This window comes from Algoriphagus sp. oki45 (assembly GCF_036245605.1).
In the GTDB taxonomy this organism is placed as follows: Bacteria; Bacteroidota; Bacteroidia; order Cytophagales; family Cyclobacteriaceae; genus Algoriphagus.
Map to the genome: position 1 here is coordinate 1,268,041 of NZ_BTPC01000001.1, position 115,343 is coordinate 1,383,383.

A 115,343-nucleotide genomic window follows, 5' to 3' on the forward strand; every position below is an offset into this window, starting at 1 on the left:
CATTGGTCAAGTACTCGTCCATCACCTCGGGATGCTCATCTCTGAGAATAAACTTGACTTGGATTCTTGGATTATATTCAGCCAATTTGACCAAATAGGGAATATTTTGGGCAGCATCTCCACACCAAGCTTCAGTGATGACCAGCCAAAGTTGATCTTCTTGAATTGCCTCCACGGTTTCTTTGAGCAAGGGAGAAACCTTAGCTGTTTTGTCCCAGCGATTCATTCGCTGCACATTCATCCGGGTGTAGTCCAGGTAGGCTTCAGAATGATTGTGCCCTGTGGTTTTATTTTCTGCCAAAAGTTGGTCAATAAGAATTCGGTATTCCTGATAGCTCATTGCATGATGAATCAGGTCCCGGGTGATTGAACCCAAATGCTGCTCCATAAAATCTGTATTTGGTTTATTTCCTAAGCCAAACAGGGGAAATTACAATTGGGTTCTTTCCCAATCCAAAAAACTATCCACTTCATCCTTGATTTTCGCAAAAACGGCCATGACGACTGATAAATCATCCGCAAATCCAAAAAATCCAAGGAAATCAGGAATCAAATCAATCGGAGATAAAAAATAAACCAAGGCTAAAATGATCAATCCAAGAGTGGAAAAAGCGACTCGATGCTCACCCTTGAAATGAGCCTTAACCATACGGACCAAAATCGAAATCGGCTCAATCAGTTTCCTTACTTTGGGATTATCCCCTAGCTTGGCCAGCTTCTCTTTGACACCATGGAGAAGTTCCACTACCTTCTGTTCCTGCCGGGCAATGGCCTCCACCTGCTTGCCAAAAAGACTTTTGGCACGGTCAAGAATACTTGAGGATTGGTCAGAAAATTTAGCCATGGGATTAGAAATATAATTGAATTTCTGATTTGACCTGTTTCAAAGCATAGCCTATAGCATCATTTTTCTTATCCAAAGATTGGGTGAAAATAGCTTTCGCCAGTTCCATTCCCGAGGCCTCAGGTCCCAATTCCTGACGGCTCATATTCAGTAAAGTGATCACATCCTCCACAGCTCTTCTTACGGCTTCCCAGGTCTCCTCAGTGAAGTACACCTGCTGACTCAGATTATGATTGAACTCTTCCCGGACTTCGGAAAGCAACATCGGATGCAGCTCTGCAGCGGTAAATTGGGAAGGATTAGACCTTCTTACCAGATTGTTGGGAGAAATCCGCTCCAAAAGCAAACATAGACGCTCTGCAGCCTGTAATCGAATAGGCAAAACCACTTGTGTATTTTGGGTTTTGAGGTCCACCAGCATTTTTTCTCTTTCTTTGGAAAGAAAGGACATCACCACCAGATACATACCGTATAGTACGGCTCCAGCAGGAAGGATGATTTTTAACAGTTCTAAAAGAAAATCCATGGGTTAAGTTTTGATGCTCGAATATGCGCAATTCTGATTGCTCAAAAAACCGGCCCAAAGGGTATTTTTGCTAAAATTTCTGAACCAAAAATCCTAAAAACAGATTTCTCAAGCATGCTTATCCCTATTCAGATCACTTCCAAAGCAGAGGCCGAAATCAAACATATCATGCAGCACAAAAACATACCCGCGGAGTATTTTCTTCGAGTGGGAGTAAAAGGTGGTGGATGTGGTGGGATGTCCTATGCTTTGGGATTTGACAAACCCAAGCCTGAAGATCAGCAGTTTGAGATCAGCGGGATTCCCGTCCTTATAGAGAAAAAGCACTACATGTTTTTGATGGGAATGCAAATTGATTTTTTTGAAGGCGAGGAAGCGCGGGGCTTTACATTTGTAAATCCGGACATTCCCAAGCGTCACGATCAATGATTTTTTGTACCTTTTGTTCAAAACCAGCAAATGAACATGAGGGCACTATCCATTCTTTTCCTATTTCTGACAATCAGTCCCTTCACCACTGCTCAAGTCAGGAGTCTTGAACCAAATCAAACTCCCGGGAAAGGTACTGTTGAAGACTTCAGCTGGATGGTTGGCTATTGGAGCGGTCCCGGGCTGGGTGGTGAATGTGAAGAGGTTTGGATGCCAGCAGTGGACGGTCATATGATTGGCACATTTCGGTTTTGGGAAAATGGAAAGTTGATTTTTTCGGAGTTTATGAACCTTATCCAAGAGGGGGAAAGCGTAAGCATGAAGCTCAAACATTTTGGTGCTGACCTTACAGGTTGGGAGGAAAAAGAGGAGTGGACGACTTTTGAACTGATCGAGCTGGGTGATCAGAAAGCTTGGCTTAATGGCATGACCATAGAGAGAAAAGGAGATCAGCTGATTTTCCAAGTTAATATTTCAGACGAGGGAGCACCTCAAATTGAAACTTTTACTTATTCCAAAAAAGCACTTTAAAAATCCTCAAATCCCGGTTTTACATTGTCCCAAAACTCATCCAGCGCGATGATTCTGGGCTTCAAAAAAGAAATAATCTTTGGCCAATCTTCCCGATTGGTCACCTGAACTCCGGTCAGGACTTTTTCGATTTTGGAAACTGGCTGACCATATTCGTTGAGCTCATGGAGCTTCCAATCCCATTCTTCACCAAGACTTCCATTTAAGAGGTTTTTCAGCTCTTTGAACTGATCAAAAAACAACTCCTGCAGTTCAGGATCCGAATGACCTAATTCAATCCCGATCGAGGCAAATCCCTGCTCAGCTCGCATTCGAAAATAGACATCCTTGATCCCGGTTTTATAGTTTGGCCAGTTGATTTTCCTACCCTGCGCATTGGGAACGGGCTTCATGTACTGCCCAAATGCAATCCAGAACTCAGTTCGGATTTTGGATAGCTCAGCTCTTGAAAACATGGAATTCAGGCAAAATCTTCAGGAAAGCAAACGGTCACGGCAGAATACTGAACTATTCCGCCCAGTGCTGGATGATGCTTTTTCAGGGTTAATTTGACGCTTTTTACTTTGGGATAAGTCTCCAAAATATCGGAAACAATCCGATGACCTAAGTGCTCGAGCAGTTTTACCTTCACATCCATTCTGGCTTTGATCAACTGGTACAGCTTGGCATAGTCCACGGTGTCCTTCAGGCTGTCATGGAGCATCGCATCTTTAAAGTCAGTCTCCAACTCCAAATCCAAAGTGAATCGATTTCCCAAAATAGATTCCTCCGGATAGGCTCCGTGATAGGCATGAAACTCAATCCCTTCCAGTGCTACTTTCCCCATCAGTCAAACTGGTCAAAAAATGAGCCTGAAGATTTCTTTGGATCTTCTTTAGTCAAAGAGGGTTCCTCTGCTTCTTTTTTAGGCACTTCCAAGAGAACTTCCTCCTCAGGGACCTCTTCTTCCAGAGATTTGGCTTCTACCTCTATTTCCAATTCTTCGGCAATTTCTTCCTCGACCACATTCTCCTCGATGGGCTCCTCCTCTACCGGAAGCTCACCCTGCTCTTCCAAGTCATGCTGCAATGCTTCGACAGATTTTTGGGTATCCTCATCCAAGCGGGCTTCAGACATATCTTCCTCAAATTGATCCTCAGGCTCATCTTCTTTGTGTGGTACAGCCACAGCAGGTGCAAGGTTAGCGATGTTTGCCATGGTGAAATGACTGGATCTGCTGAGTTCTTCCACGGCTCTTTGGTAGGCCTTGGCATCGATTCGGAAAAAGTTTGCATCAGAAAGCTCAATCTGGTTCAGTGCATCCTGCGAGAGCCTTTTTAGGCTTTTCACCAATGCCTCTCGCTGCTCCAAAAGTCCGTCATAGCTTCTCACCAAGCTTTGCATACTTTCCCGGATTTCTTTGATGGTCTCTTTGGCTTTGACTTCGGCAGCAGAAGTGATGACACGTGAATGCTCATCAGCCTGAGCTTTTACATTTTGTGCATATTGCTGAGCCTCTCTTGCAGTTTGTTCGGCAATCTGATTGGCTTCTCCTATGATCTGATCCGCCGCCTCGGTCGCCTCAGTGATGATACTCGCCCCGGTATCCTCGGCAGTTTTTAGCGTTCGAAAAAGTGAATCCTCCACATCCTTCAGCCTTTTGGCTTCCGCTTCTACCTGTTGCAACTTGCTTCTCAGCTCGAGATTTTCATGATTAATCTGCTCCATGGCCACACTCATTTCCTCAAGGAAATCGGTTACCTGTTTTTTCTCAAAACCTCTAAAAGCTGTTTCAAAAGCTTTTTGGCGGATGGCAGTTGGGGATATTTTCATGGGATTCTAGTTATTATTTTGGGGAAGAGGAAAAGATTCCAAATTATATCCAGATGGAAACCTGTTTTTCTCTCCTGATCCTTCATTGGCTTTTACAATATTTCTTCTTCGATTTTCCAAATGGAGATGGTTCTGTCGTCCGACACCGATACGACCTGATCACTGTAGGAATTCCAAAGAATTTTGTTGATCGAGGTACCATGTCCTGCATTTCTGGCTTTATCGATGACTTTCAGTAGCTTATAATTTACCGGATCCCATACTTTGATGGATTTGTCCATAGAGCAGGTGACCAGCCACTTTCCGTCTTCTCTGAAAGATAAATAATTAATGGCAAAAAGGTGGGCTACCACATTTTCGGCCAGACTGTAATCTTGAGAATTCCAAAACTTCAAGTGGGCATCTCGGGCGCCGCTGACGAGTGTGCTTTCATCCGGCGAATAGCCTAAGGCAAAAACAGAGTTGGTATGACCTACCAGATTAGCAATGGGCTCAAAGGAGGCATTCAAATCCAGGATTTTAATGGTATGATCACTGAGTCCAAGTGCCAAATGCTTTTTACCTTGGGCAATAGCCATCACCCGGATGCTTTTGGAGCTAAGCTTGATGTGCTGCTTTACGGCTCTATTCTCTAAGTCAATGATAATCAAGACACCATCCCCAGTACCTACCATGACCAGATTGCCATATACTTTAATGTCAAAGATGGCCTGATCTGTCAGCTTCATACTCCATAATTCCTTGTTTTCGTTCAGATCGATCACATGAATCCCTTCAAAATTGTGTCCGATAAAAAGAAGATTTCGCTCACGATCTACTTCTAATGCGTAGACGGAATTGGGCAGCTTGGCTATCAACTTCCCGTCTTTTGGGCGGTCCATATCCCATTCTACCACCATCCCATCTCCAGCACCGGTATAAAAAAATCGGGGATCACTCCCCTCGGTCAGGGCATAAATACAGTCATTGTGCCCGGTAAGTGTATGTAATTTATTTACTTGGATTTTTGCCATATATTGAACGGAATCACCGTGGAGCCCTGCCGGCGTATGCAAACAAAAATAGAAAAAATTGATTCTCACTCAGCTTTAGCCCTAAAGATTATCGATTCCTATGAAAATCAGCCTTTGGATTTCCTCAGTTTCAGGGAAAAGCTTTCACTGGCCAATATTTCTCATGCGGCCAAGCGCTTGGAGTGGACGACCGCAAGAATGGCTATTTACGAGGCCTTACAGGTCTTGGAAGAGCCTTATCCCGGCTTTTTCAAAGATGAGCATGGCAAATCCCAATCCATGTCCGGTCAAGGATATGTATCCCTCAGCCACACACCGGGCTTGGCTGGAGCTATTTTCCACAAGTCCCAATCCGTAGGAATAGATATGGATCTGATCAGGGAAAAAATACTCAGAATCGGCTTTCGGTTTTTGGACTCCTCCGAATTAGATTTTCTGGAAAAAGACCCAATTCATTATACCATGGCATGGTCGGCAAAGGAATCCATCTTTAAATGTCAAGGAAAAAGAGGAGTATCTTTTAGGGAAAACATCCTATTGGAGCCCTTTTCGGTGTCGGACTCTATCATCCAAGGGAGAATAAGGGGTACGAAGTTTGCAGATCATCATTATTCCGTGCAGGTAAGAAAAATGGACAATATCATCTTGACCTATACGATATGGTAAAATAATGGGTCAAAAGAAAGCAGGACAAAACCTGAGACGCTGATTTGTCTTTCTAAGAATAGACCCAAAACCCATAAAAACTATGAAAAAGCTAATCTCACTTCTTTTCTTTCTCTCAGTTTCTTTTGGAGTAAAATCCCAATCCTACACTCAGCTTACTGCCACAGATGCAGTGACTGGGAAAACGATGGAATTGAGCTCAATGGTTAAGAGCAAAGGCTTAGTCTTGATCTTTCATACCATGGAATGTCCCTTTGCAAAAATGTATGAAGACCGGATCAAAACCCTCAGAGCAAATTTTCAGAATCAAGGGTTTACTTTTGCATTGGTCAATCCGGAAGCAGGAAATACCGAATCCGATTTTCTTCCTCTCAGAAATCATATCAATCAAAGTGGATTAAATATGTCCTACCTAGCCGATTCAGCTAAGGAATGGGCTAAAGCCTTTGGGATTACCAAAATCCCGGAAGTGGTTGTATTGATCCCCAACGCAGAAGGTCCAAAGATTGCATATCGAGGAGCCATAGATAACAATCCCCAAGCTGAATCTGCTGTCACAGAAAGGCATTTGGAACGAGCCCTGAATCAGATTGCAAAAGGGGAATCTCCAGCTGCCAGCCAAGTGAGACCTGTTGGATGTAACTTAAGAACTTATTGATCGCTGAGAATAGCGATCAATTCTTTGATTTCAGCCACTTTGCTTGCTTCTCCCAACTTTTCGAAGGAATGGGCGAGATTTCTTAGAGAGCGAAGTATGATCTCCAAATAAGAACAAGGCTCAAAGAACTCCTCCCTGGGCTCAATTTTCAGATGCTCCAGGTAATTGTAAATATCCTGACGGCTGAAAATCAAGCCTTTGTTGAAGGCGTTGATATAAAAGGTGATGTCTGAGGATTTGTATGTGAGGACAAAGAGATTGGGTAAATTGACTCCATAAACAGGTAAACCTAACTTTTTAGCTACCAGAAGGTAAATCGCACAGAGACTGATCGGATTCCCTTTTTTTGTATCCAAAACGGTGGACAACATGCTGTTTCCCGGAGAATGAAAATTCTTCGTATTGGCCGAAAACCTCAGTGTATTGAACAACACATTGTTGATGATCCGAATCTGATCGTATGGCTGCAGGTCATTTTTGAAAGAAGTCCAGACTTCGAAATAAATCTGATGCATCTCTGCATTGAGTTTTTCAAACTCCAAATCAGGATATTGGTAGGTATTGATGATCCAAAGCCCTGTCAATAAGTCCCGATCTTCCGAATCTTTCCAATCCTGAAGCCTATCCTTGAGGAGAGCAAACTGAAGATCGTGCACCAAATCTTCAATCTCTTTTTGGAGCTCTGGATTGAAGCTTGACTCCCATCGCTGCTCCAAAAAGGGAATTACTCCATAGCCCAATGAAATGATTTTGTCTCTTACGTGATTCTTTACCTCCTGATCCGGATCGTCCAGAAGAGAGACCAAAGCAATCATTTCTGAAGGAGTCAATTCATTCATGCTTTTGTATTTGTACTTAGAAGATAAGAAAAGATCAGGTTTGAATCACTCCTACGTTGAATCTTTCTGTAATCGGAACATGATTTGCAGCCTCTATCCCCATACTGATCGTCTTTCGGGTTTCCCGAGGATCAATTACCCCATCCACCCAAAGTCTAGCCGCAGCGTAGTAAGGGCTCAGCTCTTGGTTGTATTTATTGGTAATTTCTTCCAACAATTGGCTTTCCTCCTCCTCAGAGATGGTTTTTCCTGCTTTTTTCAAGGAAGAAACCTTGATTTGGAGCAAAGTTTTCGCGGCAGAAGCTCCTGACATCACTGCCATTTGGGCGGTAGGCCAGGAGACGATAAGTCGGGGATCATAAGCCTTACCGCACATGGCATAATTTCCCGCTCCATAGGAATTCCCAACCACCAGGGTGAACTTCGGCACCACAGAATTAGCCATGGCATTGACCATTTTAGCTCCATCTTTGATGATTCCGCCATGCTCGGCTTTGGATCCCACCATAAATCCGCTGACATCCTGAATAAAAACCAGAGGGATCTTCCTTTGGTTGCAGTTCATGATAAAACGGGCAGCTTTGTCTGCTGAGTCGGAGTAAATCACCCCTCCCATCTGCATTTCCCCTTTGGCGGTTTTTACTATTTTACGCTGATTGGCAATGATTCCCACAGCCCATCCGTCTATGCGGGCCGTAGCGCAAATCAGGGTCTTTCCATAGTCTTTTTTGTATTCATCCAGCTCTCCTCCATCGACCAAGCCAGCCAAGATTTCCAGCATGTCGTATGGTTTTACCCGGTCTTGAGGGAAAATCTCCAATAATTTCTCAGGCGAGACCGAGGGTTCTTTGGACTCAATTCGATCAAACCCCGCCTTAGGATTGTCACCCAGAGTAGAAAAAATCTGCTTGATGGCATCCAGACACTCCTGATCATTGGCGTATTTATTATCCGTAACTCCAGAGATTTCGCAGTGGGTCGTTGCCCCTCCCAGCGTTTCATTGTCTACATTTTCACCGATAGCAGCCTTCACCAGATAAGATCCTGCCAAGAAAATGGAGCCGGTTTGATCTACGATCAACGCTTCATCCGACATAATGGGCAAATACGCCCCGCCTGCCACGCAGCTGCCCATGATGGCGGCTACCTGCACGATACCCATGGACGACATCTTTGCATTGTTGCGAAACTGTCGCCCAAAGTGTTCCTTGTCCGGGAAAATCTCATTTTGCATGGGAAGAAATACTCCGGCACTATCCACAAGGTAAATGATCGGGAGCCTGTTTTCCATGGCGATTTCCTGTGCTCTAAGGTTCTTTTTGGCAGTCATGGGAAACCAAGCTCCGGCTTTGACGGTGGCATCATTGGCTACGATCACGCACATTCTCCCGCTCACATAGCCTACCCCCGTAACCACTCCTGCAGAGGGACAACCTCCCTCCTCCTCATACATACCATCTGCTGCAAATGCTCCGACTTCCAAAAAATCAGTCTGAGGATCAATCAGGTAATCAATCCGCTCTCTTGCGGTGAGTTTTCCCTTGCTATGTTCAGCTTGAATTCGTTTGGTTCCACCTCCCAGCTTGACTTCATTTAATTTGGACTGTAGCTGATCTAGGAGTTGGTGCATTGTTGGTCTTTTTTCCGTTTGGGACTGCATGGTTTATTTGGGTTTATCTAGTTTGCAAACTCAATAAAATGGAAGAAGTTCACGAGCGAAAGTATTAAAAAAGCCCTTTTCTGAGGGAGAAAAGGGCAATTTTCTTTTTAAACTGATTGAGAATCAATTGACCTCAATCGAATTTTTGTAATCCCGAATAGCACGGAAAATTGCTGAAGCCATGTATTCCTGACCTTGCTTTGACATCAAAAATTGCTCCTCGGAAGAATTGGAAAGGAAACCCAACTCGATCAGCACGCTCGGCATGGACGGGGTCCAAAGCACATAAAATGGTCCCTGCTTCACTCCCCGGCTTTTTCTCCCAACCCGGTCTCTAAACTGGGTCTCCACCTGCTCGGCAAGACTCAGGCTATTTCCTATAAATCCTTTTTGGGTAAGGTTAAAGAGCATATAGGACTCGGGAGAAGTCGGGTCAAAGCCTTCGTACTCTTCTTTATAGTTTTCCTCCAAGAGGATTACTGAGTTTTCTCTTTTTACGATGTCAAAATTAGCCTCAAAGTGCTTGGTACCCATGACAAAAGTCTCGGTACCAAAGGCGGATCTATTAGGAGCAGAATTGGAATGAATGGATACAAAAAGATCCGCCTTGTTGGTATTGGCTATTTCAGGCCGTTTTTTCAAAGTCGGGAAGCTATCGTCTTTTCTTGTGTAAATCACCTCCACATCTGGCATGTTTTCATTGATATACTTCCCCACAAGAAGGGTTACGGCCAGATTAATGTCTTTTTCCCTGGCTTTGGACCCTATATTTCCCGGATCACTTCCACCATGACCTGCATCCAATACGATTTTTTTCATCCGAAATGCGGGCATCATCGTTTCATTAGGAATAAAACCTCCAAATAAAAAGGGAATAGTTATAAGAAAACTTAAGAGAATTTTTTTGTTATTGAACCGTTCCATGAGGGCAATCGAATTAACTTTACGCGAAATTTCAACCAAATTAATCAAAGCGCAAGCCACAGTGTCGGATTTGAGAATCCTTTTTTTAAGCCTTTTCCTCTTTTGGATTTCCACTTTTTCAGCGGAAGCACAACGGCCTACCAATCCTCCTAGGGAAAAGACCCTGATTTTGCCGGACACTCTGACTCCTCCCGCAAGCAATCCTATCATTCCGGATTCTATGCTCATTCAGGCGGATACCTTGACTCGGTTGGATTCGGCAAAAATTATGCCCAGGAGCGATATACAGACCGATATTCTTTATTTCGCTGAGGACAGCATCATCACTGATTTCCGGGAAAATAGAATTTACCTCTATAAAAACGCCTGGTTTGAATACGGAGAAATGCGACTCGACGCCGATCAGATCGTGATCGACTGGGAAACTTCCGAGATCTATGCCTCAGGTGTCACAGACAGCCTGGGCAATGTGACAGGAAATCCTTTTTTCAAGGACAAAGGCACCGTTTACGAGATCCGAAAGGAAATGCGGTACAACTTTAAGACCCAAAAAGCCATCATCAAAGATGTGGTGACCGAACAGCAGGATGGGATTCTTCGGGGAGAAACGATCAAAAAAACAGAAGACGGCAGCATTTACCTAGATCACGGCTATTACACCACCTGTAAGCTCACAGAGCCTCATTGGCACATTTCCTCATCCAAAATCAAGTCCATTTCAGGAAAACAGGTAGTCTCCGGGCCATTCAACTTGTATTTCAATGGGATCCCCACCCCTTTGGGCTTGCCTTTTGGAATCATTCCTGATACCCCTGAGGAGAAGGCCTCCGGAGTGATCTTCCCAAGCTATGGAAAAGAGCAGGTCAGGGGTTTATTTCTAAGGGATTTTGGCTACTACTTTGCCATTAATGATTACATACATGCCCAGATCACCGGAGACATCTACTCCAAGGGCGGTTGGGGCGTGAAATCCCAAGCCAACTATACCAAGCGATACAGATTTTCTGGAGGGTTCAATGTGGATTTTCAGAAATTTGTCAGTCCTGAAACCGAATTGAATCCGGTGGACTACAATACCTTCCGAATCCAATGGAATCACTCGCCTGTCTCAAGAGGAAGTGGGCGATTCTCGGCCTCTGTCAATGCAGGTTCGACCAGCTACTTCAACAACATCGTCAGTCAAAACAACTTCAACAATAACATTACGGCTGACCTGAATTCCAATATTTCCTATTCCAAGCAGTTTGTGGGAACGCCCTTCTCCATGTCTGCTAATTTCAGACATTCACAAAGTGTGCAGACCGGAGAGGTTCGATTGGACTTGCCGACCATTTCAATGAACATGAACCGGCAAAGTCCTTTTAAAAACATCAAATTTGAGCCCCTAAAGACACTCAACGTTGCCTGGAATTTCAACCTGCAAAACACGGTATCCAACCGGATTCAGCAACAGTTTGGTGTAAATAATCCCATCATCGGCGATGGACCTCAGACGATTCCTTTTACAGTTGACAACCTGGGACTGCTTCTGCAAAATGCCAATAATGGAGCAAGGAATACCATTCCCGTTAGTTCCAACTTTACCCTGTTCAATTATTTTACAGGGACAGCTTCCTTCAACTACACAGAACTGTGGTATTTGCAGCGATTGAACTTCTACTATAATCCCTCCACTCAGCGTGTGGATCGAATAGTACAGGACGGATTTAACCGGGTTGGCTTTTTCAATAGCTCATTCGCAATGAACACCAACTTCTACGGGTTTTATAATTTCCGGGGAAAAGGGAAGCTTCAAACTATCCGCCATCATATGGCACCCACGATTTCCTTCAACTATACCCCTGATTTTTCTGACCCTTCATTCGGGTACTATCAAAGGGTGCAGACTGATGCTTCTGGTAGGACTGATCTTTTTTCCAGACATCAAGGATTTATCTTCAGCGGAGCTCCCCGTGGAGAATCCCGTGCCATGAGCTTTGCAGTCCGGAATGTCTTTGAAGGAAAAATAAAAACAGAAACTGACAGCACCGAGGCCAGCACCAAAAAAATCCCACTTTTAGAGTCCCTGAACTTCAATACCGCTTACAACTTTGCGGCAGATTCCTTTCAGCTTGCCCCTTTTCAGGTTTCGGCAAGAACAAGCCTTTTCGAAAGAAAATTATCCGTCAACGTCAACACCACCATAGACCCCTATGCTGTGGGAGAATTTCCCGATTCAAATCAAGAAACTACCTCCTTCAGAAGAATCAATCAATACGCTTGGAAAAATGGGCAGGGAATCGGAACGATCCGAAATGCCTCCCTTAACCTAAACGCCTCCCTTAACCCCAGAGGCGGTCCAGATCCAGGTCAAGTGAGGGATGAAATCACCCAAGACTTCCTCCAGCGAGGAGGAGTAATGGATGAATTTGCCCAACAGGAAATAAACCGGATCGTAGCCGACCCCAGCCAATATATCGACTGGAATATCCCTTGGAACCTGACCATCGGTTATAATCTGGCCTACTCCAAACAGGTGGATAATCGCACTAACATCACTCAAGGGGTCAATGTAAGTGGCGATTTGTCTATCAGTGAGAAGTGGAAAATCAATTTTAACACCAGCTACGACATCCAGGCTAGCGAATTCCGGCAGACCATGATCGGAATCGCAAGGGACCTTCATTGCTGGCAGATGGATGTAAACTGGATTCCTTTTGGCAGGTTTACCTCATACAATATTAATATCCGGGTGAAATCCAGCCTGCTCCAAGACCTGAAAGTATCCAGAAGAAGATCTTTCTTTGATCGCTAAAAAATTTGGGACATAAAAGCTGGGATATCAGATTTCATTTTCCTGTCCTGCGTTAGCTTGGATAATCAATCCGATATCAAAAATCCGATATCCGAAATCCTTAAACTCTCGCTCTGCTGATTGGCATAGTCATGCACCTCGGTCCGCCGAGCCCACGGGACAACTCCGAACTAGGAATTTCTAAGACCTCCACTCCCATGTTTCTGAGGGCTCGATTAGTGTGAATATTCCGATTGTAGCTGATTACTCTTCTTGGGCCGATGGCAAATACATTGGCTCCGTCAAACCACTGCTCCCGCATCGAATAATCCGGATTGCCATCAGCAGTAGCCAGGATCTCCAGATGGGGGATTTCCCGCTCCAGAACCGTCAATAAAGATTCTTTCAAAATTTCGCGCCGAATATTCACTTTATCTCCCTGCATATCTTTGAGGGTATAGAGTGAAGTCTGCAAGACCGAATTCATCGCATCGGGATAAGTCAGGACTAAGTTTTCATCGAGCACAGTAAAGACCGTATCCAAATGCATGAAATTCCGCTTTTTGGGCAGGTGAACTTCATAGACCCGCTTCACTGACCCTTCTGCCAAAAGTGCCTTGGCTGCATGGTAAATGGCTTTTTCGTCCGTTCGCTCCGAATTACCAATAGCCACTGCCTCATGAGAAAGGATAATCACATCTCCCCCCTCTATGCTGGGCGGATTATCATGCCCATTGATTGGATAGAGACAGTTGACATGGTCTTTGAAATCGGGATGATTTTCAAAAATGGTGCGAAGCAAATCCGCTTCCCGCTGTCTTCCCTCCATTTTCATCGAAGAGAAAATAATCCCTCCGGGAGTCAAAGCCATTGGATCCCGCTGAAAATACAGGTTGGGGCAGGGCGGAATTGCGAAAGCATAATCCATCAGTTCACCGGGGTTGAGATTGGGGATTTTCTTTTTCAGTTCATGGATTTTCAATCCTGCTGTCAAAATCCCAGCACATTCGGCCGTACTGTACCGCTCCAAAATATCCTCTGCCAGGTAAGACAAACCCGATCTTTTAAGAGAATCTCTCATCAGTCGGAGTAAAATCTCCCGATCGTACAATACTCGTATCAGCAATTCCCTCAGCTGGTAGACTTGCGCTCCTGTGGACTCTTTGATCAGATTGGAAAAGGCGTCATGTTCTTTTTGAAGGGCTTCTAAATAAGGCACATCTTCAAAGAGTAAAAATTCTTTATTGTAAGGAGTAAGCCGATCGATTTCTTTCCCCGGCCTATGCATCAAGACCGCTCTCAAAGTACCGTATTCAGAATTGATTCTAAGGTTCATTTTTTTATTTTTTAAAAAATTCAATGGATTAATTTCCAAATTAAAAACAAAATGGCAAGTATTTTAAATTATATTCATGATTCAAGGGTATTTTCTTTTTTGGCTTTTCTCCATACATCCCAATTGAAGCCAGTTGGCATTGGATCTTAAGAAAACAGGAACTCATCCAGCATTATTTCGGTATAAAGAAACATAACGATATCAATCACCCATGAACTTCTTCAGCTTAAAATCATTCCTTTCCTCCTTTCTGTTGGTAGCATTTTTACTTACCTCCTGTACTTCCACTGCTCAGATTGGAAAACTCTTGGATAAAGCCGAGCAACTGGCCGGAAATCCAACTACATCTGAGATCAGTTCGGGATTGAAGGAAGCCTTGGAAAAAGGAACAGGAATAAGTGTGGATCGGCTGTCACTGGAAAATGGGTATCTGGGCAATTTGGATGTGAAAATCCTTTTTCCTGAAGAAGCCAAGCAGGCGGAGAGAACGCTAAGAAATCTAGGCTTTGGTTCACTTTGTGATGAGGTGATTACGAGTGTCAACAGGGCCGCAGAGGATGCTGCCCAAGAAGCCAAGCCCATTTTCACTGCAGCTATCAAGCAGATGAGTTTTCAGGATGTACAAAAAATCCTTTTGGGAAGTCAAAATGCAGCAACGCAATACTTCCAAAAGACCACTTCGGATTCACTTTCGACTAAGTTTAGACCTGTTATAGAAAAGAGTCTGGAGAAAGTAAATGCGACGAAGTATTGGGACGACTTGGTGACCCAATACAATAAAGTTCCTCTTGTGAAAAAGATGAATCCGGATCTCACAGCCTACGTCACTCAAAAAGCAATCGATGGCCTTTTTGTAGAGATAGCTAAAGAGGAGCTGAAAATCCGACAAAATGTAGGAGCAAGGACAAGCCCTCTACTGCAAAAGGTGTTTGGGTATGCCGATCGACAGAAGTAAAATAGCTGATTTAGGGCATCCAAAGGCCGTTTTTAAATAAAAATTGATTTTTTTTCGAGACTTCATTACCACTTTCCAGAGCATTTGTCGCCTATAGAGTCACAACCAAAAACTCTATTTGCCATGAATGCTATTTTCAAAAATCAGCGAAAAGTACTTTTTGCCTTTTTGCTTACTTCAGCTCTAGTGGGCTGTGACACGCTTGGAGGAGGGGATGATCCGATAGTCACCTCTCCTGATGCAGAAAGCATCACAGACTATCTCAGAGGGTTGAACTCAGACCCAAATTCACTCCTGAATGTACAAAGTATCCCCGGAGGCTCTCAGCGCACAGAAATCAGCAACCGGGTAAATTCCTCCCCTATTCCGGGCGGAAATCTGGAATGCAGAACAATCAAATATGACCTCAAAAACAACTTTGAGGATATCGCAATCCTCAGACCTACGAATGGGATTATCTATCCGGGAGCCTTGGTGATTGCAGATAAGGCTACTTTGGGAGGCCTTCCCACTCCTGCTGGAGTGGATCGGGCACCGATGACGCTGAGGATAGATCTACCCGGAATGGGACAAAACGGAAGCTTGAAAGTGGATAAACCCTCCAACTCCAATGTGCAAACCAAAATCGATGAGGCCTTGGAGTGGTGGAATGCCAATGCCTATCAGGAAGGCTATGTAAATGCTGCCAATTCAAGTTACATTGCCCGTACTTCCTACAGCAGCCGGCAAGTAAGTATGGACATCGGCTTAAATGTGGAATGGGCCCGGGGAGATGTGGAAACCCAGTTCAACTTTCAGTCCTCCAACACCGAAAGGGTGGCTATGATGTCCTTCAAGCAGGTCTTTTATTCGGTGACCATGGATCCTCCGACCAGTCCGGGACAAGTATTTGGTCCGGATGCCAGTATCACCGAGATTGAGCAAAAGTTCGGACCGGATACTCCACCAGCTTATGTGCAAGCAGTCAATTACGGCCGCATCATCATGTTTCGGATGATCACTACCACCAGTGCTACCTCCGCAGAATTGGAAGGAGCTTTGAATTATGCCACAGGATTGACCCAAGTCTCAGGAACCCTAGAGGCAAAGTATAAGGCCATCCTAAACACCTCCAACATCACCGTAGTCACGATCGGAGGCAATGCTTCAGTGGCATCAGAGGCAGTCAGCGCCAAAAATTTTGCAGACTTGGAGTACATCATCAAAGGAGAAAATGCGGTCTATTCCAGAAACAATCCGGGTGTACCCATCTCATACAAGCTTCATTATCTGAAAGACAATACCACCGCCAAACTAGGTTACACTACGGAATATGACGTCCAAACCTGCGAGGAAAAGAAACATCCAGCCAGAGAAATCTCCCTGAATAATCGAAGTGGGATTTGCGGAATAGATGTCCGATTTACAATTACCTATAAAGTCATGGTAAATGGAGTCCCTTCCAATAAGGCTATCAGTAGTGGAGAAATTGTGCAGAACAGAAAAGTAGTGAAAGAGGTACCTGCAGGTGCATATGATATCCGATTGACGGTTGAAGTTCAGGATGGTTTCGCCTGGAAATTCCTTGCAGACCGGATTTACAGCAAACCGACTCAAGTATGTTTGGAGACTACTGCCAGAAACCTTTGCACCCAAATCGTACTCAATCAGGTTAATTGCTAGCTCATTGGCCGGGAATTGGACCGCCTAATTCCCGGCTGCTACAAGAGAGGAATAGAAGGAAGCTTTCTCCTGATTTCCTGAGTTTCCAAAAGCGTCAGCCAAAGATGTGTTCAGCTGATTGATCAACTTTTGATTTTCCTCAGGATTTTGACTGGCAGTTTCCAAAGCTTTTTCAAGATATTCTATGGCGGTAGAAAAATCTCCCATCGCTAGCAGGCTTTCTCCGAGAGCTTGTTGGCTTTGGGCGATTTGAATATTACCCTTAGGAAGCAAGTTTTGTCTGATTTCCAAACTTTCTTCAAAGAGCAATCGAGCTTCATTAAAACGTCCCTCATCCATAGCAATTTTCCCCAGATTTTGCCTCGGACTGGCCTTTCGGGGGTCTTTTACAGAAAGCAATTCATCAAAAATTTCGAGATTTATTTCATAAACCTCCCGTGCATTTTTCAAATCTCCCGCCGAGTAATAGGCATTTCCCAAGCTTCCGTTTAGCGCTCCGTAGTAGTAATGGGATTTTCCAAAAATTGAATCAATCACGGCAATGGCTGATTGGTACAATGGAACTGCTTCTTCGGGTTTCCCAAGACCAATATAAGTCCGTCCCAAATTCCCCATACTGGCCACTGTTTCGACATGGAATTTCCCTAGAATAGCTTCCCGCTGTTCCAAAGACTTTTTCACATAGCCCAAAGCCTGCTCGTAATCATTCATGTCCTGATAAAAGCTGCCGAAATAGTTGTAGGCATAGGCTATTTCCAGATGAGGTTCATCAAAAAGCTTCCTTTTCATCTCCAATGATTCGGTCAGATACATTTTTGCAGAATCCATTCGGTCCAACTTTCGGGCTGTAGCTCCTTTCATATGAAGAAGGGTGGCCAATTCCACATTAGGATTAGGGTCAGCCAATTTAGAAAGGCGTAACCCTACCGTCAGTGCTGAATCCGCTCTCGAATAGGTAGCCATTTCGTAATAAGCGGTCCCGAGTTCCAATGAAGCACTTGCCAATAACTCACCCGCATTGATCCCAGCATCTCTGAGTCGATTGATTGCTTTTTCTGAATAAAAAACTGAAGAGTCCGGTTCTCCATACATAAAATGAGAACTAGACATCAATAGCTCATTCCTAGCCAAAGTCTCCTCGGATAAATCATCCAAACTGAGATTGATTCCATAAGCTTCCTCAATAGTCTTTTTTGCTTTTTCGTATTGCCCAAGACTTAAATATGCAGGACCCAGGCGGAGAAGCATATCCGCATAAAGGGAAGGATCGTCCCCCAGGTTTTTTTCAAGATTTTTCAAACCCTCATCCAATAGCTGAACAGCTGTAATGGTATCCGCGCCCCCAATATTCGGGTCTGCCGCCGAAAAAACGTCAGTGATGAGATTAGTAATCTGATTGGCTCGCTTAGCCTCTGCTATTGCAATATTCCTCTGCTCTCTCAGCTGAATTGTGTAGAATAAGCCCATGGAAAGGAGCAGAATTGCGGCGGAACAGGCCACAGCAAGAACTGTCCTGTTTCTCCGAATATATTTCTTGGCTCGGTAAGTCCATGGATTAGGTTGGGCTGCTACAGGATAGCATCGGTCGAAATCATCCAAATCCCGAACCAGCTCATCCACCGATGCATACCGGTCATCCGGATACTTCTGCATGGCTTTACCGCAGATCAAATTCAGGTCTTCGCCGAATGCAACTTGGCCAAAATCCACTGAAAGGACAAAAGACTGATGTTCACTGGCCAAAACTTTGTTTTTCAGTTGATCTGGCTCCTTGAAAAAAGGCTGAAAGGGGTGCTGCTCAGAAAGTAATTCAAACAATACCACTCCCAGCGAATAGATATCCGAAACAGTATTGGGATGATTTCTCTCGATTTGCTCTGGAGAAGCATAAGCCAAGGTAAAACTTCCCTCCTGCTCCTGACTTTCATCCAGCATTTGGGAGACTCCAAAATCCAAAAGCTTGACTTGTCCCTCTTCGTTGACAATGATATTCTGCGGCTTGAGGTCCAAATGTGCGATCAGCGATTGGTGGGCATAGCGTACAGCCTGACAGACCTGCCCAAATAGCCTGAGCCGCTCCTTCAATCCCAAGCTATGCAATTTACAATACTCCAAAAGATTGATCCCCGAGACCCATTCCATGGTAAAGAAAGGCCTTTCATCCGTGGTGAAACCTCCGTCATACAGCCGGGCAATATTAGGGTGATTCAGCTTCGCAAGGATTTGGCGCTCACGTTCAAAAAAACTTCGATAAGCGGGATTGATCAGCAAAGGCTTCATCAGCTTGATAGCCACTACCTGATCAAATTGGCCATCTGCCCTGATTCCTTTGAAAACAGTTCCCATCGCACCCTGCCCAACTACCTCTTGCAACTGAAAAGCGCCGATTCTATCGCCTAAAAGTTCATGGTCGTTTTCCAAAATGGAAAAAACACTTTTTGGACCAGCCTGAAACAGGGGATGCGATTCCATATCTGCCTGAAGGAGGGAGGTCAATTGATCAAAAAGTTCAAGATCTATTTCAGCAACCGCTTTTAGTCGGATTGTACGCTCCTCGGGCGAAAGGACAGTCAATTCATGAAAAAGTACTTCGACCTGATCCCACTTTCCATCTCCTCTTTTCATCCCTTTAGGTTCTTAATTCCTTACTCAGCCATGCTTTGGCAAGACGCCAATCTCTCCTAACCGTATCAATGGACACGCCCATCATTTCGGCGATCTCTTCATGCTTATATCCTCCGAAAAAATGAAATTCCACTACCCGGCTGTGTCGATTATTGAGTGCTTTAAGTCGGTTGAGGGCATCATTTAGCTGAAGTACTTCTTCCGGGGATGTCATCACGGCCTGATTGGCTGCGCCATAGGTCAATTGGATTTGGTCACCTCCACGCTTTTGACGCTTTTTTTGTCGGGCATAATCCACCAAAAACCTTCGCATAACTATAGCGGCTATGGCTAAGAAGTGATTTTTGTCCACATAGCCTTTTTCATGATTATCCATTTTCAGGTAGGCCTCATGTACCAAAGCGGCAGTATCCAACGTGCTTGAATGGTACTCCATCCTTAGCTTTTGCCTTGCCATTCTGGAGAGTTCGTCGTAGCACCTCAAAAATTGGGCTTTCATTGCCGAAAAGTGGGGGTTCATACTCCCCGTCATCGTAACGTCGCGCATCCTTAGAAAATCGGTGAGGTTGAAAATAAAACCAAAACCCATAAAAGCCTAGCTATAAGCCGATTATTTCAAAAATTCAAATTCTTGATTTGAGTTGATCCCCTTTTCATTTGTAGCAAATGAATAGTCATGGCGCCAGAATAGGATTTTTTTCGAAGAAAAAGTAAATCCTTTTCAATGGAGTGTAACAAAAAAAGGCTTTGGTTATCTAAGAAGAAAAAAACAGGATTCTTATTCAAAATACTTTAAACCAACTCGATTATGAAAAACTACCTTTTCCTCGTCCTCTTGACCATTCAGACTGGACTTTTCGCCCAATCTTCCGTTTCTGTGGCCACCTCCGGAACGGGCCAGCCCATTCTTTTTCTTCCGGGATTTGCTACTCCGGGAGAGGTTTGGAATTCCACCGTCCAGAGTCTTCCGGGACACCAGACTCATGTGGTGACCTATGCGGGCTTTGGTGGGGTCGCTCCTGTGGAAATGCCCTGGTACGGCAAGCTGAAATCCGATCTAATCCAGTATATCGAAAGCCAAGAATTGGATAAACTTACCCTAGTCGGGCACAGCATGGGCGGTAATCTGGCTTTGAATTTGGCAGCGCACTTCCCGGATCGAATCCAAAAAGTAGTTATCGTGGATGCCCTTGCCTGCATGAGGGAAGTGATGATGCCCGGAGTACCGGCAGAAGCCTTGGGCTATGAAAGCCCCTACAATAATCAATTGCTTGCAATGGATGAAGCTGCACAAAGCGCCTATTTGGATCAAATGACCCAAAACATGATGACCAAGCCAGAAGACCAAGCACAGGTAAAATCATGGATGACATCAGCTGATCGGAAGACTTTTGTCTATGGATATGTAGATCTGCTTAAATTGGACAGCCGACCGCTTTTGCCTACCATTAAAGTTCCCGTACTTATCCTCGTGGCAGGACAGCCCTTTGGCCCGGGCGCCTTGGAAACGATGAAAAATCAATATTCAACCCTTCCCAATAAAACATTTGCTTTGGCAGCAGACAGCAAGCACTACCTGATGCTCGATCAGCCGGAATGGTTTCATGAACAGCTTAAGACGTTTCTTGCCCAGTGAATCCAAGCCAAAAAACAAACTTTGACTTCCTCTATAAATCCCACTACCCTATGGTGATGCAGCTATGCATGGGGTTTATGAAAGGAGATCAAGATCAGGCCAAAGATCTCACCCAGGAGGTATTCATTCAGGTTTGGAACAATCTGGGTAAGTTTCGTCAGGATGCTACGCCCAAAACCTGGATCTACAGAATCACGGTGAATACTTGCCTGAATTTTCTGAAAAAGCAGAAAAACAAAGATCAAAAACTAGGAGAAATCCTGAGAGACCAAGAAACGACCGAAGAAATCGAATTCACCGAAACTGACCCAAGTAAGATGCTCTTTGAAGCTATGGGTAAACTCTCCGAAATCGACCGACTGGTAACCGGACTTCTTCTCGATGATGTTCCCCAAGAAGAAATTGCAACCATCCTCGGGATAACCGAGGGAAACCTCCGAGTCAAAATCCACCGCATCAAACTCAGACTTAAAAAGTTGATCGATCATGAATGAATTAGGAAATATGCTCAAATCCGGTTGGCAAAAATCCGCAGTCGACCTCCCCACTCCTCCTCCTACCCAAAACCTCATCGATGAGGCAAAACGGCTTAACGGAGAAAGCTTCAAATTCCAGCGAAGCACACTCCTGATTTTAGGCTCAACCTTCTTAATGATGTGCTACTTCCTGCTGTTTTACTTTGGCTTTCGGGAAACACTCAGCCACTTGGGCGTAGGCCTGATGTTGGGATTTTTTATGATTCGAATTTTGCTGGAAGCCTACAGTTTGAATCAGGGAAGAAAGAAAGAAATCACCCAATCGGCGGTAGTGAATCTGGAATCCGAGAGAAAATATCTCCAGCTCCGACTCCGAATTCATGGACCGGGCACCTATCTGACTTTGGGTGCCTATACCTTGGGCTTTATGTTGCTCTTACCCGAGTTTTCAAACTACATTTCTTCTTTTTGGATGGCTGCCATGGTGTGCTCGTACTTCATTCCGGGAATTATCCTGACTTTGGTGATTCGGAAAAATGTGCAAAAGGAAATCCGGGAGCTGAGGAGAGTGGTAGAGCTGAGGGAGATGATTTTGAAATAGAAAGTAGGGGTCAGTTGAAGAGGAGAATTTGGAAAGTCAGAAAAATAAAGTGGGTAGTTAAAATAAATAGAAATACAATTACCTTTGAGTTGTTGGCAATGTTTCCACTTCAATCTCAAATATGAATAAAATCAAGAGTCAACTGCTCGCTTTAGTAGAGGCAACGTTTCTACTTTTTCTGACCTCCTGTGCCACAAACCACGTCCTTTCAAACTTTCAACAGGAGTATTCTACACCTCTTAATTTAGATTATCTCGTACTTGAAACTCAGGTAATTGATCTCAGAAATAATATCTCTAATGGGGAAATGAAAATCCCAATCTTGTCTAGCCCAAATCAATTAATAAGGCATACACCAATCTTAACTAACAATCATCATCAGTTAATAGCCAACACGATAATGGAGAATACAACTGGAAATGGCGTACAATTAAAGGTCAAAGTGAATATTTTGGAGAGCTATAAGGAATTCTCTTCTACATGGAGCACCGAAAAAGAAAAAGGCTTTGCCCGAATTCAAATTGATTTTTTGGATCCTATTTCCGGTAGATTTATTGGCTCTTCGAATGCAACCGGGGAAATTTTCTTTGAGTCGATTGACTCAACACCCCAAAGAATGGAGGAGGTCTATCAATTAAGCCTTAAAGCTGCGACCAGAATGGGCTTAGAATCTATCCAAAAAATGGTAAACAATCCAGGCACTACAAATTAATTATTCCTTTCTCTTTCGTTATCGAAGCAAAAAAGCCCGACTGGAAAAGTCTGGCTTTTTAATATCCAATTGGATCACTCCGTTAAATCCACCGTCAGACTCTCTCCTTCCTTGGTTACTTTGACCAAGCCTTTTTGGGAAAGTCCTTTCATGGACACATCCCATTTTTTACCACTCAGTCCGGATTGGGCTTTGAGGTCTGGTAGTGAAGCAGGGTGATTTTTTCCCAGCAAATCCATGATGACTTTTTCCTCTTCGGTGAGTTCGACGGCTTTTTTCTCCGGTCTCATCTGAGGGAAGAACAAGACTTCCTGAATCGTGGAATTATCCGTCATCAGCATGGTCAATCGGTCAATTCCGATACCCAAACCAGAAGTAGGTGGCATTCCATACTCGAGTGCGCGGAGGAAATCCTCGTCCATGGCCATCGCTTCGTCATCCCCACGAGCGGCTAGTTTCAATTGCTCTTCAAAACGCTCCCGCTGATCAATCGGGTCATTCAACTCGGAATAGGCATTAGCGATTTCTTTTCCGTTGACAAAAAGCTCGAATCGCTCCACCAAGCCTGGCTTGCTTCTGTGCTTTTTCGCCAAAGGCGTCATCTCGATTGGATAATCGGTGATGTAGGTCGGCTGTACAAGGTTAGCCTCTACTTTGGCCCCAAAGATCTCATCGATCAGTTTGCCTTTGCCCATAGAAGCATCCACTTCGATACCTAGGTCAGCACAAACTTTCCGCAAACCTTCCTCATCCATTTCGCTCACATCGACTCCCGCATATTCCTTGATGGAGTCAAACATAGTCAGCCTTCGGTAGGGTCCGGCAAAGTCAATTTCCTTACCCCCGACTTTCACGACGGTCTTTCCGTGGATGGATTCGGTCACTTTTTCCAGTAACTCCTCCACCATCTCCATCATCCAGATGTAATCCTTGTAAGCCACGTAGATCTCCATGGAAGTGAATTCCGGATTGTGAGTTCGGTCCATTCCCTCGTTTCGAAACATTTTCCCAAACTCATACACCCCGTCAAATCCACCTACAATCAGCCTCTTGAGGTAAAGCTCATTGGCAATTCGTAGGAAAAGCGGCATATCCAAGGTATTGTGATGCGTCATGAAAGGTCTGGCAGCTGCGCCACCGTGAACCGCCTGAAGAATCGGCGTCTCCACTTCCAACCATCCGTGATCGTCAAAATAGCGACGCATATTGGAAATGATTTTGGAGCGGGTAACAAAGGTCTTCTTAAACTCAGGATTGACCGTCAAATCCACGTACCGCTGACGATAACGCTGCTCAGGATCGGTAAAGCCATCGTAGACATTTCCTTCCTCGTCTCTTTTTACAACAGGAAGCGGCTTTACTGCCTTGGAAAGAACTTTTAGCTCAGTCACGTGGAGCGAAATCTCTCCCGTCTGTGTGGTAAAAATGTATCCTTTCAGTCCTACAAAATCTCCAATACCCAGCAATTTTTTGAAAACGCTATTGTACAGGGTCTTATCCTCTTCAGGGCAAATATCATCCCGACGAACATAGATCTGAAGGCGGCCTGTGGAATCCTGAATCTCACCAAAGGAGGCAGAACCCATGATTCTGCGACTCATCAATCGTCCCGCGATGGAAATATCCTTATAGTCCGTCTTTCTGTTTTCGTAGTTTCTATGGATGTCTTCCGCAGTTACATTGATGGGAAAAGACTCCGCCGGATAGGGATTGATTCCCAAGGCGTAGAGGTTTTCCCGGTCCTTTCTGCGTTCGAGTTCCTGTTCGCTAAGAAGTTGCATTCTATTTTTTTAATTATTGTCCGATGATTGATGCCCGATGTCAGATGTTTTTTAACCCTACTTGGACGATCAAATCTTATTTACTACTTACTATTTACTACTCACTGATAAATTCCTAACCCCTATTCTTCCTCCTCTTCATTTCCCGCTTCACCAGCTCAAACTCCCGGCTGCTTTGACCTGCGATCGAGGTATTTTCTGCTGCCCGACGGGTGAGGTAAGGCATTACTTTTTCAACCGGACCATAGGGCACATATTTGACCACCCGATATCCCGCTTTAGCCAGATTGAAGGAAATATTGTCACTCATTCCATAGAGTTGGGAGAAAAACACCCGATCCGAAGTCGGATCAACAGCATGCAGATTCATTAATTCAGTCAACTGCAAGGAGCTTTTCTCATTGTGCGTGGCACAAACCAAATGAATTCCATTTTCCACGCTGTATTGAATAGCCGCGTCGTAATCTCTGTCTGTAGCTTCTTTGTTGGGCTGAATCGGATCCTGATAGCCCATTTCTTCCGCTCTTTCCCTTTCCTTTTCCATGTAGGCACCACGGACAGGCTTGGCACCGAATAAATACCCTTTGTCCAAAGCCACTTGATGGGCTTTTTTCAATCGTTCAAGCGAATCATGGCGATACATTTGATAAGTATTGTATACCACACAGCGCTCCCGGTTGTATTTTTCCATGGCCTCGAAAGCCAAGTCATCAATCACATTTTGGAACCAGGACTCCTCAGCATCCACAAGTATTTTCAAACCCAAATCGTGAGCTGCCTTGCAGAGTTTGTCCACTCTTCCTTTCATTTTTGCAAAAGCCTTCTCTTCGCTTGGAGTGAGCTTTTCTCCTGCCTGGATTTTCTCCATGATATGATAATCACCCAAACCAGTCACTTTGAACACCCCAAAAGGCATGTAATCCGTCTTTGCAGACTCGATCAGCGTCTGATGGATCTCTTCACAGGTTCGGTCAAATGACTCCTCATCCCCTTTCCCTTCTACTGACAAATCCAGAATCGCGTGGACGCCATATTTAGCCAACTTACTGGCGGCCTGAATGCTTTCTGCGATCGTTTCCCCTCCGCAGAAGTGCCCAAACATGGTCTTTTTCATGATTCCTTTGACAGGAAGCTTGAGTTTAAAAGCCAAGTTGGCTAGGCCAATCCCCAAGTCGGAGATTAGGTTATTATTCAGCGTCGCAAAAATCAGATACATTTTCCTGAGTTCTGCGTCGGATTTGGAAGCAAAGGCCACTTCCAGATTCTCAAAAGAAATTTTGGGTTTGACGGGCATATCGCTCATTTAAGGCTGCAAAGATATCAAAAAAACCAAAGGCGCTTCCCGTTTGTTCGGGATTTGCCCCAGTGAATCAAGCGAAAAAACAGAATTTTTATTCCAAAGAAACTTTGGCATAAGTACGGTAGTTTTGCAAGCATGAACCCAAGTATGACAAACCTCTTCCCTTTTTCGGAATTAAATTCTGAAAAGCAACCTTTCGTTATCGCTGGCCCCTGCAGTGTGGAAACTCCCGAGCAACTTCACGCCACTGTAGCCCAACTGGTGCAGGAAGGAATCCAGGTCATCCGTGGCGGTGTCTGGAAACCGAGAACTCGGCCGAATGGATTTGAAGGAGTAGGTGCCTTGGCCCTGCCTTGGATCAGCGAGGTGAAAAGGGAGTTTCAGGTCAGATTTGCAGTAGAAGTAGCTTCTGCCGGTCACGTGGAAGAAGCGCTAAAAGCAGGCGTCGATGTACTTTGGATTGGAGCAAGATCCACGGTGAATCCGTTTACCGTTCAGGAAATTGCGGAAAGCCTACGGGGAGTGGATGTTCCTATTTTGGTCAAAAATCCCGTAAATCCTGACTTAGGCCTTTGGCTGGGAGCTTTTGAGCGATTGGAAAGTGTGGGCTTGACTCGCTTGGGTGCTATTCACCGCGGTTTTTCAAATTATCGGGATCAGGTTCATCGAAACTCACCCATGTGGCAAATCCCCATCGAATTCAGGACGCTTCGCCCTGAAATCGCTATGATAAACGATCCGAGTCACATTTCCGGTAAACGATCTTTGGTTCCTGAAATCTCCCAGAAAGCTCTTGATCTCAACTTTGACGGCTTGATGATCGAGTCGCATGCTCAGCCCGATTCAGCCTGGACGGATGCAGCACAGCAGCTTACTCCTAAAGCTCTTGGGGAACTCATCCGAAAACTCAAAACCAGAAAAGTTCATTTTGAGGCACCAGAAACCCTGCACCAACTCGAGGAAATCCGTCACCAAATCGATGAGGCGGATCGGGAGATTCTAGAGGCATTTGCTCGAAGAATGCACTTGGTAGAAAAAATCGGCGATTACAAAAAGCTAAACAATGTGGCGGCCTTTCAGCGGGAACGCTGGCAGGAAGTGTTTGAATCCAGGCCGGAATGGGGCAAAAAATTGGGTTTGAATCCGGAAGCGGTCGAAGAGATTTATCGAATCATCCATCAGGAGTCGATTCGAAGGCAGACGGAGATTTTGGATGCTTGAAATGAAGTATCAAGTACCAAGATGAAAGTATCAAGAATCCAGAGGAGGAGTCCAGTAATTATCCTATCACTAGAAAATAAGATCAAATAGGAAATATCGATATAAAAATTTTCGCTGAAACAATTATCAATTTATTATTCTGAAATAAATTGTTAAATCAGAATATATTTTCGAAAAAGACTAATAAAACCCAGCTAATTGAAATATTTGCAAACTTCCATCCTTTTCTATTGAAAGTCTTCAACGATTTCTTCAAAAAATAATTTTGGATTTAAAAAATCCCCTTTTACATTTACGACATGTTAATCACAGCAGCGATCTATTTTACTTTCTTTTACTTTTACTTTCGAAGTCAAAATCGAATCGGAGCTGTGTATTGTCTAGCCAAAAACTAAAAGAAAATAAAAACACAAAAGCCCGGTTCGAAAGACCCGGGCTTTTTTCATTTAAAACGCTCAAGCCGTATGAAGCCACACAAACAAATCAAAGACTGGGGATTGGGATTGACCACTCCACTCATCATCGCAGGACCATGCTCCGCCGAGACACCAGAGCAGATCGAGCAGATCTGCAAAGAAATGAAGGAAGAAAATATGGTTCCCCAGCTCTTCCGAGCGGGAATTTGGAAACCAAGAACCCGGCCGGGATCTTTCGAAGGAGTAGGCGAAGAAGGCCTGAAGTGGATGGAGATTGTGCGCCACCAACTCAATATCCCTATTACCACAGAGGTAGGGAATGCCGCTCACGTAGAATCAGCACTAAAGCACAAAGTTGATGTGCTTTGGATTGGAGCACGAACTACGGTGAATCCTTTTGCAGTCCAAGAGATCGCAGAAGCCTTGAGAGGAGTGGATATTCCGGTGATGATCAAAAACCCAATGAATCCGGATTTGGAACTTTGGATGGGGGCATTGGAGAGAATGTACGCAGTAGGAATTGACAAACTTGCTGCGATTCACCGAGGCTTCTCCGACGCATACGACAAGCGCTACAGAAACAAGCCTAACTGGTCCATGCCTATTCACCTCAAAAGAGAATGGACCGGAATGGAAGTCATCAACGACCCATCCCACATCGTAGGCCGAAGAGACGGTCTCCTGGAAGTGGCTCAGAGCGCAATGAACTTCGGTTTGGACGGGCTGATGATCGAGACTCACCACAACCCGGATAAGGCTTGGTCCGATGCCAAGCAGCAGGTGACTCCGAAGAGACTGAAAGAAATAATCCTTTCCATCGACTTCAAAACTCCTTTGGAAAACATGAAGCCGGATGAGCGTCTTCAGGACCTTCGTCGCGCAGTGGATCATTTGGATGATCAGCTTTTGGATATTCTTCAAGAAAGATTTGCCGTAATCGATCAGATCGGTAATCACAAGCGAGAACACCATTTGACAGTTTTTCAATCTGACCGATGGAAAGAAGTAATGGAATCCCGAACTCAAAAAGGTGTGAAAAAACACCTCAGCGAGAAGTTTATGAAAGAACTGCTTTACTGTATTCACGAAGAATCCGTGAAGCGTCAGGAAAAACAACTACGTGAGGCCGAACCGGTTAAAAAATAAATCTGCTCTCAAACTCAGGAAGGCCGTCTCGTTTGGGACCGCTTTCCTAACTTAGTCCTTTCACCAAACCGGTCAATCCGTGGAATCCGTCATTTTCTCAGCTGATAGTAAGCAGTCCCTTTCGGAGATTTTATCCGAGCTTTCCTACTCCAGATTGGTGGTGCTGACAGACTTAAACACGCAAAGACATTGCCTGCCGATCATTCAGGAAATTCTCCCAAAAGACACGGTTTTCATCTCTGTTTCACCTGGAGAAATCCATAAAAATCTGGACACCTGTTCCATGATTTGGAACCGAATGACTGAGGAAGCCTTGGACAGAAAAGCCTTGATGATCAATCTTGGCGGTGGTGTGATAGGCGATATGGGCGGTTTTTGCGCCAGTATCTACAAAAGAGGAATCCGATTTATCAACTGCCCCACTACGCTGCTCTCTCAAGTAGATGCCAGTGTGGGAGGAAAATTAGGAATCGATTTCAACGGGCTGAAAAACCATCTCGGCGTATTCAACGAACCTGAAACGGTCGTCATCGCCCCTGAATTCCTAAAGACTTTGCCTCAAGCCGAACTTCGATCCGGCTATGCGGAAATCATCAAACACGGGTTGATTCGGGATAAAGCCTATTTCAAGAGACTTCAAGCCCAGAACTGGGAAAACCAAGATTGGGAAAGTCTGATCCGCCATTCGGTGGGAATTAAAAAAGCCGTCGTGGAATCAGATCCAAAAGAAAACGGCCTTCGCAAAATCCTCAACTTCGGACATACCATCGGGCATGCCTTCGAGTCCTATTTTTTGGACACCAAAAACCATCTTCTTCACGGGGAAGCCATCGCAATAGGCATGATCGCTGAGGGATTTCTTTCCTTCGAAAAAGTTGGATTCAGCTTTGAAGAGTTCGAAGAAATGAGCCGTTTTCTGCTTCAAGTGTATGGAAAAGTTGATTTTTCCCTTCACGAACTCGACCCAATTCTCGATCTCTGTACCCAAGACAAGAAAAACGAGGGTTCGATTATCCTTTTTTCCCTTCTCGAATCCATTGGCAATTGTACCTACAACATTCCAGTGACCCGGGAAGAAATCAAAAATGCCATTCTGTATTACCACCAACTCCAAGCGGCTACCGCCTAGACTATTCCAACCATGCAACTCCTTCGCCTTGCCCAAAAAAGCGAATTCGATTCCATACGAATACCTCTTCCTTCTTCCAAAAGTGAATCCAACCGCGCCTTGGTGATCGATGCCCTGACTTTGGGAAAAAACGAAATCACCAACCTCGCCGAAGCTCGTGACACACAGACCATGATCCGTTTGTTGGAAACCAGTCCTCCGGTTTTTGATGTTTTGGATGCTGGGACGACCATGCGCTTTTTGACCGCCTATGCCACAGTGACCAACCAGAAAAAGGTAATGACCGGTACTGCCCGCATGTGCGAGCGACCAATAGGAATACTGGTAAATGCGCTGAGGTCCATCGGAGCGGAGATTCATTATTTGAACAACGAAGGTTACCCGCCTATGGCCATTCACGGACTTCCTGAGCAGACCACCGACAAGGTGAAAATCCGTGGAGATGTGTCCAGTCAGTACATCTCGGCGATGCTCATGATAGCGCCGATCTTACCGATGGGTTTGGAGATTGAGCTGGAAGGGAAGGTCGGAAGTCGCACCTATATCGAGATGACCTTGGAGCTGATGGCTCAATTTGGCATCAGCTACATTTGGGAAGGAAACAGAATCCAAGTTCCACATCAATCTTATACCCCTACCCGATTTGCGGTGGAAAGCGACTGGTCGGGCGCGAGCTATTGGTTTAGCCTCTTGGCCTGTGCGGATTCGGGAGAGCTATTTTTAGAAGGGCTGAAAGAAAATAGTCTTCAAGGCGATTCTGCCATTTTAGATATCATGGATCATTTGGGTGTAAAATCCACCTTCCAAACTAGAGGTGTACTTCTCCAAAAGCAAGCTGTAAAAGGCTTGAAAAACTGGGATTTCACCCATTGTCCCGACCTTGCCCAGACAGTGGCAGTGACCTGCGCGATCTTGGGACAAAATGCCATTTTTACCGGTCTAGAGAGTCTGAGAATCAAGGAAACCGACCGGATCTACGCCTTGCAGCAGGAATTGGCCAAGTTTAACGCAGAACTGAAGGAAATCGAGCCCGAGGTTTTTCAGGTCATCCCATCGGTCACCATGCCACATCAAGTGCAAATCCACACCTACGATGACCATCGCATGGCAATGGCATTTATGCCGCTTTTGACTAAAACAGAAGTACTGATCGAAGAGCCAGATGTGGTCAATAAGTCTTACCCCAGCTTTTGGAAGCATGTTGCATTGACAGGTGTACAATCTGAAATCCTGAGCGAAGCATGAGTCTAAAAATTGCAATTCAGGGAGTTCCCGGTTCCTTCCATCATCAAGTTGCCTTGAAAAATTTTGGTACTGAAACCGAAATTTTGACCTTCAATACTTTTGAGCCAGTAGCCAAGTCCGTGGCAGAGGGGCAGGCTGATTTTGGGGTTATGGCCATCGAAAACTCGATTGCCGGTGCCATTTTACCCAATTACGACCTCATCGATCGATACGGGCTCTTTATCCGGGATGAATACTACCTGCCTATTGCCCATCAGCTGATGGCTTTGCCAGGTCAAACCATCGAAGAAATCAGAGAAGTTCGTTCTCACCCCATGGCTTTGCTTCAGTGTAAGGCGTTTTTGGCAAAATATCCGCATATCCAGCAATTTGACGATGTGGATACTGCCTCTGTAGCCAAGCGGATTTCAGAGGAAAAATTAATCGGTGTTGCCGCTATTGCCAGCGAAATCGCAGCAGAAATCTATGGATTGGAGATTTTGGCCAAAGACATTCAGACAGTGAAGGACAATTTCACTCGCTTTATCCTTTTGCAAAAGGAAAACATCCAATCCAAAATACTTCCAAACAAAGCTTCGATGAAAATAACCATCCGAAACGAAGCGGGAGGATTGGCCAAATTGCTCACCATGGTTGCGGAGAAAGGTCTAAATCTGAGCAAAATCCAGTCAATCCCTGTTATGGAAAAGCCATGGGAATATGCCTTTTTCATCGATGCAGAGTTTGGGGACTACAATCAGTTTCGGGAAGCAATGAATCTGGTAGTCAAAGATTTTGGTGACTTGAAAATTTTTGGAGAATACAGAAGCAGGAAAGGATGAAGGGATTCGCAAACAGAATCAACAGTGTCGAAGAGTACTACTTTTCGGCCAAACTCAGAGAAGTAAACCAGCTCATTGCACAGGGGAAACCTGTCATCAATTTGGGAATTGGTTCACCTGATCTAGCTCCTGATCGCAGTGTGATTGAGGCACTCAAAGCCACTGCCGAAAACGGCCAAGCCCACGGCTACCAAAGCTATCAGGGCATTCCCGAATTACGGATTGCGATGGCTTCGTTTTATCACCGCGAGTTTGGAGTTGAACTAGTTCCCAACAAAGAAATCCTGCCCTTAATGGGCTCCAAAGAAGGAATCATGCACATCAGCATGGCCTTTCTAAATCCCGGAGATCAAGTCTTGATCCCCAACCCAGGCTATCCCACCTACACCTCGGTAACTCGGATGTTGGAAGCCGAACCTATCTTTTACTCCTTGGATTTGGAGCAAAAAGGAAGACCCAATCTGGAGGAGCTAGCGCAAAAAGACCTCTCTAAGGTCAAACTCATGTGGATCAATTATCCCCACATGCCAACGGGGGCTGCTGGTTCAATGGAAATCCTGACTGATTTGGTGGCTTTTGCCCAAAAGCATGAAATCATCCTCGTCAATGACAATCCTTATAGCCATATCCTGAATCCACAGCCTTTGAGTGTTTTGAGTATTCCGGGAGGAAAAGACGTCGCCTTGGAACTCAACTCCCTCAGCAAAACCTTCAACATGCCCGGTTGGCGAGTGGGCATGCTCTGTGGTCGGGAAGACTTTGTTGAAGCCGTGCTCAAGGTCAAGTCCAACATGGATTCAGGCATGTTTCTCGGCCTTCAAAAAGGCGCCATTGCAGCCCTTTCTTTAGGCAAAAACTGGTTTACCGACCAAAATGAAATCTACACCAATCGCAGAAAGCTAGTTTGGAAACTGGCTGATCTTCTTGGCCTCAGTTACGATACCAAAGGCACCGGCCTTTTTGTTTGGTGCAAAGTTGAGGGGGAAAAATCCCCCGAGGAACTTGTCGATTGGCTCCTTTACGAAAAAAACATCTTTATCACTCCAGGAAAAATCTTCGGTTCAGAAGGAAATGAGTACGTGCGCTTCTCCCTTTGCATGCCCGAATTCAAAATCTTGGAAGCTATCAACCGTATCAAACCTTAACCCTGTTATGCAAAAAATACACATCATCGGACTAGGACTATTAGGAGGTTCTTTTGGTCTCGGCGCTCGTCAGAAATTCCCTGAAATCAAAATCACCGGTCACGATACCAACCCACAAAACCTGAAGGATGCCTTGACTTTAGGGATCATCACCGAAGCTAAAGAAACTCCGGACGCGGATACTGACTTGGTGATTTTGGCTACTCCTGCGGACACTCTGGGTGACCTGTTGCTACAGACATTGGATCAGGTGGGGGAAAACACGCTCGTTTTTGACGTAGGTTCAACCAAAGCAAAGCTCTGCGCCATGATGGCCAATCATCCGAAAAGAAAGCAATATCTAGCTGCTCACCCGATAGCAGGTACAGAGTATTCGGGTCCCAAGGCCGCTTTTGCCGATCTTCTAAACCGCAAAGTCAATATCATCTGTGAATTGGAAAAAACGGATTTGCATCTGAAGGAAAAGGCTTATGCACTTTTTGATGCACTTAACCTGAAGCTGAGATTTATGGATCCAGAGGAGCATGACCGTCACTTGGCATTCGTCTCTCACCTTTCTCACGCATCCTCTTTCATGCTGGGTCAGACGGTCTTGCAGCGAATGCAGGATGATAAGAATATCTTTGATATGGCAGGATCTGGATTTGCCTCCACCGTACGTTTGGCCAAATCTAGCCCTGCGATGTGGGCTCCGATTTTTTCCGAAAACAAGGAAAATGTATTGGCCGCTTTGGATGGATATATCCAAAACCTGACTGATTTCAGAAACAAAATTGCTTCGGACGATAAGCAGGCATTATTTGACGAAATGGCCGAGATCAACAAAATTCGGGATATTTTGGATTTGGGAAAATAGACGATTTCGGATTTCGGATTTCGGAAAAAGAACCTCAGAGTTATTTCCTATTACTTTGAGGTTTTTTGATTTTTTCTCGTAGTATTTATCGTGGAGACTACGATGGCTAGCAATTCATTGCATTCTTTCCAAAGTGGTTCTATTATTTCCTGACTTGCCAGACCAGAATCAGAAATCAGTTCCAGCCAATATAGAGTTTCGTCGGATTCCTCTTCTACTATACCTAATTTGGAAAGAAATTCAGCAGTAGACCTACCTCGTAATGCCGATCTGTAATTCGCACCCATAGAAGTAGATGACCTTATGATTTGATTCCTGATTATAAAAGTCGCATTCTTCTTGGGAAGGGTGTCACAAAGTTGAATAACACTTAAGGCAAATTTCTTGAAACGAATTTTCAATTGCTCTTTCACGGGGATTTGATTTTAAGATCATAGATTTGAAAAAAAGAGTATTTAATTTATTGAAAATCAATCACTTAAAAAAAGTAAATCTGCTTGGAGCAGTACCTAAATCCGAAATCCCATTTCCGAAATTGTGAAACCTATGAAACCCAGCCTAACTTTCCTACTTCTCCTGCTTTCTACTGTTATTTTTGCACAAGACAATTGGTCCATTGTCCACCCTGAAAATGAAGCAACACCAAGACACGAAAACTCCTTCTTAGAATGCGATGGAAAGCTTTATTCCCTGGGAGGCCGAGGGGAAAGACCCGTGGAAGAATACGATCCCAAAACCAATACCTGGACCAAACTGGCCGAAGCACCCATGGAAATCCACCATTTCCAAGCCATCAGCTATGAAGGCGAAATCTGGGTGGTCGGGGCACTTACAGGTGGCTATCCTCATGAAACCCCCATTCCTAACATTCTGATTTTCAATCCTAAAACAAAAACTTGGAGAAATGGGCCTGCACTTCCAAAGGACCGAATGAGAGGTTCAGCAGGTGTATTTGTTCGCGAAAACAAAATCTATATGGTCTGCGGAATTCAGGACGGCCATTTTGATGGTTTTGTGCGCTGCTTTGATGAATTGGATCCAAAGACTGGGACCTGGAAATCGCTTCCAAGTGCACCTCGAGCCCGTGATCATGTCAGCGCTGCCTTGGTTCGAGACCGGCTTTACCTCGCAGGTGGAAGAACATCCTATGCTAAGATTGGGAAGGTACTGGAGTTAACCAATAATGAAATCGACTACTATGATTTCAACACCAATTCTTGGACCACGATCGAAACTGAAATTCCAACCCCTCGAGCTGGCAATTCAAACCTTGGAATAGGACCTTATTTGGTCATTCTAAACGGTGAAAGTCAAGCTCAGACTCCCGCCCATGCTGAAGTGGAAGTTCTCGATACCCGTACGCACACCTGGAGCAAACTTCCAAATCTGAATCAAGGCAGACACGGCACAGGCGCAGCATTTTTAGATGGAAAAATATGGGTTCAGGCAGGATCGGCTAATCGTGGCGGAGGCCCAGAAATCAGCACTTTGGAATATTTGGAGTGGAATTTGAGATAAACAAGTCTTAAAAACTCTAAAATTCAGCCGTATTTCACTTAAATGGAGCGGCTTTTGAATTGGAAAAAGGCAAACTAATATTCATATGAAACATCTTCTCACACTTTCTCTTTTCCTTGGACTTACTTCAATCATCTTTGCGCAGCAGATGACCCAGCAAGTGCCACTCATCGAGGTAGAAGGATATGCAGAACGAAAAATCGCTCCTGATGAGGCGGTTTTTACCATCAGTCTGGAAGAAAAATCTCTGCGTGTCAACGATGCGGTAACTATGCTGAATAAAAAAGCTCAGATTTTAGCTGACGGTTTGAAAAAGGCTAAAATCAAAAACTATCAATTGATCGCTGACAACTACTCTGTGGATGTAAACCGGATTTATCGAAGTGGATCTTCAAGAGACAGCGGTTACGTCGCGCGTCAGACTCTTCGGATCATCACTACTCCGGTCAATGAGGACTTGCACAAAATCTCCGATGCTATCCAATCCTCAGGGGACATGAGCTATAATTTCCACTTTGGCATTGCTGAAAGTACACGAAAGTCTTTGGAAAACACCCTGTTGGCAGAAGCACTAAAGGATGCTGAAAGCAGGGCTTTACTAATTGGAAGTACTTTAAAACTTCAAGGAATGCGGGTTTTCTATGTAGGCATGGAGCCCAACTATTCTCCCCAGCCTCGATACGACATGAATGTAAGAGTCATGGCTGATGCATCTCCAGCTCCGGAAATGGTAATCAATCCCGATCAGCAGACTATCAGCAAACGAGTTTTTGTCAAATACACTTACTAAACTAAAAGCCGCGATTGCGGCTTTTTTTTGATTCTATTCAAAGAAGGACTTGGAGAAAATGAACTTGGATGGAGGGGGGCTTTTGCCTATTTTACCCAAAATATCATCCATGAAAAAGCTCATTCTTCTTCCTGTTTTTGGAATTTTCTTTACCCTCTCCGCCCAGACTCCTGACCAATCTCAACTCGAAACACTCACAGAGGCCAATTGGCAAAGAGGCATCCAACTCCTCAACGAACTGGTTTCGATTCCCAATGACGCCTATTATCCTGAGCAGATCGAACCCAATATCCAATGGTGTGAACAAGCTTTTGCCAGCAGAGGATGGACCTCGGAGCGTTTGGATACAGGAGGGATTCCTTTGCTTTTAGCAGAGAAAAAAAGAGATAATGCATCCAAGACGGCTCTTTTCTACTTCCATATCGATGGGCAGGCCGTAGATCGAAGCAAGTGGAATCAGGATGATCCCTATACACCTACTTTAAAGGAGCAAAAAGCAGACGGAAGCTGGGAAATTATTCCTATGGATCGGCTTCAGGCTGAATACAATCCGGATTGGAGGATTTATGGAAGATCTACTTCTGATGACAAAGGGCCTTTCGCCATGTTCCTTACCGCATGGGATGCGATGATTGAACAAGGCCTAACTTCGGATTACAACATTAAAATCATTTTGGATTTTGAAGAAGAGCAAGGCTCACCCCGACTTCCGGCAGCTGTAGTCCAATACAAAGAAAAACTGAAAGCTGACCTGATGCTGATCATGGATGGGCCGAGACACACTTCCAATCTGCCCACGCTTAGCTACGGCGCCAGAGGCATTTCGGAATTGTTTCTCACCACTTATGGTCCAAAACTACCCCAACACAGTGGCCACTATGGCAACTATGCCCCAAACCCGGCCTTGTTGATGAGCCAACTTCTTGCTTCCATGAAAGATGCTGAGGGACGGGTGGTCATTCCCGGATTTTATGATGGAATTAATCTTACTGACACTGAGAAAGCAATCCTTCAGGCTGTTCCGGATGATGAGATTGCAATCAAAAAGCGACTGGGCTTGGGAAGAACCGACAAAGTCGGAAAGACTTATCAGGAAAGCATCCAATATCCCTCTCTCAATATTCGTGGGATGCGATCAGCTTGGGTAGGACCGGAAGCCAGAACCATTGTACCTGACCTAGCTGTTGCAGAATTGGATATGAGATTGGTGCCTGAGTCGGATCCTGTGAGACTTTTTGGCCTGATCAAAGAACATATCCGAAATCAGGGTTTCCATATTGTGGAAAAAGACCCCACTGACGAGGAGCGAATGAGCCATCCAAAAATTGTGAAAGTAAATACATCCATTTCCTATCAGGCTTTCCGGACTCCTATGGATTCTCCGACAGGAGCATGGTTGAGAAAGGCAATGTCCAGGGCCTTTGGGAAAGAACCGGTACAAATCCGGATTTCGGGTGGTTCTATTCCGATATCACCCTTTGTGGATGCTTTGGGTATTCCTGCTGTGACCATCCCTACCGTGAATGCTGATAACAACCAGCATAGTCCAAATGAAAATATCCGATTGGGGAATTATAAGGAGGGAATTTTGACAATCCTCAGTGTTTTAACTGAGCCAATCTATTAAGTCGGAAAGCAATCCATAGTTTTCATTCTATGGGCTTCTCTCTTGATAGCGTTAATCTTCTTTTTCCTGCCTTTCACTATGAATGACGAGCCGCAGGGTTTCATAGTCATATTGGCCATTAAAATGCTCATAGTACTCCTTTAGCCCATTATATTTTCCCGCCACAGCCCGAATTTCTGCTATGATCGATGGGTCCACTAAATCCCCCAACGGGATCAAGCCTTGTCGTACCCCATGAGCTAGATGGCCAAAGATGGTGGTTAAAGCAAAACCCCGTTCCTCGGCGATTTCCTCAGGTTTTTTCCCTTCCAGATACAGGCGAATACTCCAGGACTTGGTGTCTTCTTTCTTTTCTTTTGGCTCTGAAGGAAGAGATGGTTTGGGATTTTTTGCTCTTTTCCGACCAGTTTTTGTTTTACTTGGAAGAAGAAGCTTGGGATTTTCCATTCTTAGCTTACTCAGCATCTCCTTACGCATTTTCCCTACTTCATAATCAAAATCACCGATTTTTCCAGTGGTCTCTCCATGCAGGATATGCTGAATCAACTTTCCTACACTGGAAATTTGAATGTATTTTTTCAGCAGGTCCAATTCCAGTTCACTCAGGTCATTTTGATAGCTTTTGATCCTGCTGAGAGCTTCGGTTTTCAATTCCTGAAGAAGAATGGTTTCAATGGGTTTTCTCAGAAAATTCTGATAATAAGCCATGCCCTTTTCCAAGCGAAGTTGAAGCTTTTCTTTATCCTTTTGCTGCAAAAGCTGGATCAATTGCATGCGGAACTTTCGGGTATTTTCCAGCTCTTTTTCCAAATGGGCGAATATCTCGGGAATGGCTTTTTGCATTTCCAGATCTTCAAACTCCATCGAACTGTCGTGCTCTTTGGCAAATAATCGGATGGCCTGCAATAAGCTTTCAAATTCAAAAGTCTGTTCGATTAATTCCTGAAGATAATTTCCCTGACGCTGACGAAGGAGTTGAGTAAGGTCTTGCTGCAGGTCGGTAGATTTGACAAAATCCACCACCTTGGGATCCGTATAGATAACATCTTCCCTGATTCGGGTACCCAAAACCAAGCCATCCAAGCTCCTCAATCGACTCAAGGCCACATACACCTGCCCCGGAGCAAATGCTTGGCCCACATCGATGATTGCACGGTCAAAGGTCAGGCCCTGACTCTTGTGCACGGTCACTGCCCAAGCGAGTTTGATGGGATATTGTGAAAAAGTCCCGATCACCTCTTCTTCCAGCTCCTTAGTTTCGGGGTGTATTTGGTACTTTTTGTTTTCCCAGAGCTCTTTTTTAAGAATATATTCCTCTCCACTTCCATCCATTTCCACTGCAATCTGATCCTCTTCCAGGCTGAGGACTGTGGCTAGCTTTCCATTGAAATAGGAAGAAAGCCCGGAAGTGTCATTTTTGATAAACATCACCCTAGCTCCGACTTTCAGCTCAATCTCCTTTGGCAAGGGAAATAGATTTTCGGGGAAATCTCTTTCCACCTCAGCTTGGTAGAAAAAGGATTCTTCTTTCAAAAAATTCAATTCCCTCCGATTGATTTCATCTGCCTTGTAATTGTGAGTGGTCAGGGTAATGCAATCCTTCAATTGCCGTATTTCTTCCGGGCTTTTGTAGTGGGAATTCAGCAGACGGATATCCTCTAGGGTAGGTCTGTTGTCCCTAAGATGGTTGAGCGCACGAATGAATGTTTCATCCTGCTGGCGAAAAATGCGGTCCAGTTCCAGGTAAACCATCCCGGCACCTTTGAGACATCTAGCCTCAAAGAAATGCATAGATGTATAAAACTGCTTCAATACGGCCCACTCCTCCTCTTTCACCACCGGTGGCAACTGATGCAAATCACCGATAAAAAGCACCTGAACCCCTCCAAAAGGGACATTGAACCTTCTTCGTACACTACGCATCCGGTAGTCGATGGCATCCAAAATATCTGCTCGGAGCATACTCACCTCATCGATTACCAATAGATCGATGGATTTCAACACATCGCGACGGAGTTGATTGAGCGGGTGCCTTCGGGCCAAAGTCAAATGGGAAACAAAACCAAAGCGGTCGGTATAGTTACCCTCCGGCTCTCTCACCGGCAAAAAAGAGCCAAAAGGCAACAGAAACTGGGAATGAATCGTGACACCTCCTGCATTAAGCGCAGCAATTCCTGTCGGGGCGACGACAACGAATTTCTTATGGGTTTTGACTGCAAGTTCCCTTAGAAATGTTGTTTTTCCGGTACCTGCCTTCCCGGTCAAAAAAAGATGAGCTCCCGTGGTATTGACAAAACGCTCAGCTAGGTCAAGCCTGTCTGTAGAAAAATTTTCCATTTAACTAAATTACTAAACCGGATTTAAACTCAAGGAAAAAATATAAATCAATTCTCCTTTGCTTCTAAAAGTTTCCTTGCTACTCCACCCGGGACGATTTTCATCATACCCTCTTTTGTACTTTGCCAAATAAGAAAAAAAGGGCCTCGGGTCTTATTCCTAGCTATTGAATAGGATGGAGTCAGATACTTTTTATCACCGGGAAGATTGGACTGATTCAAAGCGAGGTTTGCCAAGGTAGAGGAAATGATATTCTTTTTTTCTCCTTTTTTATTGAACAATTCAACTTTCAAATCCTGGTAGTCAAAAATCATATCAACCTTGGCTTGGGTTTCAGATGCATGAATCACCATTTTCAGCCGATGCATCTGTCCAGAAGTGATATCTCCGTTCATGATAGGTTTAAGTGTGGAGTTTAGCGTAGTCATATCAAAATTGGACAAGGTCACATCCAAGTAGAATTCTTCTCGCTCATAGGGGACCCTCAAGTTAAAATCCAGTTTGCCTTCCCCCTTAACTTCTCCGAGTATTTTAGCTTCAAATTGACCAAAACTATTTTGAAATTCCGGTATGGAGGTCAGGTTGATGAAGTGTCCATTCAGTTTGGTCCAGTGAATTTGCCAGGATTCTCCTTTTTGTGGCACATTTTCACTATAAGAAATATGCCCATTGTTAAGCTCAAGCGTATCCAACTTTAAAGGGAAATCCAAACGCTGAATCATCCCCTGAAACATAGGCTTGATTTCGGCGGGAGGCCGAGGTTTAGCTTTATTTCGAAAATCAATCAGATCAAGTCCGGCAACTAGAAGCTTATCCGCCCTAATGTCCAGATCTGAATAAAAATTGGTATTGGCTTCGATACCAAAAAACACAAGGGAATCAACTTTGACATTCACCAAGTCTCTTTGAAAATCCATCTCCTTAGAAACAGATTCTAGGTTTTTCTCATATTCAAACAAGATATTTTCAAATTTGACCTTATTAGTCTTCGAGTCAAAGTAAGCTTTTCCCAAATGAAAATTTTGATCTGTTTTGAGCCCGTAAAAAAGGGAATCCATATTGATCTGAAGTTCATCAAACTGAAATGGAATCAACTGCTTAACCAAAACTGAATCAGTTGCCAAGCCTTTGACAGAAATGGAAAGATTTCTCAAAAATCCTATTTCTTTATCCCCTTCTTTCAGTGAGGCAGAAGCTCTTTCCAAGTTAAAATTCCGGATTTCTCCTCTGGCCAAAAGGTCACCGAAAAGATCCTGAAGTGAATTGGCAGAGTGATACTGATTAAGGCTATCCGGGATATGGTGCACAATGAAATCAGGCTGGATAAACTCCAGCTTTTCGATGATTCCAATTTTCTGAAAAACCAATTTCATCAGATCAACATTGAAAAGCATAGCTTCCCGCATGCTCCCCTCGATATAGGAGGTGGGCAACTCTTTTGCCGGATAGATGGAGATATTTTCAAGCTTGATTTTTTTCCCAAAAAGATCTAAGTCCGCTCTTTCAAAATTGAGATCATATTTTCTTTCCGGATTGGAATTAATGATAGAAGCTAAGTTGGAATTTACCCAAGTTTCAGCATAGAAGCCCACCCCTACAAGAGCGAGGGCAATGAGAAGGAAAATAAAAATTAAAATTTTGGCTGCCTTATTCATCTCAACCTTTTGTTAATCAATTAATTAAAAATTCAGCTCTTTTCTGGCTCATTTCATATGGATCGATCTCATGATAGCTAATATCCTTAGGATTGAAGAGAAATTTCGAATGTGGTTCAAAAAATTTTCTATCTGTAAAAAAACTTGTCGGGATGGAATACATTTTGATACATTTGGGTATGAAGCAATTTTTCTTTCTTCTCTTATTGATGGGTTTAACCATTCAACTCAGCAAGGCTCAAGAGATCAAAATCCTCACTTACAATATCTATCATGGGGAAAACCCTAACAAACAGGGAGACAGTACTTTTCATTTGATTTCTGATTTCCTCATTCTAAATCAACCAGAAGTAGTAGCCCTCCAGGAGGTGGATAGTATGACCTTGAGGTCAGAAAGAATTTATAATAGAAAGCTGGATTTCATGCTTCAACTTGCCCGTGAGACGGGATACAAAGGGTACTTTGGTAAAGCGATGGATTTTGAAGAAGGAGGTTATGGGGAAGGTCTTTTGGTCAAAAAAGGATCTGCTTATCATACAATTCCATTACCTAATCCGGCCGGCGGTGAGCCCCGTGCAATAGCTTGGGTGAAAGCAGAGTTGAAAACATTGGAAGAGTTTTATTTTGGTGGAACCCATCTCTGTCACGAATTTCCAGAAAACAGAATTGCTCAACTGGATTCTATCCTTTCCTATGCGGAAACATTGGATAAACCTGCCATTTGGGTCGGCGATCTAAATTTCACCCCAGATTCTGAGGAATACAAAAGCATTCCATCCCATTGGAAAGAGGCTGGAAGAGAAGCTGGAAACGAACAAGCTACCTACGGGACAGGTGAGGAAGCAGTGCGAATCGATTACATCTGGTATGACTCCAGGAAGTTTGAGCTGGTAGACTACAAAGTTTTGGGCCAAGTGACACACTCGGACCATTATCCGGTTTGGGCAGTACTCAGGATGAGAAAAGAAGAATGAAAAAACTTATCCTGCCATTATTCGGATTGCTGATTGCTTTTGGACTTTATGCCAAAATGAATGAGCCTATCTGGATAAGCCTCTTCAATGGTAAAGACCTTGAGGACTGGACAATCAAGATCCGAACCCATGACATTGGGGAAAATTTCGCCAATACTTTTCGGGTAGAAGACGGCCTACTAAAGGTCCGATACGATGGATATTCCAGTTTTGACCAGCAATACGGTCATATTTTTTTCAATACCCCCTTTTCTTATTATCTGCTAAAAGTGGAATACCGCTTTGTGGGAGATCAATGTCCCGGAGGAGAAGGCTGGGCAATACGAAACAGCGGGGCTATGCTACACAGCCAAGATCCCAGAACCATGTTGAAAGATCAGGATTTTCCGATTTCGATAGAGGGCCAGTTTCTTGGAGGTAACGGAAAGGATAAAAGAAGCACCTGTAATCTTTGTACTCCGGGAACCCATGTAGTCATGACCGATTCGCTTTTTACCCCTCACTGCATCAATTCCCAATCCGAAACCTATCACGGAGATCAATGGGTGACTGCTCACTTTATCGTATTGGGGGCAGAAGAGGTACATCATTTGGTCGGAAAAGACACCGTCATCAGCTACTATAGCCCTCAGATCGGAGGAGGAAATGTAGCTCCAGTGGATTCATATGTAAAGATTGATGGTAAACTTTTGGAATCAGGATATATCAGTCTCCAAAGTGAAAGCCATCCTATTGATTTTCGAAAAGTAGCCTTGGTAGATTTGTCTTCGGCGAAAAATGACCGGAAGAAACTGGAAGAAGTAGTCAAAAAGGCATTAAAGTAAAAAGGAGGCCATGGCCTCCTTTTTTTAAACCCTCACCTGAGTAGTGCCTCCCCCCTCAAGCGTAATGGGTACCGGCTTATTGGTCTTCCAATTTCCTCCGGTAAAATCAGGGACATCGATAGAATTGGAACGATTGGCTACAGACCATTCGCTCAATGGCGTAATGCAGCTCCAAAGCGCCGCATCATATACATCCTGGTCCAGAGGAAGTCCGTTTCTCAGACAGTCAATCAATCTCCAATCCATCATAAAATCCATCCCTCCGTGGCCACCGATCTGTTTGGCCAATTCCCCCACTTTCTGCACGATCTCCGGAGTATATTTTGCCTGCAATTCCTTCATCTCTTCCTCCTTCATCCAGCTATGCCCCTTGGATACTTTTTGTTCGGGGTATTTTTGAGCATATCCCTCAGTTCCGCTCACCACATGAAGTCGGGAATAAGGACGGGGAGAAGTCACGTCATGCTGGATCATGATGGTTTTTCCATGTTTGGTCTTTACCATAGTCGTATTCATATTTCCCCTATAGTTTTTTGCAGCGTAGGAGTTCCAAAATGGATCCTGCTCAGCTAACTCAACGGCTTTTTTCTTCATCTGAAAATCATCTGATGACAAAGAGGTCAAATAATCCATCTGATCACCTCGATTGATATTGAGAATCTGGCAAATAGGACCCAGGCCATGGGTTGGATACAGATTTCCGTTTCTGAAGTTTTCTTCCAGTCTCCACATCCCCTGATATCCTTTTTCCTTGTCAAAATTCAACCAAAGCAAATCATGGATGTAGGCACCCTCCACATGGACTACATCTCCGAAAAAGCCCTCTCTAGCCATCTTCAATGTCATCAATTCAAAAAAATCATAGCAGCAGTTTTCCAGTTGCATGCAGTGCTTCTTGGTGCGCTCAGAGGTCTCCACCAGCTGCCAGCACTCTTCCAGCGTCCTAGCTGCAGGCACTTCTACCGCAGCATGCTTTCCAGACTCCATCGCAAAAACAGCCATGGGCACATGCCATTCCCAAGGAGTAGCGATATAAATCAAATCCAAATCAGGCCTTTCGCACATTTTCTTCCAAGCAAAGGCACTACCTGAATACAAGTCCGGATTATGAGGGGTGTTTTCCAGAGATTTTTTGGCTTTTTCTGCCCGCTCAGGCAGCAAATCACAAAGTGCCTTGATTTCCACCCCTTCTATTTTGCTAAGCCTATCCACTGCTCCGGGGCCCCTCATTCCAAGACCAACAATTCCGACACGGACAGTTTCTATTTTTGGTGCGGCATAGCCACACATATTGAAAGTCTGAATTCTTGAACTTCCATACCTTGCTTCCAATGGCAGCATGTTCATAGATTCTGCAAGAGCCCCACCGGCACCAAAAAGTCCAAGTCCAGTGATACCTGCTGATTTCAGAAATTCTCTTCTTTTATTCATAAGATTTAGGGTCGATTGTCTGGTCTATTTACTAAAATTTTTAAAGAAGATCACATCCGAAAATAAAAAAACCGGAAACATGCGTTTCCGGTCTTTCCCTCAATTTGAAAGCACTATCAATTATCTATAACCTATGTAACCTTTTTCTTTGCACAAGTATTGATTCCCAAAATGGGATAAAGAGGGCAGAAACTCACCAAGCTGGTCAACACGAAAACCCCTGCAACCACCAAGGCAATAACTCCTAAGCTTCCCTCAAGAATTCCAGTAAAATACAGAATGACCAATGCAACAGCTGCGATCAGCCGGATGGTCTTGTCAGTTACTCCCATGTTCTTTTGCATATCTCTAGTCGTTTAAAAATCACATGGGTAAATCTAGAACCCTCAAAAAACAAATACGATGACAAAAGTCACATAAGGAGGTGATATTCACCTACCAGAAAAATAGGCTTTCATCACCTTTTCGGCTTGTTTGCCTTGAGGTGTAAAATCCGGCTCTCTTTGGTGCCTTTGCGGGTACCATTTCCAGAAAAATACGCCTGCCAACCAATCCTTTTCCCAGACTGTCTGAAAAAATGCTTCGTAGCATAGCGCCTGAACCTCCTCCGAAAATTCGGTTTCCCGACGTTCATTCGGCCATACCCAAGGTTGGATGGCAGCATCGACGGTGTTGCAATAGCCGATCTCGGTGAAAATTACAGGCTTTTTAAAGCGACGAACCAAAGTCTCTACTTTTGGAAGATGTTTTTGCCAAGAGGCCTTCAATTCAGAAAGGGAGGGATCATGACCTTTGGCAAGGGGGAAATAGGCTTGGACACCAATGTAATCCAGCGCATCCCAAAATTTGACTTGCTCGAATTCGGTGAAATTGGCGGCATACGTCAATTTTCCGGAATACACTTTTCGGATTTCAGCTATGATGGCTCTCCATTCCTTTTCTCTGGTAGAAGTCTTTTCCAACTCTGTCCCGACACAGAGCATGGGCATTTTTAATTCCTCTGCCAATCGGGCATATTCGAGAATAAAGGCTTGATAGTTCGCAAACCAGCTTTTCCAGTCCTCCTCAGATTGCATCTCGATGTCTCCTACCCAACCTTCTCGCACCCAAAGGTGCGGCTTCATCATATTCATCATCCCGAATCGGGATGTGGAGTCCATGGTGGCCTTTATTCCCATCGGAGTCTCTCCCCACCAGCGGCGCTCATTGCTCATATCCCAGCGGATCTCCGGAGAGTTCTTCTCGGATTGCCAACCAAAAGGAGTTTGCGAAAGGGCATTGGCTCCGGTTGAAGACAGCGCCTCTACTTCTCCGCCAGCAAGCGGCTGCCTGCTACCTACCCAGCAGACCCCCTTCCACTTTTCCTCTGTCTCGATCAATTGCTCTTGAGGGAAAACCCACCAAACCAAGGCTATGAAAAAAACAAAGCCCACCGAACTGAAGAGGTATTTTGCATAAGTGGGCTTGGTCATGGGTTAGTTTTTTGGAAGTGCTTCAACTAGGATATTTTCCAGATTGATCTCAGAAAGTTTTTCCAATTTACCGGAAATATACAAGTCCTGCATATTTTCGACTGGGGTATTTTTATCTTCCGGCTTGAGATTCAGATAGTTTTGGAAGCGAATCCCTCCCACTTCCATTACGCCGCTGACTTCCCGCATTCTCACTCCACCTCCATCGGTATGATAGCTGTAGGCCATAAAATCCATCAGGTGATCTTCCTTTCCAAACCAATACAAAAACTCATCTTCAAAATGCTCTCCTCCTCCCTCTGGCACAAAAGTCACTTTGATCAGATTGTAAGCCTTTCCATTGAGTTCCGTTTCTCCTAGATGGGTTTTGACCGCTGCAGGATCGTTGAGCCCATAGGGAAGGAAGGCAAAATAAGCCACGGAGTTGACCGATCGGGAAAAAGCCCCAATTCGCTCTTCGGTCAAAGTGTCGATCTTGGTGCCATTGACGGTTCGGACAAAACCTGAATTATTCAGCACATCCCGAACTACTCCGGTAGAATCTTTAAACTCCCGGATATATTCAAAAGCGGAGGGCGTCTTGAAAATAGTGTAATGAATATCCCTAAAATCAAAGTCGATCTTGACCTCTTCGTACCTATTGCCTCCATGCGCTTCGATGGCGGTATCCACGATTTTTTCGGCTTCAGTTCGCTGCTTACAAGCAAAGACCGATATAAGTAACACTGAGAAAAGAAGGAGTTGGGTGAATTTCATAGTCTTAAAGATAAGGGGAAATACGATGGAAATAGTGTTGAAATACATGGAGATAAAACTCGCTCCGCTCGGAGAAATACCCTTCGGGAAATATTTCCATTTATTTCAACCTCTGAAAGAGGTTTTATTTCTAATGTATTTCTACTGTTTTTCAATCTGATACTCGGAATACTTGTACTCTGCGCGGAGAAATAGCCTTTGGCCTTTTTCATCGACTCTCCAACTTTCTCTTTTTCCGTGAAGTTTCAATCCACCGACATTTTCTTCCGAAAGGTCATAGACCAGACTTCGGTGGTCTTTGAGTTGAACCTCATTACCTACCATGAGAAAAGTAGCCGGATCAAAAAAGTACCACCAAATGTCCGAATCAGGCCCATAATCCACCCGAATTGCCTCCACTTCCGAACCATTTTCCAAGGTCTTTTTTCCTTCATAAATCAGCTTCCCACCTTCGTCCATCAATTTCCAAGGCTGTGCGACGGTGTAAAAAGCTGCATCAAAATCTTTCTTTTTGGCGGCCAAAAAATCCTCGTTTTGCACCTCATTCTCTCCCATTCGATAGCGTATCTTGGCCCCATCCCAACTGATCATATGCTCAATACTATCCTTTTCCCACGAGATTTTTCCTTCGAAAAAGGGCTTAAACCGAAACTCATGCCATTGGTCGAGTTCGGACTCCACGTTGCCGTTTTCGTCCAAAAGACGGGTCCATTTCCGGAATTTAAGTTGGGTGATATTCTCCCAAGCTTCTTGACCCCCATGTGCTTCAATGGATTTGTTCAACAGGTCTTGGGCTTGCTGCTCAGGGCTTTTGGTACAGGCAAACTGAGCGAGAAAACTGAGTAAGATAAGAAGTCGAAGAAGTGGTTTCATAAAGCGAAATTAGAGATTCTGGTCAATTGTAAATTCATTTAGAGATGGTCTTAGATGACATGATTTTTTTACCAGATCGAAAATTGATTTGTCTACTCTAACAAAAGGAGTGTTTTTTGCCACATAGGCACATAAGACTCACATAGGTCCTTTATTTGAGCATATCATCTATGTTTTCTATGTGACTATGTGGTTTTGATTTTTTTGAAAAGTAATCCAAATAGATCCCCAGAAATACCAGGCCATACTCCAGAATCAGAAAAAGGGACTGCTCCTTGAAATCAGCATTTCCATAAGCCTGATAGGAAAAAATCGCTCCAAAGCTCCAAAGCAAAAAGGTCATTTTGCCCCGAATCACACTCAATCCCAAGGCCGGCAGGATATACCAAGGATGCACCACAGGCTGTAGGATGAGGTAAACCAAGTAAATCAACACTATCAAATCGACAAGTTCGATGATAGTTTTTGGCTGCCTTTTCCATGAAAAAAACCCGATAAAAATGATAGTACTAAGACTGAGAATTTTCGTCAAAAAAGCGATCGTATTATATCCCTCAATCCAATACCCCACTTCACGAAGCAAGTAATAGATCGATGCGTTAAACTCAAATTTGCCCTGATAAAGTTGAATGCTTTTCAGAAAGTTGATCCAAGATGCATCTATCAAAAGCGGGGTGAAACTGATTAGGGTAGCGAGTCCAATTCCAACCCAAAACCGGACCGAGTTTCTCGATTTTTTAAAAGCTAAAAATGCCGGACCCAGCATCAGAGGAAGGAGCTTCATTCCTATGGCTAAACCCCAAAAACCGCCGGAAAGACCCGATTTACCTTTTTGAATTCCCCAAATCGAGGCCAAAAGAAATAGCAACACCAAGCCCTCAAAATGGAGATTTCCGGAGATCTCAAAAATTACCAAAGGATTAAACCAATACCAGAATATCCGCTTGATCGGAAGCTGAAAAGCTATCAATAACTTCCAAAGCAGTACAAAAACCCCAATTTCACCCAAAAGCAAAATCAGGCGGAGAGTCAAATAGCCATTCGAAACAGATCCCATTGAAGCTTTTGCTCCCAAGCAGAAAATCGCCTGATTGAGAGGTGGATAGACGGAATAGTAATCTGGGGAATTCAGATTATCGAAAAGTTGATTGAGATAAGAATTGTCGAGATCATCATTTCCCTCTTGCCATTCCCGTGGTGTTTGATCGTAAGGATTCTGGCCGATTTTTAGCATTTCCCCATCCCAAAGAAATCGAACAAAATCATCTGACCACTGTGGAACAAATGGAAATACAGCCAATCGAAGCAGCAGTCCTGCGAATAACACGTTGATTAAGCTGTTCTTTTCCCCTGCTAAAAAAAACAGCCCCAACATCCCCGCAAAAGCCAATGAAAACAGCAAAAAAGTCAAGCCAAACGCTTCTCTCGGCAGCTGCGCAAGGAAAAACAAGATTCCCCCCATTACGAAAACAAGCCCGTATTTTAGGCTACTTTTTGCTGCCGGATTCAAAGCCCCAAATCCTTACGAAGTGGCTCAAAGACCTTTTCATTCTTATTCCAATAATCCATAAGCTGCATCTGTCTTCTTACTGCCTTAGTCACTTCCTGCTGCCCGTTGGCTTTGGTCCAAGTTTCGGTAAATTCCAAAATCTCATAAGGAAAAAAGTCCTGATAGCTAATGGTCACTTTTCTTCCCAGTTGTGAATACATTACCTCGATTTCAGACTGATTGGAACCCAAGTCTTTTTTAGAAATAGTGGCCTGTTCAGCTTTTAAAGGAATGTGGGCGAATCGTTGAAAAATCAAGCTTGGAATTAGGGACCTATTTCCCATAGGAACGAGATCAGGATTTAACCGGATCAGATTGAAAAGTTCTTCTTCAGGCAGTCCGTTGATCTTTACTTCGGTGTCTCCTTCTTCCTCAAAGTAAGAAAACAGCTTTGTATTGTATTTTCCACTTTTATAATTCAGCTGCGTAAAGGACTGTCCACACCATTCGGTTACCGAGGCCGTCAATTTGGGCGAAGGAACTTCCTCATACACCGGAGTGAATACCGAAAGCATGGTATGATAGGGATAGACGCCAGTCAGAAACTCCCGAGTCATGTTCAGTTTCATCACTTTTTGAGCATCAGAGGGGCGATCTTGGGGATTATCCATTTTCACCTGCTTGGTTCTGGAAAAATCTTCGGTTACAAAAATCATCACCGCTTTGCCCGGACGAACCTCTCCGTAGCGACTTTGCTGCAAGTCAAAGACATTGATTTCCGCTTTTCCCTGATACCAATACTTGGCGAATTGCTCTTCTTCGACTCCTTCACGACCGGAGGAGCTGCATGCTGCAAAAACAGTGAGTATCATCCAAGATAAAATCAGGTTTAGACCATTATTCGTCTTTGGTTTCAAATTGCTTAATGAGTAGCTCGATTTCATCTTTGAGTTTAGGCAAGTTTTTAATGGAAATTCCCCAAATGGTTTCTGAAGAAACAGAGTCATAACCATGAATGATTCTATTTCTAGTATCCACAATTTTCCTTGAATTAGAAATCTCGATTTCAGGATATGCTTTAAGGATTTGACTGACTGCCTCGCCGATGATCTCAATATTTCGCTCAACCGCCTTCTGGGTTTTGAGATCCTTTTTAAACTCAAAGTAATCTCTGGGCATTGGCAAAAAATCAAAAATTTGGTCTATGCCTATCTTTATATCCAACAACCTACTCAAGATCTTATCCTTCATAGATCATCTTCTTGGAACGCTCGATTTCCTTTTTGATCACAGGATTCAAATCCGATCTCTCTTCCAACAAATCCACCGGTCTTCCAAGGATTTCTTCCAGTCCGAATTTTAGGTTGAAATATTTTTCGGTGTAATCCAGTGGATCATTCTCGTATAAATCCACAATCAAATCCACATCACTTTCCTGCCCAAATCGATCAGTCAAAACCGATCCAAACGCATATAGGGACTTTACTCCCTGAGATTTACAAAGCTTTTGGATTGCCGGAAGGAAAGTTGAAAGATTTTGCATGGCTTGGATCTGTTGAGTTTTACCAATAACGAAATATCGTAAAAATAATCTTATACCCCGCTCCAATCACACCTTTGACTGTGCCGCTTACTTTGGACACACCGATGCGTTTGCGATAGTTGACCGGCACTTCAGTGTAGCGCAGACCGGCTTTGTGGGCTTTGATCTGCATCTCGATGGTCCAGCCGAAGTTTTGATCGACCATATTTAAATCCAAAAGCTTTCTCCAAACAATTGCCCGAAAAGGCCCCAAATCAGAGAATTTTGCCCCTTGCATATACTTCATCATCGTCGTCGCCAGCCAGTTGCCAAAGACCTGAGGAAAAGTCATGGAACCGCTTTCCCGTTGTCCCAAAGCTCTTGAGCCGATGACCATGTCGGCCTTTTCATCCAAAATCGGTTGTACCAATTCCCTCATTTCCTCCGGATAGTCACTGTAGTCTCCGTCCAAAAAGACCACGATATCGGGTTGGATTTCCTGCTTTTTGATCCAATCCATGGCAGTCAGGCAAGCTTTTCCATAGCCTTTTTGGGGTTCAAAGACGACTTTGGCCCCTGCTGTTTCTGCGGCTTGTTGGGTTTGATCGGTAGAATTATTATTGGCCACGACGATGTGGCGGACAAACTTTGGAATCTCGGCAATGACTTTGGGGATGGACTTTTCCTCGTTGTACGCAGGAATGATGACGTCAATTATCGGCGGGTGATTCATGGAAAATATTAGTGACCGAGGCCGAAGGATTTAAAGGAGGAGACAAACACAATGGTGTATCCAAAGGCGAGCATGGCATGAAACGGAAGGAAAAGGAAATTTCCCTCACGAAAAGCCAATCCCACCATTACCCAAAACACCAAGGCCAATACCCCTTCAAACCAGGTGGTGAATGGCATGCGATGCAAATTGTATCGATTGGAACTAAGCGTAACTTTTCCGGATTCGAGATTGAATTTTGGAGTTCGGATAAAGGGGGATTTTTTTCCGGTCAGACCTTCCCAAACCGCTTGTGCATTGTGTAAGGCCAAACCCATGGACACGGAAAGGAACAGCGGCAATTGCCAAATCACTCCGAAAAAAGACGACAGAAATGACTTTCTGGCAATAAAATACGAGGCCAGATAGACTCCAGCGATCAGTACAAATCCAATCAAGAAAATCCCCGAAAGCCTTACCATCCACTCGGGAATTAGTCCCTGCACTCCTGCCCACCACACGCCAATGCTACTCAGACTGGTCAGCAAGACCGCAATGAAAATCGTGGAATTGAATAAATGGGCAAAGGAATGAAACTTGATCCGAAAAGGTAATTTTTCCTGACTCACCTTTCCTGCATGCTTTACGGCACATTCGGCCCCACCTTTTGTCCAGCGGAATTGCTGGGATTTGATGGCCGACATGATTGGTGGGAGTTCAGCAGGAGATTCGATCTCGGGTCGATAGACAAACTGCCAACCCTTTCGTTGGGCTCGATAGCTCAAGTCCAAATCTTCGGTCAAGGTATCATCGTGCCAGTTGCCTGCGTCGAGGATGCAGCTCTTCCGCCAGATTCCTCCCGTGCCATTGAAATTGATAAAAGCCCCTTGACGGTTTCGCCCCATCTGCTCGATAAAGAAATGCGCATCCAAGGCAAAGGCCTGCAACCGGGTCAGGAGAGAATAGTCTCGGTTCAAATGCGTCCATCGAGTCTGAACCATCCCGATTTTTTCCGAGGAGAAAAAAGGAATCGTTTTCATCAAAAAGTCCGGATCGGGTACAAAGTCTGCATCGAAAATGGCAATGAATTCTCCCGAAGCTTTTTCCAATCCTTCACGAAGTGCCCCGGCTTTGAAGCCTTTTCGATTCATTCGGTGCAGGTAGCGGAAGTTGATTTCAGGGTATTCTTTCAGTTTGGCTTGGATCAAATGCACCGTCTGATCTGTACTATCGTCGAGAATCTGGATTTCCAGCAATTCCTTGGGGTAATTCAACTTTGCGGCAGCATCGATCAGGCGCTCGACGACATAGAGTTCGTTGTAAACCGGAAGTTGTACAGTCACTTTTGGCCAGATGGAAGGCGTTACCTGAGGTGTGGAAGCCCATTCTTTTCGGGCTTTCAGAAAATGAAACAACAAATGTCCCTGCGCCAAACTGTAAATCAGGATAAACAGCATTCCCAAGAAATACAGCCCGCAAAGAAAATAGAGGATAATCATTTAGGCATTGAGCTTGATGGAATCGTTGCCAATAATAATAGGCAAATCGATAATTCGGTTCTCTTCCGGCCCGTTTTCCAACTTCAACACCCCACGAGGACACACAGCCGAGCACACGCCACATCCAACACAGGAGGAGCGAACGATGTTTTGGCCTTTTTGGGCATATGCGCGAACATCAATCCCCATTTCGCAATAGGTCGAGCAATTGCCGCAGGAAATACACTGACCGCCATTGGTGGTGATTCGGAAACGCGACTTGAAGCGCTGAACAATCCCGAGATACGCTGCCAAAGGACAGCCAAATCGGCACCAAACCCGATTTCCCATAAAGGGATAAAATCCCGTCCCCACTACTCCTGCAAAGGCAGAACCGATCGCAAAACCATAAAACGAATGGAGCTGATTGGTCACATTGCCCAAAAAGCTAAAGCCGGAAAAGTAGTTGACGATCGTTACCAAAGTCATCACCACTGCCAAAACCAATACGCTGTGAATAATCCATCGCTCGTATTTCCATGCTTTTAGTGACTTATCAGAAAGTTGACGAAAAGGGTCTCCAACTGTCTCCGCCAGACCTCCACAACCACACACCCAAGAGCAATACCATCTTTTTCCAAAGAAATAGGTAAATACCGGTACCCCTACGATAATCAGCATAATCCCCCAAATCAGCATAAACATTCCCATGCCTCCACCGGAGAGAAAGGTCGAAATCTGGTAATCGTAGAAGAAATCGTAATCGAGCGGCCAAATATTTTTGAAATCGAAATAAGGCTGATTTAAAAGGACGAGGATTTCGGGAATCAGAAAGGCAAAAGCTGATTGAAAAAACATCACCGAAGCCGTGCGAAGTTGCTGGTATTTATTACCCCTGTATTTCCGGAACATTCGCACTCCCATCACCAAAATAGCCAGCGTATACACCAAGCCGTACAAAAACCACTGGCTAGCAGGACCGCCTGATAGCATTCTGGAAACCGGCTCCACCATCCAAACCAAGTTGACCAAATAGGCTGGAAACCAGTAGAGCAAGATGTAAAACAGAATCAGATAGCCTCCGGTGATCATCCCAAGCCAACCCCGATTTTTGAGTTTGGAGTGGAAAATTCCATTGTTTTTGATTCCTGCGGGTTCCTCCGCATATTGACGGAAGTTGAATAAATAGCCACCCAATACAGCCAAGCCGATGGATAAACCCAGCCAAAGCCAAGGATTATCTCTGACTGGACTGCTTGCGGCAGCCTTTGACAAAGCAAACCCATAATCATCCCAAATGACCTGATCCCAAAGTTGCTCGGCTTTCAAGTTGTCATTGTAGGTATTGAAGTTTTCTCCAAAAGCAGATAGAAAGGAGAAGTTAGAGCCATATTCTTGACCGTACATCGGAGTGAGAATTTCGGCCATTTTTTCCTGATGAATCTCTTTGGTATTGGCCAATACCAAATCCTCGGTGAGGCTGTACGTTCCCAAAAAAGGTATTACCGTAAAGATGGTAATCCCTATCAGAAAAAGTCCCAAACCTATTTTTTCGATCATCTTCATACGCTAGCTCCGAATAGTTTTTGGATAAATGATTTTTTGGCAGGTTGAAATTTTCCACCGAATTGCGTTTTGAAGGCTTTTTGAATTTCCATGTAGTAGGGAGCAAAAAACTCCGGATCGAAGTTGGCTTTGTCGAGTTTGGAAATCACTTTTTCTCCAGACCACTTTTCCCGGATGGCCTCATCGAAGAACTCATGTCGGAGCCGAAAGCCAAAATTATTCACTCCAAGAATTTGATGAGCTGAATTCATCAGCATGCGGAAACTAATTTTTCCTGAAGCATGCTCCCAGTAGAAACTTTTGAGCTTCGAATCGTCCCATTTTGGTGGGACCGTGCCATAGGTTTGGTATTCGATATCCAGGAATTTGGCCGAGTTGAACCAGATTCCAGGTTGGTAGGGAACAGGTTTTTTGCAAAGGTTGTGAGCCAAGGTTTCGCCATGCATTCGTCCGGTGTACCATACTTGCTCGATGTTTCTTCGGTCTGCAGCTGGCGGATTTTCAAATTCCGCACAGTCACCGATGGCATAAACATCGGGGATATTGGTTTGAAAGAAAGCATCCACTTTCACTCCTCGATTCACCTTCAATTCTGTATTTCTGAGGAAATCCACATTCGGACTCACTCCTGCAGTCAATCCCACAAACTCGCAGGAAATCTCATCTCCCAATGAGGTGACAACTGCCCGAACTCGGCCTTTGGAATCAGATAATATCTCCTTCAACTCGGTCTCCAAACGCAAATCGATATGATGCTCATGGATATGTCTTCCGACCAATTCGGACTCTTCTTTGGGTAAAACATTGTCCCAAAAGCCTTTCTCCCGAACCAAAAAAGTAACCGGTATCTTCTTGTAGGCCAGCATTTCGGCCATCTCGATTCCAATCAAACCTCCTCCAACAATTACAGCTCTCTGCACTTCAGGCCCGGTGTTTTTTTCCATCAATTCCAAATCCTGCTTGGAATACAGCCCCTGCACTCCCTGCAAATCCTGACCCGGCCAGCCAAACTTATTCGGCTTGGATCCTGTAGCTAGGACCAAAGAATCGTAATCGAGCGAATTACCAGTTGAAAAAATGAGTTTTTTTGAAGAAAAATCTACCTCAGTGACCCATTGATGAATGAGTTCAATTCGGTTTTTTTCCCAAAACCAGCTTTCGTAGGGCTGGGTGTGCTCAAACTTCATGTGTCCCATAAAGACATACATCAGAGCTGTTCTGGAGAAAAAGTAAGGGCTTTCTCCGGAAATGACCGATATCCGGACCTGATCATCCTTTTTTCTTAGATGCCTGGCACAGGTAATTCCCGCGATTCCATTTCCCAGAATCACAATGTGTCGATTTGCCATGATGGACTTTTTTGGAAAGATAAAGAAAATTGACCCCTACTCGTTGAGATTCCAATTGTAATCCATGTAGGAAATCTTGGCTTTGGAATTCAGCTTGACTTTGGAATACTTGTTAAGAAAATCAATCAGACTGCCATTTTTGGTGAAATCACCTGAAAACCAAGAAAAAATGGAAGACACCTCAGCCTGATTGGTAGATATCTTGTTTTTGGTGGGGTCATTCACAAATGCTACGGCTACTTTTTGAAGCTGACTTTCAAGTTTATCCGCCACAAAGGCCTCATTCAATAAGGGAGGGCAGGAAATAGAAGCACAGTTGATGGCAAAATGAATTCGGGGTTCTTCAAATTCCTTTCTTAAAATCGAATGCTCAATCTCATCCAAGCTGCTATCTACCCCTCCGATTTTGAAAAATTTATAGTGCCAAACATCCTTGATCAAAGGGATTTTCAGTTTAGGCCCAAGGTCACGAATACTTTCAACCGGATAATTATCCACAATCAATTTGACTGTAAATGCATTGTAAGCATTGATCCAATATACCATCTGCTCATTCTTGGACCAGGTTTTTCGGTCGGGAGCTTGCGAGGAGATCATGGCCAGATATTTCTCCAGTTTGGCCTTTTCCCTGATGAACCCTTTGTAATCGACCATCCCATTAGGTTTGACATGGCTTTGAAGAAGTTCATTCCAAATCTGATGACTAGGTGGCTGAGTCCCTGCCATGCCTAAGGTAGACTGGCCGCAGGAAAAGGAGACGATCGTGAGGAAAAGAAGAAGAAATCGAGAAGCTAAGATTTTCATGATTTTGATTTTGTCTGAATTAGTTGTCCTAATCGGTTTATCCAATTTCGTCTGAGTAATTTGATGAAATGGTTTCACGGATTGGAAGCTTTTATTCAGAAGATACGAAGTGAAATCACCCAAGGATGAAGCAAGAAGATCAAATGTCTGGACAAAGACAGAAAACCTGTCAATACACTTTCTGGCCTTTATTCAGCCAGATACTCCAGGTTTTGGAATACGTATGGACCCGGTCAGTTGGCTTGCCATTGCTTACGATGGGATTTTCTTCATTTACCCAGTGAAAGATTCCACCATATAAATTATAAACATCAGAAAATCCCTGATTTTGAAGTTTTTTGCCTATATCCTGTGACCTCGCACCCACGCTACAATAGACAATCACAGGCTTGTTTTTGTCCACATTTTTGAGATTTTCAAGGGAAAAAGTTTCATATCCTACCCAGATTGCCCCTGGAAGATGACTGACTTGATATTCTTCCCATTCCCGGGTATCTAAAACCTGATATTGATTCAGGTCTTTAATTTCCTCAGGATGGATTAGGGGAAAATCCTTTTCATAAATGCCTGAAAGCAAAGTTTTATAAGCCAATGATTGACTGTTTCCAAAAACCGGAAGGAACAACAACCACAGCAGAGCCAGGGTAGGGCGAATAAAGAAAAGTTGGAATATCTGAATCATAGGAGAAAAACTCCTTTTTTTCAATCAGGGTTCTTTTTAGGCATAAAAATCAGAAAGCCGAGCTAGACCTCTTTTATCAAGAATAATGATCTTTTTTCCGTCCAATTCAATCAATTTGTCTTTTTTGAATTCGGAAAGTAAGCGAATCACTGACTCGGTCGCAGTGCCTACAATACCCGCAATTTCTTCCCTGCTGAGGATTAAGTCTATTTTTTGACTACCTCCCCCTTCTACCCCATATGAATCAGCCAATTGCAACAGCACAAAAGCAAGGCGCTCCCGAATACTTTTTTGAGTAGCATCGGTGAGTTTCGCTTCCATTTCACCCAATTCGTGGCTGATCGCTTTAGTCACCTTTTTGAAAAATTCAGTGTTTTTGGTCAATGTGGCCAGAAAGGCATTTTTTGGAACGAAGCAGATTTTAGCATCCTCGATTATCATGGCCGAATTGGTATAATTTTCCTCTCCTAAGAGCGCTGCATAGCCAAGAAAATCCCCCTTTTTGGCCAGATGGATAATCTGCTCTTTTCCGTTGGAGGCAGTTTTATAGATTTTCACCACCCCTGAATTAATGCAAAATATCCCAAGAGGGTTAGTTCCTTCGTAATAAAGGATCTGTCCTTTTCGATGGGAGATCAGGTTTTTGTGATCAGAAATCGTACAAAGATGCTGCTCTGGTAAGTCTGAAAAAAGCGAATGCTTTCTGCTTGCACAGAGCTCACAGGGGGTATTATGGGAATGAGAACTCATTTTTAATTTGCGCTAGGTATACTAGATGGAAGTTAGAGAAAACATGATAAAAATCATAATTTGAAATAAAAAATTAAGGAGACTTTGGGATGGTGCTTTTCTGAAGAAACTCTCTTTTTTTTTCATCGAAGGACATGCAAATATGTTGAATCCCGTTCGAAAGAATAATATGAGGACAATTTAATGGTTTATTATAAGTAAGCGCTTGAATTAGGGTATTTTGATTGATTTTTACTGTTGGCGCCTTACACTCCACCAAAAGGTAAGTAGCTCCTTTTCTGTCAAAAACCACCAAGTCCGTCCTCTTGGATAATTGATTGTATTTTAGGCCTTTTTCCAAAGAAAAAAGACCTTTTGGATAACCCAAACCCTCAATCAGGTAATTGATCCAGTGCTGTCTCACCCACTCCTCAGGCGTCAATACCAAGTATTTTTTTCTTAACGAATCCAAAATCAACAGCTTACCATTATCTTCTTTGATTTTGGTTGGGAAGGGAGGGAGGTTGAGATCAGGAAACTGAATTCCGACAGGATCAATCATGACCCAAATATGCTGGATTTTTAGATTTTCGCAGCCTAAGGATTAGTCAAAATTCAAGTAAGGGGCTATTTTATCTACCCATTCTTTTTTAAAGATTCTGATCTTTAAGAGATCCTCAGCATTCTGAAAGTCCCCATGTTGATTTCGGTATGCAACAATGACTTTGGCCTCCGAATAGGATATGTAGGGGTGCTTGGAAAGATCTGCAGCCTCTGCTTGATTTATAGGAATCTTTGTCCGGATTCCAGGATCAAATTCAAAATATTCCCATACTTCCTCTGCAGTTTCTGCCTTCATTCCATATACCTCCATCAGCTGAGTTTTTGCGACAAAACCTCCTAAATTTTCCCGGTATTTGATGATTCTTCCAGCCGTAGCGGGCCCAATACCGGGGACTATTTGCAGGGTAATCGAGTCTGCTTCAGAAAAAGGGATCCTGTTGATCCGCTCTATTTGACTTGTTTTGAAATCCTTTTTAACAGTATCCTGAGGATTAAATCCCGGAAGAGGAGATGAAACCACCAGAAAGCCCGCTTTTTCAAGACTATCCGCGGCCTGAAGATACTCTGCATACCTATCGGACTCTCGCTGATCCTTTACCCAGCGTATAAATGCAGGCAAAAAGCTAAGCAGGAATAATAATGGTACTACCAAAAGAAAACCTACAGTTTCCTTCCTTGAAAATCCAAAATAGGTTTTGAACCAAAATTCGAGTTTCCTTTTCATTCAAAAAATCAAAAAACATTTCATCGAATAATTTAGGAAGAAAGAAAAATGGAGTCAATACCTTGAAAGAAATTTGAGGAAAACGGAGAATATTATTTAGACAAATTCTAAATTAATTTTCGTTCCTGTAAATTAAACCTTTCACGGCCCTATCTCTGTTATTTTTGCATTGCAAGAAATTGTAGGCATGCCAAACAAATTTAAAGCGATCAGTTTATCCCACAAAACCGCTCCTGTCCAAATAAGAGAACATATTTCTTTGACAGAGGAGGAAATCAGAAGAATACTTCAAAAAGCGAAGGATTTTTTCAGTTTGAGTGATGCACTGATATTGTCTACCTGCAACAGGACAGAGGTATATTACGGGCATGAACTGGACCTCAGCACAGAGATAATCAAGCTGATTGGATTAGAAAAGGGGGTAACTGATGTAGTCAATTACCTCAATTACTTTGAAGTGCTCAACGAAGACACTCAGGCAATTGAGCATCTATTTAGAGTAAGTATGGGGCTGGAGGCACAGGTGATCGGCGATATTCAGATCTCCAATCAAGTGAAAAGAGCTTATCAAGCTGCCGCAGACTTGGATATGGCAGGTCCTTTCCTTCATCGCCTGATGCATACCATCTTCTTCACCAACAAAAGAGTGGTTCAAGAGACCGCCTTCAGAGATGGTGCTGCTTCTCTCTCCTATGCTACTGTCGAATTAATCGAAAGCTTAACGGTAAATACCTTTGAGCCAAGAATCTTGTTAATCGGAGTAGGTGAAATCGGAGAAGATGTCGCCAAAAACATGGTGCATCTTCCCCAAGCCAAGGTTAAAATCACCAACAGGACCTACAGCAAGGCAGAGGAAATAGCCGCGCCTTTGGGATTTGAAGTGGTTCCTTTCGAGCATGCATTAGAAGCTATGAAAGAAGCTGATGTCATCGTCAGTTCCATCATGAAAAATGATCCCTTTATCACCAAGGAAATGGTAAAGAGCTTTGATATTCAAAGCTATAAGTTATTTATAGATCTTTCTGTACCCAGAAGTATTGAAACTACAGTTGAGGATGTACCTGGCGCGATTCTATATAATGTGGACAACATTAGAAGTAAAACTTCCGCTGCCTTGGACAAACGTCTTGGAGCAATCCCTGCAGTAGAAGCCATCATTAAGGAAAGCATCGCTGAGTTTTTCAACTGGAAAAAAGAAATGATGGTATCCCCTACCATTAACAAACTCAAGCAAAGTCTTGAGCAGATCAGACAGGAGGAAATCAGCAGATATCTTAAGAATGTGGACCCAAAAGAACATGTCCTCATCGAAAAGATTACAAAAAGTATGATGCAAAAAATCATCAAAATCCCGGTAATCCAGCTTAAAGCGGCATGTCAAAGAGATCAGGCAGAAGAAATGATTGAAATTCTCACCGACTTGTTCGATTTGGAAAAAATCACCACTGAAAAATAATTTTCATTTATCCCTAAAGAAATGGCCAAAGGTAATTTGCAGATCCTTTGGCCTTTTTATCTTTGGACCCATTTGAATACTCCCTAATCCATGAAAAACAGGCAATTGGCTTTTCTATTCTTTACCCTTTCCTTAGGATTATATTCTTACCATTCCTATAGTCAAACTTGGGAGGTATACGATCTTCAGGGAAATTTGAAAAGCCGGGCCGTCTATGAGGAGGTTTATGTCTTTTCGGAGAACGTTAGAATCGGAAAAAAAGAAAATCAACTTTTCTTATTGGCCAAAGATCTCAAACCTATTGTGCCCCTGGAAGGAGCGGAAGTGTATCAATACCTTAGCCCGTGGATTTTGGTAAAGGGGACTAATGGGATAGGAGCCTACCATGAATATGGACAGAAAGTACTCTCTGCCGAATATGATGAAATACTCACCTATTCCATTCGGCTGCTAGCCAGAAAAGGAAATGAATATTTTGTATTTGAAAAAGGAAGTGGAAAAACCACCCCAATAGGTTCTTTCGATAATGCTCGATTAAGTCATTTGGGTGTGGTTATAGCCCAAAAAAACGGAAAATATTTTCTACCCCAATCCAAAGACCCTGAGAGACCCTACGACTTGCTGGAAGAAAATGAAGGACGATACCTTTTAGCGAAAGAGGAATCTGGATTTGGTATTATCAATGAGCAAGGGGATTATGTTTTGCCCCCAACCCTAGAGCAGCTTGAATATACCCGAAACAACCATTTCTACGGGTTCAATGACAATCAATATCTGCTAATAAAAGGAGATGATATCAAAGCGGATGTCACCTACAATTCTTTCCACAAAATCACCAAATCAGGGCATTTGATGCTGGAATACATTCATGGCAAGCTGAGGAGAATCATGAAAGAAGATGGGATTCTTTTGGATGCGGTTGGAATGGAAGAGGTGGTTTGGATCAGTGGAGAAAATTACTTTGTTCGATTTAGAGAGCAAAAAAGTGGTCTTTACTCTCCAAAAGGATGGCAAGTAAACCCACAATCGGATGCTGAATGGATTGGTGAAGGCAAAGAGGGTCTTTTCCCTGCTAAAAAAGGTGGGAAATTTGGATTTATCAACTCTTCAGGTACTTGGGTGATTTCACCTGATTTCGAGGAAGTCGGATCTTTTGCCGGAAACTTTGCTCCCTACAGACAAGGAGCCCAATGGGGATTGATCAATAAATCAGGAGATCTCCAAGGATTGGCGGAATGGAAAGAAATAAAAAAGACTATTGACGGTAAGACAGTAGTGAGTTCGGATGAAGGATTTTACCTAATTAATGAAAAAGGGGAAAAGTTGAATTCTTCCCCTTTTGACCAAATCTGCAGGTTAAAAGAAGGCTATTTTTTGGTTGAGAAAAATGGAAAAAGGGGAGTCCTGAACAAAGACGGTGCAGAGATTTTTCAGAATGAATACAGCTTTCTTCAAGCAGAGGAAAATGACTTTTTCCTCCTTTCAAAGGATGGAAAAGTTGGAGCTTTCCGTTCCTCGGGTGATGTTATTTTTCCTATTGACTATCAGCAAATTATTCCTGATTGGAGTAATCAGGAAATTCTGGTTAAAGAGTCTTATACTCCTGTAATATTGATCCCTGAACCCACAGAGGGGAAACGAAAAAAGGGAGCTTAAACGCTCCCTTTTTTTATTTTTTCTCATTTTTTCCTGACCCGGAATCTTTCGAATCTTTATCCGAACTCGCAATGGAATCACGCATAGTCGTATCTGCCTTGATATTTTCCATTCTGTAATAGTCCATGACTCCAAGGCTTCCATTTCGGAAGGCCTCAGCAAGCGCTTTTGGAACTTCTGCTTCAGCTTCGATTACTTTTGCTCTCATCTCCACAGATTTGGCCTTCATTTCCTGCTCCAAGGCCACGGCCATTGCTCTTCTTTCCTCTGCTTTGGCTTCAGCTACTTTTAAGTCTGCTGATGCCTGATCGATCTGAAGTTTTGCTCCGATGTTTGTTCCCACATCAATATCAGCAATATCAATCGAAAGAATCTCGAATGCAGTACCTGCATCCAAACCCCGCTGCAGAACCAATTTTGAAATCTTATCCGGGTTCTCCAAAACTGTTTTATGATTCACAGAAGAACCAATGGAAGTCACAATACCCTCTCCTACCCGTGCAAGGATAGTCTCTTCACCAGCCCCACCGACTAGTTGGGCGATGTTTGCTCTAACAGTTACTCTGGCCTTTGCGATCAACTGAATCCCATCCGCAGCTACAGCAGCTACGCTTGGGGTATTGATCACCTTTGGATTTACAGAAATCTGAACTGCTTCAAACACATCTCTACCAGCCAGATCAATGGCCGTAGCTTGTTTGAAAGATAGATTGATATTGGCTTTGTCAGCAGAGATCAATGCTCTAATCACATTGGGCACATTTCCTCCAGCGAGGTAGTGGGTTTCCAATTCGTTGGTGGTCAGGGCCAAACCAGCCTTGGTAGCTGTGATTAGAGAATTAACGATCACACTTGGCGGCACTTTTCGGATTCTCATTCCGATTAATTCTCCGATACCTACCCGGACATTTGCAAACTGGGCGGTGATCCAAAGATTGACCGGAACAAAATAAAGGAAGATAAACAGTAGGGTGATTCCGGCTAAAGCGGCTACCAAAATGAAAATTGAACTTGATGGATCCATATTATTTGACGATAATTTTATTGGTTTCTACTTTGATTATTTCCACATCTTTTCCGGCTTCAAGAAAACCGGATTCTGATTTTACCTCGAACATTTGATCACCAAAAAGCGCCTTCCCAATAGGCTTGATGTCCGAAACTGCTTTTCCTTTCATTCCTACCTCCAAACCTTCTGTTCTGCCATCAAACGCCCCTCCGGTGATTGAGGATTTCAATGAAAATTTATTCCAAACTCCGGAACTGAATCCATACCACACTGCAGCTAAATTGGCAATGGCAGCTATGGATGTCACCCAAATGGCTGTCTCGTATCCAAATTCCGCAAAAGCATAAATTACTCCAGCGATACTGACAGCAAAGCCCAAAATTCCCACTACGGTAGTGCCGGGGATAAAAAGAACCTCGACAAGTAAGAGGATCAAACCTATGATCAAAAGGCTGGATAAGATGAGTATTTCCATAGTATGGTTTAGGAATTCCTAAAAATACAAGAATCCGATCGAAAGGAAAGCAGGAAATAAAAAAACCCGGGAGACCCGGGTATTTATTTTAATAAGCTTTGGCAAAATACACCCGCCCTTCGGAAGGCTTACCTGAAAACACACAAGTTCCCTGCTCTTCTTTCCTATCCAGAGGGATACATCGAATTGTAGCTTTGGTCAATTCTTTAATCTTATCTTCAGTCTCTGAGGTCCCATCCCAATGAGCAGACACAAAACCTCCCTTTTGGTCAAGAACCTGCTGAAACTCCTCCCAAGAATTTACTTCGGTGGTCATTTCATTTCTGAAGGAATGAGCCTTTTGATAGATAGAGGTTTGGATCTCATCCAAAAGAGAAGAGATTTTCTCTTCTACAGGCATTTCAGAGAGCTGGAAGGTCTCTTTGGTCAAGGTGTCTCTTCTGGCAATTTCGATGGTTCCATTTTCCAAATCTCTCGGTCCCATAGCAATTCTTACGGGTACTCCCTTCAGCTCATATTCGGCAAATTTCCAGCCGGGTTTATGCGTATCCCGGTCATCAAATTTTACTGAAATCCCCTTAGATCTCAAGGCAGCCATAATTTCCTTCGCTTTGAAGGAGATCGCTTCCAATTCAGCTTCACCCCGATAAATTGGCACAATAACCACTTGGTTAGGTGCAAGCTTTGGCGGCAAAACCAACCCATTGTCATCCGAATGAGCCATGATTAAGGCCCCCATTAATCGGGTGCTGACTCCCCAGGATGTTCCCCAAACATAATCCAAGCCCCCTTCTTTAGTGGCAAACTTGACATCAAAGGCCTTGGCAAAATTTTGTCCTAAAAAGTGCGAAGTCCCTGCCTGAAGAGCTTTTCCATCCTGCATCATAGCTTCTATGCATAAGGTATCATCGGCACCGGCAAAACGTTCATTTTCGGTTTTTCGTCCCCTGATTACCGGCAAGGCCATAAACTCTTCCGCAAATTGGGCATATACTTGCATCATTTGAAGAGTTTCTGCCTTGGCTTCTTCTGCAGTGGCATGAGCTGTATGGCCTTCCTGCCATAGGAATTCTGCAGTTCTCAAAAACAATCGGGTTCTCATCTCCCACCGGACCACATTGGCCCATTGATTAATCAAAAGAGGTAAATCACGGTAGGATTGAATCCAATTTTTATACGTACTCCAAATTACTGTTTCGGAAGTAGGCCTCACGATCAACTCTTCTTCTAGTTTGGCCTCTGGATCAACGATTACTCCTGACCCATCTTCGGCATTTTTGAGGCGATAATGAGTCACCACTGCACATTCCTTGGCAAACCCCTCCACGTGTGAGGCTTCTTTGCTGAGATAAGATTTGGGAATAAATAATGGAAAATACGCATTGGTATGTCCTGTCTCCTTAAACATTCGGTCCAATTCTGCCTGCATTTTTTCCCAAATGGAAAATCCATAGGGTTTGATGACCATGCATCCTCGGACAGCCGAATTTTCGGCAAGGTCTGCTCTTTTTACCAATTCATTATACCAGAGTGAATAATCTTCACTTCTCTTGGGTAATCCTTTGCTCATTAGCTTTTGGGGAATATTAAAATGTGCTTAATTTTGCTTAATTAGGGCTGGCAAATATAAACCAAAAAGTAAAACCTCGGTCCAGTCAGTTCGTATAAGAAAGTAACAATCGACTTCAAAAATGAAGAAATTACCCATCATATCAGCTTCTCTACTGCTTGGTGCACTTTCAATCAGTTCGTGTAGCACCAACAAAATGGCAATGAATGGCGCCAATGACAATCTTTATTTCATGGCATCTGACGTCAAAATCGCCACTCAATATGCAGTAGAAAACAATAATCCAAAAACTTTCCAATCACTGGAAAATGAAAACTCTTTAACTGAAGAGAATTTCAGCGCCCGAAACGTTAATCCAGAGTACATTTCCCGCTATCAAGCAACTAGTGAAGCGGAAGAATCTGGAATTGTCTATTTCGATGAAGGTGGCTCGGAGCAAGTTGCTCAAGGAAATATCAATGCTTATGATAATTTCTATTCCGCCAATGGAAATCAAAATGGAAATTCCCCTAACATCAATTTTAATTTTGGTCTAGGATTCGGCTCTATGTTTAGTCCGTGGGGAATGGGTTTTTACGACCCATTCTGGGGACCAGGTTGGGGTTGGAGACCCGGATTTAGTCTAAGCTTCGGTTTTGGCTGGGGCAATCCATGGATGGGCATGGGATGGGGTAACCCTTGGATGATGGGATGGGGCAACCCTTGGATGATGGGATGGGGAGCTCCAGGCTTTGGCTGGGGATATCCAATGTATGGTTGGGGAGCACCCATCTATGCAGGCCGACCTATTTATGTTTTGCCTGGAGGTGAGTATGGAGGCAGAAGAGTGGTTTATGGGGCACGTCCTACAAGAGGCGCAGGAATTACAAATGCTGGACTAGCTTCGAGTCAAGCTGGTGTAGTACCAAATACAGCAAGAGCTCAAGCAAGACGAGCTGCCACCACCGCTGGAACATCACCGAGAAGAATCTCCGCAAGTGAAAACTCAAGAGTTGCGAGTAGAGAATTTGGAACATCTCAAAATGACTATTATAATTCTGGAAGAAGCCGAACAGGCACAGTGAGAAATGTCAATTCACCTGCTGTGGACCGAGCAATCAATACCAGAAGTTCTGTACCTTCTGCAAGACCATCATCTGCATATGACAGAGGAACAAACTCCAGAGGTGCAACATATCCTGCTGGTCGCTATGCAACATCTCCTAGTAGATCTTCCAGCCCTGAATACAATAGATCAACAAATCCATCTTATAACAATTCAGGAAGGCCAAGTTACAACAGATCAACCAGCCCTAGCTACAATAGATCAACCAGCCCTAGCTACAATAGATCAGGAATGCCAAGTAGATCTAATTCTGGAGGGTACAGTTCACCAAGCAGAAGTTCGGGAAGCAGTAGTTTTAGTGCGCCAAGCAGAAGTTCTGGTGGTAGCAGTTTCAGTGCTCCTAGTCGAAGTTCTGGTGGGTCCGTAGGAGGTAGCTCCGGTGGATCCAGAGGAGGAAGGGGAAATTAATTCCCCTTTTTTTTATCCAAAATTTTCTCTCAGCCCGTTTATTTGAATAGATCAAATGGTATTGCCAATGAGAATTTCAATTAGTATTTTATTGTTTTTGGTTTTAAGCACTTCTATTGTAAATGCTCAAAGTGGGTATTTTGAAGATGCATTTAGATTCAGTAGAGTAGTCCCATCAGGTTCTGCAAGAATTTTGGGAGTTGGTGGTACTCAATGGTCCCTTGGTGGAGATGTCTCAAATATTGCAGGAAATCCTGCGGGGCTTGGATTTTTTCGTTCATCGGAAATCAGTCTAAGCTTAGGATATTCAGATTGGGGGGTCCAAACACAATATCTCGGTCAATCCCGAGAATATAATACTTCGAATTTTTCCCTTCCGAATATCAGCTACGTTGGCGCTAGCCCCAAAGGCCCCATGGAAACCAGAGCTTTCAAGGGAGGGGCATGGGCAATGAGCTTTCAACGAATCGCTAATTTCAATACCGAATTTGGGTACTTCTCCGATATCCCAGGACAAAGTTCAATCATCGACTTTTATCTACAGGATTCATTTGGGATACCTGAAAGTCAAATTGAAAACTTTGGCCTGACTGGACTCGCTTATCAAACCTATCAAATCAATCCAATTGCATTTGATCCTGACGGGAATCCCATTCCAAATCCCAACGTTTATGATTCTTTTGTATTAGGGCTACCCTTTCAAGATGAAAATATTCGCAGAGAAGGAAGTGCTAATCAAATGACATTCGGCTATGGTGCCAACTTCAAACACAAGCTTTTTTTGGGAGGTAGTGTCGGGATTCGCACCCTCAACTTTTCCTCGTTCAAAATCTATAACGAGGAGTTTGTAGACGAACCATTAGCTACTTCTTCATTGCAGGAAAATTTATTCATCAATGGTGCAGGTGTCAACTTAAATCTTGGGGTCATCTATAAGCCCATGGATAACCTAAATCTTGGTTTTGTTTTCCAAACACCTACTTGGTATGGGCTAAATGAAGAATATGAAGCTGCTGTTTTCACCGATTACAATAACTACTACTACGAACCAGAGGATATAACTTTAGGCCAACAGGATGCCTTCTCGGATTTAGTAATCAGCAATTATGGACTGAATACACCTCTTAAAATTGGTGGTGGAGCAACATTTTTCTTTGGAAAGAAGGGGTTTATTTCTGCTGATGTGGATTGGGTAGACTACAGCACAGCCAGAATAAACTCCAGGGATTTTGATGAGGGGCCGGATAATCAAGTCATCCGAGATATTTATGCAAGTACAATAAATTATCGAGTTGGTGGAGAAATCTGGCTGAATATGTTCCGGATCAGAGGAGGATATTCTTATTTGGGTGATCCCTACTCCAATTCACCGGGTTTTGATCAAAGCACTCAAATAATCAGTGGAGGAGTAGGAATCAGAACTGGAGCTTTCACTCTAGACCTGACCATTTTAAATCAGCAATACGACCAACTCTATCGAAGCTACCAAGTCTTGGATGAAGATGGATTCAACTTTGGTCCATTGACAGAAATCAGAAACTCAATCACCTCTGGCGTATTGACAGTAGGATTCAACTTTTAAGTTGATTGATCAATTCATACATCAAATACTCAGCGGAAAAGTCTTCTCCGCTGAGTTTTATTTTGGCCTGATTGTAAAAGTACTCCCTTTGAGCGAGAAGACTCTTGAGCTTTAGAGTAATCTCTCCACTATCCAAGCCTTCAAACATAGGGCGATTCTGAATCTTACTTGAATAGAGTCGTTGGGAAATCACATCCAAAGGCACATCCAAGTACACGGATATCCCTTTGGAATTAATTAAATCCATATTGTCGTTGAAACAGGGAGCACCTCCTCCAGTAGAGAGGACAATAGACTGTTCAGATTTCAAAATATCTTCCAAAACCTCTGATTCCCATTCCCGAAATTTCCCCTCTCCATATAGGGAAAAAATCATGGGGATTTTCATCTGATGTTTTTGTTCGATCAGTCCATCTGAATCAAAATAAGGAAAGTTGAGTTCCTTGGCCAGTTGCTTTCCAAAAGTAGATTTACCTGCCCCCGGCAGCCCAATCAGCACTACTTTCAGAACCTTGCTCATAGAAAAAAATCAAGAACCTCTGTTGGTTCAGGGGTATTGTTATGATGGTATTTCTTCATTACAACTCCGTCCTTGAGGATCATGATCCCAGGGTTTGCCCTCATGATAGTCTTAACAACGGTTGCGTCGGCCTGAAGTCCCACTATGCTCCAATTTTGGGTATTGATTACCTGATCAATCTCCTCTTGAGTAGCTGCAGCCAATAAGACAACATCCACGGGTGCATTTGCCATAGAGCGAACTAGCAAGTCCATTTCCTTCAGGCTACTTTGATCCATTTTGGAAATATTACTGCTCAGAATAAGTACCTTATTCCCTGCAAAAAGGAATTCGGTTTGATCCCCTTCTTCATTCCAAGCAGCAAAATCGGAGATTTTGGGCAAGGCTTCAGGGTTTTTTAATACCATTTCGACAAACTCATACCCTTCTTCACTGGGATATTGGTCAAATTTGAAAATCTCCCCTCCTTTTTTCATCACATAGGTATACTGCAAAGCCGATGATGGCTGCATATTCTGTGGAATATTTACTCCCTCTTTATAAGCCCTAAAATCGATAAATGGAAGATTTTGGATAGCATATATTGCTAAGCCTATAGACCCAACCAAAACTATCACAGAACTGATTTTTGCCCATTTCGGAGATTCTTCAGGGAGATCTTCTCTGAAAAAAAATAAAAATGAAATCATAATAAGTAAAACCACGTCCTTGTAGAAAGACTCCCAAGGGGTAAGCTTTATCGCATCTCCAAAGCAACCGCAATCGGTAACTTTATTGAAATAAGCCGAGAAGAATGTAAGGAAAGTAAAAAACAGAATCATGGCCCCGATAGCATATACTGTCTGCTTGAGTTTTACTCCCAATATCAACATCACACCGAGAACAACCTCTGAAACGACCAATACTACGGCAATGGGAAGGGCATAGGGCTTAAACAGGTAGAAAAATGAAGCAATATCATTTGAAAAAACATCAAAATACTCCTCCAATTTGATCGCAGTACCTACTGGATCATTGACTTTGATCAGCCCAGAGAAGATAAAAAGCCCACCTACCAATAGTCTAAGGAGCCAAAGTATGCCTTGCTTGTTCATCCAGTTTAATTCTTCAATTGATTAAAATTTGTTTTATGGTAACCAGTAATGCACTTCAAGAAGAAGTAGGTTGGTGATATCCAAGCTTGATCAGGCAAAAGACCGCATAATTGATCATGTCCTGATAATTTGCCTCTATACCCTCAGACACGACTGTTTTGCCTTGGTTGTCTTCTATTTGCTTTACCCGGTAGAGTTTCATCAAGATAATGTCTGTCATGGAGCTTACCCGCATATCTCTCCAGGCTTCTCCATAATCGTGATTTTTATTTTCCAGAAGCCCCTTGGTAGCCTTCACCCAATGATCATACACCGGTTCAAGTTCTGCATAAGGAATCTCCAGTCTTTCCTCCTTCTGAAGAGAAATCTGCATCAAAGCTATCAGACAATAATTGATAATACCAACAAACTCATCCTCCAAGGGGTCATTGACCATTTGAGTGCCTTTCTCCTGAATGGACCGAATTCTTTGTGCCTTAATAAATATTTGATCAGTAATAGAGGCTAGCCTCAAGATTCTCCAGGCTGTCCCATAATCCAGGGTTTTCTTCCTGAAGAGCTCTTTACATCGATGGATTACTTGGCTATATTCGTTGCTGGTTTTAGTCTCCAAAATCTTTTAATTTAATGCTACCGGGAAATCCTCCTTATTTGACCGAAGATAAATTATTTCTCCAAAAATATACATTACAAATCAAGGGAAGGCTTTTGTCTTTAAAAAAGCCCATAGTAATGGGAATTTTGAACCTTACCCCAGATTCATTTTTTGAAGGAAGCCGGGTTAAAATCAGTAAAGAGCAAGTCCTGACCAAAGCCAGTCAAATGGTAAATGAAGGAGCCGATATTTTGGACTTAGGAGGCTATAGCACCAGACCAGGAGCAGTGGATATTTCTGTAAGTGAAGAAATCGACCGAGTGGTCCCCCCTATTGAATGGATCAAAGAAGCTTACCCAGAAATGCTGATTTCCTTGGACACTTTTAGAAGTCAAGTAGCAAAAAAAGGAATTGAGGCTGGTGCTGATTTGATCAATGATGTCTCTGCAGGAAACATCGACCCCGAAATTCTACCAGTGGTAGCCGAATCTGGACTTCCTTATATCGCCATGCATATGCGAGGCACTCCGCAGACAATGAAAGGTTTGTCGGATTATTCCGATCTTATTCCGGAAATTTTGTACTATTTTGCTGAAAAAGTAGATCTTTTTAAAAAACTTGGCATCAAAGATGTAATCTTAGACCCAGGATTTGGATTTGCCAAAACCGCCGAACAAGGTTTTCATTTGCTGAAAAATTGGACCCTATTTCGTTCTTTGGGTTTACCTGTATTGGCAGGGATTTCAAGAAAATCAATGATTTACAAAACATTGGATGTGACTGCCTCTGAGGCTTTAAACGGCACAACAGCACTTCACATGGTAGCCCTTCAACAAGGAGTGAACATCCTGAGAGTACATGACGTTAAAGAAGCAAAGGAAACAATTAAACTATACGAAAAACTATACCCTTGAGTATTCTTTTTAAAATCGGATTTTTAGATATCTCCATCGTCAATATGATCGATATTGCGTTGGTAGCTGCCCTATTATATCAAATCTACAAGCTGCTCAAAGGAAGTGTTGCCATTAAAATCTTTTTAGGCTTCCTCTCCATCTACTTGATCTACCTTCTGGTAAGGGCGGTAAGAATGGAACTCCTTTCCTCCATTTTGGGTCAATTCATGGGTGTGGGTGTTATAGCTGCCATCATCATATTTGCCCCTGAAATACGAAAATTCCTTCTTTTGGTCGGAAGATCCTCCTTTCTGTCCAATGACAACATCTGGAGAGACATTCTTTTCTTTTGGAGAAAAAAGGAAAACTCAGCATTCAATATTTCTCCTATTATCGATGCATCCAAAACCTTGGCAGGAAGCAATACAGGAGCTCTGATGGTTATCTCAAGCAGTTCGGAACTTAAGTTTTATGCTGAATCTGGAGATATTCTGGACGCAGAACTTTCAAAAAGATTGTTGATTTCAATTTTCAATAAATACAGTCCCCTCCATGATGGTGCAGTGATTATTCACAATGGTCGCATCAAAGCAGCCCGATGCATTCTTCCGGTGACTGAGCGAGAAGTACCCGCACAATTTGGATTAAGGCACCGGGCTGGAATTGGGATGTCGGAAGCGACTGATGCGCTGATTTTGGTCATTTCTGAAGAAACTGGACAAGTCTCCATGATGAAAAATGGAAAAGTGCTTCACAACCTTTCCTTCCAGGAAGTCAGGGAAATCCTCAATGATTATCTCAACAATGAAGACTTGGACGACCGATTTGAAAGTCTGTCAGAGTATGATCTCAGCAAAAAGAAAAAGCTGGCCATGACAAGCAAATCATAAAGCAAAAGGCCGGAATTAATCCCGGCCTTTTGTGTATCTGTAATTTGACTTACTTGATCACTCCTAGCTCTTTTCCCACCTCGATAAATGCTGCTATTGCCTGATCGAGATGATGTCTTTCATGGCCGGCAGAAATCTGAACTCGGATTCGAGCCTGGCCTTTTGGAACTACTGGGTAGTAAAAACCGATCACGTAAATCCCTTTTTCCAGAAGCTTCTCAGCCATCTTTTGAGAAAGCACTGCGTCATATAGCATGACTGGCACGATTGGGTGTGTTCCAGGTTTGATATCAAATCCGGCGGCATTCATCTTTTCTCTGAAGTACGCTGTATTGGACTCCAGCTTATCCCGAAGCTCCGTAGTCTCTGACAATAAATCCAAAACCGCAATAGAAGCTCCCGTAATAGAAGGCGCCAAGGTGTTGGAAAACAAATAGGGTCTAGAACGCTGACGTAGCAACTCAATGATTTCTTTTCTTCCTGAAGTAAATCCTCCGGAAGCTCCACCAAGGGCTTTTCCCAAGGTGCCGGTGATTATGTCAATTTTACCCATCACCTCACAATGCTCGTGAACCCCACGGCCAGTCTTACCCATAAATCCAGTAGAGTGGCATTCATCAGACATCACCAAAGCCTCATATTTCTCAGCTAATTCGACGATTTTGTCCAGCTGAGCTATCGTGCCATCCATGGAAAATACTCCGTCGGTTACGATGATTTTTTGCTTTGCACCAGCAGACACAGCGTCCTGAAGCTGTTTTTCCAAATCAGCCATATTGTTATGCTCATAGCGATACCGCATGGCTTTGCACAATCTTACCCCGTCGATAATGGAAGCATGGTTGAGTGCATCTGAAATAATCGCGTCTTCTGGACCCAAAAGTGGTTCAAATACTCCTCCATTGGCATCAAATGCGGCGGCATAAAGAATGGTATCTTCCGTGCCAAGGAATTCGGAAATCTTCTTTTCCAATTCCTTGTGAATATCCTGAGTACCGCAAATAAATCGCACAGAAGACATTCCAAAACCGTGAGAGTCAATAGCTGCTTTTGCCGCTTCGATTACTTTGGGATGAGAGGAAAGCCCCAAGTAATTATTGGCGCAAAAATTCAAAACTTTTTGACCACCTGCGATGGTAATCTCGGCTGATTGAGGGGAAGTGATAATTCGCTCTCGTTTAAAAAGACCCGCATCTTGAATGGATTGTAACTCTTGTTCTAATTTGGGTTTAAACTGATCGTACATAAGTTGGAAGTTATAGTATGTGTTTGGTTTCCGTTGGTCAAAATTCCCTGCTGAGACTTGAATTTTTCAATTCAGGGAAGGGTTTTTTGCTACTTTTGCGCTAGCAAACCCAAATATAAACAAAAACCCTCAAGGCCACTTTTAGGGTTTTTCGAATGACCTTTCTATGGAAAAAATCTTGGTTATCGGAGCTGCTGGGCAGCTAGGTTCGGAACTCACCCGCTCTCTTGCAGATCAATTTGGAGGCGATCAAGTAATCGCCACTGACCTTAGAGACTCGGCAAAATCAGAGTTTGATTATTGTCGTTTTGAAGTTCTCGATGTCTTGAACAAAGAAGGCGTTCGCGATCTGATTAAGGAAGAAAAAGTCACTCAGATCTATCATCTGGCAGCAGTCCTCTCCGCCACGGGGGAAAAAAACCCGCATTTTGCATGGCACCTGAATATGGACAGCCTTCTTTCTGTTCTTGAACTAGCCAAAGACCTCAAGCTGGATAAAATTTATTGGCCCTCCTCCATTGCTGTTTTTGGTCCCAATACCCCAAAAGTCAATACTCCCCAATATTGTGTGAAAGAACCCAACACTGTTTATGGTATCAGCAAACAAGCTGGGGAAAGATGGTGTGAATACTACTTTGAAAAATATGGAGTGGATGTTCGGAGCTTGAGATATCCTGGATTAATCGGTTACAAATCTCTTCCCGGAGGTGGAACAACCGACTATGCGGTAGATATTTATCACAAGGCCTTGGCTGGAGAAAAATTCGACTGTTTCCTCAGGGAGGACAGTTACCTTCCGATGATGTATATGCCCGATGCGATCAAGGCCACACTTGACCTGATGAATGCCCCACGGGAATCCGTTAAAATCCGCTCCAGCTACAATCTCGCGGGGATGAGTTTTTCTCCCAAAGAAATCTTCGAAAGCATCAAAAAGCACATACCTGACTTCCAAATCAAATACAATCCCGACTTCCGTCAGGCCATCGCAGACTCTTGGCCGGACAGCATCGACGACAGTCGTGCAAGAGAGGATTGGGGATGGAAACCGGATTACAACTTAGATGCAATGACGGAGGATATATTAAGGAATCTTCCGGACTATTTCCCTGTCAAATAAATCATTTAAAAGCCTGAATTATTCAGGCTTTTCTTTTGCCTATTCGTTTCAAAATTCTTTCGCTTCCTTCAGGATTTGTTTATTTTTCTTTTTTAATAAAGAAATGAAACGAGAAAAATGGGCATTTATCCTCACTTTGGTAATAGGCTTTGCCTTGGTATATTTTTTCTGGACAGGAGACGAAAAGGTTGATTTTAGCACCGAGATCAAACCCATTCTCAACAAACACTGTATTTCCTGTCATGGAGGAGTCCAGAAAAATGGTGGTTTCAGTGTCCTCTTTGAGGAAGAGGCCTTTGCACCCACTGAATCTGGGCATCCGGCCATAATTCCCGGCGATGCCAATGGTAGCGAGCTGATCAAGCGTTTGACCCATTCCGACCCGGAGCTCCGAATGCCTTACCAGCGTACCCAACTCAGCAAAAAAGAAATTGAATTACTGAAAGAATGGATCGATCAAGGGGCCAAATGGGGAAAACATTGGGCCTATGAGCCGGTCAAAGAACCCAAGCTTCCAGCAAATCCTATTGCAGCCAGTTTGGCTGGAAATGAAAACAACTCGCTTGCTCCCATAGACTTTTTTGTCCAGAAAAAACTGTCAAATCTGGGGTTTAGTCCATCCCCATCCGAAAATCCCATGAGACTCCTTCGCCGAGTGGCCTTGGACATTACGGGCTTACCCCCTTCGGAATCTTTGGTCCGGGACTTTTCCTCCGGCAAAATCAGCTACGAGCAAGCAGTGGACCAGTTGCTGTCCTTAGAAGCCTATGGAGAAAAATGGGCGACTTGGTGGCTGGACCTCGCCCGCTATGCAGACACCAAAGGCTACGAACGGGACGTCTCCCGCACCTTTTGGCCCTATCGGGATTGGGTGATTCGAGCCTTCAATGATGACAAACCTTTCGATGAATTTACTGTCGAGCAGCTGGCAGGCGACCTCTTGCCCAATCCTACCCAAGATCAACTGACCGCGACGGCATTTCATCGAAACACCATGAACAATGACGAAGGCGGAACGGAGGACGAGGAATTCAGGGTTGCCGCTGTCTTGGATCGGGTGAGTACGACCTTTGAAGTCTGGCAAAGCACCACCATGGCTTGCGTGCAGTGCCATAGCCATCCCTATGATCCGATCAAGCATGAGGAGTTTTTTGAGTCCATGGCCTTCTTTAACAATACCCGAGACGAAGACACCCACGACGAGGAACCCCGATTGCGGTTTTATGAAGCGGAGGATCTGGCGAAAGTGGATCAGATTGTAGCTTGGGTGGGTGAAAATGAAGGAAAAACTGCTGCCAAGCAGCGGGCCGACTTTTTGAAATTCTACGAACCCAAATACGCCGCTCACTTAGCCACAGACTTCCAAAAATCTGAGCTGATCGACACCAAGTGGCTTGGCCTATGGCCGGGAGGCTCTGCCGTCTATAAAAACATCGACACCCAAGGTTCTAACCAACTCCTGCTCGATTACTGGTCTGGAGTGGATGGCACCAAAATGACCATCAGAAAAGACGGCCCCGAAGGAGAAATTCTCGCCAGCGTTGTAATTAACAAAACCAAAGGAGAGGTCGTGAAGGAAATCCCCTTCAAGCCTGTGCAAGAGGAAGTAAACCTCTACATCGAAGCTCAAAATCCAAACGCAAAACCTCAGCAAAATACTTCCTCTATAGTGTGGTTTGCTTTTGTCCCTAGCTTAAAAGGAAAAGAAAAACCGGGATTCTCAGCTGTAAAAAAATCCTGGGAAGAGCTGCTTCATTTCCGTGGAACGCGCCTTCCCATCTTGATCGAAAATCCGGACTATATGGCCCGACCGACATTTGTCTTTGAGCGAGGCAACTGGATGGTACCTGGAGAAAAAGTAAGTCCAAAAGCTCCGAGAGAGTTGGGCACCTGGAAAAGCGAATGGCCGTCCAACCGCTTGGGTTTTGCTTATTGGCTCACCGCTCCGGATAATCCCCTGACATCCCGTGCGCTTGTCAACCGTGTTTGGGATCAGCTATTCGGCAGAGGGTTGGTCTCGACCCTAGAGGACATGGGCACCCAATCTGATCCGCCTTCCCATCCCGAGCTACTGGATTACTTGGCTTGGAAAACAGTAAATGACTACGACTGGTGCATCAAATCACTTATTCGGGAGATTGTCACTTCATCTACCTATCAGCAATCCTCGGTAATCAGCTCAGAGGCTTTCCAAAAAGATCCCAAAAACCAATGGTATGCCCGAGGGCCTCGATACCGGCTTTCTGCCGAGCAAATCCGCGATCAGGCCCTTGCCACAAGCGGACTATTGAGTCGAAAAATGTATGGAAAGCCCGTGATGCCTACCCAGCCGGAGGGCATTTGGCAGACGGTCTACAATGGGGAGTCTTGGAAAGAAAGTGAGGGCGAAGACAAGTACCGCAGAAGTGTGTACACCTTCCTGAAGCGCACCAGCCCCTACCCTTCCTTTATCACCTTTGATGCGGGAAGCCGTGAAGTCTGTCTGAGTAAGCGACTGGTCACCAATACACCACTACAGGCTTTGGTTACTTTGAATGATCCCGTATTTCTTGATGCTGCCAAAGCACTGAGTCAAAAAGTCTGGGAGGAATCGGGGAAAAACCCCGAAATGGCCATCCAAACCATTTACCGAAACCTAATGCTTTTGCCGATCTCAGAAAGCAAAAAAGCGACCATGCTCCAACTCTTCCGATCAGCCAAATCAAGCTTTGATCAAGATCCAAAAGCTCTAGGTGAATTTTTCTCGGAAGCAGATTCCGGTTTGGCAGCCTTGGCCGTAGCCACCAATGCAATGATGAATTTAGACGAATTTTTAACTAAGCCCTGATCCGATGAACGTGGAAAAGCTACTGAACGAATTGGTCAACCAAAAACTGCAGACGCAGACAAGAAGGCATTTTCTCCTCGACTGCGTGAGCAAAATGGGCGGGCTTGCTTTGGCACCATTGCTTTTTGGCTGTGACTTGGAAAAAAATGGAACCCTGAAAACAGGCCTTCAGCTCAGCGATCGGGATTTGAATCCCTTGTCTCCCCTTCCTCCGCCATTTTTGGGCAAGGCCAAATCCATCATTTACCTCCACATGGCGGGGGCGCCTTCGCAGTTGGAGTTGTTTGACTTCAAACCCGAACTGGCCAAATACCACGATCAGGACTGTCCGGAGAGCTTGTTGGAAGGACGCAAGTTTGCCTTTATTCGCGGTGTGCCAAAGATGCTAGGCCCGCAAGCCAAATTTTCCCAACACGGGGAAAGCGGAGCTTGGATTTCGGATTACTTACCTCATTTCTCCAAAGTTGCCGATGAAGTGGCTTTTCTAAAGGCGATGCACACCGACCAGTTTAATCACGGACCGGCACAGCTATTTATGCAGACGGGTTCACCGAGATTAGGAAGACCGAGTTTGGGTAGTTGGGTGACTTATGGATTGGGTACAGAAAACCAGAATCTTCCGGGATTTGTCGTCTTGACTTCCGGTGGAAAAACGCCTGACGCAGGAAAAAGCGTTTGGGGTTCAGGATTTTTGCCCTCTGTCTACCAAGGAGTACAGTGCCGCTCCAAAGGCGATCCGGTGCTTTACCTCGAGGATCCAAGCGGCATGTCCCGTGATCTCAAAAAGCAGGTCATCTCCGTGATAAATCAGTCCAATCAGGAAGATTTTGAAAACTTCGGAGACCCAGAGATTCTTGCACGCATCAATCAATACGAGATGGCCTATCGGATGCAGATCGAAGTGCCCGAGGTAATGAACATCAACGACGAACCTGAGCATATCCATCAGCTCTACGGCACTCAGCCTGGTGAGGAATCCTTCGCCAACAATTGCCTTTTGGCAAGAAAACTGGTGGAAAAGGGTGTCCGCGTAGTCCAACTCTACGATTGGGGTTGGGATACTCACGGCACCGATCACGACGGTTCCGTCGACATGGGTTTGCGTAACAAGTGCCGCACTATCGACAGGCCGATGACCGCCTTGCTGCTGGACTTGAAGCAGCGGGGACTTTTGGAAGAAACCTTGGTTGTCTGGGGAGGGGAATTTGGGCGCACACCGATGCAGGAAAACCGGGAAGGCAAGAAAATGGGTTTCCTAGGACGGGATCACCATGTGGATGCTTTTACGATGTGGATGGCTGGAGGCGGGGTCAAAAAAGGCGCGAGCTACGGCATTACAGATGACTTCGGCTTTGCAGGGGTAGACGAGCGCACCTCCGTGCATGACCTGCATGCTACCATTTTACACTTGATGGGTTTTGACCACGAGAAGTTTACTTATGAGTTTCAGGGCAGGCCCTTCCGACTGACCGATGTTCATGGCGAATTAATCCGATCTGTCATTGCCTGATATGCTGAGTTTCTTTTTGCCGCTTTTAGGTCGATTTCATCCTATCTTGGTTCACTTGCCCATTGGGATTTTGGTATTTGCGGTGATTTTGATTTTTCTTTCGAAAAAGCAAGACAAAACCTTTCTGCCCGCCATTCAGCTAGCCTTTTTGCTGGGTTCGATCGGAGGAGTATTGGCCTGTATTTCAGGATTTCTCCAATACCAATTCGAAGGCTTTTCATTGGACACGGTTCAGTTTCACCTGATTTTTGGGATTCTGACTACGGCTGCGGGATTTTTCTTTTATCGAAAAAGCAAAAAAACAAACGACCCCAGCACGCTGAAATGGAGCTCTACAGCACTGATTGGAGCTCTCTTATTTACTGGCCACTTGGGAGGAACGATCACCCATGGGGAAGGCTATTTCACCGAAGTGATGCCCGAAGATCTCCAATCCCTTTTTGGAGGAGTGGCTTCCTCAGCAGCTCCATTGACCTTGCCTGAGCATGGTTGGGAGGAATTGGCCTACTATGAGGAGGTGGTACAGCCAATCTTAAATTCCAATTGCCAAAGCTGCCACAATCCCCGAAACAAGAAAGGGGGACTGGATCTAAGTAGCAAAGAAGCCCTACTGAAAGGTGGAGAGAATGGGCCCGTGATTGATTTCCACCAGTTTTTTAAAAGTAATCTTATCGCAAGGATGGAACTTCCCCGGGACCACGAAGACCACATGCCGCCTAGGGAAAAGCGACAACCCAAAAAAGAGGAACTTCAGCTGCTTCGCCTTTGGCTGGAAAATGAGGCTTCTTTTGACCTTAAACTAGGAGCTGCAAAACCGGAAATGAAAATATTGGAACCCTTTTTCCAACGGGAAGAAATCGCTTTTTACCCTACTATAAACCTTCCTTCCGTGGCTGAAGACAGCTTGTCTAAACTTCGAAAAAAAGGGTTCTACGTGGAGCCAATTGCCCAGGGCAGTCCTCTACTCAAAGTGAGTTGCATAAATTTTCCGGATTTTAAAGATTCGGATTGGCACAATCTGGAAATGATTGCCCAATGGATTGCCTATTTGGACTTAAGTGGAACCCAACTCAGTGATTCTATACTGGAAGAGATAGCTGATGCTCCCTACTTGACTGTATTGAAACTAAATCGTACCCCTATTCAAGGAATATATTTAGAACAGCTTTCGAAATTACCCCATTTAAAACTGATCTATCTGAATGAAACCAATGTAACTTTAAGCAACACTTTATCTTTAGCGAGCAGTAAATCCATTCAGAAGGTTTTTGCTTACAATACCTCTATAGCAAATGAAATAGAGGCCGATTCGAAATCCCGATTGCCTTTTGCTTTAGAAGTATATCAATTTGACCTTCCTATGATGGCAACCGACACCATTGTTTATTAACAATTATTGGTGTTAAAACTATAAATTTCAGGGAATACAGTACTGGACTGATTGGAAAGCACCTACCGATTCACCTTGGAGATCGCCTCCAATATGTTCGATGAATTAGTTTTTTTGAGAATATTTGATCGATGTCTTTCAATAGTTCTCGCCGAAAGAGAAAGTCTGTCAGCGATTTCTTTCATCGGTAAACCTTTTTCGGAAAGCAACAAGACTTCCTTTTCTCTTGAAGTAAATTGACCGAAAGATTTAGAAGGATATATTTTATAATCCAAGTTATATTCACTTATCTTTTGCCCAACAATTTCCACCAAAAAAGCATGTGTAGGGGAGTTTTTCCCACGAAAAAGCAACAGATCTAAACTTTTAACTGGTGAGATAGGAACTTCTTTCAAAAGAACAGTATGTGTAAGTTGTTTGAAAAATCTTGACAATTCTATTTCTGCGCTTTTTATGGAAGAAAAGTCAATCATTTCTGAGAATGGTGAATTCAGCTTGCCATTTGAAATTGCTAAATGTTCAAGAAAAACATCATTCGCTAAAGAGATGTAATTTTTCTTAATCAAGGCCATAGGCCGATAAGAAAGCTTTATCCAACGCTGAAAATCCTCACTTTCAAACCAATCAAAAGTTTTTTTTCTTTCAATCAGATTTCGGATTTTGGCCTCGATGGATTCAAAATTATAAGGATAAAAAAACAAGTTGTCAAATCCCATTTCAAGATAAACCATCAACTGATCCTTTCTGATTTCCCGAGGGACCAAAAGAAAGAAACAAACTCCTCTGTCACTCATTTTTGACTTCAGGGCAAAAAAAAGATCAAGGATAGGATTCTTCTCAGATATGAACTTAAACAGGACCAAATCCACTGATCCTGAATCGATTTTTTCAAAAGACTCGACCAAATCAGAGGTAACGGTAACGTCAGCTCCTAACTGATTTAAAAATGGAGGAATCTTATCCTCCGCATCAAAAGCAGAACATATGAATAAGCACCTCAGCATATCAGATTATGATCCATTACCTGTTCTAAATGTCCAAGTGGGACTATTGGCTACATTTCTGCCTTCAAATTTGGCCAACACATACCAGTAATATGTGGTGTTAGGCTTCAAATTGGAAGCAATTACCTCAGTTGTGGTAAGATTTTGCCCGATTATTTCCTGATCCGTACTATTGGATTCAAATAAAAAGACCGTGTAGGTAAGTAGCCGATCAGCCTGACTTTGGTCTGTTCTCCAGGCTAAGGTCAAAGCTAGACTTTGGTTGACAGCACCGTTGCCGGGGACTGGATCAAAAAGCACCACACTTCCGACATCGTCTTCATCCTTGCTAAGGAAAAAAGTCAGGTTTGTGTTTTCGTTTTCGAAAACAGCGATACTAACCGTGCCGGTAAGAAAATCCTCCTTTCTGGCAGTAATAATCACGTCTCCTTCTTGAACTTTTTCCAGTTGAAAACTTCCATTCTCATCAGTAAGAACAGCTGTACTGGGTGGTGTAGTGGTAATTTGTACCCCGGAGAGTGCTGAATAATCATTTCCGTCCACTACTATACCAGATATTGAACCAAATTTCTCAACATCAAATTTTTCTTCCTCGCAAGAAGACACAGCTAGTGCCAAAAAAAAGATTACAACTAAATTAAATCTATTCATTGCTTGATTGATTGCCTAAATAAAATTTTAAACCTATCCCAAATCCCCAAATCAAATCATTAAATGCCCCTGCATTAACTTCATCAAATGAGTCATAAAACATTTGATTGAGAAAACCGTCCACAACTAGGGCAGTTTTATTGGATACCATAAATTCGACTCCTCCATTGTATCTGACGTAGGGTAGCCAACTTCTACCTGATAGGCCAACACCTTCTCTTTGCAGGTCAAAATAGGAGCCTCCTGAAACCCCCAAATACGGGGAAATTTTCCCATCCGGATTTCCAATGTAAGTCAGCCCGACATCTGCAAAGGCATCAGAAGACCTGAAAATATCCGTGACTTCTATTTGCTGAAAGCCAAGACCACCTTTCAGAAATAATGATTTGGTAAATCCAAAACCAAATTCTCCTCGGAATCCTGGTGTAAATGGGCTTGAGGAATAGTCTCCCTCATAGGTTTGGAGAGTTCCCAGTCCACCAATGAAAAACTTGGATCTTAGGTTGGAATCATACATTCTTCCGATGTAATCGGTCTGAATATTTTCCTTTTTTTCTTCATTATAATCTGCGATGACCTTCTGAGTAACTTCCGTAGTATCCTTGAAATTCCAAAGTTGGTCTTCAACCCCTTCGATTATCATGCTGTAAACTGCTTTCTCAACTGCCTCAGTTATGGCCATTTCTGTAGGCTCACTATAAGTATATCCAGTCTCAGCCTCCAAAAGACGCTTAAACTTCACATACCTGAAAAATCCGGCAGATACTTCCTGAGAGAGTATAGACTTGGTAGTATAAATGGTCTTTAGGATTTTACCATTGTTAGTAGACACCGCACGGAGATAAATACTAACCCTGTCTTCACGGTACCTTGCAGAAGCATCCGCACCAAAATACCTCACCCCTGCACCTCCCGTATAAATGTTTGTCTCATAGGAAATAATTCCTCCTTCCAGTAATACCCCTGCGAACAATAAGGGAGGCAAAAGAATATCAGTTGTCCCTTCATACTGCTCTCTACTTGATCTGATAATCTTTCGTTCATTAAGCAGGTTGCTGATGTTTTCCCGCTCTATGGGGATAAACCATCCGGACTCCTCTAGAGCGCGGATCAAAATATTGGTAGCTCCCTGTGTCACAGCTGTGGACCAGCTAGCACCTACATTTGACTCCTTGTATTGACCAGTTTGATCCCTGAACTTATACACAGCAACATAAATGGGATCTTGTGGAGGCGGAAGCTCCAACAATTCGCTTTTCATTGGCGTCTCAGGACCTAGCTGAGCATTTCTTTGCTGAAATGGCTGGTAATAATAGGGAGAGCATGCTCCCACCAATAAAAAGATAGTTACTACTAATATAAATTGGAATATCCTGGTAGATAATAATATTTTCCTAGTCATCTTTCCAGATTAAAAGAATGGGACTTCAATGGTAGAGGTGGCTCCCGTGACATTATCTACTATAGTCACAACCAGTCCAGAACCCGAATTCCGAATATCAATTTGGTAATCTCCCAAATTATAGGTTCCTGATTCTAAAGACTCCTCTCCAAATTGCCTCTCCAAAATCTCCCGGGAGAGTCTGCTGAGAATCTGACGATTTAGGCTTTCTGAAAAATCATTTAATGGATCTCTCCCTAGGCCAAATTGATCTCTTGAGGCAGTTCTTGGATCCTCGAAAGTGTCTTGGGCTTGTGCAGAGCTCAGCATCCATTGGTAATTGAATGTATTACCACCAAAAGCTGGATTCCTTGGAGTGTATACAAAACGCTGGGCGAGAACTTCGGCAGTTCCGACCAATAGAAAGCACATTAGTGATAGAAGAATAACTTTTTTCATAACTCAATATTAAAATATTCCAGAACCTCTTCGCTCTTCACCATCCAATTCACGGACTAGTTGCTCATACTGCACCAAATATTGCTGGGTAATTCCAATAGACTGAAGAGCTAACTCCTCAATGTAATCTACCCTTGGCTGGAGAAAAGCCTGGAAAACCAAGATTTCATTGATTGAAATTTCGATTGTCGTTTGATTTAGTCTAAAGGGCCTTTCGACTATAAATATAGAATAATTTTTAGCATCAGGAGGAGCTACCCAATCTCTAAAGAAAAGATCATAAAAATCTCTCCCTCCTTTTGTTTTGGTATCATCGATCAGTAGACCATCAATTTCAAGAACTACATCGGAGGATTTCTTGACCGAATTTTGGTTTTTGACTTCTTCAACCAAGCTTTTCAAAAATTCAGGGGTATTGGACTTGGTGACTTGAGTAGTGTCTGACTTCTGACTTTCAGAAGTAGATTGAACTTGACCTCGAACTAATGTGGAGGTGAAAATAAAAAAACAGGTAATTAGTAATCGGAAACCAACTTTTGACACTTCCATACATCTCTAAACTGGAGTCAATAAAAAAAAATCTATCCAATTAACCAATAACTATCTTCTCATCGGAAAGTTGAAAGCCGAAGTTGAAATATTCAAACTCATTCCTGCCCCGTTTGCTCCAGGATTCTGGGTAACGGAAATAGGACCGCTAAATGGATCGATAATTGCCTCTAGGGTATGTTGATTACCTACTTGTCTTACTTCAGCAACTTGGAGTCCTGAGGAAACAAATCCATTTCCCAATAAGGCAATATCGATTCTATTCCCATTTCCTACTTGAACTAAGTCCGCTGATCTTCCTGATAAACCGCTGTACTCTAGGTAAGCATTTACCACGTTCCCTCTTCCTTCCTGAAGAGAGTTGATTGAAATATTCCGTCCTATAGCCCATAGGCTAGCTTCATTAAAAGAACCCAATTGCCTGAGATTCGTCTGATTTTGAGATCCTAATTGCTCTACATATCCCATATTCCGGGACCCTTCCTGTGAAATGGAAAGTGCATTTTGACCTTGTTGAAAGGCTCTGGAATCATTGTTGTTTCCTATTTGGCGCACAAGGGCTTCATTACCGGATAGTTCACCCGAAGCGGATATGATTTGGTTGCTCACTAACCTAAGATCCCTTTCACTTTCTAACTCTTGCCCCATAAGGCCAAAAGAAAGAAATGAAAAAAACAAAAAGACAAAAAACAAACAATTGGGTTTCATGGCTGTAAGATTAAAATTTAATTCTGCGAAATAGTAGCAGAGTTTCTGTTACCCATCTGTAACGTTTGGGCATTGTTCCCGGTTCCAAACTGAGAAATTCCAGAGAAGTTTCTACGACCATCTTGAAAAATAGAAGCAAAGTTATCCATTCCGTTTTGCTCCATTTCTGCAAGATTGCGATTACCAAATTGCTCTGTCTCTCCTACGTTGAAATCCCCGAATACATCCTGATAGGATTCATTTCTTCTTCCCTCTTGAGTGGTAAAATGACTATTATCATTCCCATCTTGAAGGAGAAGAGCATAATTGCCAATCCCTTCCTGAACAATACCCGGATTTGCGAGTGCGGATTGTCCTGCAAAGTTTCGATTTCCTAGCTGAATGACATCAGCTTCATTCTCCTCCCCAAGTTGAAAGGTACCTACTTTATTCCGATTGCCAGTCTGAAGAATATTAACAAAATTCTCATCTCCAAACTGAGCGGATCGAGCGGCGTTTCTGTTTCCATTTTGAACTTGAAACGCTTCATTGCTGTAGCTACCTAGGACAACAGATGCCGTAAATGATGACTGAGCCTGCGGCTGAGGACCTCCTGAATTGCCACCGGAACCACCTGCCTGCAAAATCCGAGCTCGATTTCCATTGCCATTCTGCTCTTGATAGCCGTAGTTGTTTCCAAACTCAAGCTGAATAATGGTCGCCCGGTTATTGTTACCAGTTTGGTTTTGCTCTGCCAGATTACCTACAGTAAAACTCTGAACAAATTCAGAACCGACTTGCCTTACCACCGCTCTGTTATTATCTCCCGTCTGTGTTTGGTAAGACTCATTGAACTCTCCACGCTGAACCAAAATCACGGTATTCTCATCACCAGTAGAATTAGCCTCAGATAAATTCTGAAAACCAGTCTGAGTCTGAGATGATGAATTTTGATTTCCTGTTTGGGTGGAAATAGCTGTATTCTCCTGAGCTTGGGAATGAATACCCAACAATGCAGAGAATAAAACAAGAATTAACTTTCTCATAAAAAGAATCAGCCGGCATTACCCGGCTGATTGATTTAATTTATAACTAATTAGTTTTGAACTACAGTGGACATGTTGCCATTGCCAGTCACAATTTGAAGAGAAGAGTTTCCAAAACCTGTTTGGGAAAGAGAAGTTATATTGTTATTGCCCAGGATATCAACTATACCAAGATTTGTATTTCCTAATTGACCAATAGAAGATACGTTTCCATTACCGCTTTGAAGAACTAATAGTGAGTTTTCATCTCCTTCTTGAGTGATTGCAATGGCCTCATTGTCATTACCAGTTTGAACAATCGTAGCATTGTTTGAATCTCCTCTTTGCCAAGTCTTGGCATCGTTTCGGTTTCCATCTTGCAAGATCTGAGCAAAATTATTTCTTGCTCCTAATTGATCCACTTCGGCTCTATTATCATTTCCGATTTGATCAATAAAGAGTAAATGACCGGATGAAGATTGACGACCTAAAGCCCAGTTACGATTTCCTGCCTGATCTACAAACCCCTCATTTCCTCCATTGAAGGTGGTGAGCTTAGCTTGATTTTCCTTTCCATCTTGTACAATTTCATGATAACTACCAGCAGTTCCAGCGGAAAATCCTTGTCTTTGCTCTATCAAAGCGTTATTGTCCGCACCAATCTGAAGCATAAAGGCTTCTGCATTGTTGGATTGAATACCGCCTCCTCCAAAGCCTCCTTGCTTAACTTCACCCATATTTCTATTTCCATCCTGAGTAAGGGCAGAAATGTTGTCGTTTCCAAATTGGGTTACTGTCGCATTGTTGTCATTTCCAATTTGATTAGTTGTTGAAGTGTTGTTTTGACCAGTTGGAGTTTGGCCGAAAGATACTGATGCAGCAAAAGCAAAAGCACCAAAGAATAAAATTGATTTTTTCATGGTTTTTTGAAGTTTAATTGATTAAATAAATAGTTTAAAATTGGTTTCTGATTTCTTGCTAATGAAATGGGTAAATAAAATTCCCTTATGATTATTAAAAGCTAACTGAAATATCATATACTTTATTTCGCTTTTCAATACATTAAATTTGCATTTCGAAACAAATCTAATCTTTGAAAATAGTTATCGCAATAGGTAATTTCCTCCTTATTTAAAATTTAATATTGGGTGTTTTCACCCAATAAATTATCATTTACTGTTGTATGCCTTGGAATAAAGGGATTATGGACCCTTTTGTATTGAATCGGAAACATTACCTCAAAAAAAAATCCCATAGATGACATCTATGAGATTATAATATCTGATTTCCTATCTACTAGGGATTCTAGGAAAAAAGAAAGAAAACTGGGGAAAACTCCAGTAATTTGAGATTAAAGAAATCAGAGAAATGAAGGATTTACCCCAAAAGGTTTTGGAATTTTTCCTGATCAAATCCTACAAGCAATTTCCCATCTTCAGAAAGGATCACAGGTCGCTTGATCATGCTTGAATTTTCTACCAAAATCAGTAAGGCTGTTTCTTCATTTTCCAAATCAGCTTTCTGCGCCTCATCCATCTTCCGATAAGTAGTCCCCTGCTTATTGACTAAGGTGGCTAAGTTGGTTTTTTCTAAAAAGGATTTTAGAAGATCAGTCGTGGGCTTTTGCTTTTTGTAATCGATAAACTCAAAAGACACTCCTTTTTCGTCCAGAAAATCGAGGGCCTTCTTCATCGTATTGCAGTTTTTGATACCGTATACTTTTACAGACATTTCAATCAATTTTTATCCTAAAACTTCAATCAAACTTTCTTTATGGGCAGATAGAATCTTCTCTATCAATTCATCAGTCAGAGCTGTGGAAAGGAACAGACTTTCAAATTGGCTTGGAGCCAGATAAATCCCCCTTTTCAACATGGCCTGAAAATATCTTCCAAAGAGTGCAGTGTCGGACTTTTTAGCTGACTCAAAGTCCACTACCGGGGAATCTGTAAAAAACAGAGAATACATACTTCCGATATGATTCACTGTGTAATTCAGATTAAGCTCAAGATTGATTTTCACAATACCCTCTGCTATACGCTTCCCGATTTGGTTTAAGGAGGCATAGACTTCAGGATGAGTATCCAAATGCCTTAGCATTGCTAATCCTGCCGCCATAGCAATTGGATTTCCTGACAAAGTACCAGCCTGATAAACCGGTCCTGCAGGAGATACGAATTCCATGATTTCTTTTTTTCCTCCGTAGGCACCTACTGGCATTCCTCCACCGATGATTTTTCCCAGTGTAGTCATATCAGGAGTCACCCCAAATAGCTCCTGAGCACCGCCTTTGGCAAGACGAAAACCGGTCATCACTTCGTCAAAAATCAAAACTATCCCCTCGCGGGTACAGATTTTTCTAAGCCCCTCCAAATATCCGGGCAAAGGCAAAGTAAGCCCCATATTACCCGGTACTGGCTCGAGAATCAAAGCTGCGATCTCCCCTTTATTGGCAGCTACCAAAGTTTCAATTGCTTGAAGATCATTGTAAGGGGCAAGCAAGGTATCCTTGGCTGTACCGGCCGTCACTCCCGGAGAGTCCGGATTTCCCATAGTAATCGCACCAGAACCGGCGGAGATCAAAAAGGAATCTCCGTGTCCATGGTAATGCCCTTCCATCTTGATGAATTTATCTCTTCCGGTATAGCCTCTAGCGACACGGATAGCAGACATAGTAGCTTCTGTGCCGGAATTGACCATTCGGACTTTCTCTACCGATGGCACCATATTTACTATCAACTCTGCAATCTCTACCTCTCTGGCAGTAGGGGCACCAAAAGAGGTTCCGTTTTCCATCGCTTGGATTACCGCCTCCCGAACCATGGGATGATTATGGCCCAAAATCATCGGACCCCAACTGTTGATCAGCTCGATGTAGGCATTATTATCCTCATCATAGATGAAGGCTCCATCGGCTCTTTTGATGAAAATCGGATCACCTCCCACTGCTCGGAATGCACGAACAGGGGAATTAACCCCTCCGGGAATGAAATTTTGGGCATGGGCAAAAAGCCGCTTGCTTTCAGAAATCTGCATGGTTTAGTTTAATGGAATAAGCTCCCCATTTTCCAATTTCAGGATTGGGGAGAATTGATTGGAATTGTGGTTTTGAAAATTAAATCCAAAGGTGAGTTTGCCAGGTTGAAAGCTTTGAGAATCTAGACTATTCCTCAGGCCTTGACCTTTCCCATGATTTGTGTGGATCCAATAGATCAGTTCCCTGCCTAGAATGGCATTTAGGCTGGGGAAAATCAGATTTCTTTCATAGAAACGATCCCGAAAGGTATTCATGGACTCGCTTCCAAAGGTTGGTGTATTGTTGGAGATGAAATAGAAATTCGGAAACTCGATCATCTCAAAATTGGCGAAATTGAAGGAAAGCCAAGAGTCCATTACTAAAGTAGGAACAGAAATAGTTACCGATTCGAAAAGTGCGAAAACAGGCTGTGCAATTGCCGGATCATCTCCCAACAAAATCACCTGATCTGCTCGGAGAATTGAATCACCTCTTCCCTGGATACCCAAATCATTGAAAAACCCTACCACATTTCGGAGATCCACCTCTTGGTAATTAACCAATTCATATCCTTCTCGAGAAAGTCTATCCCTAAGCAAGGAAGCAAGGGCCTGATCCCGTGAAGCAGAACTATGACCGATAGCTACTCTTTTACCCCAGTTTTCTTTTTTCATTGCTGAGATAATACCCTCTGAAAGCGATTGGACAGAGGGTCGAAACAAATAACTATACTTCAATTGCTCAAAACGTTCTCCCAGATTGGATAGGGGATGGATAAAGGGGATTTTTTCCGCTTCTGCATATTGACTTACCAAATCAGTCTCATCCGGATAGATAGGCCCGATTATTACATCCGCATTTTCTAAAGCAGGATCTTTCAGCAGATTTCCGATATACTTCAAATCCCGCTTCGAGTCAAAAGTCTGAATTTGCACTTGGACTCCCTCCGACTTCAACTGATTTACTCCGGAAAGAATCCCCTGATACAATTCAAAAATAAAGTCTGTGGATGAGATATTGGAAATCGTCGTATTTCCGGAGGTAAATGGCAAAATGACCACTAGGTCCAAGACTTCATCCTGCTTTGTACCCACATTTGGATTACTTTCTCCTATCACTTTCAAAGCCTCCCGCTCTCCTGCGGTCATGATTTCTTTTTGCTGGAGGACAAAGGCCATGGCAGCCGTATATCCAGAATTAGATTTGAATTCCTGTAGGTTGGTCACCAAAAAGGTAGGAGAAGCCTTTACCAGATAATCAAAAACAGCATTCTGAGCTTTGGACATCACTGCTTCGCTTTTGATCTGCTGCACCATTCTCAAGCCATCCAAAGTCTGCCCATTTTGGAAATAACCCAAAGCCAAAAGATATTTCATTTCATCCGACTTATTCCAATTTCTGGAATAAACCGGCCTGAGTACTTCAATTGCCTGAGCTGGCTGATTGACTTTCAGATAGGCTTCTGCACTGTGGAAAGCCGCATAATTGGCCAAGTTCCCATATTTTTCCGGATCTAAATATTCCTTGAACCCATTGATGGAAGCCCAATAATCCCCGCTGGAAAGAGCCGACTTGGCCTTTTGATAATTCTCGGGAATGCCTTGAGAAAAACCGATTTGGATCACAAAAAATAAGAGTAGAAAGGAAAGGTATTTCTGCATTGGTTCTGAACTAAAGGATGAATTTTCAGGAATTCCAAATTTAAGGCATTATTTCCAATCCCAAAGACCGGACCGAACTGCCTCTGAAAGGAAAAACCCGGGGAGTAGCCCTCGGGTTTTAACTTTTTTTATTTATTCCCACTCGATCGTCGCCGGTGGTTTGGAAGAAATGTCATAAACCACTCGGTTGACGCCTTTCACCCGGTTAATGATTTCATTGGACATTTTGCCCAAGAAGTCATACGGCAAATGAATCCAGTCTGCTGTCATACCATCCACAGAACCAACCGCCCGTAAAGCCACCACTCGCTCATAGGTCCGCTCGTCACCCATCACCCCGACAGATTGGATAGGCAGTAAGATCGCTCCTGCCTGCCACACCTGATCGTAAAGGCCATGGTTTTTCAGTCCTTGGATGAAAATATAATCTACTTCCTGAAGGGTTTTCACTTTTTCTTCGGTGATATCTCCCAAAATTCGGATGGCCAAGCCCGGTCCCGGGAAGGGGTGACGGCCGATGATAGTCTCTGGAATTTCCAAAGCCCGACCCACTTCACGTACCTCGTCTTTGAAAAGTGTATTTAGTGGCTCGACCACGGATAATTTCATAAAATCAGGCAGTCCGCCCACATTGTGGTGAGACTTGATCGTGGCAGAAGGTCCTTTGACAGAAACAGACTCGATCACATCGGGATAGATGGTTCCTTGGCCCAGCCATTTTACGCCTTCAATTTTGTGAGCTTCGTCGTCAAACACTTCGATAAAAACTCTTCCGATCGCCTTTCTTTTGGCTTCTGGATCAGTCAATCCAGCTAAGGCATCATAAAAACGCTGCTTAGCATCCACGCCGATCACATTCAGCCCCATGTGCTTGTAGGAATCCAGCACTTCCTCAAATTCATTTTTGCGAAGCAGTCCATTATCTACAAACACGCAGGTCAACTGATCACGGATAGCCCGATGAATCAAAGTGGCAGCCACAGAGGAATCCACGCCTCCGGATAGACCCATTACGACTTTATCCGAACCGATTTTTGCCTTGAGTTCGGCAACAGTAGCATCGATAAAGGTATCTGAAGTCCAATCCTGAGCACAACCACAAATGCCAACTACGAAATTTCGGAGAAGATTTTTCCCCTCCAACGAGTGCGTTACTTCCGGGTGAAACTGGATCCCATAGGTTTTTTCACCTTCGACTTTGAACGCAGCTACCCGCACAGAAGAAGTACTGGCGATCACTTCAAAACCCGCCGGAAGCTCCTTGATGGTATCTCCATGAGACATCCATACCTGGGAGCCATGTGTCATTTCCTTGAGGAGATCGTGGTGAAGATCGATATGATCGAGATTGGCACGGCCATATTCTCGAATAGTCGACGGAAGCACTTCTCCCCCATACTTGCTGGCTAAAAGTTGCGCACCATAGCAAACACCCAATACAGGCAGTTTTCCTCGGAAAGCATCCGTATTTACATCGGGAGCGCCTTCGTCTCTTACAGAGCAAGGGGAACCTGAAAGGATGATTCCCTTGATGTCAGGGGTGATTTCGGGGACTTTATTGTAAGGGTGGATTTCGCAATAAACGTTGAGTTCTCGGACTCTTCTTGCAATCAGCTGGGTGTATTGAGATCCAAAGTCTAGGATCAGGATTTGTTCTGCCATGCGCAAAGGTAAGCAGGGCAAGCCGCTTACTAAAATTCGGCAAAGAAAATTTGGGGAAGGATTTGAAAATTGAAAGATAGGAGAAATGAAAAATTATCTCGATCATCAATTTAACTATTATTTAGTTAAAAGAATTAAAACCTTCTTTTTGATTAATAAATTCTTTCGGATGTTTGACTTACTAACTTTTAACGAAAATCATCATGAAAACAAATCAACTTCTCTTCCTGATTCTTATCCTAACTCTTTTTCAATTTAGTTTGTATGGGCAAGATCGGCCCAAGATGCAATATTCCATCGGTGCAGGGAGCTCTCACGATGGCAACAATGCGCTCTATGGATTGAACTTCAGCAATGAGTTCAACTACAGATTAGGCAAAAGGACTTCGCTAAACGCTGGACTTCTTTTTTATCAGTCTGTCGGAAGTTTTGAAAAAAACGAATTTGCCCTTGGTCAGAAAAACCGAGATCACTCTTCTGGCTTTTTCATAACTCCTTCTTTAAAATACGCTATCATCCAAAGGCCCTCCGGATTCAATCTTTCACTTTCGCTTGGCCCAACGCTACAGTTGGGAGGTGAAGGATACATTTCCAATATCAACTTTTTCAATCCTGAGGCTGGACCTCAATGGGCCAGTTTTACCAATAGCTATCAGCGAATAGGAATCTTTGCAGAAATAGAAGCAGAATGGAAGACGAAAAACCCAAATATCAAGAATGCAGCCAGTATTTCTGCTACTGGTTTCGAAAGCGGACTACGTTGGTATGTCCACACTACCTACAAAATCCGCTTTGGGATAGGAAAAAAGTAATGCTTACTTCGAAAAAACAAAAGCCTCTTTTGGATTTTCCAGTAAAAGCTGATTCCAGTCCTTATCCGTAAATCCTTTTTCTGTGAGGATCGGAATCAGCTTTTCAAAAATATTGGTAAACGGCTGAAAATCTCCTCCACCTGGTTTGGCTGGATCATACCACCCCGCATCATGGGAAATCAGAATATTTCCTAGAATTCTATTTTCCTTGGCAAAAAGAAGTCGCTCCACGTGGGGATCAATTGCCCATCCGATTCCATCCAGACTGATCCAAACTCCCATTTCGGCTGCTTTTTTATAGTTTGCAAAATCGGGTTCATTCTGGGCATGCACCCAAACGAATTCAGAAGGCTCCACTCCCATTTCCTGAAGAATCCGGACTTCTTGAATGGCGGTATTCCAAGTTCCGGTATGAGAGGCGATAGTCAAACCGGTGTTTAGGTGGGTGATGGCTGCGGCTCGCACGAGCTTTTGATCGATTGCTGAAAGTGTATTCGCTTCGTTCACTGAAATCTTGATAAAACCCGGTTTGATCCCCGTTCCCTCAATTCCATTTTCAAATTCGGCTATCCATCGCTTAGCAAGTTGCTCAGCTGTTTCTGTTTGGACAAAGTCGGGAAGGTATTTCCCTCCCACAGCTCCATAAAATCCGGTATTGGTCAGAATCTGAATTCCAGACTTTTCGCTGAGGGCTTTCAGCAGCAAGGGATCCTTGGCCAAATAGCTTGGGGTACAATCCAAGATGGTGCGGACTCCATGCTTTTTCACCTCCATCAGGTAAGGAAGCACTTTGGATGTCACCGAATCTCGATTCCAGCGATCTGAATTGATCGAATCTGCCCCGATAAAGTCCACCAGCATGTGTTCATGAATCAGTGTCAAGCCCATCGAATCGATAGCAATCGGTCCGGTGACAGTATTTGTGTAATCGTTAAGAGTATTTGAAGGAGGATTTTGACAGGAAGCTAAAAATATGCTTAGGAAAATGAACGTCAAGAAGTTGGACATAGTGATTGATTTAGTATAGAAAGCTGGAAGTTATTGCTTAGACCCTCAATTTTCCAATTTTGAAATCTTTCAATTTTCCAATCCTTCCCACATTTCCCTTCTTCTATCACTTGTACCGCCCTAAAAGGAGCGCTGACACAGATCCGGGAATCTTTCCAAATAATCCCAACATCGGTCATCTGACATCCAGCACCGGACACTCTACTCTACTCTACTCTATTCCACTTCCTCTGCCCCAAAAAGTGTCTGAAGCTCAACCGCATCGATGCCTTTTTCTCCCTGAAGAAAACGCCCAAAGGAAGCCGTGCTGCCATGCGTAAGATAGACTTTTTCCGCCCCGGTAGCTGAAATAGCAGAAATCAAGCCCTCCCAATCCGCATGGTCCGAAAGCACAAATCCCCGATCTGCTGCTCTCCTCCTTCGTGTACCCCGTACAGCCATCCAACCGGAGCAGATTCCCGTGCGGTATGGAGAAAACTTCCGCATCCACGGAGTGCTCATAGCTGAGGGAGGAGCAATAATCAAAGCTCCCTTGAATCGATTCTTGGGGATATCCTGAGTCACTTTAGGTACATCCCAGAGCGGAACCCCATTGGCAATTAGGGCTTGGTTAGTATTCCAAATTGCACCGTGTACGAAAACTTCACCGATTTCCCGATTGAGATTCTGAAGGATGCGCTGGGCTTTGCCCAAAGAGTAGGCAAAAAGCACCGAATTTCGACCTTCAGAGGCATTTTCTTTCCACCAAGAGTTGATCTGAGTGAAGATTTCTGCCTGAGATTCCCATTTGTAAATCGGTAGCCCAAAAGTACACTCGGAAACAAACTCGTGGCATCTGACAGGTTCGAATGGGGTAGAAAGTCCGTCATTTTCGACTTTGTAGTCACCGCTGACCACAGCGACTTTTCCCTGATATTCCAGTCTGACCTGGGCCGAACCCGGAATATGCCCAGCAGGATGAAGACTGATTTTCAAACCGTTAATGTCGAGCTGCTCTCGATAATCCAGCGTATGAAGACTGATTTCAGCTCCGAGACGAAGCTTCATCACCTCTGCCGAATCGCGGTGAGCCAAGTAATGCTTCATCCCCCATCGGGCATGATCCGAATGTGCATGGGTGATGACTGCCCGATCTACAGGCCTCCAAGGGTCGATAAAAACGTTTGCAGGAGGACAAAAAAGCCCGGAATCGGTGAGTTCTAGAAGTTGCAATTTCAATTGTTTGATTTCGGATTTTGGATTTTACGGAATATGACTATTCGGGACGCTACACGTATTTAGGAATTTGAACTTATTTCAAAGAATTAAATCCTCCTAGCCCCCTTTAGAAGGGGAAATTTGCCAAAATCTAGCAGCAAACCTTTAAATCCTTTGGCTAAGTGCAAAAATGAGGATACACATATTACGGAAAAATTGGGAATCTAAATTCAACCCCAGACTAGACCGGATAAAATTCAGAATTCAACAGGCTTTTCTTGAGGCTTTGGAAAAGTCAACCTACCTAATTTTTCGCCGATATGGTACTCATCCAACCCAGTTACCGTAACGGTATCAAGCACATTCAGGTCCAATGATCCATCTTTGCGAAGCCCTTTTTCCTCCACATAGACATGATCTATACTCCCGATCAGCAAAACAGTCTGATTGACTTTAAGAGTCTGGGTTTCCACTAAGGTACAGCCCAACTGCACGGGACTTCCCTGAACATAGGGCGCATCAAACCCTTTTTTATATTCCTCCATCAATCCCGTTCCTTCAAACTCACTTCCTTCCCAGTTGGCGGCTGTCCAGTGCGCTTTTTGGTAAAAAGACGGGGTGACATGATTTAAAGTGAAGCATTTAGAAGCCAAGATATTTTCAAGGGTATCGCGCTTGACTGTGTGTGGTCTAAAAAGTATGCCCAACAAGGGCGGGGCTGCACCGATATGAAATACCTGAGAAAAGGGTGCTACGTTAGTCACTCCCTTTTCATTTTTTGTTCCGATGAGATTTAAGCTTTTGTACCCCGAGAGGCAATTGATCAGATTCCTTCTGTAAAAGGAATCCAAATCCATAATTGCTTCAGTGGAAAAATATCGGGTCATTTGACAATAGCCTCTTCTATGCTGTCGCAATACTTGATATCCAGCTGATCGATGATGTTATCCGGATAGTTTTGCAGAATCTGGTCTTTAGCTATTTGCACCATTTTTTCAAACCATTTTTCAGCTGGAAGGATTTTTCGGTGAGTTTTTAGGCCAAATTCCAGCATGTCTTTTTTCCAATGGATAAAGTACCACTCCATGGTAGGCTGGTGAAAGGCCCGAAGGGATCTTTTGTCAAAAATGAACTTTTCGAAATTTCCGGCTTTGACGATTTCACCGATTTGAAGGAAAATGGACTGAAAATCTTCGATTGGGATATAATCAGCCAGGAGCTCACAGATGACAATTTTCTTTTCAGCGCTGACCGATACCCTCGCGTAGCGTTCCTCAAAGGCTATCTCGAAGTTCTGAATTTCGGAAAGGTTTAGAGTTGGATTCATGGCTTTGGTTGAGGGATTTGGTTAAAACACAGTTTTTCTAGGCTGAGATTGGGAAATTTTGACCTCATCTTGGAATTCCGAGAGACGATTCTCCAAATTTGAGGCATAGGCTAAGGTGGTCCGCATCATATCTTGCTGGGACTGGATCTGTTCTTTGAGACGGCAAAGTTCTTTATTGACTTCTGCCAGCCTCATTTCATACTCTTGCTTTAGCCTCTCTTTCTCCAATTGGGCCTTCCTCAATTCTTCCTTAAACAATAGGAATGATTCAGGTGGTGTCTTCATATTCACAGCTCGTTCTTCTCGGGACCGTACCCGATAATGAGACAATTTTCAGGGTAAAATTGTTTAAAGATTATTTCAAATTGGACATTCCTCCATCGATATGCAGGATTTGACCTGTCATCCAAGAAGACTGAGGTGACAGTAAGAACACCGTAGCGGAAGCGATGTCCTCGGGAGTCCCGATCCTGCCCAATGGATGGCGCTTATCTGATGCTTCTTTTTTCTCCGGAGTGGAAAGCAAGGCTGAAGCCAAAGGAGTTTCTGTAAGAGATGGAGCAATGGCATTGACTCTGATTTTAGAGGGTGCCCACTCCGCCGCCAAAGATCTCGTCAATCCTTCTACCGCGCCTTTTGCGGAAGAAATACCGGCATGGAAGCCCATTCCTGTCTGTACGGCTACTGTGCTGTACAAAACCACCGATGGTGAATCCGACTTTTTCAAGCCCTTCATGCAAGCCTGCAATACTCTAACCGCTCCGAAAAAATTGATTTCCATTTCTTTCTTGAAGTCTTCTATCGATATTCGATGGAATGGTTTTAAGTTAATTGTCCCTGGACAATAGACCACTCCGTCTACTTTCTCAGGTAATCCTGGGATCTCTGAAAAGTCCCTGCCGATGTCCAATGCCGTAGTGCCTTCTCCGCTTTTTGAGTATAGAAACAGATTTGCGCCCTGCTCACTGAGAGCTGCAGCCACTGCTTTTCCTATCCCAGAATTCCCTCCGATCACTACTATATTTTTATCCTTCATTTCGTTTTTTGTTTTATCATAAAATCAATAAAAAGGGCTTTTGTTTGCATTACTAACAAAAAAAGCCGGGATTTTATGCCCGGCTTCCTGTTGGTCTAGTTTGCTCTTCAATTTACTTCTCTAAAGCGATATACTTTAAGAATTCATTGCGGCTTTGTTCATCGTGTTTGAATTTACCGGAAAAGAAAGAAGTCACTGTGGAACTGTTGGTATCATTGACTCCACGGCTACTGACGCACATATGATAAGCATCCATAATCACCGCTACGTCCTGTGTGCCCAACACCTCAACTAATTCATTTCCGATTTGCATGGTCAGCCTTTCCTGAACCTGAGGTCTCTTGGAAAAGTACTGCACAATTCGGTTGATCTTGGATAATCCGATCACGCTTCCATTGGATATGTAGGCCACGTGAGCTTTCCCATAAATCGGCACAAAATGATGTTCACAGTGAGAGTGGAAGGTGATATCTTTCTCCACCAGCATCTCATTGTACTTGTACTTGTTTTCAAAAAGCTTGGCTGCCGGTTTGTTTTTCGGATTAAGGCCGGAAAAGACCTCCTTCACATACATTTTGGCGACTCGGTGCGGCGTACCTTTCAGACTGTCGTCTGTCAAATCCAGCCCCATGATGTTCATGATTTCCCGAAAATGCTTTTCGATCAATTCTACCTTGAGATCATCGTCCATTTCGAAAGCATCTTCTCTCAATGGTGTCTCAAAAGAAGTTCCTACATGCTCTTCACCAATTTCCTCAAAGGAAGCGCGGGCAATATCAATTCCCATCGTATTCAACAAAGTTTCTTTCTGTTTCATAAAGTCGAATGATTAGTTCGAATCGCCGATCAATTTTTTCCCTCAAAATATTCCAAATAACCACTGCAATGTTTTCAGCAGATGGATTGAGATTTCTGAATTCATCGGTATCCAGGTTTAAGTTTTTGTGGTCAAATTTATTTAATACATGCTCTTTGATTAGATCGCTGAGCACCTTCATGTCATATACGTAGCCGGTTTCAGGATCGATTTCCCCTTTCAGCTGAACTATTAAATCATAGTTGTGTCCATGAAAATTGGGATTATTGCATTTGCCGAAAACCTGCTGATTTTTCTCATCTGTCCAAGATGGATTGTAGAGTCTGTGCGCAGCGTTGAAATGCTCTTTTCGGAATACGGATACTTTCATTGAAGGTAAAAACAGGGCAATTCCAATTTTTGTTTAACGATTTTAATTTTTTATTAAACAACATCAGCAATTACCTGCATATCAAAGGATTATTTTTTTCTGGAAGGCAAAAGTAGAGATATAAACTTCCAGAGCCAAGCTCAACTTTTTCCTACACCAAAGCTAAAACGGCAAGTGTCTTGAAATTGGTTCCCTTTTGGGAATGTACTGACAAAATGAACTTGGCTAATATTCTGGCAAAGTATTTGATTTTCTGGGCAATGACTTACCTTTAAGCTATCACCCCAAAAACAAATCTTATGTCCGCCTTCCAGGGAATTCTGTTGCCTCTTATCTGGATTTTCACCACTACCCCACCCATACCCCCCTCACCTATCCCCAATTCCTTTGAGGAAAAAAGCAAAAGCGAAATCATTTGGGATCATTTATATGACAACTATGAGAACATTCCTTCAGTGGAAGCCTTGGATTTTGCTTTGGATGGATACGAAAACCTGGAAAACACATTGGAAAAGCAGGTTTTAACCCTTATAGACTTTTCGCTTCCTTCTACTGAAAAAAGACTTTGGGTTATTGACCTTGCTAAGGAAAAAATCTTACTCAATACGGTGGTGGCTCATGGAAGAAACTCAGGAATGCTGATGGCTGAGAAATTCTCCAACCGGCCAGAGTCCTACCAAAGCAGCCTTGGCTTTTACAAAACCGGAGAAACGTACTTTGGCAAACATGGTTATTCTTTGAGACTGGATGGCTTGGAAAAAGGGGTAAATGATCAAGCGAGAAATCGTGCCATTGTCATCCATGGAGCCGACTACGCCCGAGAAGAAGTCGCCAAAATGTCAGGCCGGCTTGGCAGAAGCCTGGGATGCCCTGCTGTGCCTTCGGAACTTTCCAAGGAAGTAATTGACCTGATCAAAGATGGATCTCTCCTCTTTATTTTCGCAGATCAGGAGGACTATCTTAGCCAATCAGAATACATTCAGGACTGATCTATTTTTTGAGCAGAGCCAACACCTCTGCATCCCGATTATAAATATCCTGTCGGAAATGTGGCTGTCCTTTGGAATCAGCCCAAAACGTAAGGTAAAGTAAGACCACTGGAATTTTCCTTGGAAGATTCACAATCTGCTCCCTGTCCCGATGCATTGCCGCATCGATTTTTTCTGGAGTCCAAGAAGGATCATCTCTCAGCAAAAGCTGGGCAAAAGCGGCTGGATTCTGAAGTCGGATACAACCATGACTCATAGCCCGGTCTTCCCTTTCAAATAAGGAGCGAGCCGGAGTATCGTGAATGTATACACTGTAGGAGTTGGGAAACATAAATTTCACCAATCCCAAAGAATTGCTTCCACCGGGCTTTTGGCGGATGAGATAAGGAAAGGATTTGGAAGACCAATCGATCGAACTCGGATTTACTGATTTTCCCGTAGTGGTGATCACCTCCATGTTTTTGTTTTGGAGGTAATTTGAATTTTTTCTTACCGCAGGAATAATTTCATTCTTGGTGATGGAATAAGGAATATTCCAATAGGGGCTGAATACTATATAACTCATTTCGGCCCTGAAAATGGGAGATTCATGATATCGCTTCCCCACGATCACCCGTGTAGAGAAGAGCGTATCCAGATTATTCATATAGTCCAACTGAAAATTGGCAATATTGACCACGATCAGCTCGATATTTTGAACCGTATCCGGTAGCCAACGCAGCCTTTCCATATTTACCCTTGCCTTATCAATTAGGGCAGAAGGAGATGCATTGAGGGCGATCACGGTATTTTTGCCGATAATCCCGTCTGGCTCCATTCCGTGTTTTTCCTGAAAACGAACCACACCATCAAACATCAAGGAATCGTAAGTTTTGGGATCAATAGGCGGGTCTGAATCCAGATATCCCCAAAATTGCAACCTCTGCCTCAAATAAGGGATAGAAGAATGCGCATCTCCCACTTTGATGGATTTATCCAATTTCAAGGTTTTCCAATCGAGCGAGTCTTCTTTGGATTTTTGCTCAAGGGACCGGATTACTTCTCTACTCTTTTTGTATATCGTGAACTTAGGATAAAGAGCCTGAAGATTTCTTCGGATTTCATTTTCATCAACCGCTTTTTTCAACAAAGCAAAATGATCAACCCGACTTCCCTTTCTTTCAATCTCCCATTCTCCTTTTAATTGTGAAGGGTCAATCTTCCCGACTTCCAAGTCCTCAGAAAGCTGGAAAAAAGCATTGGTCAAAAGCAAATCAAGAGCTGCCAAATCTCCAGGTTCGTTGGTCTTTTTAGACTCTTTATTTGTTTCAAAAGTCTTAAAATAGGCCTCGATCCAGTTCAACTCATAATCCTCCGGATCCAGTCCATCATACTTGGATTCTTTGATTTCATGCCTCATTTCGTAGGCCAATTCCAAAAGCACCCCGTTTTGGGTCCAAACCTCCTCAAAATTTCTGTCCACATAAAAGGAGTGAATCAGAGAACTGGTTTTTAGCTCTCTGCCGGAAATGAGCAGCTGATCTCCGGGTGTTTCATATTCCAAAATCGATCGAATTTGATCTTTTGTGGATACGGCAGGTTCCTGCAAGGCCAGAACTGAAGAAGCTAAAAACGAAAATAAAAGAGTGAGGACTGGGTTTTTCATTCTTCTTAATTATTCAATGGAAAAATCCTGATACTTTCTTCCCAGCTCCCAGGATTCCTTGAGCATCTTTAGGAAGTCGCCCATTCTATGAAGCGGAATTAGATTAGGTCCATCACTAAGTGCTTTGGCAGGCTCAGGGTGAGTCTCTATAAAAAATCCATCAATCCCAGTCGCTGCCGCTGCCCGGGCAAGAAATGGCGCAAACTCCCGCTGACCTCCACTGCTTCCTCCCTGCCCTCCGGGCTGCTGAACCGAATGCGTGATGTCGAAAACCACCGGGGCAAATTGTCTCATAATCGGCAGGCCTCTCATATCCACCACCAAATTGTGATATCCCAGAGAAAAACCCCGCTCTGTTAGGCAGACATTTTCATTGCCCGTGGATCTTACTTTTTTCACTGCAAACTGCATGTCTTCCGGCGCCATAAATTGGCCTCGTTTGATTTTCACTGCTTTTCCTGTGTTTCCGGCAGCAAGCAAAAGATCGGTCTGTCGGCATAAAAAGGCAGGAATTTGCAAAACATCCACCACCTCGGCTACTTCAGCTGCCTGGTAGGATTCATGGATATCCGTCACCAAAGGCACATCCAACTCCTTTCCTACCCGCTGAAGAACTTCAAGAGACTTGTCCATTCCAATACTTCTAAACGAGCCCGAAGAGGTGCGATTGGCTTTGTCAAAGGAAGCTTTAAAAACATAAGAAAAACCATTCTCCTCAGCCCAGTCTTTCACTTTACTTCCGATTTCCAGACAAATATCCAAACTCTCCACCGCACATGGACCGGCAAAAAGCACAGGTTTGTCAGAGCCTAATACGACTCCTTCTCGGATATGCATGGGTTGTGTATTTCTTTTCATGAGTCCTGTTGGGATAAAGTTTCAATTAATGGAGCCAATTGACCGCGGGTATGGAGGAGAATATCTCCAACTTCTCTGAAGACCCCTTTGCCTCCTCCAAGAGGAGACACATAATCCACCGCCTCCTTAACATAGGGCAGGGCATCTTGGGGTGCTATGGAAAAGCCAACTTGAGTCAAAATAGGCAAATCAATCAGATCATCTCCAATGTAAGCCACTTCTTTGAGCTCAATTTCCATTGTTTCCAGAATTTCTCGGAGCTTTTTTGCTTTGTCTTTTACACCATGGTAATGAAAATCAAATCGAAGCTCCTCGCATCGATTTTCTACCACTTGAGACTGTCTGCCAGTTATTGCCCCGACAAGAATCTTGGATTTGCGAAGATGCTGTACGATCAGTCCATCCTTAACATTGTACTTTTTGTATTCCGTACCAAAGTCATCGTAGATAATGCCCCCATCGGTGAGCACTCCATCCACATCGGTGATCAGCACCTTGATCGGATAGGCTTTTTCCCATACCGACTCAGGGATATGAGCGAAGTAAGCCTGAATTATTTTTTCTGTTTCCATTGAATTGAATAAAGGTCCAATCTGCGCTGCTCTAGATTCCGTACACTTCCTGCCTTTCTTTGCTTAGTCAACAAATCCAAGTCTACGTCAGCCACAATAGTGGTTTCAGCATTTTCAGAAGCCTGAGCGACTATGGCATCATGAGGAAAAGAGAAATCCGAAGGAGAGAAAATCGCAGATTGGGAATATTGAATATCCATATTTTCTACTTTGGGAAGGTTACCAACCGAGCCGGTGATAGCCACATAACACTCATTCTCGATGGCCCGTGCTTTTGCACAGGTATTTACCCTTAGGAAAGCATTTTTGGTGTCTGTCCAGAAAGGAACAAAGAGAATATCCATCTCTTGCTCGGCGAGGATTCTTCCCAACTCGGGGAATTCCACATCATAGCAGATCAAAATTCCGATTCGACCTGCATCAGTATCAAATACATTAATTCCATTTCCTCCCTGAAGACCCCAATAGGCAGCTTCATCCGGAGTGATATGCAGTTTGTATTGCTTATCCTGAGTCCCGTCTCTCCGGCAGAGGTAGCTCACATTGCGAAGCTTTTTGCCATCATATTCCGGCATGGAGCCTGCGATGATGTTCACATTGTAAGAAACCGCCAAATCACTCATTCTGGACACAATCTCATCCGTGTAATCCGCGAGATTCCGGATAGCTTCGGAAGCATCCATGTCGTTGAATTCGGCCAACATCGGAGCATTGAAGAACTCCGGCAATAGACAAAAATCAGATTTGTATCCAGAAACGGTGTCTACAAAGAACTCCACCTGCTGCATCAGATCGTCCACATTGGAAAACCTTCTCATTTTCCACTGCACGAGTCCAAGGCGCACGATAGATTTCTTGTTTCCAATGAGTTTTTCCTCCTTTTCATAATAGATATTGATCCATTCGAGCAAAGTAGCATAGGCTCGAGAGTCCGTGTCCTCAGGAAGATATTTGGTGATTACTTTTCGGACGTGAAATTCATTGGCCAGCTGAAAAGAAAGTACAGGGTCAAAAATCTCTCGGTTTTTTACCAAATCAATGTATTTCCTTGGAGTCATTTCATCGGCATATTTCGAGTATCCGGGAATACGCCCTCCTGCGATGATGGATCTGAGGTTTAGGTTTTCACAGAGCTCCTTTCGGGCATCGTAGAGTCGTCTTCCCAGTCGCATTCCTCGGTAGTCAGAATGCACAAAAACGTCCGTACCATACAAAGTATCCCCTTCATCATCGTGGGTGTCAAATTTTCCAAAACCAGTAATCTGATCGTAGGTATGATTATCCCCAAACTTGGCGTAGTCCACGATAATACTCAATGCGGCAGCGATGACTTTGCCGTTATCCTCAATACAAATTTGCCCCTCAGGAAAGGCCTTGATTTGGTTTTTGAGCTCTTGTTTGGTCCAGGCACCTCCTTGATTTCGATAGATAGAAACCATGATTTCCCGGATATCTTCATAGTCGGAGAGCTTAATATTCCTTAGCTTAAGTCGGTGCTCTAATTCTTCTCTTTGCTTACTCATAGGCCAAAATTACAAGAATTCAGACAATTATTTTAAATCACCGAGGTTACCTAAGCCATTTCAAAACAATATTTTGCATTTACCAGCCTAGAAAAAGAATTCTGGTTTATTGCCCAAAGTTTGGATAGTTTTACCCAACTAAATTAAAGTTTATTCCCCTTTACTTAGCGAAAATACATGGATCAGACGCAGGACTTTTGGCAATGGTTGGAGAACATAATCAATCAGAATATTTTCAGTCTAGGAGAGACTAAATTGACCATCGGGTTAATTCTGACTTTGATCGTTTCATTTACTGTGCTTTTTGTTGGCGCAGAATGGATAAGAAAACTCATTGTCAAAAAAATCCTGCACAAAAGAGAAATCGAAGTTGGCACCAAGGAATCCATAGGAACCATCGTCAAATATGTCATCATCTTAGCGGGGATTTTTTCCATACTCCAGACCAATGGGATTGATTTGAGCGCATTTGGAGTTTTGGCAGGGGCAATCGGTGTAGGTATTGGTTTTGGTTTGCAAAACATCACCAACAACTTCATCTCCGGCTTGATTATCCTTCTGGAGCAGCCGATTAAGGTCGGGGACCGCATCGAAGTCGGAGATGTCAATGGGGATGTGATATCCATTTCAGGAAGGTCCACCACCATTCTGACCAATGATAATATAAGTATAATTGTGCCTAACAGCCAGTTTATCGACAGTCAGGTAATCAATTGGTCGCACAATGAGCGCAGAGTGAGATTTAATTATCCAGTAGGTGTTTCCTACAAAGAAAACCCTGAAAAAGTAAAGAAAATCCTTTTGGAGATTGCCGCATCTAACCCTGGTGTGTTAAAATATCCCGAGACGGATGTTCTTTTTGAAAGCTACGGAGACAGCAGCTTGAATTTCAACCTCCGAGTATGGACATCCGAATATGTAAACAAACCCTTGGTGCTGAAGAGCCAGCTTTATTACGAGATTTTCAAAAGGTTTGGGGAGGAAAAAGTCGAAATACCTTATCCTCAAAGAGATCTTCACCTTAGGTCTGGATTTGAAAAATTGGATAATTAATCTATTTTTCCTGATCTTTCCCGGAACAAGCGGATGGGGTAAGGGCTTAGCATGAAAAAGTTTCTATTTGTTTTTTTCTTGGCATTGGGAATAAGCACTGCTTATTCACAAAGTTTTTATCGATACCGCTTTGAAGAACCATGGTCAATTTCAGCCGGTATTGGTCCTACACAGTATTTCGGGGAGCTATACTCCTTTTGGAAGTACAACGAAGGCGTGCAACCAGACTGGAATGCAAGCTTTTCAATAAATTATATTTTCGGAACCCATCTCAAGGCTCGGGGAGAATTTACCTATTACAAAATGTCTGGATCCGACCCTCCTTCCGATCCCAGAGCATTTCGATTTCCAAGAAACCTTCATTTCAGAGCCACCAATTGGGAAGTAGCCGGTATTGTAGAATATTACTGGCACCCAATCAAGCTGAACAACATCACCAGGCACCTCTGGAACCCCTATATTTTCTTTGGTGTAGGAATGTCTACGAACAATCCACAGGCTGAACTTAATGGAACTTGGGTGGATTTGAGACCCTTGCAACTCGAAAACAATCCCTACGAAAAATATATCATAGTTTTCCCCATGGGGCTCGGATTCAAATACAAACTCAATGTCTACATGGATCTTAAAGTAGAAGGTAATTACCGGTTTACCTTGACTGATTATATGGACGACATTTCTGCCTACAACGTGAGTGAATTCTACTTGGACCTAGTCAATGACTACGTCACCGGTGAAAATCCGGACAGACTGAGGCTAGCTATTCGCAATCCCCAATTTATGCTGGACAATGGGGAGCCGGATGTGCAGGCAATCCTGAATAATCGCGGAAGAATCCGAAGAGGCTCGGGTCTTACTCATCGATACGATGGATACATGACCCTAAATGTGGGAGTGGAAATATTCCTGTCAAGAGATATTTGGGATAACTGGATCTTCCGTGACAGAATTTACGAGAAGAGATTCCGATTCTGGTAATCAATTGCCTCCTCTTCTATAGCAAGGAAGGAGAAGAAGCAAATAACTATGGAAAGTCAATCTGCAGATTTCTGGCTGTTTCTGGCCGGACTTGCCCTTTTTCTTCTGGGCATGTCTCAGATGGAGCATGGGTTTCGGGAAATGGCCGGGCCTACTTTCCGAAGATTCCTTCAAGGCTTTACCAACAAACCCTGGAAAGGAATCATAGCTGGAACAGTTACCACTGCGATTTTGCAGAGCAGCTCCTTGGTGACCTTGATGGTTTTGGCCTTTCTGGGCGCTGGATTGATCAATTTGGGCTCGGCGATTTCCGTCATCTTAGGAGCAAACCTCGGCACCACCATGACCGCGTGGATTGTAGCCTTACTGGGATTCAAAATATCGGTTTCCGCATTTGCCTACCCCTTTATTGGTATCGGAACACTGACTTACCTGACATTTTCCAAAAGACCGATCCTATCCTTTTTGGGATTGATTGTTTTGGGCTTTGGCATGCTCTTTTTTGGTTTGGATTTGATGAAAACAGCCATAGAGGATCTATCTGAGCGGGTAGATTTTTCCCAACTTGCTAATTATGGGAATTGGGTCTTTCTCCTTACAGGCATCATCCTTACAGCGCTTATCCAGTCCAGTTCGGCTACCTTGGTGATTCTACTCAGTGCTATCCATGCCGGGGTAATTGGGATTGAAGCAGGTGCTGCGGTAATCATCGGAGCCAATATCGGGACCACAGTGACCATCAGCTTGGGCGCTTTTAGAGGCAAGCCCGATAAAAAGCGACTGGCAATCAGCCATATTGTCTTCAATCTGACCACAAGCTTGATCTTTTTACCCTTTGTGAATCCCTGCATTCACCTGATCCAGTCCCTATTGCCGGATTCGGGGGAGTTGATCCAACTGGTTTTTTTCAATACCTTCTTTAATGCCACAGGAATCCTGATTTTTTATCCGTTTTTACCCAAACTGGAAAAATGGCTGATGAAAAACTTCCAGGCAACTGAGGAAAACTCTCCCACAAAATACATCCAAAAAGCCGATCCGGAAATCCCCCAAGTGGCACTGGAGGCACTGCGAAAAGAGAATCTGGAGTTATGGGAAAAGGTGCAGGACTTTATCCTTCTCATCGTCAAAGGCACAAGAAGTTCAGATGGACAGAAGGAGTCGATTTGGGCAAGGCTCATCCGGGAGTCCAGGCACCTTGATGTGAAGTATGCCCATCTGAAAGAAATCGAAGAAGAAATCACCCGATTCAACCTGCAGCTGCAAAAGAAAATACAGGATGATGAGTCGGCAAGCCTCTATGCGTCCTATACTTTGACCACAAGGTTGCTGATCTATGCAGCCAAAAATTTCAAGGATATTCTCCACAATTTGAAGGAATTGGAAAATTCGGAAGATCCTGTAGCCGAATTTGTACTGAAGGAAGTCAGGACCAAAGTGACTCATATTTTTAGCCAAGTGAATGAAGCCTTGGAAAAAGAAGATGCACTCAAGGCGATCGAAGCACAGTTTCACGGACTGAAAAAGTGGCAAAAACAGCTCACTGAAAAAGTCTATGAACAGATGGAAAAAAAATCACCCGAGGTTCAGATTTCCACATTGATCCATATCGAAGAGCAGGTATTTCAGGGATTAAAAAACATAGGTGCTGCAGTCGTACATATGCAGCACCCAATCAGCCAAGTCCTGGACTTCCAAACTCAAGAAAACGGGAATGGCTACTAGCCAGCCTTAATGCTGAGCACTCCCGCGGGAGATTTAAATATTACTGTCTCCGTAGTGCCGATCACATAGGAAGAACTGCCTTTTCGGTTGGAAGAGACCAAGACTACCAAATTGATTCCTTGATCTTCGCAAAAAGCCACAATTCCCTCATCAGCATCTTGGTGATTGAATACATGCCGATGAATGACAAACTGCTCATGACCTCTGGCAAACTCCGCCATCTCCCGGTCAGAATCGGTAGAATTAGTGAAATGCTCCGGCGTGTTCACATGCAAAAGATGTACGGAACTTTTGAATGCTTTTGCCAAAGGCAGGAATTGGCTGAAAGCTTCTTTGGAAGAAGCATCAAAAGCTGTGGCAAAGGCAATTTTTCGGAAAGCATTCCCATCCAAAGCTTCCTTGACGGCTAAAACTGGGCAATTGGCATTTCTCAGCACTTTCTGAAGATTTGAACCGATAAATTTCCCTTCCTGATATCCTTTGCCATAGGCACCGATGATAATCATGTCCGCTTTGTTTTTATCCGCTACACGGACTATTTGCTCGTGGGGTACGCCAATTTTCACCACCGGCTCGATCAAAGCCTTGGCGGGTGCAACGGTTCGGATATATTCCGGAAGGACATCGATCGCCTCCTGCCTCTCCTGAACCAAATCAGGATACTTATTTTTTGCCTCCTCGCTGAGCAAATCCCAGTCCACCTCCGAAGGAATCACCGTCACGCAGAGGATTCGGGCATCCATCTTCGTACTGATTCTCTGAGCAGTTTTCAGGGCTGCAAGCGAGTAAACTGAAAAATCGAAAGGAACTACTAGCGTTTTCATGGTTAGTTGGGATTGGTTCGTTCCTTAAAGTTGGACTTCATTCGGGAAAAATCCTTTGCCATAAATCAGGGCAAAAACTGATAAAAATTAGCTTTTCAACAAGGGGGCAAAAACTTTAAGGCAACCGTGTATTAAAAAATAAACCCTATTTTAGACCTCGATCTATTTCTAATCCCATGAACTCAAAAACACTAACCCTAGCCGGAATCGTCTTCTTTTTTGCCTTTTTATCATTTCCACTGCTTGCCCAGACTCCTGAGGAGAAACTCAAAGCACTGGGACTGGAACTCCCAGAAGTCAGTCAGCCCATGGCCAACTATGTGAAATGGAAACAAGTGGGAAATTTGCTTTTTTTGGCAGGAAATGGCCCGGATGTATATGGCAAAGTCGGTGCTGACCTGACTCCCGAGCAGGGCTACGAAGCTGCCAGGCTCACCGGACTGGAGATCATCGCCGTACTGAAAGCTGCCACGGGAGACCTGAGCCGCATCAAGCAGTTTGTGAAAGTATTGGGCATGGTCAATTCGGCACCTGACTTCACGGGTCATCCCCGGGTCATCAATGGCTTCTCGGACTTGATGGTGGAAGTCTTCGGGGAAAAAGGCAAGCATGCCCGATCTGCAGTAGGAGTAGCGGCTTTGCCCAATAATATTGCGGTGGAGATTGAGGTGATTGTGGAGCTGGAGGAAAACTAGGAATGATCAATTTTCAAACTCAATGAACAAATTCATGAGTCAAATGGACTCCAAACTGAAGAATTGAAAATTATTCAGTTTCCATCGATGATTGGTCATTTGACTTTGCCCATTGGCCAATGCTTATTGCACATTGCTCATTGGTCATTGCTCATTGGTCATTGGTCATTGATCATTGATCATTGAAAATTGGTCATTGCCCCGAAATCGCCAACCTGTACCTCCACACTTCCCGAATCTGTTCTACCTCCACTTCGAAAGGAACATAGATTGGATTGGCTGAGCAAAGCAGTAATTTTTGCTCGCTGCTGATCTTGTTGTAAACAATCTTGAAAGTCACCCCATCCTGTTCGGTGACAATCACGTAGCGTTCTCCATCTTTGATCGCCATCCAGTCATCCACATATTCGCAGACAATCCAAGCTCCATCAGGAATCGGCAGCATGGAGTCTCCATCCACTTGGAAAACCCGATGTTTTTTGTCCATTGGTAGAAATGGCAAGGAGAATCTCGGCAATTCGGAGATAAACTCCGGATCGGCAAATCCAGCCAAGTAGCTGGCCTTGGCCCGTTGGGAGACCACTTCGATCAGTTCGCGACCCTCAGCATCCACCGTAGTAGAGAGAATCCGCAACTTTCGCCCTCGGAGAAACTGATCGGTCTCCAGAAGCTCGCGGAGTTTGTATTCGGAGTAAGAAGTCAAATCCTCTCTAAGCAAGATATCGATAGAAACGCCGAGTTGATCGGAGATTTTCACCAACGTATCCAAAGGAGGATTGATATTGAGTTCATAGCCTGCCAGTTTGGAGCGGGAGATTCCTACAGCCTCAGAAAATGTTTCCTGAGTGAAGCCTTTCTTTTTTCGGAGGAATTTGAGGTTAGAATTGATGATCATAAGGAATTTGAAACACTGTGGAAATATGATTGAAATAAGCCCCGCAAGCGGGGCGAAATAGAGGGATAAAGCATGATTACTTTCCAATTTGAGGTAAAAAATACGGTAGAAACACCTTTAAAATAAACCTCGCAAGCGAGGTGAAACATAAGGTTAATCATCTCTTCTGGTCTGGCTTTTAGCAGCATAAGTAGATTTAATCATGTTGTTTAATTTGACTTGAATATCAGGTCTCAACCGATTGAATGATTCGTATTCTTCGTCGGATACAATACCCCGTTCAAAACCCAAATCAATCCAATGCTCCACTCCTTCGGATAAGGAAGCTCTGGATATATAATAGAACCTGATTTTCTCTAAGTAGTGATATCTAGCATATCCCTCGGCAATATTTGCTCCTACCGAATCCACTGCCTCAAGCATCTGATCTCCCCATACTTTACGCTGCTGATAAGTCAGTCGCTGATAAATTTCCCAAGCTATCGCTGAAAGCTTCCTGGCTAATCGATAGACTTCCAAATCCGAAAGCGGGATAAAATTCCTCTTGGGTTCCATAACTTAATCATTTAGAAAAAAATCTGATAATCAATTTGATATCTCCTGTATTTCATCGAGCGTAGCGAGATCATTTCTACTGAATTTCACAACTTGTATTTCCATTTTATTTCGTCGAGCGCAGCGAGACCTGTTTCCATAGTATTTCGCTAAACCCATTTCACGAAGCGCAGCGGAGTGTATTTCCATTTTATTTCATCAAGCGAAGCGAGGTACTATTTCACGAAGTGTATTTCCATTGTATTTCAAGAACCCTATTTCATCGACCGTGGGGAGATTTATTTCTACTCTATTTCCACGTATATCCTCCAGATATGACATCTTCCGCCACTTCCTTAACTCAAATTTATCCTTTTTGATTAAATTATAAACATTAAAATGTCAATAAAATTAACAAAAAGCCATGGAAGGGAAGCGAAGCATTGTGCATATGGATTTGGACACGTTTTTTGTGTCGGTGGAGCGGCTTTTTGACAGCCGGCTCCTTGGTAAACCTATCCTGATCGGAGGGTCGAGTGACCGGGGAGTCGTGGCTTCCTGCAGCTACGAGGCACGCAAGTTTGGCGTGCACTCGGCCATGCCCATGCGGACCGCGAGGCAACTCTGTCCCGAGGCAGTGATCGTGCGGGGGGATTTTGAGAAATACAGCCAAAAATCCCACGAAGTCACAGAGATCATCAAGGAATCTGTGCCGCTTTTCGAAAAGTCCTCCATCGATGAGTTTTACATCGACCTCACAGGCATGGATCGCTTCTTTGGCTGCTTCAAGCTCGCCCACGAACTCCGGCAGCGCATCATCCGCGAGAGCGGACTGAATATCTCCATGGGCCTATCGGAAAACAAAACCGTCTCCAAAGTCGCCACCGGCGAGGCCAAGCCCAACAACGAGAAGCAAATACCAATCGGCGAGGAAAAGCCCTTTCTCGCTCCCCTATCCGTGCGAAAAATCCCCATGATCGGAGAAAAAACCTCCCAAACACTCTACAGCATGGGCGTCAAAAAAGTCCATACCCTGCAGCAGATGCCTGCCCAGCTCTTGGAGGCTACGTTTGGGAAAAACGGTAAAATGATCTGGGAAAAGGCCAACGGCATCGATCGCTCCCCAGTGGTCCCCTACTCTGAGGCCAAGTCGATCTCCTCCGAAAACACCTTCGAAGAGGACACCATCGACATCAAGCTACTCGAAGCCACGATGATCGCCATGTGCGAGCAGCTCGCCTCCAAGCTGCGGCAAAAAGGGCAACTCACCGCCTGTGTGAGCGTGAAAATCCGCTACTCGGACTTTGAGACGCATACCATGCAGCAGCGCATCCCCTACACCTCGGCGGACCATACGCTATTGCCCGTGGTAAAAGCCCTTTTCAAAAAACTCTACAGTCGCCGTCTCCTTATCCGACTGATCGGGGTGCGCTTCAGCAGCCTGGTCTATGGAAATTACCAGATCAAACTCTTCGAAGACAGCCAAGAGCAGATCAACCTCTATCAGGCCCTCGACAAGCTGAACGTGAAATACGGCGACAAAACCGTCTGCCGGGCCGTGGCCATGGGCGTGGGAAGGAGAAGGTTTAATCCATTTAATGGAATGGAGGTGTGAGGAAGGTTGCCTCTAATTCCGAGGCAACCTATACAAACCTTAAGGCTTAAAACCTTAAATTAAAAACAATAAAGATCAGAATATTTAACACGTACTGGATAATGATTTTCGATTTGAAACTGTTATTCAGTTCAAAAAAGGAAGACGGACTTAAGGATCGCCTAAACTGAATTGTAATGAAAACCAAATTAAATCCAATCAAGAGGCCGAGAGCATGTTCAGCGTATTTAAATTCAGGGGAAATCCTGAAAAGAACACCCGATATTATGTAACCAATTAAAGTCAAAACGGAAACCCTAGCTAAGGCTTTTTTCAGCTTATTTATATCCATATTCCTATTTTAAACAATCATAAAAGTCCCAAACCATCAAACCCAAACGGAACCACCTTCTCGGGTACTTGACCCTTGAGCGGATAGCGATAGACTTCAAAAGATTTTTTGCCTTTCCTCCCTTCGTAGAGGTAGCCATTGTCGATCACCATGGGAAAAAAGTAAAGATTTAACAGCGGACGGAGCTCATCCCTTTCTGTAAGTTGATGGAGTGTATATGTGCGCTCACCTTCGGGCAGTCCCGATTCCCAAGAGATAAAATATACTTCACCCATCACATGGTCAAAGTACATCTTCATCTCCTTGTTGTCATTGGAGATTGCTACACGGCTTCGCCGGATATTTCCATCTTTTTCCAGACGAAGAAGTGTTTTATGGGTCGATACCCAAACGTACGAAACGCCATTTTTATAAGCATAATGATCAAATAAGCTCTCATCAGACTTACCGATCATGCTACCATAAGGCTGAAAAATAACAGTGGTATCTTCTTCAGATAGTGAGCCATAGTCAAAAGGTGGATTTTTCTTGTAATCATACCCTTCATGGTACCCATTGGGATTTATGAAGCGCTTCTTCGGGCGATCAATCAGGTAAATTTGAGTTCCTACCATCTCATCATTCTTTACATAATCCGTCCCTATCATAGTATCAGGGTTCAAAAAAACATTGGCAGTATTTATACCATGCCTTCCGGGTCTATAAAATTCAAAGGCCTCGAGTACATTCAATGTTTCATCTTTTACCTTAATCATAATGGCGTCACCAATATCAATGGGACTGAAAATTGAGTCATTCACCTTCACAAAAGACTGCGCCGCATCAACCTTCATCTCATCCACGATCAAATTGGATTTGTCCAGTAGGTACATCTGTCGCTTCATCGGCTTATCATTGCTCGCATAGATGAGCACTTTGTATTCATCTCCCATCGGAAGGTAGGAGGTCAGGACGCAGTTCTCACAGGCATAGACCAACTCTGGCTTGGTCTCCTGTCCATAGAGATGAAAAACAGTAAACTGACTAATCCAAAATAAACTGAGCAGAGTTTTGCGGAGAAAGTGATACATAGCGATACTCTTTTTGTGACACATCAATACTAATCGGACTAAATGCGTTCAAATCATAGCGGTTGGAAAGGTTCTGCTCATCCACGATGATCTGAAGGTTTTCTTTGGGCAATAGTTGATTGACTTTAGCCAGTCGGTCTTTGGGCACTACACCTCCAGATAGAATCACAGTGAGTACTTTTCCCGTTTCTGCCAATTCTTCCAAAATCTGATCCACGCAAAGTCCACAGCTGTCCAAAGGCAAAAGCAGCACTTCCTTCGTTTTCACCTCCACTTGGAGTTTATTCAGATACTCCTCAAACTCCTCCTGATAGGGGTAGTATTCCATTCCGTCTTGATCACAAGAAACCGAAAAAATGGAAAGGACTGCTAAACTACTTATCCGTAAGGCGAAAAACACCCAATACCATT

General features: G+C 43.6%; 113 protein-coding genes (3 of these 113 cut by a window edge). 40 read left to right on the forward strand and 73 right to left on the reverse strand.

What is annotated here, in order from left to right; translation table 11 throughout:
* The 3 genes in view from AAA942_RS05505 to AAA942_RS05515 are tightly spaced (at most 42 nt apart) and all read right to left on the reverse strand, a layout consistent with a single transcriptional unit that may run on beyond the window.
* Positions 1-388: the 5' portion of a thioredoxin family protein gene (locus tag AAA942_RS05505; RefSeq protein WP_338219235.1), read on the reverse strand. It extends 236 nt beyond the left edge of the window; 388 of the gene's 624 nt are visible here — the first part of the coding sequence; the start codon lies at positions 386-388; its stop codon lies off the left edge, out of view.
* A gap of 42 nt (positions 389-430) precedes the next feature.
* The gene (locus tag AAA942_RS05510) at positions 431-844 is read right to left on the reverse strand and encodes a YkvA family protein (protein WP_338219236.1); all 414 of its coding nucleotides are present in this window, start codon (positions 842-844) and stop codon (positions 431-433) included.
* A 4-nt stretch (positions 845-848) separates the two neighbouring features.
* A complete protein-coding gene (locus tag AAA942_RS05515) occupies positions 849-1,370 on the reverse strand; it encodes a DUF7935 family protein (protein WP_338219237.1) in 522 nt (173 codons plus the stop codon).
* A gap of 114 nt (positions 1,371-1,484) precedes the next feature.
* Between AAA942_RS05515 and AAA942_RS05520 the strand changes: the two genes are divergently transcribed.
* Both AAA942_RS05520 and AAA942_RS05525 read left to right on the forward strand, forming a co-directional pair.
* On the forward strand, positions 1,485-1,799 hold the full coding sequence (locus AAA942_RS05520; RefSeq protein ID WP_338219238.1) for a HesB/IscA family protein: 315 nt from the start codon (positions 1,485-1,487) through the stop codon (positions 1,797-1,799).
* 36 nt (positions 1,800-1,835) lie between these two features.
* Positions 1,836-2,330, forward strand: coding sequence for a DUF6265 family protein (locus AAA942_RS05525; RefSeq protein WP_338219239.1), 495 nt, complete (start codon positions 1,836-1,838; stop codon positions 2,328-2,330).
* Here AAA942_RS05525 and AAA942_RS05530 read toward each other — a convergent pair.
* From AAA942_RS05530 to AAA942_RS05545, 4 genes are all read right to left on the reverse strand, one after another.
* The gene (locus tag AAA942_RS05530) at positions 2,327-2,785 is read right to left on the reverse strand and encodes a DUF4268 domain-containing protein (protein WP_338219240.1); all 459 of its coding nucleotides are present in this window, start codon (positions 2,783-2,785) and stop codon (positions 2,327-2,329) included. The two genes, AAA942_RS05525 and AAA942_RS05530, sit on opposite strands and share 4 nt — an antisense overlap.
* A gap of 5 nt (positions 2,786-2,790) precedes the next feature.
* The gene (gene folB / locus AAA942_RS05535) at positions 2,791-3,156 is read right to left on the reverse strand and encodes a dihydroneopterin aldolase (RefSeq protein WP_338219241.1); all 366 of its coding nucleotides are present in this window, start codon (positions 3,154-3,156) and stop codon (positions 2,791-2,793) included.
* A complete protein-coding gene (locus AAA942_RS05540; RefSeq protein ID WP_338219242.1) occupies positions 3,156-4,142 on the reverse strand; it encodes a DivIVA domain-containing protein in 987 nt (328 codons plus the stop codon). Before AAA942_RS05540 ends, folB begins: the two co-directional genes overlap by 1 nt.
* 92 nt (positions 4,143-4,234) lie before the next feature.
* Positions 4,235-5,155 (reverse strand): WD40 repeat domain-containing protein, encoded by a 921-nt coding sequence (locus AAA942_RS05545; RefSeq protein WP_338219243.1) that lies wholly within the window; start codon positions 5,153-5,155, stop codon positions 4,235-4,237.
* Between the two features lie 36 nt (positions 5,156-5,191).
* On the opposite strand from AAA942_RS05545, the gene AAA942_RS05550 reads away from it, so the two are divergent.
* On the forward strand, positions 5,192-5,821 hold the full coding sequence (locus AAA942_RS05550; RefSeq protein ID WP_338219244.1) for a 4'-phosphopantetheinyl transferase family protein: 630 nt from the start codon (positions 5,192-5,194) through the stop codon (positions 5,819-5,821).
* Positions 5,822-5,903: 82 nt separating this feature from the next.
* Positions 5,904-6,479, forward strand: a complete 576-nt coding sequence (locus tag AAA942_RS05555) for a redoxin domain-containing protein (protein WP_338219245.1) — start codon at positions 5,904-5,906, stop codon at positions 6,477-6,479.
* Here the strand turns inward: AAA942_RS05555 and AAA942_RS05560 are convergent.
* The 3 genes from AAA942_RS05560 to AAA942_RS05570 form a co-directional block, all read right to left on the reverse strand.
* Positions 6,473-7,318 (reverse strand): transglutaminase-like domain-containing protein, encoded by an 846-nt coding sequence (locus tag AAA942_RS05560; RefSeq protein WP_338219246.1) that lies wholly within the window; start codon positions 7,316-7,318, stop codon positions 6,473-6,475. The genes AAA942_RS05555 and AAA942_RS05560 overlap by 7 nt on opposite strands.
* A 34-nt stretch (positions 7,319-7,352) precedes the next feature.
* Entirely contained in the window at positions 7,353-8,948 is a 1,596-nt protein-coding gene (locus AAA942_RS05565; protein ID WP_338219247.1) for an acyl-CoA carboxylase subunit beta, read from the reverse strand.
* Between the two features lie 153 nt (positions 8,949-9,101).
* Positions 9,102-9,902 carry an N-acetylmuramoyl-L-alanine amidase family protein gene (locus tag AAA942_RS05570; protein ID WP_338219248.1) on the reverse strand — a complete coding sequence of 267 codons (801 nt, stop codon included), beginning with the start codon at positions 9,900-9,902 and terminating at the stop codon, positions 9,102-9,104.
* Positions 9,903-9,963: 61 nt separating this feature from the next.
* Between AAA942_RS05570 and AAA942_RS05575 the strand changes: the two genes are divergently transcribed.
* Positions 9,964-12,696 (forward strand): putative LPS assembly protein LptD, encoded by a 2,733-nt coding sequence (locus AAA942_RS05575; protein WP_445083320.1) that lies wholly within the window; start codon positions 9,964-9,966, stop codon positions 12,694-12,696.
* A 100-nt stretch (positions 12,697-12,796) separates the two neighbouring features.
* On the opposite strand, the gene AAA942_RS05580 is transcribed toward AAA942_RS05575, so the two are convergent.
* On the reverse strand, positions 12,797-14,011 hold the full coding sequence (locus AAA942_RS05580) for an arginine deiminase (protein ID WP_338219249.1): 1,215 nt from the start codon (positions 14,009-14,011) through the stop codon (positions 12,797-12,799).
* Positions 14,012-14,222: 211 nt separating this feature from the next.
* Here AAA942_RS05580 and AAA942_RS05585 point away from each other — a divergent pair, with 211 nt between their 5' ends.
* Positions 14,223-14,966: a DUF4197 domain-containing protein gene (locus AAA942_RS05585; protein ID WP_338219250.1), complete on the forward strand. Its 744-nt coding sequence runs from the start codon at positions 14,223-14,225 to the stop codon at positions 14,964-14,966.
* A 123-nt stretch (positions 14,967-15,089) separates the two neighbouring features.
* On the forward strand, positions 15,090-16,628 hold the full coding sequence (locus AAA942_RS05590; RefSeq protein WP_338219251.1) for a thiol-activated cytolysin family protein: 1,539 nt from the start codon (positions 15,090-15,092) through the stop codon (positions 16,626-16,628).
* Positions 16,629-16,652: 24 nt separating this feature from the next.
* On the opposite strand, the gene AAA942_RS05595 is transcribed toward AAA942_RS05590, so the two are convergent.
* Together AAA942_RS05595 and AAA942_RS05600 are read right to left on the reverse strand one after the other, a co-directional pair.
* On the reverse strand, positions 16,653-19,253 hold the full coding sequence (locus AAA942_RS05595; protein WP_338219252.1) for a serine/threonine-protein kinase: 2,601 nt from the start codon (positions 19,251-19,253) through the stop codon (positions 16,653-16,655).
* 4 nt (positions 19,254-19,257) lie between these two features.
* Positions 19,258-19,752 carry an ECF-type sigma factor gene (locus AAA942_RS05600; RefSeq protein WP_338219253.1) on the reverse strand — a complete coding sequence of 165 codons (495 nt, stop codon included), beginning with the start codon at positions 19,750-19,752 and terminating at the stop codon, positions 19,258-19,260.
* Between the two features lie 309 nt (positions 19,753-20,061).
* Between AAA942_RS05600 and AAA942_RS05605 the strand changes: the two genes are divergently transcribed.
* From AAA942_RS05605 to AAA942_RS05620, 4 genes are all read left to right on the forward strand, one after another.
* Entirely contained in the window at positions 20,062-20,889 is an 828-nt protein-coding gene (locus AAA942_RS05605; protein ID WP_338219254.1) for an alpha/beta fold hydrolase, read from the forward strand.
* A complete protein-coding gene (locus AAA942_RS05610) occupies positions 20,886-21,383 on the forward strand; it encodes an RNA polymerase sigma factor (RefSeq protein WP_338219255.1) in 498 nt (165 codons plus the stop codon). The genes AAA942_RS05605 and AAA942_RS05610 overlap by 4 nt, the downstream gene beginning before the upstream one ends.
* Positions 21,376-21,966, forward strand: a complete 591-nt coding sequence (locus AAA942_RS05615; RefSeq protein WP_338219256.1) for a hypothetical protein — start codon at positions 21,376-21,378, stop codon at positions 21,964-21,966. The genes AAA942_RS05610 and AAA942_RS05615 overlap by 8 nt, the downstream gene beginning before the upstream one ends.
* Before the next feature lie 121 nt (positions 21,967-22,087).
* A complete protein-coding gene (locus AAA942_RS05620; RefSeq protein ID WP_338219257.1) occupies positions 22,088-22,678 on the forward strand; it encodes a hypothetical protein in 591 nt (196 codons plus the stop codon).
* Between the two features lie 74 nt (positions 22,679-22,752).
* Here AAA942_RS05620 and lysS read toward each other — a convergent pair whose 3' ends face one another.
* Positions 22,753-24,459, reverse strand: a complete 1,707-nt coding sequence (lysS, locus tag AAA942_RS05625; RefSeq protein WP_338219258.1) for a lysine--tRNA ligase — start codon at positions 24,457-24,459, stop codon at positions 22,753-22,755.
* Positions 24,460-24,574: 115 nt separating this feature from the next.
* Positions 24,575-25,753: a proline dehydrogenase family protein gene (locus AAA942_RS05630; RefSeq protein WP_338220027.1), complete on the reverse strand. Its 1,179-nt coding sequence runs from the start codon at positions 25,751-25,753 to the stop codon at positions 24,575-24,577.
* Positions 25,754-25,906: 153 nt separating this feature from the next.
* Here AAA942_RS05630 and AAA942_RS05635 point away from each other — a divergent pair, with 153 nt between their 5' ends.
* The 7 genes from AAA942_RS05635 (at position 25,907) to AAA942_RS05665 (ending at position 33,738) form a co-directional block, all read left to right on the forward strand.
* Positions 25,907-26,980 carry a bifunctional 3-deoxy-7-phosphoheptulonate synthase/chorismate mutase type II gene (locus tag AAA942_RS05635; protein ID WP_338219259.1) on the forward strand — a complete coding sequence of 358 codons (1,074 nt, stop codon included), beginning with the start codon at positions 25,907-25,909 and terminating at the stop codon, positions 26,978-26,980.
* 464 nt (positions 26,981-27,444) lie between these two features.
* The gene (locus AAA942_RS05640) at positions 27,445-28,542 is read left to right on the forward strand and encodes a chorismate mutase (protein WP_338219260.1); all 1,098 of its coding nucleotides are present in this window, start codon (positions 27,445-27,447) and stop codon (positions 28,540-28,542) included.
* Positions 28,543-28,621: 79 nt separating this feature from the next.
* Positions 28,622-29,671 (forward strand): 3-dehydroquinate synthase, encoded by a 1,050-nt coding sequence (gene aroB / locus AAA942_RS05645; RefSeq protein ID WP_338219261.1) that lies wholly within the window; start codon positions 28,622-28,624, stop codon positions 29,669-29,671.
* 12 nt (positions 29,672-29,683) lie between these two features.
* The gene (locus AAA942_RS05650) at positions 29,684-30,916 is read left to right on the forward strand and encodes a 3-phosphoshikimate 1-carboxyvinyltransferase (RefSeq protein WP_338219262.1); all 1,233 of its coding nucleotides are present in this window, start codon (positions 29,684-29,686) and stop codon (positions 30,914-30,916) included.
* Positions 30,913-31,737: a prephenate dehydratase gene (locus AAA942_RS05655; protein ID WP_338219263.1), complete on the forward strand. Its 825-nt coding sequence runs from the start codon at positions 30,913-30,915 to the stop codon at positions 31,735-31,737. The genes AAA942_RS05650 and AAA942_RS05655 overlap by 4 nt, the downstream gene beginning before the upstream one ends.
* On the forward strand, positions 31,734-32,882 hold the full coding sequence (locus AAA942_RS05660) for a pyridoxal phosphate-dependent aminotransferase (protein ID WP_338219264.1): 1,149 nt from the start codon (positions 31,734-31,736) through the stop codon (positions 32,880-32,882). Before AAA942_RS05655 ends, AAA942_RS05660 begins: the two co-directional genes overlap by 4 nt.
* Before the next feature lie 7 nt (positions 32,883-32,889).
* Positions 32,890-33,738 (forward strand): prephenate dehydrogenase, encoded by an 849-nt coding sequence (locus tag AAA942_RS05665; RefSeq protein ID WP_338219265.1) that lies wholly within the window; start codon positions 32,890-32,892, stop codon positions 33,736-33,738.
* Positions 33,739-33,788: 50 nt separating this feature from the next.
* On the opposite strand, the gene AAA942_RS05670 is transcribed toward AAA942_RS05665, so the two are convergent.
* The gene (locus AAA942_RS05670; protein ID WP_338219266.1) at positions 33,789-34,151 is read right to left on the reverse strand and encodes a four helix bundle protein; all 363 of its coding nucleotides are present in this window, start codon (positions 34,149-34,151) and stop codon (positions 33,789-33,791) included.
* Between the two features lie 133 nt (positions 34,152-34,284).
* Between AAA942_RS05670 and AAA942_RS05675 the strand changes: the two genes are divergently transcribed.
* The 3 genes from AAA942_RS05675 to AAA942_RS05685 all read left to right on the forward strand — a co-directional run bounded on the left by AAA942_RS05675 (position 34,285) and on the right by AAA942_RS05685 (position 37,673).
* Complete coding sequence (locus AAA942_RS05675) at positions 34,285-35,256, forward strand: Kelch repeat-containing protein (RefSeq protein ID WP_338219267.1); 972 nt, start codon at positions 34,285-34,287, stop codon at positions 35,254-35,256.
* 85 nt (positions 35,257-35,341) lie between these two features.
* The gene (locus AAA942_RS05680; protein WP_338219268.1) at positions 35,342-36,046 is read left to right on the forward strand and encodes an SIMPL domain-containing protein; all 705 of its coding nucleotides are present in this window, start codon (positions 35,342-35,344) and stop codon (positions 36,044-36,046) included.
* 109 nt (positions 36,047-36,155) lie between these two features.
* On the forward strand, positions 36,156-37,673 hold the full coding sequence (locus tag AAA942_RS05685) for a M20/M25/M40 family metallo-hydrolase (protein ID WP_338219269.1): 1,518 nt from the start codon (positions 36,156-36,158) through the stop codon (positions 37,671-37,673).
* 51 nt (positions 37,674-37,724) lie between these two features.
* Here AAA942_RS05685 and AAA942_RS05690 read toward each other — a convergent pair whose 3' ends face one another.
* Together AAA942_RS05690 and AAA942_RS05695 are read right to left on the reverse strand one after the other, a co-directional pair.
* Positions 37,725-40,010, reverse strand: a complete 2,286-nt coding sequence (locus tag AAA942_RS05690) for a helix-turn-helix domain-containing protein (protein WP_338219270.1) — start codon at positions 40,008-40,010, stop codon at positions 37,725-37,727.
* A 47-nt stretch (positions 40,011-40,057) separates the two neighbouring features.
* Positions 40,058-41,665 carry a DUF748 domain-containing protein gene (locus AAA942_RS05695; protein WP_338219271.1) on the reverse strand — a complete coding sequence of 536 codons (1,608 nt, stop codon included), beginning with the start codon at positions 41,663-41,665 and terminating at the stop codon, positions 40,058-40,060.
* Positions 41,666-41,817: 152 nt separating this feature from the next.
* On the opposite strand from AAA942_RS05695, the gene AAA942_RS05700 reads away from it, so the two are divergent.
* Positions 41,818-42,639: an endonuclease/exonuclease/phosphatase family protein gene (locus tag AAA942_RS05700; RefSeq protein ID WP_338219272.1), complete on the forward strand. Its 822-nt coding sequence runs from the start codon at positions 41,818-41,820 to the stop codon at positions 42,637-42,639.
* Entirely contained in the window at positions 42,636-43,463 is an 828-nt protein-coding gene (locus AAA942_RS05705; protein WP_445083321.1) for a 3-keto-disaccharide hydrolase, read from the forward strand. Before AAA942_RS05700 ends, AAA942_RS05705 begins: the two co-directional genes overlap by 4 nt.
* Before the next feature lie 24 nt (positions 43,464-43,487).
* Here the strand turns inward: AAA942_RS05705 and AAA942_RS05710 are convergent, their stop codons facing one another.
* From AAA942_RS05710 to AAA942_RS05795, 18 genes are all read right to left on the reverse strand, one after another.
* On the reverse strand, positions 43,488-44,894 hold the full coding sequence (locus tag AAA942_RS05710; protein ID WP_338219273.1) for a Gfo/Idh/MocA family protein: 1,407 nt from the start codon (positions 44,892-44,894) through the stop codon (positions 43,488-43,490).
* A 131-nt stretch (positions 44,895-45,025) separates the two neighbouring features.
* On the reverse strand, positions 45,026-45,238 hold the full coding sequence (locus AAA942_RS05715; protein WP_338219274.1) for a YgaP family membrane protein: 213 nt from the start codon (positions 45,236-45,238) through the stop codon (positions 45,026-45,028).
* Positions 45,239-45,325: 87 nt separating this feature from the next.
* Positions 45,326-46,366 (reverse strand): glycoside hydrolase family 113, encoded by a 1,041-nt coding sequence (locus AAA942_RS05720; RefSeq protein WP_338219276.1) that lies wholly within the window; start codon positions 46,364-46,366, stop codon positions 45,326-45,328.
* 3 nt (positions 46,367-46,369) lie between these two features.
* On the reverse strand, positions 46,370-47,122 hold the full coding sequence (locus AAA942_RS05725; protein ID WP_338219277.1) for a DUF6503 family protein: 753 nt from the start codon (positions 47,120-47,122) through the stop codon (positions 46,370-46,372).
* 141 nt (positions 47,123-47,263) lie between these two features.
* Positions 47,264-47,995 (reverse strand): hypothetical protein, encoded by a 732-nt coding sequence (locus AAA942_RS05730; protein WP_338219278.1) that lies wholly within the window; start codon positions 47,993-47,995, stop codon positions 47,264-47,266.
* A gap of 151 nt (positions 47,996-48,146) precedes the next feature.
* Positions 48,147-49,457 carry a glycosyltransferase 87 family protein gene (locus tag AAA942_RS05735; RefSeq protein WP_338219279.1) on the reverse strand — a complete coding sequence of 437 codons (1,311 nt, stop codon included), beginning with the start codon at positions 49,455-49,457 and terminating at the stop codon, positions 48,147-48,149.
* A 44-nt stretch (positions 49,458-49,501) separates the two neighbouring features.
* The gene (locus tag AAA942_RS05740; RefSeq protein WP_338219280.1) at positions 49,502-50,356 is read right to left on the reverse strand and encodes a hypothetical protein; all 855 of its coding nucleotides are present in this window, start codon (positions 50,354-50,356) and stop codon (positions 49,502-49,504) included.
* Between the two features lie 25 nt (positions 50,357-50,381).
* Complete coding sequence (locus AAA942_RS05745; protein ID WP_338219281.1) at positions 50,382-50,735, reverse strand: HepT-like ribonuclease domain-containing protein; 354 nt, start codon at positions 50,733-50,735, stop codon at positions 50,382-50,384.
* Positions 50,725-51,027: a nucleotidyltransferase family protein gene (locus AAA942_RS05750; RefSeq protein WP_338219282.1), complete on the reverse strand. Its 303-nt coding sequence runs from the start codon at positions 51,025-51,027 to the stop codon at positions 50,725-50,727. Before AAA942_RS05750 ends, AAA942_RS05745 begins: the two co-directional genes overlap by 11 nt.
* Positions 51,028-51,046: 19 nt before the next feature.
* The gene (locus tag AAA942_RS05755) at positions 51,047-51,739 is read right to left on the reverse strand and encodes a glycosyltransferase family 2 protein (protein WP_338219283.1); all 693 of its coding nucleotides are present in this window, start codon (positions 51,737-51,739) and stop codon (positions 51,047-51,049) included.
* 8 nt (positions 51,740-51,747) lie between these two features.
* Positions 51,748-53,217: a cellulose synthase family protein gene (locus AAA942_RS05760; protein ID WP_338219284.1), complete on the reverse strand. Its 1,470-nt coding sequence runs from the start codon at positions 53,215-53,217 to the stop codon at positions 51,748-51,750.
* A complete protein-coding gene (locus AAA942_RS05765; protein WP_338219285.1) occupies positions 53,218-54,762 on the reverse strand; it encodes a 4Fe-4S binding protein in 1,545 nt (514 codons plus the stop codon). It lies immediately after the preceding gene.
* Positions 54,759-56,111 carry an NAD(P)/FAD-dependent oxidoreductase gene (locus AAA942_RS05770; RefSeq protein WP_338219286.1) on the reverse strand — a complete coding sequence of 451 codons (1,353 nt, stop codon included), beginning with the start codon at positions 56,109-56,111 and terminating at the stop codon, positions 54,759-54,761. The genes AAA942_RS05765 and AAA942_RS05770 overlap by 4 nt, the downstream gene beginning before the upstream one ends.
* Positions 56,112-56,147: 36 nt before the next feature.
* A complete protein-coding gene (locus tag AAA942_RS05775) occupies positions 56,148-56,915 on the reverse strand; it encodes a DUF547 domain-containing protein (RefSeq protein ID WP_338219287.1) in 768 nt (255 codons plus the stop codon).
* Positions 56,916-57,084: 169 nt separating this feature from the next.
* Complete coding sequence (locus tag AAA942_RS05780; RefSeq protein ID WP_338219288.1) at positions 57,085-57,597, reverse strand: rhodanese-like domain-containing protein; 513 nt, start codon at positions 57,595-57,597, stop codon at positions 57,085-57,087.
* 36 nt (positions 57,598-57,633) lie between these two features.
* Complete coding sequence (locus tag AAA942_RS05785) at positions 57,634-58,347, reverse strand: Crp/Fnr family transcriptional regulator (protein WP_338219289.1); 714 nt, start codon at positions 58,345-58,347, stop codon at positions 57,634-57,636.
* A gap of 73 nt (positions 58,348-58,420) precedes the next feature.
* A complete protein-coding gene (locus AAA942_RS05790; protein WP_338219290.1) occupies positions 58,421-58,888 on the reverse strand; it encodes a type I restriction enzyme HsdR N-terminal domain-containing protein in 468 nt (155 codons plus the stop codon).
* A 42-nt stretch (positions 58,889-58,930) separates the two neighbouring features.
* Positions 58,931-59,614, reverse strand: coding sequence for a ComEA family DNA-binding protein (locus AAA942_RS05795; protein WP_338219291.1), 684 nt, complete (start codon positions 59,612-59,614; stop codon positions 58,931-58,933).
* A 187-nt stretch (positions 59,615-59,801) separates the two neighbouring features.
* On the opposite strand from AAA942_RS05795, the gene hemA reads away from it, so the two are divergent.
* Positions 59,802-61,070 carry a glutamyl-tRNA reductase gene (gene hemA / locus AAA942_RS05800; protein ID WP_338219292.1) on the forward strand — a complete coding sequence of 423 codons (1,269 nt, stop codon included), beginning with the start codon at positions 59,802-59,804 and terminating at the stop codon, positions 61,068-61,070.
* Between the two features lie 90 nt (positions 61,071-61,160).
* Positions 61,161-62,726, forward strand: a complete 1,566-nt coding sequence (locus AAA942_RS05805; RefSeq protein WP_338219293.1) for a WG repeat-containing protein — start codon at positions 61,161-61,163, stop codon at positions 62,724-62,726.
* Positions 62,727-62,739: 13 nt separating this feature from the next.
* Here AAA942_RS05805 and floA read toward each other — a convergent pair whose 3' ends face one another.
* The 3 genes from floA to proS form a co-directional block, all read right to left on the reverse strand.
* Positions 62,740-63,750 (reverse strand): flotillin-like protein FloA, encoded by a 1,011-nt coding sequence (gene floA, locus AAA942_RS05810; RefSeq protein WP_338219294.1) that lies wholly within the window; start codon positions 63,748-63,750, stop codon positions 62,740-62,742.
* A 1-nt stretch (position 63,751) separates the two neighbouring features.
* Positions 63,752-64,210, reverse strand: coding sequence for an NfeD family protein (locus AAA942_RS05815; RefSeq protein ID WP_338219295.1), 459 nt, complete (start codon positions 64,208-64,210; stop codon positions 63,752-63,754).
* 88 nt (positions 64,211-64,298) lie between these two features.
* A complete protein-coding gene (gene proS, locus AAA942_RS05820; protein ID WP_338219296.1) occupies positions 64,299-65,780 on the reverse strand; it encodes a proline--tRNA ligase in 1,482 nt (493 codons plus the stop codon).
* A gap of 121 nt (positions 65,781-65,901) precedes the next feature.
* On the opposite strand from proS, the gene AAA942_RS05825 reads away from it, so the two are divergent.
* Positions 65,902-67,293, forward strand: a complete 1,392-nt coding sequence (locus AAA942_RS05825) for a hypothetical protein (protein ID WP_338219297.1) — start codon at positions 65,902-65,904, stop codon at positions 67,291-67,293.
* A gap of 67 nt (positions 67,294-67,360) precedes the next feature.
* Complete coding sequence (locus AAA942_RS05830; RefSeq protein ID WP_338219298.1) at positions 67,361-68,875, forward strand: OmpP1/FadL family transporter; 1,515 nt, start codon at positions 67,361-67,363, stop codon at positions 68,873-68,875.
* On the opposite strand, the gene AAA942_RS05835 is transcribed toward AAA942_RS05830, so the two are convergent.
* Genes AAA942_RS05835 through AAA942_RS05845 form a run of 3 tightly spaced genes read right to left on the reverse strand, consistent with a single transcriptional unit; the run spans position 68,865 to position 71,102 of the window.
* On the reverse strand, positions 68,865-69,395 hold the full coding sequence (locus tag AAA942_RS05835; RefSeq protein WP_338219299.1) for a shikimate kinase: 531 nt from the start codon (positions 69,393-69,395) through the stop codon (positions 68,865-68,867). The two genes, AAA942_RS05830 and AAA942_RS05835, sit on opposite strands and share 11 nt — an antisense overlap.
* Positions 69,392-70,489 (reverse strand): BT_3928 family protein, encoded by a 1,098-nt coding sequence (locus tag AAA942_RS05840; protein ID WP_338219300.1) that lies wholly within the window; start codon positions 70,487-70,489, stop codon positions 69,392-69,394. The genes AAA942_RS05835 and AAA942_RS05840 overlap by 4 nt, the downstream gene beginning before the upstream one ends.
* Positions 70,490-70,544: 55 nt before the next feature.
* Positions 70,545-71,102 carry a DUF1599 domain-containing protein gene (locus AAA942_RS05845; protein ID WP_338219301.1) on the reverse strand — a complete coding sequence of 186 codons (558 nt, stop codon included), beginning with the start codon at positions 71,100-71,102 and terminating at the stop codon, positions 70,545-70,547.
* Positions 71,103-71,221: 119 nt separating this feature from the next.
* Between AAA942_RS05845 and folP the strand changes: the two genes are divergently transcribed.
* Entirely contained in the window at positions 71,222-71,998 is a 777-nt protein-coding gene (gene folP, locus AAA942_RS05850) for a dihydropteroate synthase (protein WP_338219302.1), read from the forward strand.
* Positions 71,995-72,870, forward strand: a complete 876-nt coding sequence (gene cdaA, locus AAA942_RS05855; RefSeq protein WP_338219303.1) for a diadenylate cyclase CdaA — start codon at positions 71,995-71,997, stop codon at positions 72,868-72,870. The genes folP and cdaA overlap by 4 nt, the downstream gene beginning before the upstream one ends.
* 49 nt (positions 72,871-72,919) lie before the next feature.
* Here cdaA and kbl read toward each other — a convergent pair whose 3' ends face one another.
* Positions 72,920-74,116, reverse strand: a complete 1,197-nt coding sequence (gene kbl / locus AAA942_RS05860; RefSeq protein ID WP_338219304.1) for a glycine C-acetyltransferase — start codon at positions 74,114-74,116, stop codon at positions 72,920-72,922.
* 166 nt (positions 74,117-74,282) lie between these two features.
* Here kbl and AAA942_RS05865 point away from each other — a divergent pair, with 166 nt between their 5' ends.
* The 4 genes from AAA942_RS05865 to AAA942_RS05880 all read left to right on the forward strand — a co-directional run bounded on the left by AAA942_RS05865 (position 74,283) and on the right by AAA942_RS05880 (position 80,963).
* Positions 74,283-75,236, forward strand: coding sequence for an NAD-dependent epimerase/dehydratase family protein (locus AAA942_RS05865; RefSeq protein ID WP_338219305.1), 954 nt, complete (start codon positions 74,283-74,285; stop codon positions 75,234-75,236).
* A 103-nt stretch (positions 75,237-75,339) separates the two neighbouring features.
* Positions 75,340-78,063, forward strand: coding sequence for a DUF1553 domain-containing protein (locus AAA942_RS05870; RefSeq protein ID WP_338219306.1), 2,724 nt, complete (start codon positions 75,340-75,342; stop codon positions 78,061-78,063).
* Positions 78,064-78,067: 4 nt separating this feature from the next.
* Entirely contained in the window at positions 78,068-79,573 is a 1,506-nt protein-coding gene (locus AAA942_RS05875) for a DUF1501 domain-containing protein (RefSeq protein WP_338219307.1), read from the forward strand.
* A 1-nt stretch (position 79,574) separates the two neighbouring features.
* Positions 79,575-80,963 (forward strand): c-type cytochrome domain-containing protein, encoded by a 1,389-nt coding sequence (locus AAA942_RS05880; RefSeq protein ID WP_338219308.1) that lies wholly within the window; start codon positions 79,575-79,577, stop codon positions 80,961-80,963.
* A 62-nt stretch (positions 80,964-81,025) separates the two neighbouring features.
* On the opposite strand, the gene AAA942_RS05885 is transcribed toward AAA942_RS05880, so the two are convergent.
* The 12 genes from AAA942_RS05885 to guaA form a co-directional block, all read right to left on the reverse strand.
* Positions 81,026-81,694, reverse strand: a complete 669-nt coding sequence (locus AAA942_RS05885) for a helix-turn-helix domain-containing protein (protein WP_338219310.1) — start codon at positions 81,692-81,694, stop codon at positions 81,026-81,028.
* A gap of 279 nt (positions 81,695-81,973) precedes the next feature.
* A complete protein-coding gene (locus AAA942_RS05890; RefSeq protein WP_338219311.1) occupies positions 81,974-82,618 on the reverse strand; it encodes a carboxypeptidase-like regulatory domain-containing protein in 645 nt (214 codons plus the stop codon).
* Positions 82,611-83,879 (reverse strand): CsgG/HfaB family protein, encoded by a 1,269-nt coding sequence (locus tag AAA942_RS05895; RefSeq protein ID WP_338219312.1) that lies wholly within the window; start codon positions 83,877-83,879, stop codon positions 82,611-82,613. The genes AAA942_RS05890 and AAA942_RS05895 overlap by 8 nt, the downstream gene beginning before the upstream one ends.
* Before the next feature lie 150 nt (positions 83,880-84,029).
* Entirely contained in the window at positions 84,030-84,458 is a 429-nt protein-coding gene (locus AAA942_RS05900) for a curli production assembly/transport component CsgF (RefSeq protein WP_338219313.1), read from the reverse strand.
* A gap of 9 nt (positions 84,459-84,467) precedes the next feature.
* Positions 84,468-84,860 carry a CsgE family curli-type amyloid fiber assembly protein gene (locus AAA942_RS05905; RefSeq protein ID WP_338219314.1) on the reverse strand — a complete coding sequence of 131 codons (393 nt, stop codon included), beginning with the start codon at positions 84,858-84,860 and terminating at the stop codon, positions 84,468-84,470.
* Positions 84,861-85,058: 198 nt separating this feature from the next.
* Entirely contained in the window at positions 85,059-85,616 is a 558-nt protein-coding gene (locus AAA942_RS05910) for a hypothetical protein (RefSeq protein ID WP_338219315.1), read from the reverse strand.
* A gap of 116 nt (positions 85,617-85,732) precedes the next feature.
* Positions 85,733-86,740, reverse strand: coding sequence for a hypothetical protein (locus AAA942_RS05915; protein WP_338219316.1), 1,008 nt, complete (start codon positions 86,738-86,740; stop codon positions 85,733-85,735).
* Between the two features lie 50 nt (positions 86,741-86,790).
* On the reverse strand, positions 86,791-87,639 hold the full coding sequence (locus AAA942_RS05920; protein ID WP_338219317.1) for a hypothetical protein: 849 nt from the start codon (positions 87,637-87,639) through the stop codon (positions 86,791-86,793).
* Between the two features lie 457 nt (positions 87,640-88,096).
* On the reverse strand, positions 88,097-88,450 hold the full coding sequence (locus AAA942_RS05925) for a Spx/MgsR family RNA polymerase-binding regulatory protein (RefSeq protein WP_338219318.1): 354 nt from the start codon (positions 88,448-88,450) through the stop codon (positions 88,097-88,099).
* 12 nt (positions 88,451-88,462) lie between these two features.
* Complete coding sequence (hemL, locus tag AAA942_RS05930) at positions 88,463-89,755, reverse strand: glutamate-1-semialdehyde 2,1-aminomutase (protein WP_338219319.1); 1,293 nt, start codon at positions 89,753-89,755, stop codon at positions 88,463-88,465.
* 3 nt (positions 89,756-89,758) lie between these two features.
* A complete protein-coding gene (locus AAA942_RS05935; RefSeq protein WP_338219320.1) occupies positions 89,759-91,396 on the reverse strand; it encodes an ABC transporter substrate-binding protein in 1,638 nt (545 codons plus the stop codon).
* Positions 91,397-91,528: 132 nt separating this feature from the next.
* Positions 91,529-93,058 (reverse strand): glutamine-hydrolyzing GMP synthase, encoded by a 1,530-nt coding sequence (gene guaA, locus AAA942_RS05940; protein ID WP_338219321.1) that lies wholly within the window; start codon positions 93,056-93,058, stop codon positions 91,529-91,531.
* A gap of 203 nt (positions 93,059-93,261) precedes the next feature.
* Between guaA and AAA942_RS05945 the strand changes: the two genes are divergently transcribed.
* On the forward strand, positions 93,262-93,870 hold the full coding sequence (locus AAA942_RS05945) for a hypothetical protein (protein WP_338219322.1): 609 nt from the start codon (positions 93,262-93,264) through the stop codon (positions 93,868-93,870).
* Between the two features lie 3 nt (positions 93,871-93,873).
* Here the strand turns inward: AAA942_RS05945 and AAA942_RS05950 are convergent, their stop codons facing one another.
* From AAA942_RS05950 to AAA942_RS05985, 8 genes are all read right to left on the reverse strand, one after another.
* Positions 93,874-94,878 (reverse strand): phosphotriesterase family protein, encoded by a 1,005-nt coding sequence (locus AAA942_RS05950; protein ID WP_338219323.1) that lies wholly within the window; start codon positions 94,876-94,878, stop codon positions 93,874-93,876.
* 216 nt (positions 94,879-95,094) lie between these two features.
* The gene (locus AAA942_RS05955; protein ID WP_338219324.1) at positions 95,095-96,090 is read right to left on the reverse strand and encodes a ligase-associated DNA damage response exonuclease; all 996 of its coding nucleotides are present in this window, start codon (positions 96,088-96,090) and stop codon (positions 95,095-95,097) included.
* Positions 96,091-96,332: 242 nt separating this feature from the next.
* A complete protein-coding gene (locus AAA942_RS05960) occupies positions 96,333-96,962 on the reverse strand; it encodes a flavin reductase family protein (RefSeq protein WP_338219325.1) in 630 nt (209 codons plus the stop codon).
* A complete protein-coding gene (locus AAA942_RS05965; RefSeq protein WP_338219326.1) occupies positions 96,959-97,402 on the reverse strand; it encodes a hypothetical protein in 444 nt (147 codons plus the stop codon). Before AAA942_RS05965 ends, AAA942_RS05960 begins: the two co-directional genes overlap by 4 nt.
* Positions 97,403-97,423: 21 nt before the next feature.
* Positions 97,424-97,687, reverse strand: coding sequence for a hypothetical protein (locus tag AAA942_RS05970; RefSeq protein ID WP_338219327.1), 264 nt, complete (start codon positions 97,685-97,687; stop codon positions 97,424-97,426).
* Between the two features lie 70 nt (positions 97,688-97,757).
* Positions 97,758-98,438: an SDR family NAD(P)-dependent oxidoreductase gene (locus AAA942_RS05975; protein WP_338219328.1), complete on the reverse strand. Its 681-nt coding sequence runs from the start codon at positions 98,436-98,438 to the stop codon at positions 97,758-97,760.
* 112 nt (positions 98,439-98,550) lie between these two features.
* Positions 98,551-99,255, reverse strand: coding sequence for a GTP cyclohydrolase I FolE (gene folE, locus AAA942_RS05980; protein WP_338219329.1), 705 nt, complete (start codon positions 99,253-99,255; stop codon positions 98,551-98,553).
* Positions 99,215-99,625 (reverse strand): 6-pyruvoyl trahydropterin synthase family protein, encoded by a 411-nt coding sequence (locus AAA942_RS05985; protein ID WP_338219330.1) that lies wholly within the window; start codon positions 99,623-99,625, stop codon positions 99,215-99,217. The genes folE and AAA942_RS05985 overlap by 41 nt, the downstream gene beginning before the upstream one ends.
* A gap of 299 nt (positions 99,626-99,924) precedes the next feature.
* On the opposite strand from AAA942_RS05985, the gene AAA942_RS05990 reads away from it, so the two are divergent.
* Complete coding sequence (locus AAA942_RS05990; RefSeq protein ID WP_338219331.1) at positions 99,925-100,614, forward strand: murein L,D-transpeptidase catalytic domain family protein; 690 nt, start codon at positions 99,925-99,927, stop codon at positions 100,612-100,614.
* Between the two features lies 1 nt (position 100,615).
* Here AAA942_RS05990 and AAA942_RS05995 read toward each other — a convergent pair whose 3' ends face one another.
* From AAA942_RS05995 to AAA942_RS06010, 4 genes are read right to left on the reverse strand one after another with little or no spacing between them, the layout of a single operon-like run.
* The gene (locus AAA942_RS05995) at positions 100,616-102,259 is read right to left on the reverse strand and encodes a L,D-transpeptidase family protein (RefSeq protein ID WP_338219332.1); all 1,644 of its coding nucleotides are present in this window, start codon (positions 102,257-102,259) and stop codon (positions 100,616-100,618) included.
* A gap of 9 nt (positions 102,260-102,268) precedes the next feature.
* The gene (gene kdsA, locus AAA942_RS06000) at positions 102,269-103,117 is read right to left on the reverse strand and encodes a 3-deoxy-8-phosphooctulonate synthase (RefSeq protein WP_338219333.1); all 849 of its coding nucleotides are present in this window, start codon (positions 103,115-103,117) and stop codon (positions 102,269-102,271) included.
* Entirely contained in the window at positions 103,114-103,689 is a 576-nt protein-coding gene (locus tag AAA942_RS06005) for a KdsC family phosphatase (RefSeq protein ID WP_338219334.1), read from the reverse strand. Before AAA942_RS06005 ends, kdsA begins: the two co-directional genes overlap by 4 nt.
* Entirely contained in the window at positions 103,671-105,212 is a 1,542-nt protein-coding gene (locus AAA942_RS06010) for a bifunctional GNAT family N-acetyltransferase/carbon-nitrogen hydrolase family protein (protein WP_338219335.1), read from the reverse strand. The genes AAA942_RS06005 and AAA942_RS06010 overlap by 19 nt, the downstream gene beginning before the upstream one ends.
* 177 nt (positions 105,213-105,389) lie before the next feature.
* On the opposite strand from AAA942_RS06010, the gene AAA942_RS06015 reads away from it, so the two are divergent.
* From AAA942_RS06015 to AAA942_RS06025, 3 genes are read left to right on the forward strand one after another with little or no spacing between them, the layout of a single operon-like run.
* Entirely contained in the window at positions 105,390-106,265 is an 876-nt protein-coding gene (locus tag AAA942_RS06015; RefSeq protein WP_338219336.1) for a mechanosensitive ion channel family protein, read from the forward strand.
* A 51-nt stretch (positions 106,266-106,316) separates the two neighbouring features.
* Positions 106,317-107,243, forward strand: coding sequence for a hypothetical protein (locus AAA942_RS06020; RefSeq protein ID WP_338219337.1), 927 nt, complete (start codon positions 106,317-106,319; stop codon positions 107,241-107,243).
* A gap of 48 nt (positions 107,244-107,291) precedes the next feature.
* Complete coding sequence (locus tag AAA942_RS06025) at positions 107,292-108,968, forward strand: Na/Pi cotransporter family protein (RefSeq protein WP_338219338.1); 1,677 nt, start codon at positions 107,292-107,294, stop codon at positions 108,966-108,968.
* Here AAA942_RS06025 and AAA942_RS06030 read toward each other — a convergent pair.
* Positions 108,965-109,792, reverse strand: coding sequence for a universal stress protein (locus tag AAA942_RS06030; RefSeq protein ID WP_338219339.1), 828 nt, complete (start codon positions 109,790-109,792; stop codon positions 108,965-108,967). The genes AAA942_RS06025 and AAA942_RS06030 overlap by 4 nt on opposite strands.
* Positions 109,793-109,968: 176 nt before the next feature.
* Here AAA942_RS06030 and AAA942_RS06035 point away from each other — a divergent pair, with 176 nt between their 5' ends.
* On the forward strand, positions 109,969-110,487 hold the full coding sequence (locus AAA942_RS06035) for a RidA family protein (RefSeq protein WP_338219340.1): 519 nt from the start codon (positions 109,969-109,971) through the stop codon (positions 110,485-110,487).
* A gap of 193 nt (positions 110,488-110,680) precedes the next feature.
* Here AAA942_RS06035 and AAA942_RS06040 read toward each other — a convergent pair whose 3' ends face one another.
* Both AAA942_RS06040 and AAA942_RS06045 read right to left on the reverse strand, forming a co-directional pair.
* The gene (locus AAA942_RS06040) at positions 110,681-111,382 is read right to left on the reverse strand and encodes an XRE family transcriptional regulator (protein WP_338219341.1); all 702 of its coding nucleotides are present in this window, start codon (positions 111,380-111,382) and stop codon (positions 110,681-110,683) included.
* Positions 111,383-111,535: 153 nt separating this feature from the next.
* Positions 111,536-111,937, reverse strand: coding sequence for a four helix bundle protein (locus AAA942_RS06045; RefSeq protein WP_338219342.1), 402 nt, complete (start codon positions 111,935-111,937; stop codon positions 111,536-111,538).
* A 403-nt stretch (positions 111,938-112,340) separates the two neighbouring features.
* On the opposite strand from AAA942_RS06045, the gene dinB reads away from it, so the two are divergent.
* Complete coding sequence (gene dinB / locus AAA942_RS06050; protein ID WP_338219343.1) at positions 112,341-113,531, forward strand: DNA polymerase IV; 1,191 nt, start codon at positions 112,341-112,343, stop codon at positions 113,529-113,531.
* Between the two features lie 348 nt (positions 113,532-113,879).
* Here the strand turns inward: dinB and AAA942_RS06055 are convergent, their stop codons facing one another.
* Positions 113,880-114,932, reverse strand: coding sequence for a hypothetical protein (locus AAA942_RS06055; RefSeq protein WP_338219344.1), 1,053 nt, complete (start codon positions 114,930-114,932; stop codon positions 113,880-113,882).
* Positions 114,886-115,343: the 3' portion of a hypothetical protein gene (locus tag AAA942_RS06060; protein WP_338219345.1), read on the reverse strand. The gene runs 10 nt beyond the window's last position; the window shows 458 of its 468 coding nt (coding positions 11-468); its start codon lies beyond the right edge, outside the window; its stop codon occupies positions 114,886-114,888. Before AAA942_RS06060 ends, AAA942_RS06055 begins: the two co-directional genes overlap by 47 nt.
* A protein-coding gene (locus tag AAA942_RS06065) for a DUF4221 family protein (protein ID WP_338219346.1) crosses the window boundary here: on the reverse strand, positions 115,307-115,343 show its 3' end. 1,124 nt of this gene lie beyond the right edge of the window; the window shows 37 of its 1,161 coding nt (coding positions 1,125-1,161); its start codon lies beyond the right edge, outside the window — the gene reads right to left on this strand; it ends in the stop codon at positions 115,307-115,309. The genes AAA942_RS06060 and AAA942_RS06065 overlap by 47 nt, the downstream gene beginning before the upstream one ends.

Excerpts from the sequence above, each read along its gene's own strand:
- AAA942_RS05510 (WP_338219236.1), bottom strand. The coding sequence starts at position 844 with ATGGCTAAATTTTCTGACCAATCCTCAAGTATTCTTGACCGTGCCAAA.
- AAA942_RS05515 (WP_338219237.1), bottom strand. The coding sequence starts at position 1,370 with ATGGATTTTCTTTTAGAACTGTTAAAAATCATCCTTCCTGCTGGAGCC.
- AAA942_RS05520 (WP_338219238.1), top strand. The coding sequence starts at position 1,485 with ATGCTTATCCCTATTCAGATCACTTCCAAAGCAGAGGCCGAAATCAAA.
- AAA942_RS05525 (WP_338219239.1), top strand. The coding sequence starts at position 1,836 with ATGAGGGCACTATCCATTCTTTTCCTATTTCTGACAATCAGTCCCTTC.
- AAA942_RS05530 (WP_338219240.1), bottom strand. The coding sequence starts at position 2,785 with ATGTTTTCAAGAGCTGAGCTATCCAAAATCCGAACTGAGTTCTGGATT.
- folB (WP_338219241.1), bottom strand. The coding sequence starts at position 3,156 with ATGGGGAAAGTAGCACTGGAAGGGATTGAGTTTCATGCCTATCACGGA.
- AAA942_RS05540 (WP_338219242.1), bottom strand. The coding sequence starts at position 4,142 with ATGAAAATATCCCCAACTGCCATCCGCCAAAAAGCTTTTGAAACAGCT.
- AAA942_RS05545 (WP_338219243.1), bottom strand. The coding sequence starts at position 5,155 with ATGGCAAAAATCCAAGTAAATAAATTACATACACTTACCGGGCACAAT.
- AAA942_RS05550 (WP_338219244.1), top strand. The coding sequence starts at position 5,192 with ATGCAAACAAAAATAGAAAAAATTGATTCTCACTCAGCTTTAGCCCTA.
- AAA942_RS05555 (WP_338219245.1), top strand. The coding sequence starts at position 5,904 with ATGAAAAAGCTAATCTCACTTCTTTTCTTTCTCTCAGTTTCTTTTGGA.
- AAA942_RS05560 (WP_338219246.1), bottom strand. The coding sequence starts at position 7,318 with ATGAATGAATTGACTCCTTCAGAAATGATTGCTTTGGTCTCTCTTCTG.
- AAA942_RS05565 (WP_338219247.1), bottom strand. The coding sequence starts at position 8,948 with ATGCACCAACTCCTAGATCAGCTACAGTCCAAATTAAATGAAGTCAAG.
- AAA942_RS05570 (WP_338219248.1), bottom strand. The coding sequence starts at position 9,902 with ATGGAACGGTTCAATAACAAAAAAATTCTCTTAAGTTTTCTTATAACT.
- AAA942_RS05580 (WP_338219249.1), bottom strand. The coding sequence starts at position 14,011 with ATGAACCTTAGAATCAATTCTGAATACGGTACTTTGAGAGCGGTCTTG.
- AAA942_RS05585 (WP_338219250.1), top strand. The coding sequence starts at position 14,223 with ATGAACTTCTTCAGCTTAAAATCATTCCTTTCCTCCTTTCTGTTGGTA.
- AAA942_RS05590 (WP_338219251.1), top strand. The coding sequence starts at position 15,090 with ATGAATGCTATTTTCAAAAATCAGCGAAAAGTACTTTTTGCCTTTTTG.
- AAA942_RS05595 (WP_338219252.1), bottom strand. The coding sequence starts at position 19,253 with ATGAAAAGAGGAGATGGAAAGTGGGATCAGGTCGAAGTACTTTTTCAT.
- AAA942_RS05600 (WP_338219253.1), bottom strand. The coding sequence starts at position 19,752 with ATGAAAGCCCAATTTTTGAGGTGCTACGACGAACTCTCCAGAATGGCA.
- AAA942_RS05605 (WP_338219254.1), top strand. The coding sequence starts at position 20,062 with ATGAAAAACTACCTTTTCCTCGTCCTCTTGACCATTCAGACTGGACTT.
- AAA942_RS05615 (WP_338219256.1), top strand. The coding sequence starts at position 21,376 with ATGAATGAATTAGGAAATATGCTCAAATCCGGTTGGCAAAAATCCGCA.
- AAA942_RS05620 (WP_338219257.1), top strand. The coding sequence starts at position 22,088 with ATGAATAAAATCAAGAGTCAACTGCTCGCTTTAGTAGAGGCAACGTTT.
- lysS (WP_338219258.1), bottom strand. The coding sequence starts at position 24,459 with ATGCAACTTCTTAGCGAACAGGAACTCGAACGCAGAAAGGACCGGGAA.
- AAA942_RS05630 (WP_338220027.1), bottom strand. The coding sequence starts at position 25,753 with ATGCCCGTCAAACCCAAAATTTCTTTTGAGAATCTGGAAGTGGCCTTT.
- AAA942_RS05635 (WP_338219259.1), top strand. The coding sequence starts at position 25,907 with ATGACAAACCTCTTCCCTTTTTCGGAATTAAATTCTGAAAAGCAACCT.
- AAA942_RS05640 (WP_338219260.1), top strand. The coding sequence starts at position 27,445 with ATGAAGCCACACAAACAAATCAAAGACTGGGGATTGGGATTGACCACT.
- AAA942_RS05650 (WP_338219262.1), top strand. The coding sequence starts at position 29,684 with ATGCAACTCCTTCGCCTTGCCCAAAAAAGCGAATTCGATTCCATACGA.
- AAA942_RS05655 (WP_338219263.1), top strand. The coding sequence starts at position 30,913 with ATGAGTCTAAAAATTGCAATTCAGGGAGTTCCCGGTTCCTTCCATCAT.
- AAA942_RS05660 (WP_338219264.1), top strand. The coding sequence starts at position 31,734 with ATGAAGGGATTCGCAAACAGAATCAACAGTGTCGAAGAGTACTACTTT.
- AAA942_RS05665 (WP_338219265.1), top strand. The coding sequence starts at position 32,890 with ATGCAAAAAATACACATCATCGGACTAGGACTATTAGGAGGTTCTTTT.
- AAA942_RS05675 (WP_338219267.1), top strand. The coding sequence starts at position 34,285 with ATGAAACCCAGCCTAACTTTCCTACTTCTCCTGCTTTCTACTGTTATT.
- AAA942_RS05680 (WP_338219268.1), top strand. The coding sequence starts at position 35,342 with ATGAAACATCTTCTCACACTTTCTCTTTTCCTTGGACTTACTTCAATC.
- AAA942_RS05685 (WP_338219269.1), top strand. The coding sequence starts at position 36,156 with ATGAAAAAGCTCATTCTTCTTCCTGTTTTTGGAATTTTCTTTACCCTC.
- AAA942_RS05690 (WP_338219270.1), bottom strand. The coding sequence starts at position 40,010 with ATGGAAAATTTTTCTACAGACAGGCTTGACCTAGCTGAGCGTTTTGTC.
- AAA942_RS05695 (WP_338219271.1), bottom strand. The coding sequence starts at position 41,665 with ATGAATAAGGCAGCCAAAATTTTAATTTTTATTTTCCTTCTCATTGCC.
- AAA942_RS05700 (WP_338219272.1), top strand. The coding sequence starts at position 41,818 with ATGGAATACATTTTGATACATTTGGGTATGAAGCAATTTTTCTTTCTT.
- AAA942_RS05705 (WP_445083321.1), top strand. The coding sequence starts at position 42,636 with ATGAAAAAACTTATCCTGCCATTATTCGGATTGCTGATTGCTTTTGGA.
- AAA942_RS05710 (WP_338219273.1), bottom strand. The coding sequence starts at position 44,894 with ATGAATAAAAGAAGAGAATTTCTGAAATCAGCAGGTATCACTGGACTT.
- AAA942_RS05715 (WP_338219274.1), bottom strand. The coding sequence starts at position 45,238 with ATGCAAAAGAACATGGGAGTAACTGACAAGACCATCCGGCTGATCGCA.
- AAA942_RS05720 (WP_338219276.1), bottom strand. The coding sequence starts at position 46,366 with ATGACCAAGCCCACTTATGCAAAATACCTCTTCAGTTCGGTGGGCTTT.
- AAA942_RS05725 (WP_338219277.1), bottom strand. The coding sequence starts at position 47,122 with ATGAAATTCACCCAACTCCTTCTTTTCTCAGTGTTACTTATATCGGTC.
- AAA942_RS05730 (WP_338219278.1), bottom strand. The coding sequence starts at position 47,995 with ATGAAACCACTTCTTCGACTTCTTATCTTACTCAGTTTTCTCGCTCAG.
- AAA942_RS05735 (WP_338219279.1), bottom strand. The coding sequence starts at position 49,457 with ATGGGGGGAATCTTGTTTTTCCTTGCGCAGCTGCCGAGAGAAGCGTTT.
- AAA942_RS05740 (WP_338219280.1), bottom strand. The coding sequence starts at position 50,356 with ATGATACTCACTGTTTTTGCAGCATGCAGCTCCTCCGGTCGTGAAGGA.
- AAA942_RS05745 (WP_338219281.1), bottom strand. The coding sequence starts at position 50,735 with ATGAAGGATAAGATCTTGAGTAGGTTGTTGGATATAAAGATAGGCATA.
- AAA942_RS05750 (WP_338219282.1), bottom strand. The coding sequence starts at position 51,027 with ATGCAAAATCTTTCAACTTTCCTTCCGGCAATCCAAAAGCTTTGTAAA.
- AAA942_RS05755 (WP_338219283.1), bottom strand. The coding sequence starts at position 51,739 with ATGAATCACCCGCCGATAATTGACGTCATCATTCCTGCGTACAACGAG.
- AAA942_RS05760 (WP_338219284.1), bottom strand. The coding sequence starts at position 53,217 with ATGATTATCCTCTATTTTCTTTGCGGGCTGTATTTCTTGGGAATGCTG.
- AAA942_RS05765 (WP_338219285.1), bottom strand. The coding sequence starts at position 54,762 with ATGAAGATGATCGAAAAAATAGGTTTGGGACTTTTTCTGATAGGGATT.
- AAA942_RS05770 (WP_338219286.1), bottom strand. The coding sequence starts at position 56,111 with ATGGCAAATCGACACATTGTGATTCTGGGAAATGGAATCGCGGGAATT.
- AAA942_RS05775 (WP_338219287.1), bottom strand. The coding sequence starts at position 56,915 with ATGAAAATCTTAGCTTCTCGATTTCTTCTTCTTTTCCTCACGATCGTC.
- AAA942_RS05780 (WP_338219288.1), bottom strand. The coding sequence starts at position 57,597 with ATGATTCAGATATTCCAACTTTTCTTTATTCGCCCTACCCTGGCTCTG.
- AAA942_RS05785 (WP_338219289.1), bottom strand. The coding sequence starts at position 58,347 with ATGAGTTCTCATTCCCATAATACCCCCTGTGAGCTCTGTGCAAGCAGA.
- AAA942_RS05790 (WP_338219290.1), bottom strand. The coding sequence starts at position 58,888 with ATGATTGATCCTGTCGGAATTCAGTTTCCTGATCTCAACCTCCCTCCC.
- AAA942_RS05795 (WP_338219291.1), bottom strand. The coding sequence starts at position 59,614 with ATGAAAAGGAAACTCGAATTTTGGTTCAAAACCTATTTTGGATTTTCA.
- hemA (WP_338219292.1), top strand. The coding sequence starts at position 59,802 with ATGCCAAACAAATTTAAAGCGATCAGTTTATCCCACAAAACCGCTCCT.
- AAA942_RS05805 (WP_338219293.1), top strand. The coding sequence starts at position 61,161 with ATGAAAAACAGGCAATTGGCTTTTCTATTCTTTACCCTTTCCTTAGGA.
- floA (WP_338219294.1), bottom strand. The coding sequence starts at position 63,750 with ATGGATCCATCAAGTTCAATTTTCATTTTGGTAGCCGCTTTAGCCGGA.
- AAA942_RS05815 (WP_338219295.1), bottom strand. The coding sequence starts at position 64,210 with ATGGAAATACTCATCTTATCCAGCCTTTTGATCATAGGTTTGATCCTC.
- proS (WP_338219296.1), bottom strand. The coding sequence starts at position 65,780 with ATGAGCAAAGGATTACCCAAGAGAAGTGAAGATTATTCACTCTGGTAT.
- AAA942_RS05825 (WP_338219297.1), top strand. The coding sequence starts at position 65,902 with ATGAAGAAATTACCCATCATATCAGCTTCTCTACTGCTTGGTGCACTT.
- AAA942_RS05830 (WP_338219298.1), top strand. The coding sequence starts at position 67,361 with ATGAGAATTTCAATTAGTATTTTATTGTTTTTGGTTTTAAGCACTTCT.
- AAA942_RS05835 (WP_338219299.1), bottom strand. The coding sequence starts at position 69,395 with ATGAGCAAGGTTCTGAAAGTAGTGCTGATTGGGCTGCCGGGGGCAGGT.
- AAA942_RS05840 (WP_338219300.1), bottom strand. The coding sequence starts at position 70,489 with ATGAACAAGCAAGGCATACTTTGGCTCCTTAGACTATTGGTAGGTGGG.
- folP (WP_338219302.1), top strand. The coding sequence starts at position 71,222 with ATGGGAATTTTGAACCTTACCCCAGATTCATTTTTTGAAGGAAGCCGG.
- kbl (WP_338219304.1), bottom strand. The coding sequence starts at position 74,116 with ATGTACGATCAGTTTAAACCCAAATTAGAACAAGAGTTACAATCCATT.
- AAA942_RS05865 (WP_338219305.1), top strand. The coding sequence starts at position 74,283 with ATGGAAAAAATCTTGGTTATCGGAGCTGCTGGGCAGCTAGGTTCGGAA.
- AAA942_RS05870 (WP_338219306.1), top strand. The coding sequence starts at position 75,340 with ATGAAACGAGAAAAATGGGCATTTATCCTCACTTTGGTAATAGGCTTT.
- AAA942_RS05875 (WP_338219307.1), top strand. The coding sequence starts at position 78,068 with ATGAACGTGGAAAAGCTACTGAACGAATTGGTCAACCAAAAACTGCAG.
- AAA942_RS05880 (WP_338219308.1), top strand. The coding sequence starts at position 79,575 with ATGCTGAGTTTCTTTTTGCCGCTTTTAGGTCGATTTCATCCTATCTTG.
- AAA942_RS05885 (WP_338219310.1), bottom strand. The coding sequence starts at position 81,694 with ATGGTTTATCTTGAAATGGGATTTGACAACTTGTTTTTTTATCCTTAT.
- AAA942_RS05890 (WP_338219311.1), bottom strand. The coding sequence starts at position 82,618 with ATGAATAGATTTAATTTAGTTGTAATCTTTTTTTTGGCACTAGCTGTG.
- AAA942_RS05895 (WP_338219312.1), bottom strand. The coding sequence starts at position 83,879 with ATGAAAAGCGAATTGTTGGAGCTTCCGCCTCCACAAGATCCCATTTAT.
- AAA942_RS05900 (WP_338219313.1), bottom strand. The coding sequence starts at position 84,458 with ATGAAAAAAGTTATTCTTCTATCACTAATGTGCTTTCTATTGGTCGGA.
- AAA942_RS05915 (WP_338219316.1), bottom strand. The coding sequence starts at position 86,740 with ATGAGAAAGTTAATTCTTGTTTTATTCTCTGCATTGTTGGGTATTCAT.
- AAA942_RS05920 (WP_338219317.1), bottom strand. The coding sequence starts at position 87,639 with ATGAAAAAATCAATTTTATTCTTTGGTGCTTTTGCTTTTGCTGCATCA.
- AAA942_RS05925 (WP_338219318.1), bottom strand. The coding sequence starts at position 88,450 with ATGTCTGTAAAAGTATACGGTATCAAAAACTGCAATACGATGAAGAAG.
- hemL (WP_338219319.1), bottom strand. The coding sequence starts at position 89,755 with ATGCAGATTTCTGAAAGCAAGCGGCTTTTTGCCCATGCCCAAAATTTC.
- AAA942_RS05935 (WP_338219320.1), bottom strand. The coding sequence starts at position 91,396 with ATGCAGAAATACCTTTCCTTTCTACTCTTATTTTTTGTGATCCAAATC.
- guaA (WP_338219321.1), bottom strand. The coding sequence starts at position 93,058 with ATGGCAGAACAAATCCTGATCCTAGACTTTGGATCTCAATACACCCAG.
- AAA942_RS05945 (WP_338219322.1), top strand. The coding sequence starts at position 93,262 with ATGAAAACAAATCAACTTCTCTTCCTGATTCTTATCCTAACTCTTTTT.
- AAA942_RS05950 (WP_338219323.1), bottom strand. The coding sequence starts at position 94,878 with ATGTCCAACTTCTTGACGTTCATTTTCCTAAGCATATTTTTAGCTTCC.
- AAA942_RS05960 (WP_338219325.1), bottom strand. The coding sequence starts at position 96,962 with ATGACCCGATATTTTTCCACTGAAGCAATTATGGATTTGGATTCCTTT.
- AAA942_RS05965 (WP_338219326.1), bottom strand. The coding sequence starts at position 97,402 with ATGAATCCAACTCTAAACCTTTCCGAAATTCAGAACTTCGAGATAGCC.
- AAA942_RS05970 (WP_338219327.1), bottom strand. The coding sequence starts at position 97,687 with ATGAAGACACCACCTGAATCATTCCTATTGTTTAAGGAAGAATTGAGG.
- AAA942_RS05975 (WP_338219328.1), bottom strand. The coding sequence starts at position 98,438 with ATGAAGGATAAAAATATAGTAGTGATCGGAGGGAATTCTGGGATAGGA.
- folE (WP_338219329.1), bottom strand. The coding sequence starts at position 99,255 with ATGAAACAGAAAGAAACTTTGTTGAATACGATGGGAATTGATATTGCC.
- AAA942_RS05985 (WP_338219330.1), bottom strand. The coding sequence starts at position 99,625 with ATGAAAGTATCCGTATTCCGAAAAGAGCATTTCAACGCTGCGCACAGA.
- AAA942_RS05990 (WP_338219331.1), top strand. The coding sequence starts at position 99,925 with ATGTCCGCCTTCCAGGGAATTCTGTTGCCTCTTATCTGGATTTTCACC.
- AAA942_RS05995 (WP_338219332.1), bottom strand. The coding sequence starts at position 102,259 with ATGAAAAACCCAGTCCTCACTCTTTTATTTTCGTTTTTAGCTTCTTCA.
- kdsA (WP_338219333.1), bottom strand. The coding sequence starts at position 103,117 with ATGAAAAGAAATACACAACCCATGCATATCCGAGAAGGAGTCGTATTA.
- AAA942_RS06005 (WP_338219334.1), bottom strand. The coding sequence starts at position 103,689 with ATGGAAACAGAAAAAATAATTCAGGCTTACTTCGCTCATATCCCTGAG.
- AAA942_RS06010 (WP_338219335.1), bottom strand. The coding sequence starts at position 105,212 with ATGAGTAAGCAAAGAGAAGAATTAGAGCACCGACTTAAGCTAAGGAAT.
- AAA942_RS06015 (WP_338219336.1), top strand. The coding sequence starts at position 105,390 with ATGGATCAGACGCAGGACTTTTGGCAATGGTTGGAGAACATAATCAAT.
- AAA942_RS06020 (WP_338219337.1), top strand. The coding sequence starts at position 106,317 with ATGAAAAAGTTTCTATTTGTTTTTTTCTTGGCATTGGGAATAAGCACT.
- AAA942_RS06025 (WP_338219338.1), top strand. The coding sequence starts at position 107,292 with ATGGAAAGTCAATCTGCAGATTTCTGGCTGTTTCTGGCCGGACTTGCC.
- AAA942_RS06030 (WP_338219339.1), bottom strand. The coding sequence starts at position 109,792 with ATGAAAACGCTAGTAGTTCCTTTCGATTTTTCAGTTTACTCGCTTGCA.
- AAA942_RS06035 (WP_338219340.1), top strand. The coding sequence starts at position 109,969 with ATGAACTCAAAAACACTAACCCTAGCCGGAATCGTCTTCTTTTTTGCC.
- AAA942_RS06040 (WP_338219341.1), bottom strand. The coding sequence starts at position 111,382 with ATGATCATCAATTCTAACCTCAAATTCCTCCGAAAAAAGAAAGGCTTC.
- AAA942_RS06045 (WP_338219342.1), bottom strand. The coding sequence starts at position 111,937 with ATGGAACCCAAGAGGAATTTTATCCCGCTTTCGGATTTGGAAGTCTAT.
- dinB (WP_338219343.1), top strand. The coding sequence starts at position 112,341 with ATGGAAGGGAAGCGAAGCATTGTGCATATGGATTTGGACACGTTTTTT.
- AAA942_RS06055 (WP_338219344.1), bottom strand. The coding sequence starts at position 114,932 with ATGTATCACTTTCTCCGCAAAACTCTGCTCAGTTTATTTTGGATTAGT.